At 67.4% G+C, this 113,890-nt stretch carries 103 protein-coding genes, 2 pseudogenes and 1 other annotated feature (2 of these 106 cut by a window edge); of the genes and pseudogenes, 61 read left to right on the top strand and 44 right to left on the bottom strand.

All coding sequences use genetic code 11. The features are described 5' to 3' along the window. The 17 genes and pseudogenes from BVIR_RS09090 to BVIR_RS17415 all read left to right on the top strand — a co-directional run. Nucleotides 1-7,839, top strand: the 3' portion of a protein-coding gene (locus BVIR_RS09090; protein ID WP_082416888.1) for a filamentous haemagglutinin family protein. The gene continues 6,072 nt to the left of window position 1, outside the view; only the last 7,839 of its 13,911 coding nucleotides appear in the window; its start codon lies beyond the left edge, outside the window; its stop codon occupies nt 7,837-7,839. 389 nt (nt 7,840-8,228) lie between these two features. Next, nucleotides 8,229-8,891 (top strand): STN domain-containing protein, encoded by a 663-nt coding sequence (locus BVIR_RS09085; RefSeq protein ID WP_145912011.1) that lies wholly within the window; start codon nt 8,229-8,231, stop codon nt 8,889-8,891. Between the two features lie 101 nt (nt 8,892-8,992). Continuing rightward, a complete protein-coding gene (locus BVIR_RS09080; protein WP_169788594.1) occupies nt 8,993-9,601 on the top strand; it encodes an energy transducer TonB family protein in 609 nt (202 codons plus the stop codon). Nucleotides 9,602-9,723: 122 nt separating this feature from the next. Next, nucleotides 9,724-10,287, top strand: coding sequence for an RNA polymerase sigma factor (locus BVIR_RS16380; protein WP_082416884.1), 564 nt, complete (start codon nt 9,724-9,726; stop codon nt 10,285-10,287). A 50-nt stretch (nt 10,288-10,337) separates the two neighbouring features. Further along, nucleotides 10,338-11,312 carry a FecR family protein gene (locus BVIR_RS09070; protein WP_060832998.1) on the top strand — a complete coding sequence of 325 codons (975 nt, stop codon included), beginning with the start codon at nt 10,338-10,340 and terminating at the stop codon, nt 11,310-11,312. A gap of 721 nt (nt 11,313-12,033) precedes the next feature. Further along, nucleotides 12,034-13,677 carry a ShlB/FhaC/HecB family hemolysin secretion/activation protein gene (locus tag BVIR_RS09065; RefSeq protein WP_082416883.1) on the top strand — a complete coding sequence of 548 codons (1,644 nt, stop codon included), beginning with the start codon at nt 12,034-12,036 and terminating at the stop codon, nt 13,675-13,677. Between the two features lie 13 nt (nt 13,678-13,690). Continuing rightward, a complete protein-coding gene (locus BVIR_RS09060; RefSeq protein WP_055037382.1) occupies nt 13,691-15,739 on the top strand; it encodes a DUF2341 domain-containing protein in 2,049 nt (682 codons plus the stop codon). A 3-nt stretch (nt 15,740-15,742) separates the two neighbouring features. After that, nucleotides 15,743-16,147 carry an ExbD/TolR family protein gene (locus BVIR_RS09055; RefSeq protein ID WP_055037381.1) on the top strand — a complete coding sequence of 135 codons (405 nt, stop codon included), beginning with the start codon at nt 15,743-15,745 and terminating at the stop codon, nt 16,145-16,147. Next, on the top strand, nt 16,144-16,848 hold the full coding sequence (locus BVIR_RS09050) for a TonB C-terminal domain-containing protein (RefSeq protein ID WP_236823581.1): 705 nt from the start codon (nt 16,144-16,146) through the stop codon (nt 16,846-16,848). Before BVIR_RS09055 ends, BVIR_RS09050 begins: the two co-directional genes overlap by 4 nt. A gap of 101 nt (nt 16,849-16,949) precedes the next feature. Beyond that, nucleotides 16,950-18,743, top strand: coding sequence for a putative porin (locus BVIR_RS09045; protein ID WP_236823580.1), 1,794 nt, complete (start codon nt 16,950-16,952; stop codon nt 18,741-18,743). A gap of 2 nt (nt 18,744-18,745) precedes the next feature. Further along, the gene (locus BVIR_RS09040; protein WP_055037379.1) at nt 18,746-19,336 is read left to right on the top strand and encodes a hypothetical protein; all 591 of its coding nucleotides are present in this window, start codon (nt 18,746-18,748) and stop codon (nt 19,334-19,336) included. Beyond that, on the top strand, nt 19,333-20,325 hold the full coding sequence (locus BVIR_RS09035) for a peptidylprolyl isomerase (RefSeq protein ID WP_145912012.1): 993 nt from the start codon (nt 19,333-19,335) through the stop codon (nt 20,323-20,325). The genes BVIR_RS09040 and BVIR_RS09035 overlap by 4 nt, the downstream gene beginning before the upstream one ends. 30 nt (nt 20,326-20,355) lie before the next feature. Beyond that, nucleotides 20,356-20,862, top strand: coding sequence for a YbjN domain-containing protein (locus BVIR_RS09030; protein ID WP_055037378.1), 507 nt, complete (start codon nt 20,356-20,358; stop codon nt 20,860-20,862). Nucleotides 20,863-20,899: 37 nt separating this feature from the next. Beyond that, nucleotides 20,900-21,388 carry a hypothetical protein gene (locus BVIR_RS09025; RefSeq protein WP_055037377.1) on the top strand — a complete coding sequence of 163 codons (489 nt, stop codon included), beginning with the start codon at nt 20,900-20,902 and terminating at the stop codon, nt 21,386-21,388. 4 nt (nt 21,389-21,392) lie between these two features. Further along, nucleotides 21,393-21,761 carry a hypothetical protein gene (locus BVIR_RS17200; RefSeq protein WP_236823579.1) on the top strand — a complete coding sequence of 123 codons (369 nt, stop codon included), beginning with the start codon at nt 21,393-21,395 and terminating at the stop codon, nt 21,759-21,761. 157 nt (nt 21,762-21,918) lie between these two features. After that, nucleotides 21,919-23,150, top strand: a protein-coding gene (locus tag BVIR_RS09010; protein WP_145911955.1) for an IS3 family transposase whose coding sequence is annotated in 2 segments (ribosomal slippage) — nt 21,919-22,210 and nt 22,210-23,150 — 1,233 coding nt in all. Because the reading frame shifts where the segments join, the coding sequence is not laid out codon by codon here. Next, nucleotides 22,203-22,319 (top strand) — a sequence feature (AL1L pseudoknot). (Overlaps the previous gene by 117 nt.) A 27-nt stretch (nt 23,151-23,177) precedes the next feature. Next, nucleotides 23,178-23,372, top strand: a pseudogene (locus BVIR_RS17415) (IS256 family transposase); the annotation flags it as partial. On the opposite strand, the gene BVIR_RS09005 reads toward BVIR_RS17415, so the two are convergent. The 9 genes and pseudogenes from BVIR_RS09005 to BVIR_RS17325 form a co-directional block, all read right to left on the bottom strand. Beyond that, nucleotides 23,305-24,489 (bottom strand): ISAs1 family transposase, encoded by a 1,185-nt coding sequence (locus tag BVIR_RS09005; RefSeq protein ID WP_055036564.1) that lies wholly within the window; start codon nt 24,487-24,489, stop codon nt 23,305-23,307. The pseudogene BVIR_RS17415 and the gene BVIR_RS09005 overlap by 68 nt on opposite strands. A gap of 341 nt (nt 24,490-24,830) precedes the next feature. Further along, complete coding sequence (locus tag BVIR_RS17120; RefSeq protein ID WP_055037376.1) at nt 24,831-26,114, bottom strand: TIGR02679 family protein; 1,284 nt, start codon at nt 26,112-26,114, stop codon at nt 24,831-24,833. Continuing rightward, nucleotides 26,111-30,289, bottom strand: a complete 4,179-nt coding sequence (locus BVIR_RS17115) for a TIGR02680 family protein (RefSeq protein ID WP_055037375.1) — start codon at nt 30,287-30,289, stop codon at nt 26,111-26,113. Before BVIR_RS17115 ends, BVIR_RS17120 begins: the two co-directional genes overlap by 4 nt. Beyond that, nucleotides 30,286-31,593: a TIGR02678 family protein gene (locus tag BVIR_RS08990; RefSeq protein ID WP_055037374.1), complete on the bottom strand. Its 1,308-nt coding sequence runs from the start codon at nt 31,591-31,593 to the stop codon at nt 30,286-30,288. The genes BVIR_RS17115 and BVIR_RS08990 overlap by 4 nt, the downstream gene beginning before the upstream one ends. Then, a complete protein-coding gene (locus tag BVIR_RS08985) occupies nt 31,577-33,112 on the bottom strand; it encodes a TIGR02677 family protein (protein ID WP_055037373.1) in 1,536 nt (511 codons plus the stop codon). Before BVIR_RS08985 ends, BVIR_RS08990 begins: the two co-directional genes overlap by 17 nt. A gap of 483 nt (nt 33,113-33,595) precedes the next feature. Continuing rightward, nucleotides 33,596-34,666, bottom strand: a complete 1,071-nt coding sequence (gene arsB, locus BVIR_RS08980) for an ACR3 family arsenite efflux transporter (protein ID WP_055037372.1) — start codon at nt 34,664-34,666, stop codon at nt 33,596-33,598. Nucleotides 34,667-34,677: 11 nt separating this feature from the next. After that, the gene (gene arsC / locus BVIR_RS08975) at nt 34,678-35,103 is read right to left on the bottom strand and encodes an arsenate reductase (glutaredoxin) (RefSeq protein WP_055037371.1); all 426 of its coding nucleotides are present in this window, start codon (nt 35,101-35,103) and stop codon (nt 34,678-34,680) included. Further along, a complete protein-coding gene (locus BVIR_RS17195; RefSeq protein ID WP_055038789.1) occupies nt 35,103-35,630 on the bottom strand; it encodes an arsenate reductase ArsC in 528 nt (175 codons plus the stop codon). Before BVIR_RS17195 ends, arsC begins: the two co-directional genes overlap by 1 nt. 183 nt (nt 35,631-35,813) lie before the next feature. Further along, nucleotides 35,814-35,990 (bottom strand): annotated as a pseudogene (locus BVIR_RS17325) (winged helix-turn-helix domain-containing protein); the annotation flags it as partial. Nucleotides 35,991-36,208: 218 nt separating this feature from the next. Here BVIR_RS17325 and BVIR_RS08965 point away from each other — a divergent pair. From BVIR_RS08965 to BVIR_RS08955, 3 genes are read left to right on the top strand one after another with little or no spacing between them, the layout of a single operon-like run. Beyond that, on the top strand, nt 36,209-36,505 hold the full coding sequence (locus BVIR_RS08965) for a metalloregulator ArsR/SmtB family transcription factor (protein WP_055037370.1): 297 nt from the start codon (nt 36,209-36,211) through the stop codon (nt 36,503-36,505). Continuing rightward, on the top strand, nt 36,502-37,587 hold the full coding sequence (locus BVIR_RS08960) for a permease (protein WP_082416880.1): 1,086 nt from the start codon (nt 36,502-36,504) through the stop codon (nt 37,585-37,587). Before BVIR_RS08965 ends, BVIR_RS08960 begins: the two co-directional genes overlap by 4 nt. Nucleotides 37,588-37,601: 14 nt before the next feature. Further along, complete coding sequence (locus tag BVIR_RS08955) at nt 37,602-37,835, top strand: thioredoxin family protein (protein ID WP_055037369.1); 234 nt, start codon at nt 37,602-37,604, stop codon at nt 37,833-37,835. A 34-nt stretch (nt 37,836-37,869) separates the two neighbouring features. Here the strand turns inward: BVIR_RS08955 and BVIR_RS08950 are convergent, their stop codons facing one another. Next, nucleotides 37,870-38,397, bottom strand: a complete 528-nt coding sequence (locus tag BVIR_RS08950) for a MerR family transcriptional regulator (protein ID WP_082416878.1) — start codon at nt 38,395-38,397, stop codon at nt 37,870-37,872. A gap of 74 nt (nt 38,398-38,471) precedes the next feature. Here BVIR_RS08950 and BVIR_RS08945 point away from each other — a divergent pair, with 74 nt between their 5' ends. Next, nucleotides 38,472-39,239: a cation efflux transmembrane domain-containing protein gene (locus tag BVIR_RS08945; protein WP_055038787.1), complete on the top strand. Its 768-nt coding sequence runs from the start codon at nt 38,472-38,474 to the stop codon at nt 39,237-39,239. Between the two features lie 59 nt (nt 39,240-39,298). On the opposite strand, the gene BVIR_RS08940 is transcribed toward BVIR_RS08945, so the two are convergent. The 11 genes from BVIR_RS08940 to BVIR_RS08895 form a co-directional block, all read right to left on the bottom strand. After that, nucleotides 39,299-39,958, bottom strand: coding sequence for a protein-S-isoprenylcysteine O-methyltransferase (locus tag BVIR_RS08940; RefSeq protein ID WP_055037368.1), 660 nt, complete (start codon nt 39,956-39,958; stop codon nt 39,299-39,301). Between the two features lie 12 nt (nt 39,959-39,970). Next, nucleotides 39,971-40,663: a TonB family protein gene (locus BVIR_RS08935; RefSeq protein ID WP_055037367.1), complete on the bottom strand. Its 693-nt coding sequence runs from the start codon at nt 40,661-40,663 to the stop codon at nt 39,971-39,973. Nucleotides 40,664-40,673: 10 nt separating this feature from the next. Next, entirely contained in the window at nt 40,674-41,171 is a 498-nt protein-coding gene (locus BVIR_RS08930) for an ExbD/TolR family protein (protein WP_055037366.1), read from the bottom strand. Further along, nucleotides 41,168-41,806, bottom strand: coding sequence for a MotA/TolQ/ExbB proton channel family protein (locus BVIR_RS08925; RefSeq protein ID WP_055037365.1), 639 nt, complete (start codon nt 41,804-41,806; stop codon nt 41,168-41,170). The genes BVIR_RS08930 and BVIR_RS08925 overlap by 4 nt, the downstream gene beginning before the upstream one ends. Before the next feature lie 27 nt (nt 41,807-41,833). After that, nucleotides 41,834-44,032: a TonB-dependent receptor gene (locus tag BVIR_RS08920; protein ID WP_055037364.1), complete on the bottom strand. Its 2,199-nt coding sequence runs from the start codon at nt 44,030-44,032 to the stop codon at nt 41,834-41,836. Nucleotides 44,033-44,043: 11 nt separating this feature from the next. Then, nucleotides 44,044-45,315, bottom strand: a complete 1,272-nt coding sequence (locus BVIR_RS08915; protein ID WP_145912014.1) for an MFS transporter — start codon at nt 45,313-45,315, stop codon at nt 44,044-44,046. After that, the gene (locus BVIR_RS08910; protein ID WP_055037362.1) at nt 45,312-47,042 is read right to left on the bottom strand and encodes an ABC transporter ATP-binding protein; all 1,731 of its coding nucleotides are present in this window, start codon (nt 47,040-47,042) and stop codon (nt 45,312-45,314) included. Before BVIR_RS08910 ends, BVIR_RS08915 begins: the two co-directional genes overlap by 4 nt. A 2-nt stretch (nt 47,043-47,044) precedes the next feature. After that, nucleotides 47,045-48,757, bottom strand: a complete 1,713-nt coding sequence (locus tag BVIR_RS08905; RefSeq protein WP_169788593.1) for an ABC transporter ATP-binding protein — start codon at nt 48,755-48,757, stop codon at nt 47,045-47,047. A gap of 276 nt (nt 48,758-49,033) precedes the next feature. Beyond that, the gene (locus BVIR_RS08900) at nt 49,034-50,038 is read right to left on the bottom strand and encodes a helix-turn-helix transcriptional regulator (protein WP_055037360.1); all 1,005 of its coding nucleotides are present in this window, start codon (nt 50,036-50,038) and stop codon (nt 49,034-49,036) included. A gap of 566 nt (nt 50,039-50,604) precedes the next feature. Continuing rightward, on the bottom strand, nt 50,605-50,847 hold the full coding sequence (locus BVIR_RS16825) for a transcriptional regulator (RefSeq protein WP_145912015.1): 243 nt from the start codon (nt 50,845-50,847) through the stop codon (nt 50,605-50,607). Between the two features lie 117 nt (nt 50,848-50,964). Continuing rightward, the gene (locus BVIR_RS08895; protein ID WP_055037359.1) at nt 50,965-51,174 is read right to left on the bottom strand and encodes a cold-shock protein; all 210 of its coding nucleotides are present in this window, start codon (nt 51,172-51,174) and stop codon (nt 50,965-50,967) included. 580 nt (nt 51,175-51,754) lie between these two features. On the opposite strand from BVIR_RS08895, the gene BVIR_RS08890 reads away from it, so the two are divergent. The 3 genes from BVIR_RS08890 to BVIR_RS08880 all read left to right on the top strand — a co-directional run bounded on the left by BVIR_RS08890 (nt 51,755) and on the right by BVIR_RS08880 (nt 53,583). Then, nucleotides 51,755-52,141 carry a YchJ family protein gene (locus BVIR_RS08890; protein ID WP_055037358.1) on the top strand — a complete coding sequence of 129 codons (387 nt, stop codon included), beginning with the start codon at nt 51,755-51,757 and terminating at the stop codon, nt 52,139-52,141. 114 nt (nt 52,142-52,255) lie between these two features. Further along, on the top strand, nt 52,256-53,107 hold the full coding sequence (locus BVIR_RS08885; protein WP_236823578.1) for a threonine/serine exporter family protein: 852 nt from the start codon (nt 52,256-52,258) through the stop codon (nt 53,105-53,107). Further along, the gene (locus BVIR_RS08880) at nt 53,104-53,583 is read left to right on the top strand and encodes a threonine/serine exporter family protein (RefSeq protein ID WP_055037357.1); all 480 of its coding nucleotides are present in this window, start codon (nt 53,104-53,106) and stop codon (nt 53,581-53,583) included. The genes BVIR_RS08885 and BVIR_RS08880 overlap by 4 nt, the downstream gene beginning before the upstream one ends. A 129-nt stretch (nt 53,584-53,712) precedes the next feature. Here BVIR_RS08880 and BVIR_RS16820 read toward each other — a convergent pair whose 3' ends face one another. Continuing rightward, entirely contained in the window at nt 53,713-53,904 is a 192-nt protein-coding gene (locus BVIR_RS16820; protein ID WP_145912016.1) for a hypothetical protein, read from the bottom strand. On the opposite strand from BVIR_RS16820, the gene BVIR_RS16815 reads away from it, so the two are divergent. From BVIR_RS16815 to BVIR_RS08845, 8 genes are all read left to right on the top strand, one after another. Next, the gene (locus BVIR_RS16815; RefSeq protein WP_145912017.1) at nt 53,903-53,992 is read left to right on the top strand and encodes a potassium-transporting ATPase subunit F; all 90 of its coding nucleotides are present in this window, start codon (nt 53,903-53,905) and stop codon (nt 53,990-53,992) included. The two genes, BVIR_RS16820 and BVIR_RS16815, sit on opposite strands and share 2 nt — an antisense overlap. Nucleotides 53,993-54,000: 8 nt before the next feature. Then, entirely contained in the window at nt 54,001-55,704 is a 1,704-nt protein-coding gene (gene kdpA / locus BVIR_RS08875) for a potassium-transporting ATPase subunit KdpA (protein WP_055037356.1), read from the top strand. An 11-nt stretch (nt 55,705-55,715) separates the two neighbouring features. After that, a complete protein-coding gene (gene kdpB, locus BVIR_RS08870) occupies nt 55,716-57,752 on the top strand; it encodes a potassium-transporting ATPase subunit KdpB (protein ID WP_055037355.1) in 2,037 nt (678 codons plus the stop codon). A gap of 8 nt (nt 57,753-57,760) precedes the next feature. Next, on the top strand, nt 57,761-58,348 hold the full coding sequence (gene kdpC / locus BVIR_RS08865) for a potassium-transporting ATPase subunit KdpC (protein ID WP_055037354.1): 588 nt from the start codon (nt 57,761-57,763) through the stop codon (nt 58,346-58,348). Between the two features lie 5 nt (nt 58,349-58,353). After that, nucleotides 58,354-61,041 (top strand): sensor histidine kinase, encoded by a 2,688-nt coding sequence (locus tag BVIR_RS08860; RefSeq protein ID WP_055037353.1) that lies wholly within the window; start codon nt 58,354-58,356, stop codon nt 61,039-61,041. Continuing rightward, a complete protein-coding gene (locus BVIR_RS08855) occupies nt 61,038-61,730 on the top strand; it encodes a response regulator (RefSeq protein ID WP_055037352.1) in 693 nt (230 codons plus the stop codon). Before BVIR_RS08860 ends, BVIR_RS08855 begins: the two co-directional genes overlap by 4 nt. A 294-nt stretch (nt 61,731-62,024) precedes the next feature. Then, on the top strand, nt 62,025-63,521 hold the full coding sequence (locus BVIR_RS08850) for a helicase HerA domain-containing protein (protein ID WP_055037351.1): 1,497 nt from the start codon (nt 62,025-62,027) through the stop codon (nt 63,519-63,521). Between the two features lie 112 nt (nt 63,522-63,633). Beyond that, on the top strand, nt 63,634-63,996 hold the full coding sequence (locus BVIR_RS08845) for a hypothetical protein (RefSeq protein WP_145912018.1): 363 nt from the start codon (nt 63,634-63,636) through the stop codon (nt 63,994-63,996). Here BVIR_RS08845 and BVIR_RS08840 read toward each other — a convergent pair. Both BVIR_RS08840 and BVIR_RS08835 read right to left on the bottom strand, forming a co-directional pair. Further along, nucleotides 63,966-64,622 (bottom strand): TetR/AcrR family transcriptional regulator, encoded by a 657-nt coding sequence (locus tag BVIR_RS08840; protein ID WP_055037349.1) that lies wholly within the window; start codon nt 64,620-64,622, stop codon nt 63,966-63,968. The genes BVIR_RS08845 and BVIR_RS08840 overlap by 31 nt on opposite strands. 246 nt (nt 64,623-64,868) lie before the next feature. After that, nucleotides 64,869-66,323, bottom strand: coding sequence for an NAD-dependent succinate-semialdehyde dehydrogenase (locus tag BVIR_RS08835; RefSeq protein WP_055037348.1), 1,455 nt, complete (start codon nt 66,321-66,323; stop codon nt 64,869-64,871). A gap of 273 nt (nt 66,324-66,596) precedes the next feature. Here BVIR_RS08835 and BVIR_RS08830 point away from each other — a divergent pair, with 273 nt between their 5' ends. Next, nucleotides 66,597-68,660, top strand: a complete 2,064-nt coding sequence (locus BVIR_RS08830; RefSeq protein ID WP_055038785.1) for a PhoX family protein — start codon at nt 66,597-66,599, stop codon at nt 68,658-68,660. Between the two features lie 336 nt (nt 68,661-68,996). Here BVIR_RS08830 and BVIR_RS08825 read toward each other — a convergent pair whose 3' ends face one another. Next, a complete protein-coding gene (locus tag BVIR_RS08825) occupies nt 68,997-69,299 on the bottom strand; it encodes a rubredoxin (protein ID WP_055037347.1) in 303 nt (100 codons plus the stop codon). A 517-nt stretch (nt 69,300-69,816) separates the two neighbouring features. Here BVIR_RS08825 and BVIR_RS08820 point away from each other — a divergent pair. From BVIR_RS08820 to cysW, 4 genes are all read left to right on the top strand, one after another. Next, complete coding sequence (locus BVIR_RS08820) at nt 69,817-70,659, top strand: MetQ/NlpA family ABC transporter substrate-binding protein (protein ID WP_082416871.1); 843 nt, start codon at nt 69,817-69,819, stop codon at nt 70,657-70,659. A 168-nt stretch (nt 70,660-70,827) separates the two neighbouring features. After that, on the top strand, nt 70,828-71,916 hold the full coding sequence (locus BVIR_RS08815) for a sulfate ABC transporter substrate-binding protein (RefSeq protein ID WP_082417368.1): 1,089 nt from the start codon (nt 70,828-70,830) through the stop codon (nt 71,914-71,916). Next, nucleotides 71,913-72,776, top strand: a complete 864-nt coding sequence (gene cysT / locus BVIR_RS08810) for a sulfate ABC transporter permease subunit CysT (RefSeq protein ID WP_055037346.1) — start codon at nt 71,913-71,915, stop codon at nt 72,774-72,776. The genes BVIR_RS08815 and cysT overlap by 4 nt, the downstream gene beginning before the upstream one ends. Next, complete coding sequence (cysW, locus tag BVIR_RS08805; protein ID WP_055037345.1) at nt 72,769-73,656, top strand: sulfate ABC transporter permease subunit CysW; 888 nt, start codon at nt 72,769-72,771, stop codon at nt 73,654-73,656. The genes cysT and cysW overlap by 8 nt, the downstream gene beginning before the upstream one ends. A gap of 140 nt (nt 73,657-73,796) precedes the next feature. Here the strand turns inward: cysW and BVIR_RS16810 are convergent, their stop codons facing one another. Next, nucleotides 73,797-74,141, bottom strand: coding sequence for a hypothetical protein (locus BVIR_RS16810; protein WP_145912019.1), 345 nt, complete (start codon nt 74,139-74,141; stop codon nt 73,797-73,799). Here BVIR_RS16810 and BVIR_RS08800 point away from each other — a divergent pair. Both BVIR_RS08800 and BVIR_RS08795 read left to right on the top strand, forming a co-directional pair. Further along, nucleotides 74,140-74,346: a hypothetical protein gene (locus BVIR_RS08800; RefSeq protein ID WP_055037344.1), complete on the top strand. Its 207-nt coding sequence runs from the start codon at nt 74,140-74,142 to the stop codon at nt 74,344-74,346. The two genes, BVIR_RS16810 and BVIR_RS08800, sit on opposite strands and share 2 nt — an antisense overlap. 4 nt (nt 74,347-74,350) lie before the next feature. After that, nucleotides 74,351-75,016 carry a helix-turn-helix domain-containing protein gene (locus tag BVIR_RS08795; RefSeq protein WP_082417366.1) on the top strand — a complete coding sequence of 222 codons (666 nt, stop codon included), beginning with the start codon at nt 74,351-74,353 and terminating at the stop codon, nt 75,014-75,016. Nucleotides 75,017-75,040: 24 nt separating this feature from the next. On the opposite strand, the gene BVIR_RS08790 is transcribed toward BVIR_RS08795, so the two are convergent. Next, complete coding sequence (locus tag BVIR_RS08790) at nt 75,041-76,597, bottom strand: cobyric acid synthase (RefSeq protein ID WP_061349904.1); 1,557 nt, start codon at nt 76,595-76,597, stop codon at nt 75,041-75,043. Between the two features lie 268 nt (nt 76,598-76,865). Between BVIR_RS08790 and BVIR_RS08785 the strand changes: the two genes are divergently transcribed. The 3 genes from BVIR_RS08785 to cobJ all read left to right on the top strand — a co-directional run bounded on the left by BVIR_RS08785 (nt 76,866) and on the right by cobJ (nt 79,078). After that, the gene (locus BVIR_RS08785; protein WP_055037343.1) at nt 76,866-77,495 is read left to right on the top strand and encodes a precorrin-8X methylmutase; all 630 of its coding nucleotides are present in this window, start codon (nt 76,866-76,868) and stop codon (nt 77,493-77,495) included. Nucleotides 77,496-77,597: 102 nt separating this feature from the next. Continuing rightward, nucleotides 77,598-78,323: a precorrin-2 C(20)-methyltransferase gene (locus tag BVIR_RS08780; protein ID WP_055037342.1), complete on the top strand. Its 726-nt coding sequence runs from the start codon at nt 77,598-77,600 to the stop codon at nt 78,321-78,323. After that, nucleotides 78,320-79,078, top strand: coding sequence for a precorrin-3B C(17)-methyltransferase (gene cobJ / locus BVIR_RS08775; protein ID WP_055037341.1), 759 nt, complete (start codon nt 78,320-78,322; stop codon nt 79,076-79,078). Before BVIR_RS08780 ends, cobJ begins: the two co-directional genes overlap by 4 nt. Nucleotides 79,079-79,090: 12 nt before the next feature. Here the strand turns inward: cobJ and BVIR_RS08770 are convergent, their stop codons facing one another. Continuing rightward, a complete protein-coding gene (locus BVIR_RS08770; RefSeq protein WP_055038780.1) occupies nt 79,091-79,855 on the bottom strand; it encodes a cobalt-precorrin-6A reductase in 765 nt (254 codons plus the stop codon). Between BVIR_RS08770 and BVIR_RS08765 the strand changes: the two genes are divergently transcribed. After that, entirely contained in the window at nt 79,854-81,077 is a 1,224-nt protein-coding gene (locus BVIR_RS08765; RefSeq protein ID WP_055037340.1) for a bifunctional cobalt-precorrin-7 (C(5))-methyltransferase/cobalt-precorrin-6B (C(15))-methyltransferase, read from the top strand. The genes BVIR_RS08770 and BVIR_RS08765 overlap by 2 nt on opposite strands. Nucleotides 81,078-81,231: 154 nt before the next feature. Here the strand turns inward: BVIR_RS08765 and trhA are convergent, their stop codons facing one another. The 3 genes from trhA to BVIR_RS08750 all read right to left on the bottom strand — a co-directional run bounded on the left by trhA (nt 81,232) and on the right by BVIR_RS08750 (nt 83,877). Beyond that, complete coding sequence (gene trhA / locus BVIR_RS08760) at nt 81,232-81,879, bottom strand: PAQR family membrane homeostasis protein TrhA (RefSeq protein ID WP_055037339.1); 648 nt, start codon at nt 81,877-81,879, stop codon at nt 81,232-81,234. A 330-nt stretch (nt 81,880-82,209) separates the two neighbouring features. Beyond that, complete coding sequence (hspQ, locus tag BVIR_RS08755) at nt 82,210-82,539, bottom strand: heat shock protein HspQ (RefSeq protein ID WP_055037338.1); 330 nt, start codon at nt 82,537-82,539, stop codon at nt 82,210-82,212. Nucleotides 82,540-82,833: 294 nt separating this feature from the next. Further along, nucleotides 82,834-83,877: an HpcH/HpaI aldolase/citrate lyase family protein gene (locus BVIR_RS08750; RefSeq protein ID WP_055037337.1), complete on the bottom strand. Its 1,044-nt coding sequence runs from the start codon at nt 83,875-83,877 to the stop codon at nt 82,834-82,836. A gap of 150 nt (nt 83,878-84,027) precedes the next feature. Between BVIR_RS08750 and BVIR_RS08745 the strand changes: the two genes are divergently transcribed. Further along, nucleotides 84,028-85,143 carry a CaiB/BaiF CoA transferase family protein gene (locus tag BVIR_RS08745; RefSeq protein WP_055037336.1) on the top strand — a complete coding sequence of 372 codons (1,116 nt, stop codon included), beginning with the start codon at nt 84,028-84,030 and terminating at the stop codon, nt 85,141-85,143. A gap of 58 nt (nt 85,144-85,201) precedes the next feature. Here BVIR_RS08745 and BVIR_RS08740 read toward each other — a convergent pair whose 3' ends face one another. Then, nucleotides 85,202-86,419: a UbiH/UbiF family hydroxylase gene (locus BVIR_RS08740; RefSeq protein ID WP_055037335.1), complete on the bottom strand. Its 1,218-nt coding sequence runs from the start codon at nt 86,417-86,419 to the stop codon at nt 85,202-85,204. Nucleotides 86,420-86,686: 267 nt separating this feature from the next. Between BVIR_RS08740 and BVIR_RS08735 the strand changes: the two genes are divergently transcribed. Genes BVIR_RS08735 through BVIR_RS08715 form a run of 5 tightly spaced genes read left to right on the top strand, consistent with a single transcriptional unit; the run spans nt 86,687 to nt 90,829 of the window. Continuing rightward, nucleotides 86,687-87,637, top strand: coding sequence for a DUF2182 domain-containing protein (locus tag BVIR_RS08735; protein ID WP_055037334.1), 951 nt, complete (start codon nt 86,687-86,689; stop codon nt 87,635-87,637). A 10-nt stretch (nt 87,638-87,647) separates the two neighbouring features. Further along, complete coding sequence (locus BVIR_RS08730) at nt 87,648-88,298, top strand: DUF1326 domain-containing protein (RefSeq protein ID WP_055037333.1); 651 nt, start codon at nt 87,648-87,650, stop codon at nt 88,296-88,298. Next, a complete protein-coding gene (locus BVIR_RS08725; protein WP_055037332.1) occupies nt 88,295-89,050 on the top strand; it encodes a CDP-alcohol phosphatidyltransferase family protein in 756 nt (251 codons plus the stop codon). Before BVIR_RS08730 ends, BVIR_RS08725 begins: the two co-directional genes overlap by 4 nt. Before the next feature lie 6 nt (nt 89,051-89,056). After that, on the top strand, nt 89,057-89,818 hold the full coding sequence (locus BVIR_RS08720) for a TerC family protein (RefSeq protein ID WP_055037331.1): 762 nt from the start codon (nt 89,057-89,059) through the stop codon (nt 89,816-89,818). A 33-nt stretch (nt 89,819-89,851) separates the two neighbouring features. Further along, entirely contained in the window at nt 89,852-90,829 is a 978-nt protein-coding gene (locus BVIR_RS08715) for a quinone oxidoreductase family protein (RefSeq protein WP_055037330.1), read from the top strand. A 165-nt stretch (nt 90,830-90,994) separates the two neighbouring features. On the opposite strand, the gene rimO is transcribed toward BVIR_RS08715, so the two are convergent. Next, nucleotides 90,995-92,332, bottom strand: a complete 1,338-nt coding sequence (rimO, locus tag BVIR_RS08710; protein WP_055038779.1) for a 30S ribosomal protein S12 methylthiotransferase RimO — start codon at nt 92,330-92,332, stop codon at nt 90,995-90,997. A 300-nt stretch (nt 92,333-92,632) separates the two neighbouring features. Between rimO and BVIR_RS08705 the strand changes: the two genes are divergently transcribed. Genes BVIR_RS08705 through BVIR_RS08695 form a run of 3 tightly spaced genes read left to right on the top strand, consistent with a single transcriptional unit; the run spans nt 92,633 to nt 95,341 of the window. After that, nucleotides 92,633-92,887: a FeoA family protein gene (locus BVIR_RS08705; protein ID WP_055037329.1), complete on the top strand. Its 255-nt coding sequence runs from the start codon at nt 92,633-92,635 to the stop codon at nt 92,885-92,887. Between the two features lie 8 nt (nt 92,888-92,895). Next, nucleotides 92,896-94,761 carry a ferrous iron transporter B gene (feoB, locus tag BVIR_RS08700; RefSeq protein ID WP_055037328.1) on the top strand — a complete coding sequence of 622 codons (1,866 nt, stop codon included), beginning with the start codon at nt 92,896-92,898 and terminating at the stop codon, nt 94,759-94,761. A 25-nt stretch (nt 94,762-94,786) separates the two neighbouring features. Continuing rightward, nucleotides 94,787-95,341, top strand: coding sequence for a flavin reductase family protein (locus tag BVIR_RS08695; RefSeq protein WP_055037327.1), 555 nt, complete (start codon nt 94,787-94,789; stop codon nt 95,339-95,341). A 243-nt stretch (nt 95,342-95,584) separates the two neighbouring features. On the opposite strand, the gene BVIR_RS08690 is transcribed toward BVIR_RS08695, so the two are convergent. The 6 genes from BVIR_RS08690 to BVIR_RS16790 form a co-directional block, all read right to left on the bottom strand. Continuing rightward, nucleotides 95,585-96,160: a hypothetical protein gene (locus tag BVIR_RS08690; protein ID WP_145912020.1), complete on the bottom strand. Its 576-nt coding sequence runs from the start codon at nt 96,158-96,160 to the stop codon at nt 95,585-95,587. Between the two features lie 317 nt (nt 96,161-96,477). Next, nucleotides 96,478-96,711, bottom strand: a complete 234-nt coding sequence (locus tag BVIR_RS16805) for a hypothetical protein (protein WP_145912021.1) — start codon at nt 96,709-96,711, stop codon at nt 96,478-96,480. Continuing rightward, nucleotides 96,708-97,025, bottom strand: coding sequence for a hypothetical protein (locus BVIR_RS08685; RefSeq protein ID WP_055038778.1), 318 nt, complete (start codon nt 97,023-97,025; stop codon nt 96,708-96,710). Before BVIR_RS08685 ends, BVIR_RS16805 begins: the two co-directional genes overlap by 4 nt. Before the next feature lie 577 nt (nt 97,026-97,602). After that, nucleotides 97,603-97,776: a hypothetical protein gene (locus BVIR_RS16800; RefSeq protein WP_156331033.1), complete on the bottom strand. Its 174-nt coding sequence runs from the start codon at nt 97,774-97,776 to the stop codon at nt 97,603-97,605. Between the two features lie 883 nt (nt 97,777-98,659). Beyond that, the gene (locus BVIR_RS16795) at nt 98,660-98,833 is read right to left on the bottom strand and encodes a hypothetical protein (protein ID WP_156331032.1); all 174 of its coding nucleotides are present in this window, start codon (nt 98,831-98,833) and stop codon (nt 98,660-98,662) included. A 986-nt stretch (nt 98,834-99,819) separates the two neighbouring features. Next, nucleotides 99,820-99,993, bottom strand: a complete 174-nt coding sequence (locus BVIR_RS16790) for a hypothetical protein (protein WP_156331031.1) — start codon at nt 99,991-99,993, stop codon at nt 99,820-99,822. A gap of 289 nt (nt 99,994-100,282) precedes the next feature. Between BVIR_RS16790 and BVIR_RS08680 the strand changes: the two genes are divergently transcribed. The 4 genes from BVIR_RS08680 to BVIR_RS08665 all read left to right on the top strand — a co-directional run bounded on the left by BVIR_RS08680 (nt 100,283) and on the right by BVIR_RS08665 (nt 103,893). Beyond that, complete coding sequence (locus BVIR_RS08680; protein ID WP_055037325.1) at nt 100,283-100,612, top strand: PepSY domain-containing protein; 330 nt, start codon at nt 100,283-100,285, stop codon at nt 100,610-100,612. Further along, on the top strand, nt 100,612-101,307 hold the full coding sequence (locus BVIR_RS08675) for a response regulator transcription factor (protein WP_055037324.1): 696 nt from the start codon (nt 100,612-100,614) through the stop codon (nt 101,305-101,307). The genes BVIR_RS08680 and BVIR_RS08675 overlap by 1 nt, the downstream gene beginning before the upstream one ends. Further along, a complete protein-coding gene (locus BVIR_RS08670) occupies nt 101,304-102,674 on the top strand; it encodes a sensor histidine kinase (RefSeq protein ID WP_055037323.1) in 1,371 nt (456 codons plus the stop codon). Before BVIR_RS08675 ends, BVIR_RS08670 begins: the two co-directional genes overlap by 4 nt. A 463-nt stretch (nt 102,675-103,137) precedes the next feature. Further along, complete coding sequence (locus BVIR_RS08665; protein ID WP_055037322.1) at nt 103,138-103,893, top strand: class I SAM-dependent methyltransferase; 756 nt, start codon at nt 103,138-103,140, stop codon at nt 103,891-103,893. 186 nt (nt 103,894-104,079) lie between these two features. Here the strand turns inward: BVIR_RS08665 and BVIR_RS08660 are convergent, their stop codons facing one another. The 3 genes from BVIR_RS08660 to folE form a co-directional block, all read right to left on the bottom strand. Beyond that, nucleotides 104,080-105,120 (bottom strand): patatin-like phospholipase family protein, encoded by a 1,041-nt coding sequence (locus BVIR_RS08660; RefSeq protein ID WP_236823577.1) that lies wholly within the window; start codon nt 105,118-105,120, stop codon nt 104,080-104,082. A gap of 82 nt (nt 105,121-105,202) precedes the next feature. Then, nucleotides 105,203-105,667 carry a phosphoribosyl-AMP cyclohydrolase gene (gene hisI, locus BVIR_RS08655; protein WP_055037321.1) on the bottom strand — a complete coding sequence of 155 codons (465 nt, stop codon included), beginning with the start codon at nt 105,665-105,667 and terminating at the stop codon, nt 105,203-105,205. A gap of 142 nt (nt 105,668-105,809) precedes the next feature. After that, nucleotides 105,810-106,445 carry a GTP cyclohydrolase I FolE gene (gene folE, locus BVIR_RS08650; protein ID WP_055037320.1) on the bottom strand — a complete coding sequence of 212 codons (636 nt, stop codon included), beginning with the start codon at nt 106,443-106,445 and terminating at the stop codon, nt 105,810-105,812. Between the two features lie 233 nt (nt 106,446-106,678). Between folE and BVIR_RS08645 the strand changes: the two genes are divergently transcribed. From BVIR_RS08645 to thrS, 3 genes are all read left to right on the top strand, one after another. Beyond that, entirely contained in the window at nt 106,679-107,137 is a 459-nt protein-coding gene (locus BVIR_RS08645; RefSeq protein WP_055037319.1) for an iron-sulfur cluster assembly scaffold protein, read from the top strand. Beyond that, nucleotides 107,134-107,520 carry a membrane protein insertion efficiency factor YidD gene (gene yidD, locus BVIR_RS08640; RefSeq protein WP_417852029.1) on the top strand — a complete coding sequence of 129 codons (387 nt, stop codon included), beginning with the start codon at nt 107,134-107,136 and terminating at the stop codon, nt 107,518-107,520. Before BVIR_RS08645 ends, yidD begins: the two co-directional genes overlap by 4 nt. Before the next feature lie 442 nt (nt 107,521-107,962). Beyond that, entirely contained in the window at nt 107,963-109,933 is a 1,971-nt protein-coding gene (gene thrS / locus BVIR_RS08635) for a threonine--tRNA ligase (protein WP_055037318.1), read from the top strand. A gap of 54 nt (nt 109,934-109,987) precedes the next feature. Here thrS and BVIR_RS08630 read toward each other — a convergent pair whose 3' ends face one another. Beyond that, complete coding sequence (locus tag BVIR_RS08630; protein WP_055037317.1) at nt 109,988-110,881, bottom strand: LysR family transcriptional regulator; 894 nt, start codon at nt 110,879-110,881, stop codon at nt 109,988-109,990. Nucleotides 110,882-111,064: 183 nt separating this feature from the next. Here BVIR_RS08630 and BVIR_RS08625 point away from each other — a divergent pair, with 183 nt between their 5' ends. Together BVIR_RS08625 and BVIR_RS08620 are read left to right on the top strand one after the other, a co-directional pair. Beyond that, a complete protein-coding gene (locus BVIR_RS08625) occupies nt 111,065-111,802 on the top strand; it encodes an SDR family oxidoreductase (protein WP_055037316.1) in 738 nt (245 codons plus the stop codon). Nucleotides 111,803-111,852: 50 nt separating this feature from the next. Next, the gene (locus BVIR_RS08620; RefSeq protein ID WP_055037315.1) at nt 111,853-112,914 is read left to right on the top strand and encodes an NAD(P)-dependent alcohol dehydrogenase; all 1,062 of its coding nucleotides are present in this window, start codon (nt 111,853-111,855) and stop codon (nt 112,912-112,914) included. A 67-nt stretch (nt 112,915-112,981) separates the two neighbouring features. On the opposite strand, the gene BVIR_RS08615 is transcribed toward BVIR_RS08620, so the two are convergent. Next, a protein-coding gene (locus BVIR_RS08615; RefSeq protein ID WP_055037314.1) for a hypothetical protein crosses the window boundary here: on the bottom strand, nt 112,982-113,890 show its 3' portion. The gene runs 102 nt beyond the window's last position; 909 of the gene's 1,011 nt are visible here — the last part of the coding sequence; the start codon falls outside the window, past its right edge — the gene reads right to left on this strand; it ends in the stop codon at nt 112,982-112,984.

Raw genomic sequence — 113,890 nt, 5'->3', positions numbered from 1 at the left:
GCGGCGCCGGAAATGGACACCGTCACATCCACCCTGACGGTGGGCAGCGGCGCCGGCGCCACCACCGTGATCGTCAAAAGCGTTACACCCAAAAACAACGGCAGCGGGCTGGTCACGATCAAGGCCGGCAGCGTGATCCGAACCCAGGGCGAGGTCCACCTCGGCTATGGCCGCAATTACTACTTCGCCTCGTCATCCGACGTCACGCCGGCCAGCATCGCCGCGGCGCTCGGCGGCACGCTCGACAGCACCGGCACCCAGATTACCGGCGCAAGCCTGCTGAAGCTCCAGATCTATCTGGCGAACACCAATGCGCAATGGAATCCGACGCTCGCCCAGCCGAGCCTGTCCACGCTCGGCGCTCTGTTCGCGGCGTCGAACGATTCCAGCCTTGTCCTGCGCGGGCCTGCCGGCGATCGGAGTTCGCCGCTGACGGTCAGCTTCGCGAATCTGGCGAGCACGACCTACAACGGCAAGGCATTGTCCGGGGTAGTGACCGGCACAGTGGCGCTGCCAGCCAGCGATCTCGGCAAGGTCGTGATCGAGGGCGGAGCCAGCATCGACACCGGCACCATGACGGTGCAGGCGACCCAGAAGACCGGCGCCATCATCCTGGCGCCGACCGCGACGTTCCGCGTCAACCAGATGAATCTCGCAGCGCGCAGCATCGGTCTTGAGGCGGTCCCGAGCACGGGCCGTACCGAGAGCCTGCTGCTGGCCACCGCCGGGAGCCAGTTCGCCGCGGTGCAGGGCCTCACGCTTCGCGCCATGACCGACGCCATCACCAGCTATGGCGACGTGGTGTTCGATCCGGGCGCGGCGATGCAGCGCCTGACGCTGGACGCCCGCACCATCGCCGGCACCGGCGGCAATGCGACATTCCGCGTCGGCGGCAGCGTTAGCCTGGTCAACACCGGCTCGGCCAGCTCGGCCGCCGTTTCCGGCGTCGGCGGGACCCTCGATCTGGAGGCGAGCGAGATCGTGCTCGGCGGCGGGAACCAGACCATCGCCGGCTTCGCCAACGTCAAATGGTCCGCCGGCAACCGCGTGGTCGTCGCCGCTCCCGGCACGCTGACGCTCGGTGTCGGCACCGACACGGTCGGGCTCAATGTCACCACGCCGAACATCCTGGTGGCGGGCGCGACCGGAAGCGGCGACAATTTCGTGCTGACCACGCTCGGCAACGCGACGCTGACGCGGCCTGCCGGGGCGGCGGCCGAGCCGCCGGCCACCAGCGAATTCGGCGGCAATTTTACGCTGGCTGCGGCAAGCATCAGCGACAACGCCACCATCCAGGCGCAGGCCGGCACGCTGACGCTGCACGCCACCAGCGGCGACGTCACGCTCGGGGCCAACGCCCGGATCGCCGCCGGCGGCTACAAGGTGTCGATGCTCGACGCCGACATCTTCGTGGCGGGCGGCAAGGTGGTGCTGCAGGCCGATGCCGGCAATGTCAGCGCCAATGCCGGCAGCATCATCGACGTCGCGCAGAGCGAAGCCCAGGGCTATGGCGGCGAGATCGACGTGCTGGCGACCGCGGGCCGTGCGGTGCTGCTGGGCGAGCTGCGCGGGCAGGGCGGTCCGGGTCTCGGCGGTCGCCTCAAGGTCGATGCCAACGCGCTCCAGGTCGATGCCGCTGGCATCGACCCGCAAGGCTTGCTCGATCCGCTCGCCGACCGGCTGCTCACCGGCGGCTTCAGCGGAAGCATCGACATTCGGTCCCGCACCGGCAACCTGACGCTGTCGCAGGGACATACGCTGAAGGCCAACGCGGTGGTGCTGACCGCCGATGGCCTGGTCCCCGACCCGTCGGATTCCACCAAGCAGATTCCCGACACAACCGGCGCCACCGGCAATCTGACCATCGCCGGCACCATCAACGCCGACGGCTATGCCGGCAAAACCGCCGACGGCACCGGCCAGGCGGGCGGACAGGTCGGGCTGTTCGGCGGCAATTCGGTGACCCTGAAGAGCACCGGCCAGATTCTCGCCCGCACCGGTGGCAGCGATGCCGTGCTCGATCCCGGCAGCCATGCGTTGCCGTCGAAGGTGGTCTGGTTCAACAACGGCACCGGCGCCGACACCGTCGCGTTCAGCAGCAGCGGTCGCTACACCTCGGACGGTGGCGCGACCTACCACAGCTTTGCGGCGGGCCAAGCGTTCGCGCTGCCGCCGCACAGCGCGGTGCTGCTCGACCTGCCGGGCAGCGTCACCGTCGCGGGCCATGCGCCGGTGGCGGTCTATCAGGTGGCGCATGACGACGAGCGCGGCGGCGACGTCACCATCGGCACGCGCTGGAGCGCGGTCGGCAATATCGACCTGCAATCCGACCAGGTCGGCAACGACCGTCGTCGATCGCTGATCGACGTTTCGGGCGGCATCAAGGGCGGGCTGCTCGGCGGCACCGTGACCTTGCGCGCGCCGCTCGATGGCCACGACAACGCAAAAATCGCAGCACTCGATGCCAGCATCGCCGGCGCCCGCGCCGTCAACATTCAGGCCTTCGCCAGTTTCAATACCGAAGCCAGCCCGAACAACGTCAACGGCCTCGACGGCAGCAGCCTGAGAGCATCCGACGGCACGCCGGTGAAATGGGACGGCTACATCGACCCGGCGGGCACAGCGTCGCCCACCGGCGGTTCGATCGACTTCGGCACGTGGACCGGATTGACCGGCCAGCAGCTCACACTGACGCCGGGGACCGGCTACACCTCCGTTCCGGTCGTCGTTCTCACGCGCGGCGGCAGCAACATCGGCGTCCCAACTCCGCAGACGGTGAACGGCGTCACCTACTACGACGTCACCGATCCGGTCACCGGCACGACCTTCCGACCGAGCCTGCAGGTCCGTACCATTAGTGTGGGCACCGGCGGCGTCTACGATTCCCGACCGATCGTCCAGATCAGTCAGCCCCAATGGGGGGCCGCCCCGGTGCTGACCGTGAATATGGGCTTCAATGCCCTGACTTTTCCATCGGAAACCGCTCCTGTGGGGACGCGCGTCTATTTGTACAACACCGATCAAAACGGCAACCTCGTCCTGATAGGTTCCTCCAATAGCGGGAATTCATATAATCCTGCTACCCGTTTGTTCACCGTGAACAATATCTCGGTCAATGCAACCTACGCGTCCACCCTCACCAAGTTGCCGGACCAGTTGCGCGTCTGTAGTGGCAATCTCTCAGCGTGCGGGAATGCTTCGAACGGGGTGTACTATTCCACAGGAATTGGCGGCACCCTGAAGGTGACGAGCATCACCGTGGCCGCCAACTACGGCTACACCAGTCTCGCCGATGCGACCCTTGCATTTTCCGGCGGTGGGGCGAACCCGACGCAAGCGACTACTTCCGTGGTTATGGGAGCGGCCCTCAATATCACCGGGGTGACCAAGGGCTATACCGGGACGAACCTGCCGACGGTGGCTCTGAGCGGCGGCGGCGGCAGCAGCGCCTCCGCGTCGTTTGCAGCGGTGACCACGACCACTCTCAACGGGACGTCAAGCCAAGCGACGGACGGGAGCTATCTGTTCGTCCCGACTTTGACATCCTTCATTCCCAGCGCCAGCAGCCGGGTTTTCGGCAGTCAGTATACCGGGGACAACGCCGCAACGCTGACGCTGGTGGCGAACGCGGAGCACCAAAAGTTCTACACCGACGTGCTGGCGAACTTCGTCGAGGGCAAGGGCATCAGCGGCATCGCCGGCTACAAGTTCGACGGCCTGTTTGCCAAGCTCTATGACGTCGGTGATCCGACCACGCTGGTGGGGCGGCTCGGCAGCATCGTGCATGTGCAGCCCGGCATCGATCTCGTCAACAATCCGACGACCCCGGCCGCGACCAATAATTTCGGCAACATCACCGTCGTCAGCAACTGGAACCTGGCGGCGGGAACGGTCGGCAATACCCAGACCGCGACCTATCTGAACAACAGCGGCGCGCCGATCAAAAATCCAACCACCCAGGTGGCGCTCGGCAGCTACTCGTATTTCGATCCGAACGCCAGCTACGTCAATTTCATCTACCGGCTGGCGACACCGTGGGGCGGGTTTGAGCCCGGCGCGCTGACCCTGCGCACCGCCGGCGATATCAACGTCAACGCGTCGATTTCCGATGGCTTCTTCCAGTTCGGCGACTACCTCGACAGCAACTACAACATCGCCGTCCAAGCCAACATCAGCCTGACGACCGCACGCGGCGTCGGTTTCTATGACTATCCCAACGCCGGCCTGGTGCAGGGCAGATATTCCGCCTACCTGAACGATTATCACACGACATTGGCGGCGCCGTATAAAGCTGTGGCCAATGCCGTCAGTCCCGGCAGCGCCGATCTCACCGCAGCGGACCTGTTCCCCAATGCGTTGCGCGTCTGCACCACCGATTGCAGCGCGGCAAACCTCGTGACCATCACCAATCCGGGGTCATGGTCCTACGGCGTCGTCGCCGGCGCAGATGTGTCCAGCGCCAACCCCAATGCCGTGGTGCCGCTGCTGAAAGCGACCAGCGGCAATGTGATCATCGACAAGCATCAGTCCTATGCACAGCCGTTGTTCGGAGACATCAGTATCGGCGGCCAAGCCTACACAGCCAGCGTCAATTTCGACATCCCGACCATGGTGCGGACCGGCACCGGCAACATCGACGTGTTCGCGGCGCGCGACGTGCAGATCAAGGACATCGCCGCGCCCGGCGTGATCTACGCCGCCGGCGTCAACACCGCGCGGCTCAGCCCCGCTTATATCGGCAGCGCCGCTACGCCGACGCTCGCCGATCCCTTGGGCGACGGCTTTCTCGAGCCGCAGGTGCTCGCCTATTCCGGGGTCTCGACGACCAGGTATTACGGTCCGCCGACCGCCGCCGCGTTCCCCTATCAGGGCGGCGATCTCGATATCGAGGCCCAGCAGGACATCATCGGTTACTCAGGCTCGACCGACGGCCGCAGCGTCTATCAATATTTCAAGCCGTGGCTGTTGTCGCAGACCGAGCTGACGCCCGCGGAGGTGGCGGCCGCCGGCACTATCACGACGCGTGGCCAGGGCGCTTTCGCTCCCACCAAGACGCGAATCGCCTCGCAAACCGCGTGGTGGATTCAGTACGGCAGTTTCCAGCAGGGCTTCCTCAGCGCCGGCGGCAACGCCACCGTGATCGCCGGCCGCGACCTCAAGGGCGTCTCGGTGTCGCTGCCGACCACCGGTCGGGTCTCTGGCGGCCTGACCGCCACCAGCACGCCGGTGACCCACATCTACGACAGCGGCAACATGCTGGTCCGCGCCGGGCGCGACATTCTCGGCGGCGCCTTCTACGAAGGCTCAGGCCACGCCAGCATCGTGGCCGGGCGCGCGGTCGGCCAGAACGGCACCATCGTCAGGTCGGGCAGCACGGCGAAGCTCCCCGACCTGCCGCTGCTCGCGGTCGATCTCGGCCGCATCGCCATGCAGGCCGGTTCGGTTTCAATCGCCGGCGTGATCAATCCGGCCGAACTGCACGTCCAGAGTCCCAGCCAGGTCAATCCTAACCTGCACGTGAGTACCACACTTAATTACTATACGTTGTTCATGGACACCTACGGTCCTGACAGCGCGGCCAGCATCACCGCGCTGACCGGAGATCTTCTTATCTCGCCGGCGCCGACGTCCGGGGCGCAGACCTATCCGGCCAGCTTCGAGGCAGTGGCGCTCGCCGGCAATATCGTCACCACCGGAATCGGAGTCGCTTCCAGCAATCGAATGCCCGGCATCGTGCTGAGCGGCTCCGAGCACGGAACCTTCAGCCTGCTCGCCGCGGGAAGCATCGACCTGACCTTCGGCTATCAGAACGGAACCTCCAATAGTTATCGCCCGTTCATCTCCGCAGGCCCGTCGCTGCTCGACAAGGCGTTCGACCCGTTCCGGCCCAATGCCTGGGCGGACACGCATGACGGCGATGCGAGCTACGCTGGCGCCGTCAGTGCTGCGGTGCTCGCGCATCAGGACGACGCCGAGCTCGGCATCGACACCACAGCCAGGATCTATGCCATGACCGGCAGCATCAAGGCCGCCGGAGCCTTCGGATCCTCTGACGGCAAAACGATCTTCCAGCAGAGCAGCGACCTCTATCAGGGCGGCTACACGCGCGTCGAAATCAACCGGCCGGCCAGGATCTATGCCGGCACTGACATCATCGATCTCAACCTGATCGTGCAGAACATCGCCGACGACAGCGTCAGCACCGTGATCGCCGGGCGCGACATTAGCTATACCGGCTGGAACAATGCCGGCGGGCTGCAGATTGCGGGGCCGGGTTTCTTCGTGGTCGAGGCGGGCCGCGATCTTGGCCCGTTCCTGCCAGCGGCGCACGACACCGCGGCGCAAGTCACCCAGCAGCAGGGAATCGTCTCCGTCGCCAACAACAGTACGACGCCGGTCGGCAACATCTACATCAGCTCCACGGTTTACGGCAGAATAGTCGGGTCGATCGGCCTGTACGATCCGGTGCTGCAAGGCGGCTACTCCTCCACCAAGCCGGCCACCATGCGCAATCCGCTGCTGTCCAGGACCGGCGCCGAGCTGCTGATCATGTTCGGTGTCGCGCCGCCGCTGCCGGCCGGCAGCACGGTTGCTCGCGGGCCCGAATCCCAGATCGACTACCAGGCGGTGATCAACACCTATATCAATCCGGCGCAGGCCAGCCTCGTCGAGCACAATTATCTCGGCGAGCTCAAGATCTTCCTGGCGCGCATCGGCCGCCCGGCGGCAAGCGACGGCGCGGCGTGGGACGCTTTCAACGCGCTCCCGCTCGAACTGCGGCACGTGTTCGTGGATCAGGTGTTCTTCGCCGAGCTGAAGGCGGTCGGACTCGCCATCGAGGGGGGCGTGACGGATTATCAGCGCGGCTACCGGATGGTGAACACGATGTTCCCCGCGGAGCTGGGCTACACCCAGAATGCGTTGGGCGGCGGCAGCAACGGCGCCAACGCGCTGAAGCATTGGGGCGATCTGGAGATGTTCCACGGCACCATCCAGACCCAGCTCGGCGGCGACATCTCGATCTTCGGCCCGAGCGGCAGCATGCGGGTCGGCCAGCTCGCGTCCGAGACCAATCCGAAGCTGAAGCTGCGCGATATCGGCATCCTCAGCCTCGGCGTCGGCGCCATCAATACCTTCACCGACCAGGACGTGCTGGTGAATTCCAGCCGCGTTCTCACCACCCAGGGCGGCGATGTTCTGATGTGGAGCTCCAACGGCGATCTCGACGCCGGCCGCGGCTCCAAGACGACGCTGTCGTTCCCGCCGCTGCAGGCGATCTACGACCCCGATGACTATCAATCGGTCGACCTCGGCGGCTACGTCAGCGGCGCCGGCATCGGCGTGCTGAAGACCTCCAAGGTCGCGCGCAAATCCAAAATCTTTCTGCTGGCGCCGCGCGGCACCATCGATGCCGGCACCGCCGGAATCCGGGTCTCCGGTAACGCCGTGGTTGCCGCCGTCACGCTGCTCAACGCCAGCAATATCGAGGTCGGCGGCAAAGCGACCGGCCTGCCCACCATCCAGGGCCCCAGTGTCAGCGGCCTCGCCGCGGCGATTTCGACGCCCCCACCGCCGCAGCCGGTGGCCACGGCGATCAACCCTGCCTCCGACCGGTCCTCGATCATTATCGTCGAGATCTTGGGATATGGCGGCAGCGATGGTTCTCCAAATTCCGATCGCCCGACGGACGAACAGCGGCGCCGAACCGACGACGGCCGGCAGGGCAGCAATCAACAGCAAGACCCACGGAGCCGCTATCAAGTCATTGGTGTCGGCGAACTCACCGACGCGGAGGCCAGGCAACTGACCGAAATGAGGCGACAGGCGGTCGGGCGATAGGCCTGCACTGGATTGTGCCGGGTGCGAACGGCCGCATCGCCGCTTCTGGTTGATGGTGGACCTGCCGACGTCGCAGCGTCGATGCCGCGTTCAGGCGACGTCCGGATCGATCACCAGCGTCCACCCCTCGACCTTACGCGTCTGACGACGACGGGGCGGCGTGGGGGCCTGTTTTATGACGCTACGACGACACGGCCACACTCATCCGCCGAATTGCTGAGCGATGCGGCCACCTATTGCCCGGCCCAATGCCGGATTCCATAATCGACGCGAAATACTGCGGCAGCGACCACGATCACCCCGGCGGCTGCCGCATTCGAACGCGGCCCGATCGATTGGGCACGAGGCATCGAATACCTATGCGACCCGCACGATGGAGTCTTCGCGGCGTGGCGCCTGCTTTGGCGGGATGTCTGCTGGCAGGCGCCGCCAGCGCGGCCGGTTCCTCCGATCGCATCGAGTTCGATATCGCCGAGCAGCCGCTGTCGTCGGCGCTTGAGACGTTCAGCCGGATCAGCCGCGTCCAGGTGCTCTATGAAAGCGACCTGGCCTTCGGCTTGCGCTCGCGCGGCGCGAGTGGACGTTTCACCCCCGAGGCGGCGCTGGAAATGCTGATCTCCGGCACCGACCTGCGCATCCGTTTCACGCGCGACGATGCCGTCGTTCTCATGCGGCCGTCTGCCGGCACCTTGCTTGAGCCGCCGCTCGCGCCGCTTGGAGGGGCTGCTGATCTCGTCCTGAAGCCGCTGCGTGTCGAAGCCGACGAAGGTGATGACGAGCGGTTCCGGACGTATGCCGGCCTCCTGCGGGCCGACATCGAGAAGGCGCTGAAGCAGGACACCAGGACGAAAGGCGGCCGCTACAGCGCCGGGTTGAAGCTCTGGGTCGACCAGCACCGCGCGGTGCGGCGGACAGAGCTGGTGCGGTCCAGCGGCGATCGCGAGCGGGACGCCACGATCTTTCGTATCCTGCAGGGGCTGGTGGTGAGCGAAGCGCCGCCACCGCGCATGCCGAACCCGATCCACGTGGCGATCACGGTGCGGACGCTATGATTGGGGCAAGACCTGCGACGGTGGCGAACCGGCAGGGACCGGCCGCACCGTGGCATCCGCCGGACGGCTCGCGTGTCCTCCTGGTCGGGGGCGGCCTCTCGGTGCTCGCGCTCGCGGCACTCATCGTCTTCGTCGGGTGGCTCGCACGCGCCGGCGGCCCGGCGTCTCAGCTCGGAGAGGGCAGGGTTGTTCAGGTGTCGATCGTGCCGGCCGAAGGAATCGTCCAGCATCAGGCTGAGGCCGCCGCGCACCAGGCAGCAGCCATTCCGGCCGAACCGGAACGCGAACCGGCGCTGCAAATCGACCGCGCGCGCGACGACAGCACCAAGGAGCCCGAGCCACCCAGCAGCCGACCTCCCGGTGCGCGCGGAAGTGTATCCACGACCCAGGTCCATGCGGCGAACTCCGCGAGCCTCTCGGCAGCGTTCCAGCAGGATATCTATGATCATGTCGCGCGGTATCGCCGCTATCCCGCCGCCGCGCGCGCCGAGCGCCTGAGCGGGATCGTCCAGCTCTATTTCGAGGTGGATCGACAGGGAGCGGTGAGCAACATCCGCGTTGCGTCGAGTTCCGGCCACCTCATTCTTGACAGCGAGGCCGTTGATACGATCCGCCGCGCAGCCCCGCTGCCGCCTGTTCCTCTCGGGCTGGCGGGGCGCCAGCGCGTTCTTCTGCCCATCGATTTCAGCCTGAAGCGGTCTACGTCGTGACCTGGAGAGGAACCGTCCGACCCGTCGATCTGGACTGACATCCAGGTGTCATCAATTCGTAGTGGTCTAGCCTTAGGTCAAGGAGCGTTGGGGGGCAAGCCGGCAGCCGGCTTGATGGGCGCATGTCGACGGTCGCAAGCGAGTCCGGCAGTGCCGTTCTGCGAGACCTATTTCTCGCCGATTACAAGGAACTCGGACGGCAACTCACCTGCCGGCTCGGGTCCATGGATCTGGCTGGCGACGTTTTGCACGAGACGTTTCTTCGCCTGGAGAAGCTGGGCGAAATCGGGCCGATGCACAATCCAAAAGCCTATCTGCTCCGGATCGCCCTGAATATTGCATCGGACAGGCGGCGAGCCGAGCGCCGTCGCTTGACGGACGCCGAGGTCGACACTTTACTCGACATTGCTGATGAGTCGCCGGATCCTTGTCGGAGTGTCGAGGCAAAATCGGATCTGGAAGCTCTGGAGCGCGCGATTTTGGAGCTTCCGCCGCGCCGGCGTGACATTTTCGTTGCAGCTCGGCTCGGTGATGTATCCCATCGCGATCTCGCCGTCCGGTTCGGAGTAACCGTTCGAACCATTGAGATCGAGTTGAAATCCGCGGTCGAGCACTGCGCGGCCCGGCTCGGGCGGGAGTGGAAACCGAGATTCGGTCCACGCCCTCGAGAATCGTCTTCAGAATAGAGCTGGTGCCGACACCGAACACGGTGCGCCCGGCACGGAAGTGACGGGCCGTGGCCGACATCGAGAATTCCATAGCTGGCCTCGATCCACTTAAGCGCGAGGCGTTCATGTGGATCCTACGGCTCAAGTCAGGGGATGCCACCCTGACCGACGCCGAGGCATTCTCGCGCTGGCGCGCGGGCCATCCCGATCACGACGCGGCCTTCCGTGAAGCGGTCCGCACCTGGAGACTGCTGGGCCCCGCAGCGCAGGTCGTGTCGGCTCGCGCCGGATCGACACCCAACAGGCGGGCGTCGCGAACGCTGTCCAGGCGCACGATGCTCATCGGCTCGCTCGCCGCCTCAGTGGCGGCGGTCGGCATTTTGTCGGCGCGTCCGCCGCTTGGCATCTGGCCCTCGATCGGGGAACTCGCCGCGGACTTCCGAACGTCAAAAGGCGAGCGGCGCCGGATCACGCTGTCCAGCGACGTTGTGCTCGACCTCAACACCCAGACCAGCCTGTCTCGTGGCACGTCAACGCGCCATTTCGATTTGGTGGCGGGCGAGGCGATCGTGACGTGTCGCCGCTCGGGCACGGGGCCGGTCGAAGTGGCGGCGGGGGACGGCCGCATTCTCGCCGATGAGGCAGGCTTCGCCGTCCGGCGGGATGGCCGATTTGTCACGGTGACCTGTCTGTCCGGCGACATCGACCTTCACCATCACGCCGAGCGCCTGCAACTCGGGCCAGGCCAGCAGGCGGGCTACTCGTCGGATCGGCTGGGTCCGGTGACGATTGTCGATCCAGATGCCACGACATCCTGGATTTCCGGTCTTCTGGTCTTCAAAAATCAGACGCTCGGGCAGGTGATCGACGAGGTCAACCGCTATCGGCCGGGACGTATCGTCGTGATCAACTCAGACGTCGCCCGACGGTTGGTCAACGCGACGTTCCATCTCGATCGCCTCGACGATGTCACGGCGCAGATCCGGGACGCCTTCGGCGTGACAATCACCACATTTCCCGGCGGCCTGGTTCTGCTCGGCTGACATCAATGGCGGCGACAGTCGACCATTGGTTCCGATCGCGGATTTTTGTGAAATCATTGATTGTCCCCTGTGGGACCCAAACCCTCGCCTTCAGGCGAAGGAAAAGCCCGACGAAATCGCGCGTCAGCGCGATGATGTTCTGCGGGCAGGACGCCAGAGAAGAGGCCGACAGAGGGCCGAATTTCGGGTGCAACAGTCACCGACGGGCGCTCCGACGGTCTTGAGAGTGGTTGCGGGAGCGCTGCACCGGGGCCGTTTGCATTCTAGAAGTCGACCTTGGTCGACTTCCTCCGAACCCCTCGCCCTCCAGGCGAGGGTCGTTCAGTTCCGAAACGAAAATCCGCGAGTGTCAACGGCCCCAGGCGCCAGCATCCGGGACTCTTGGCATGACACGAAGTTTCGCGGCTGGTCGTTTTCTGGCGGAAGCGATCGTCCCGATCCGCCGTCACATCCCAGCATTCGAGCAGGACATTCCGCCGCGGCCATTGGCGTGCCTGCGACGCCAAACAGTGATTTACGATTTCGCAACTCCCCATCTCCCGCCGTCTAGGAATCGGAAGGTTCGAACCGAACGCAGCTTCAGGCGCGTTGGGGCGGGAGGTGTTCTTTGTCGTTCGTGTCCGGAACCGGCTGTCGTCGATCGTATCGACCGGCGGCACTCACGATTGATACGGCTGCAGGGGCGGCCGTGCGAAAATCGGGGTTTGGCGCTCGAGTGACAATGGTCGTCACACTCGCAGCGTGTTCACTTTGGGCAACCCCGACCCTCGCACAGCCGGCTGGCGAGCTAGAGGCTTCTCCAGCTGCGGCCGCAACACCGCCGAAGCCGCGCCCGTCGCGGTTCGACATTGACGAGTTCGAAATCCAGGGCGCTGACAAACTCAAGCAGATCGACGTCGAGGAGGCGGTGTATCCGTTCCTGGGTCCGAACAGGAGTGCAGCCGACGTCGAGAAGGCGCGGGCCGCGCTTGAGAAAGCCTATCATGACCGAGGGTTTCAGACTGTTGGCGTCGCGGTTCCGGACCAGGATCCCGAACGCCGCGTCATCGTGCTCAAGGTGACAGAGCAGAGGATCGGGCAGGTGCGGGTCAACGGCTCGCGCTATTTCGATCTGAACCACATCAGGGACAACGCGCCGGCGGTCGCCGAAGGCAAGCTGCCGAACTTCAACGAGATCAGCAAGGACATCGTCCGCCTCAATCAATTGCCGGATCGCCGGGTGACGCCGGCGCTTCGCGCGGGCGCGACGCCGGGAACCGTCGATATCGACCTCAATGTCGAGGACAAGTTCCCGCTGCATGCCAGTGTCGAGCTGAACAATCGGAACAGCCCGAACACCAAGGATCTGCGACTGGTTTCGACGATCCATTACGATAACCTGTGGCAGCTCGGCCATTCACTCAATGTCAGTTACCAGATGGCGCCGCAGGCGCGCGATCAGGTCGAGGTGTGGTCCGGCTCCTATCTGTGGCGCCCTTACGACGAAGACCGGGTCAACATTCTCGTCTATGGCGTCGACTCCAAGAGCAGCGTCGCGACAGTCGGCGGCATCAACGTGGTTGGTCCGGGCCAGATCATCGGCACCCGGGCCATCGCGACGCTGCCGGGGCTCGACGGATTTTTTCACACCGTTTCGGCGGGCGTTGACTATAAGCACTTCGATCAATCGGTGGAGCTTGATGCCGCAAGTTCCTCGACGCCCGTGACCTATTATCCGCTGTCGATCAATTACAATGCGACGTGGCAGGGTGAAGGTTCACTCACGCAGTTCGGCGCCGGCCTGATCCATGGCGTGCGAGGCCTCGGCAGCGATCCGCTCGATTTTGACAACAAGCGCTACAAGGCGACCGGGAATTTCTCGGTGCTCAAGGCTGACCTGTCACAGACCGTGGAATTGCCGCACGGCTTCCAACTTTTCGGAAAGGCTCAGGGACAGGCCAGCGACCAGCCGCTGGTCTCCAGCGAGCAGTTCAGCGTTGGTGGGCTCGACACCGTACGGGGCTATCTCGAATCCGAGACCGTCGGAGATTATGGCGCCGCCGGCACGATCGAGCTGCGCAGTCCGGATCTGGTGGCGCTGTTCCGCGACACGTTCAAGCCGGAGACGCCAGCAGACGGGCCGCAAATCCAGCTCTTCAATGAGATGCGGCTGTTCGCGTTCGGCGACCGCGGCGTCACCGCCATCTACGAGCCGTTGCCTGAGCAGGACGACAAGTTCGATCTCGCCAGCTACGGCTTCGGTACCCGCTTTCGCGCGCTCGACTATTTCAACGGCCAGGTCGCCTACGCGATTCCGTTGATCGAACAGGCCTCCACCAAAGCGAACCACGCCCGCGTGCTGTTCCGCTTCTGGGGCGAATTCTAAAGGAACCGCACGCATGAAACTCGGTATCTCGGCGCATCTCGCGCGCTTCGCCCGGACGGCCGCTCGATGGGCTGCCTCGCGCGCCGTGATCGCGGTGGTGGTTGGCGCGGCAGCCGGCGCAGTGCTGGCGCCCGATACGGCGCGAGCATGGTGGAACGACGACTGGTCGATGCGCAAGAAGATCACGCTCGACACCAGTTCGACCGGCGCCACCATCAATGACCCGATCGGCACGGTGCCGGTGCTGGTTCGGCTTCACGTCGGCAATTTCCGCTTCGCTTCGGCCAAGGATGACGGCGCCGATCTGCGCTTCGTCGCGGGCGATGACAAGACGCCGCTCAAGCATCATGTTGAGAAGTTCGACTCGCTGCTCGGCGAGGCCTTGGTGTGGGTGCAGGTGCCCAATGTTGCCGCCGGCGCCAAAACCGAGATCTGGCTCTACTACGGCAACAAGAAGGCCGTGACCGCTTCGGACGCCAAGGGCACGTACGATCCCGATGCCCTGCTGGTCTATCATTTGGCCGAGCGCGGCACGCCCGCACAGGATTCCTCGCCCTGGGCGAACCATGCCCAAAGTGCCGGACAGCCCGCTGACGGTGCGATGATCGGCACTGGCCTGCGCCTGGATGGACGCACGCCTCTGACCATTCCTGGCACGCCGTCGCTGGCGTTCGCGGCCGGTGCGCCGTTCACGTGGTCGGCCTGGATCAAGATGGCCGCGACCCAGCCAAACGCGGTGCTTTACAGCCGCCGCGATGGTCGCAACGGCTTGGTGGTCGGGCTCGACAATGGCGCTGCTTTCGTCGAAGTCACTCGCGAGGGTGGCTCCGAGCGCAGCGTGGCGGGTGTACCGGTCCCGGCCAACACTTGGCATCACCTCGCGGTGGTCTCGACCGGATCCCAGATCGGGATCTTCGTTGATGGCCAGTCCTATGGCGGGCTTGCCGCGACGACTCCGGCGCTGGCCTCGATCGCGCTGCTGGGCGGCGATACGGCGCGGCCCGCTCCTGCCGCGGCGGTGCCCGTGTCCGCCCCCGCAGAGGCAGCACCCGACGGTGCCGCTGCTCCGGCCGCATCCGCCGACGCGGCAAACGTGGCAGCAGCTCCGGCCGCGGTCACCGCCGCGCCCGCTCCCATCGCCGCGCCTGTTGCGATGGTTGGCTTTGCCGGCGAGGTCGACGAGCTGCAGATTTCGAAAATTGCCCGGTCGGCCGGTTACGTCCGGGTACAGGCGGTCGGGCAGGGCGCCGAGGTCGGCAAGCTCCTCGCATTCAGCATCGACGAGGAGACCGCGAGCTGGCTCAGCGGCTACTTCGCGATCATCCTGAAGTCGGTGACATTCGATGGCTGGGTCATCATCGGCATCCTGATGGTGATGGCGGTCATCAGTTGGGTGGTGATGATCGACAAGACCTTCTACCTCAGCCGTCAGGCCAAAGCCAATGCGCGCTTCATGGAACGTTTCCGCGAGATGTCGGCGGATCTGACGGCGCTCGATGCGGGCGATGCTGACGAGGAGGCGGCACCCCTCGGCGATCGCATCCCGGAGCGCGACGCCGGGATGATGCGCCACGCCTCGCTCTATCGCCTCTACCATGTCGGCGCCGCCGAGCTGAAGCACCGTTTCAGGGGTGAGGAGAAGCGCCGCCTTAAAGGCGCGGCGATCGCCTCGATCCGTGCGGCGCTCGATGGCAGCTTGGTGCGGGAAACACAGCGCCTCAACCACCTCATGGTGTTGCTGACCATCGCCATTTCGGGCGGGCCGTTTCTTGGCCTGCTTGGCACCGTGGTCGGCGTTATGATCACGTTTGCGGCGATCGCCGCCTCCGGCGACGTCAACGTCAATGCCATCGCGCCGGGCATTGCCGCCGCTCTTGTGGCGACCGTCGCGGGTCTTGCCGTCGCGATCCCCGCGCTGTTTGGCTACAATTATCTCACCGTCAAGATCCGCAACCTCACCGCCGATATGCAGGTTTTCGTCGACGAGTTCGTCACGAAAACGGCTGAGGTCTATCGCGTCGACGGCTCGGATCACGCCTCTAAGCAGATCGCTGCGGAGTGAGTGATGAAGCTCCAGGATGAAGCTAAACCCTACGACGAGATCAACATCACGCCGATGTTGGACCTCGCCTACGTGCTGCTCGTGATCTTTATCATCATGACGACCGCGACCGTGCAGGGCATGAAGGTCAACCTGCCCAAAGCCTCCGCCGCGCCGAGCCTGGCGCAGCAGACCACCAAGGCGATCACGGTCACCAATGAGGGGCGGATCTTCCTCGACACTATCCCGGTGACGCTTGCCGAGCTCGAACAGCGGCTGAACCAGCAAAAGGCGTTGACCCCGGAGTTTCCGGTGGTGCTGCGCGGCGACAGCCAGACCCAATACCAGAACGTGATCGACGTTCTGGATCTGCTCGGCCGGATCGGCATCACCCAGGTCGGGATGGCCACCAAGCCCCTCGTGATGTGATCGAAGCCATGGTCAACAAACGTGACTCACGGGATTCGAGACGACGCTCCGTCGTCTTCGGCGCGGGTGCGGTGGTCGTGCTCGGCCTGATCGGCGGCAGCGTGCTGCTGCTGACCGGTGGTGAACAGGAGCCGCCGCGGCGTGTCCAGGAGTTCATGGTCGTCACCATTCCGCCACCGCCACCTCCGCCGGAAGTTCAGCCTCCGCCTGAAGCACAGATGGTGGAGCAGCCCAAGGTCACGGAGCAGGAGTTCAAGGAAGACAAGGTCGTCGAGCAGCCAAAGGACGAGGTGCCAAACGACGATACCAAGGCCGACGAGCCGCCGGGTCCGCCGGCGCTCGATGCTGACGCCAAGGGGCCGGGCGACATGGCGGCCAAAGTCGGCGGTCGTCCGATGACCGGCGGCGGTGGCGGCGGCAGCCGCTGGGGGCGATACGCCAGCATGGTGCAAGGCCAGCTTGAAGCTGCGCTGCGCTCAAATCCGAAAACCCGCAACGCGGTGATGCAGGTCCAGGTGCGGGTGTGGGCCGACAGCTCGGGGCGTATCAGCCGCATCGTGCTGGCGTCGTCGAGCGGCAACCCCGAGATCGACAACGCGATCCGCAACGAGGTGCTGGCCGGCATCGTGCTGCGCGAGCCGCCGCCGCCAGACATGCCGATGCCGATGGTCACGCGTATCACCGCACGCCGGCCGGCCTAACTGACGAATTCAAAGTCACCAACCGACGAGCACGTCAAGACACGCATTTTGTGAAGGGCTGGAGAGCGATGTTCCGGATTACACGAAACGAAGGGCGGCAGATGTCTGTGCTCGCGGTCGCCATCGGCGCCTTGGTCGCAGCAGCCCCCGCCGTTGCCCAGGACGGAAGCGCCGCTCCGAAGCGCCCCGAGGTGTCGAACGCGAGGCCGACGAGCCCGAGCGTGACCGTCAATCTGGTGAATGCGCTGGTCAAACAGGGCGTGCTGACCGAGGAGCAGGCCCAGGCGCTGATCAAGCAGGCCGAGGACGAGGCCTATGTCGCGCGCCAAGCCGCGAAAGACGCCAACACCAAGGCCGACGAGGCGGCGAAGACCGCGACCGCAGCCGCCGCGGCGGCCTCGCCCCCGGGCACCAAGCGCGTCACCTATGTTCCCGAAGTGGTGAAGAAACAGCTCCGTGAGGATCTGCGGCGCGAGGTGATGCAGCAGGCCAGGGCGGAGGGTTGGGCCTCGCCTGGCAAATATCCCGAATGGGCCTCGCGCATTCGGTTCTATGGCGATTTGCGCACGCGCTACGAGGGGCAGTTTTTTCCCGACGGCGGTTACAATGGCTACGACTTCAACGCGGTCAACATCGGCAGCGCCTATGACATCTTCAGCGTCGGAAATCCTTGGATTTCGACCTACAACGGGACAGAGGACCGCGAGCGGTTCCGGCTTAGGGCCCGGCTGGGTCTCGATGCTGATCTGAACGAGGATTTCTCCGCCGGAATGCGGATTGCGACCGGAGACAGCAACTCGCCGGTCTCCACCAATCAGACGCTTGGCGGCTCAGGCGGCAACTTCAGCAAGTATTCACTCTGGCTCGATCGTGCGTATTTGCGCTACCAGCCGGTTCAGGAGATCGCCGTTAGCGCGGGACGGTTTGACAATCCGTTCTGGACCGCAGGCGACATGGTCTGGAACAAAGATCTCGGCTTTGACGGTGCGGCGCTCAAGGCAAAGGGTGAAATCGCGCCCGGCCTGGCCGCGTTCCTCAGCGCCGGCGTGTTCCCGATCTTCAACACCTCGCTCAATGCCGGCCTCGATTATGAGTCGAACGCGACCGGCACGGACAGCGTCAAGGTCAAGAGCAACGACAAATGGCTTCAGGGTGGGCAGATCGGTCTGTCGACCATACTGGCCGATCACTGGTCCTTCACACTCGCGGGCGCGTTCTACAATTTCAGCGGCGTGCAGGGAAAGCTGTCGAGCCCGTGCGACACCTCGAACGCCAAGATGACCTGCGACACCGACCTTTACCGACCGTCCTTCGCGCAAAAGGGCAACACCTACATGGCTCTGCGCGATCCGGATCCGTCGCTGATCTCGCCGGCGAGCCAGTATCAGTATTTCGGACTCGCCAGCGAGTTCCGCCCGGTGGTGGTGTCGGCGCGGCTCGACCTGTCGCACTTCGATCCCGTTCACGTCCTATTCGACGGCGAATTCGTCAAGAACACTGCCTTCGACAGGGCGGCGGTGGCAGGCGTCGCGGTCAACAACTTTGGCCCGGACGTATACAACTCGTCGGGAACGAAGATCGCCGATGGCGGATATGAGGGCGGCGATACCGGCTGGTTCGGGCGTGTCACCGTCGGCCATCCCGAGATCAAGCAGTTGTGGGACTGGAGCGTCCATGCCGGCTACAAGTACGTCGAATCCGACGCGACCGTCGACGCCTTCACCGACTCGGACTTCGGTCTCGGCGGCACCAACCTCAAAGGCTATTTCATCGGCGCCAGTCTTGGGCTTGCGGACAACATTTCCGCTTCGATGCGGTGGCTGAGCGCAAATTCGATTGCCGATTATCCCTACGCCGTCGACGTTCTCCAGATCGATCTCAACGCGAAGTTTTGATCATGCGCCGATTGATCATGCTCCCGTTCGTCGTCCTGCTGGCATTCGCCAGCCCGGCGCACGCACAATCTGAAACCGATCGTCTGCGGGAGGCGCTTCGCAGCGCGACCGCGCAAACGCGTTCGCTGGAGGATCAGCGCACCCAATTGCAGGCCAAGGTCGCCGAAGCTGACCGCCTGCGCCAATCGATGCAGCAGCAGATCGACGCGCTGCGCACACAGCTCAAGGACGTCGAGACTGCGCATCGCACCGCGGTCGAAACTTTCAACCAACGCCTGGAAGAGCGCAACGAGACACTGGAGCGCTGGAAGGCGGCGTATGCGGAAGCTGCCGACGTCGCCCGCAGCAAGGATGGCGAGCGCGCCAAATTCGAAAGTGAATCAAAGGCGTTCAGAGCCAGCACCAAAGCCTGCGAGGCCAGGAATGAAGCGCTGGCCAAGCTCGGTCGGGAACTGCTCCAGGCCTACGACGATGTCCATTTTGGCGATGTGATTGCTGCACGCGAGCCGGTACTCGGACTCCGTCGCGTGGATGTCCAAAACATGTTGCAGGATTACAGGTCCAAGATCCGTGAACAGAAGATCAAACCATGATGTCCATGTTTCAGTGTATTTTTCTACCCAGCGCGGCGCTGCTGGTGATGGCCGGCCCTGCACTTGCTCAGACCACACCGAAACCGGCACCAGTGCCGAAACCGCTGTCGGGTCAAGCCGCCGCAGCGCCGACGCCGCTCGCACCTGCGGGCGACGTGGTCGCCCGCATCGGCGGCATCGACGTCAAGGCGAGCGAAATCCGGGCGCTGTTTACTGGCCTCGGTCCACGCGAGCAAGCCGCACTGGCGAGCGATCCGACCCTTGCCAGCCAGACCGTGCGCCTGATGCTGGCGAACCAACTCGCCCTGAAGGAAGCGCTTGCGAAGAAATGGGACCAGAAGCCGGAGGTCGTGGACCAGCTCCGACAGGTTCGTGAGGCGGCGATCGTCGAGACTTATCTGGCCTCGGTGGCGAAAGTGCCAGCCGAGTTTCCGAGTGAGCCGGACATCCGCTCGGTCTACGAGGCCAACAAGACGGCGCTGGTGGTACCGCGCGCCTTCGAGGTCTCGCAGATCTTCGTCGCCGCGGCCCGCGACAGCGACAAGGCGGTGCTGGAAACCGCCCGCAAGAAGGTGACAGAAATCCAGGCCAAGTTGAAACAGCCCGGCACTGATTTCGCCGCTGTGGCGGAGAGCGACAGCGACGTGAGGACCGCCGAGGGCGGCGGGGCGCTAGGCTGGATCACCGAGACTCAAGTCCGGCCAGAACTGCGCACCATTCTGCTCGGCTTGTCGAAAGGCGTCGTCGCCGATCCGGTGCAGCTCGACGATGGCTGGCATATCCTCAAGCTGACCGACACACGACCGGCGGCACCGGTGCCGTTCGAGGACGTTCGCGATCAGCTCGAAAAGCGAATGCGCGATGAACGCTCTGTGCAGTTGCGGCGAGCGTACTTGGGCGAGCTGCTCAAGAAGTCGCCGCCAGCGATCAATGAACTGGAACTCAACAAGGTTCTTGGTGAAGTCCTGCCAAAACCCGCCAAGCCCTGAGCCGGCACCTTACAGGAAAGTGATCCGACCATGAACGCCATATCGAACGACGGCGAAGTGATCCGTTCGGTCACGCTGTCTAGCTTGACCGAATTGCTGCAGAGCCGCGGCTATCGCGTCGAACGTGCGACCGACGCCGCTGGTGTTGAGCTGCTGCGTTCGGCAACTGGCGGTCTGGCGTTCGAGATTCGAGTGGGCTCGCTGGCGCTGGCTCCGAGCGATGCGGTGCTCGATTTCAGTTGTCACGCGGCACTGAAGGTGGAAGGCACGCTCGATGCGGCCGTGCCGAACGCCTGGAACAACAGCCGCCGCTACGCCCGGCTTCACCTGCACGGCGGTTTTCTCGTCCTGACCCAGGACGTTTCGGTCGCGGGCGGTGTCCTGCCGGGCTACGTCCTCACGCAAATGGAGATCTGGGAGCGGCTGCTGCAGGATCTGCCGGGCTTCCTGCGGACCGAAATCGCCCAGGTGAACGCCGCAGGTCCGTCAGCGATGATCGCCTCATCCACGCGAGAAGACGACGTCGCCGCGGCGTGACCATGTCCAGTGCGAGCTGGCAGGCGAGGGGCAGACCATGGTGGTCCACAAGAGCTTGAGCTGGCTGGCAAGTGCCATCGCGCGCGCGCGGATGGTGCTCGCGGGCATCTGTAGCGCCGCCGTTGCGGGCAGTTCGGCGGCGGCCGCGGCGCCCCTGCCTCAGACCCCGCCGCCGCCCGCTGGGCAATCGCGCGCGGCGCAGCCTGTGCCGCAGGCTTGGCGCATCTTCGCCGAACGGGTGCAGTCGACGTTCCAGATCGCGCTGGCCGGCGAGGGGAGCATCCAGCAGCGTATCCATGCGGTGTTCGACGATGCAGAACACAAGCCGCCGGAGGTGATCGCACGGGTGTGGATCACGCCGATCGGCACCGTGGAGCGTCTGGATCTCGAAGGTGTCGAGGGCGAATTGGCGGTCGACATCCGCTCGGTTTTGATGACGAGCGACTTCGCCGGCGGTCCGCCGCTCGACATGCCCCAGCCGCTGCGGCTTCGTCTGGCGGCAGGGCGGCAGCCGCCGAGCAGGTGAGGTCATGCGCTGTCCGATCAGGGGCCGTCAGCTTGGCGTCGTCGCGGTTGCGACGCTTTTCGTGGTGGCGGGCGCACAAGCCCAATCTCCAGCCAATGAGGAATTCACGCCGTCCGGCCACAAAACCACGCAGCGCTGCATCGAAGTTCAGATCGGCAGCGAGAAGACGCTCGACTGCTTCAACCAATTGCTCAAAGAGCAGGTCGACCGCGTCAACCCTGTCCTCAACAAGCCACCGATCGAGGCCGGCTCCCAGGATATCCGTACGGGTGTTGCGAACATTCCCGCGGTACGTCAGCAATACGGTCCCAATTTCGGGCGGTCTTTGGTGCCATATCGACCGACCAACACCTATGCATCGCCGCTTCGTTGAGGTTATGCTCGCCGAACCCCGCTCATCGATCTCTCCGCGCAGCCGCGACACTTGGCTTTTGGCGATGCCGCTCAGAGCCTGACTCAAAAGCCTGCTTGCGGGCGAGGTGAACCGCCCCGGGTTTGCCGGAGGCTCCAACTCCTGAGAAGGTGGAGCCATGAGCAAGCAGACGAGCAGCAAGTTTTCTCCTGAGGTTCGATCGCGGGCGGTGCGGATGGTGCTGGATCACGAGCGTGAGCACCCCTCGCGCTGGGCGGCGGTGGTGTCGGTCGCCACCAAGATCGGCTGCACGCCGCAGACCCTGAACGAGTGGATCCGGAAGACCGAGGTCGACGCCGGAAAGCGGGTGGGCGTGCCCAGCGACGTCGCCGAGAAGCTCAAGGCCCTGGAGCGGGAGAACCGGGAGCTGCGGCAGGCCAACGAGATCCTGCGCAAGGCGTCGGCGTATTTTGCGATGGCGGAGCTCGACCGCCGGTCCAAGACATGATCGCGTTCATCGACGATCACCGCGAGGTCCACGGGGTCGAGCCGATCTGCAAGGTGCTGCCGATCGCCCCCTCGACCTACCATGACCATGTCGCCAAGCGGGCCGATCCGGCGAAGCTCTCGGCGCGGGCAAAGCGCGACCAGGCCTTGCGTCCTGAGATTGCCCGCGTCTTCGCCGAGAACTTCGAGGTCTATGGCGCGCGCAAGGTCTGGCGGCAGATGGTGCGCGAGGGCTTCGACGTCGCGCGCTGCACCGTCGAGCGCCTGATGCAGGACATGGGATTGCGCGGCGTCATTCGCGGCAAGCCGGTGCGGACGACGGTGCCAGACAAGGCGGCGCCGTGCCCGCTCGACCACGTCAACCGGGTGTTCCATGCTCCGGCGCCAAACATGCTCTGGCTCTCCGACTTCACTTACGTCAGCACGTGGTCGGGCTTCGTCTACGTCGCCTTCGTGATCGACGCCTACGCCCGCCGCATCGTCGGCTGGCGCGTCTGCCGCACGGCGCACGCCAGCTTCGTGCTGGATGCGCTGGAGCAGGCGCTTCATGACCGGCGGCCCGCCCGCAAGGCCGGCCTGGTGCACCATTCGGATCGCGGATCGCAATACGTCAGCATCCGCTACACCGAGCGCCTGGCCGAGGCGGGCATCGAGCCCTCGGTCGGCAGCGTCGGCGACTCCTATGACAACGCGCTCGCCGAGACCATCAATGGCCTCTACAAGGCCGAGGTCATCCATCGAAAGGGCCCGTGGCGGTCGTTCGAGGCCGTCGAGTTCGCCACGCTGGAATGGGTCGACTGGTTCAACAACCGCCGCCTGCTGGCGCCGATCGGCAATATCCCGCCGGCCGAAGCCGAGGCGCGCTACTATGCCATGCTGGAAGAGACAGCGATGGCCGCGTAACTCAAGCCAAAACGCCTCCGGCAAACCCGGGGCGGTTCAGTGCGCACCAAGGGCGCGCTGTCGCCGACGACGGCGAAGACGATGGTGTTCAAGCTGGTGCAGGCGGCCTCGAAAACCTGGCGCCGCCTGAAAGGCCCAGGGCACCGAATCCGGGTTAACGCGTCCTGTGTCCGAGGACTTGAGCACAGTATTCGGGGTCCCAACCGGCGCGCTTTCGCCTGAGCCTGAGGCTTTTCTTGTCGGTGACGGCGCGTAGGAGATTGAAGGCGAAGTGGCGGACGACAGCCATGTTCCTGGCGCCGTGTCCCTTGCGCAGGCGGGACTGGTCGTCGCCGAAGGTGACGTCGAGGACCCAGTGCAGGCTGTTCTCGATCGCCCAGTGGCTTCGCACGGCCTCGGCGGCAGCGGTTGCCGAGAGCGCGGCCGAGGAGACGTAGTATCGGGTCTCGAAACGGCAGCGGTCGGCGAGCTCGGCGCGCGATGCGACGCGCACGATGGTGGCGACGTCGGGCAGCCGCAATTCGCCGGGAAAACGCCGGTCCCCCTTCAGCCAATCGACCTCGCGGGCAACCGTGACGGTGCGGCTCTCGATGCGGCCATGGCCCTTGTCGAGGTCGGTGACGCTCTCGGTCTCGGCCGCGGGCGTCTCGGCGAAGAAGCTCTCGATCTCGGCCCGCAGGGTCGGCTGGTTGGCCTTCACGGCGAGCAGATAGTCGGCCTTGGCGCCTCGGATGGCGGTGGCGATGGTCGGATTGGTGGCGATGGCGTCGATCGAGATCAGGGTGCCGTCGAGGCCGCCGGCGGCGGCGAGCCGCTCGATCAGGAGGGGGATCGCCGTGGTCTCGCTGCTCTTGTCGGCGACCGCCTCCTGGCCGAGCACCAGGCGGCGGGTGGTGGCGAACGCCGAGACGAGATGGAGCGGCGCCTTGCCGGCCCCGCGGTCGTGGCTGCGCCGCGAGGTCTTGCCGTCGATCGCCACCAGGTCCGGGCGATCCGGCCAGCTCTCCCGAACCCACGCCGTGAACGCTGCCGCGAACAGGTCCGGGTCGATGCGGTTCATCAGCAGGGTCAGCCAACGCGCCCCCGGAACCCCGTGGTGGTAGGGCAGGAAGCGGCGCAGAAACGACAGATGCGTCTCGCCCCACTCGGCGATTCCCTCGTAGTCGTCGCAGTCCGCCAAGGTGCCGCACACCACCAGTAGCAGCACCTCCGGCAGCGGGTGAGCCACCCGCCACGCCTCGCGTGGGTCCTCGATCACCGACAGGTGGTCGAGCAGCACCTTCAGGCGCGACTTCTCAGGGACAAGCAGGGCATCAAGGCTCAGGCCATCAAGGCTCATGGCGGGGCTCCGAATCGAGGCCCCTCATCGAATCAGACCTTCCGCAACCCCGAAACCGCCGTTAACCCGAGTTCGGCGCCCTGCTGAAAGGCCAGAATCAGTTGCCCAAGCTGGTCGAGGGTGTCAGATTCGCCGACGGGTACGAGGTCACCGACACGTCGTCCACAAACGCCGCCTGATCGCCCGTCACCCAGTTTCCAGCAGAGCTCCTTGTCGATCGTGCAGGATTTCCATCACTATGCCGTGCCGCATGGTGCTCGAAAGTTAGTGATGTTCAACGTTCGCTCGCAGACCAGCTTTGGTCGATCCTTTGGTTGAACTGTCGTTGACAATAGGCGGCGCTAGGATTTGCAGATCAGATCTTGCAACAGCGAGTCTGCCAAGAATTCCTCGGGGATTGCGACCCGATATTGTTGCATGGCCGTCGTCAATGCTCCATCCCAATGTGCTGTGACCGGCTTACCCTGCAGCGGCTGTCCAAAGCGTGAGATCTTTGCGGCCGCGGCGGCGTAGTCAGCGGCGCTGAAGCGCCACGGTTCGGCCCTGTGCTCACGCATGAGTTGGTTGCCGATGTGCAATCCGGGCCAATCGAAATCGCCATGATAGCGAAGTCGCGCGCCCGCTTCGCTCAGCTGGAGCAACAGGCATCGCTGCGCGGCCGCGGGCATGCCCTCGGTACAGACCAGCGGCGCGCAGTCGGAACCCCAATGATCCGCGGCGATCGCAACCAGATTGGGATTTTCGCAGACATAGACGGTGCGGTTGGCCACGTCCCAGGCGGGCCGCGCGCGCAGCAGCGATCGCAATGATGCGTAGCTCGGCTCGCCCGTTGGCCGGTGATCGTTCTGCGGGCCGCGGGTCGGCAGGTTCAGGAACAGCACCGGCCGCGCCAACTCATTGACCAGGATGCCGGCTCTAGCCCAGATCTCGCGGGCGCGCTCCACGCTGGCGTTGCGTTCGAAACTGCCATTTGCCGCGGCGTCAATTTGCGCGTCGTCATCGCCGTCGCGGGATTGCGGCGCAAGCCGACGCAAAACCGCGAGCACCAGCGCCGCGGTGGCTTGGCCGCTGTCGAGCGCATGGGCATCGCCGAGCACGTCGGCGGCCAATTGCGAACGGGTGAGGCCCTGCGCAGGCAGCCGTTGCAACACCGCCTCGGCGCGGCGACACAGTTCGACAGCCGTCGCAGCATTCTGTCTTGCAAGACGCTTGATCAGTCCGATGCCGGCCGGTGTCTGGAGCAGTTCAACGAGGCCGGGGTGATCGCAGCCAGCGACCACATCCGACCACAGCGTTTGTCGCGCGAGGCGTGCGTTGGCGAGGTGGGTGATCGGGCCGTCGAGCTGTTCCAGCGCATCGCGCAGCGAAGCGGCGATTCCGGCGTTTTGGAACGCGGCATCGAGCACGCGAAGGTCGATCTGCAACGAGCCGGAGTAGCGCTGCGGGCGGCCGAGCAATGCTGCGAGCGCGGCGTGCTCCTGCGCGGTCAGCCTGTCGACGCGGAAGCTTTCGACGGCGGCGTCGAACGCGTGGCGTTCGAAGCGCCGGCGCAACCGCTTGCGTAGCGCGGCGAGATGCTCGCCGCCGAGCAGGCGCTGGAGCCGCGCATCGGCCGCGGATCTCATGTCGGCGCGAACCTGCGGTCGGGATCGTCGTCGCGGAGCTTGGCGCGGCCGTCCCAGTTCCAGCGCGAGACGAACACCGCCTCGATGCCTTCGCGGCGCTGCAACTGGCAGATCGCGACGCCGGGCAGTTCGGCGTAGCAGCCCCATTCGCGTTCGCTTGTGATGACGAAGTCGAGGTCGAATTCCCGGATCAGCCCCATGCAATGCGCGCGGGCGGAATCGTCGATCCCGGCGAAGGCTTCGTCGAGCAGCATCAGCCGCGGCGCCAGCGCCGAGCTGCCCTGGCCGTAGAAGCTGGCGACCGCGGCGAACAGCGGCACGGTAAGGCCGAGCGCGCGTTCGCCGCTGGAGGCCGGGCCGGAGAGCTTGCGCCAATGCCCGTCCTGCCAGCGCTCGACGCGGAAACGGTGCCAGCGCCGATAATCCAGCGCGCGGGCGAGTTGCTCGATCAGGCTGCCGCTGCCGTCCCTGCCGAAGCCCAGATCGGTGCGCTCGCGCTCGGCAGCGATGCGTTGCTGCAACATCGCGCCGACGACGCGGCGATCTTCCGCCGACCAGAGATCCGCGCTGGTGTTCAGCAGCCGCTTGCGCGCGGCGTCGAGCCCGACCGGGGCGCCTTCTTCTTCCGGCAGCGGCTGCCACAGCAGCCGATAGCGCACGCCGGTGGAGGTCGGGCGGCTGTGTAGTTCCTTGTTGATGGCGTCGCGCTGGGCTTCGGCGGCCTGCAGCAGGCGCTGCACCTCGGAGGCGATCTCGGCCTGCAAATGGTTTTCCAGCACGGCGCGTTCGTTGGCGGTGAGCAGTTCGCTGCGTTGCGCGATTTCCTCGGCGAGCCGCACCGCCAGCCGAGCCGGCGGTTCGGGTCGGTTCTGGTAGACGATGTGGACGGTCAGTCCCCAGTCGGTGGTTTCGGCCTGGGCCTGGTGGCCGAGCGCGCTGAGCGCGCGCTGCAATTCGGTGAGGTCGGTGGCCATCTCCCGCTGCACCCGCGCCCAGCTTTCCTCGTCGTCCTTGCGTTCGGACAGCGCCTGTTCGGCCCGGCGCGCCAGCGTCAGCGCGGGATCGATCGTCCATGCGCTGGCCATATCGGGTAGTTCTGCTTGCGGTAGCGCCGCTGACAGCAGCCCGGTGGCGGCAAAATGCTGGAACCTGGCGATCGCTTCGGCGCGCGCGTCGCTGCGTTCGGCGAAAGCCGTCTCCGCAGTCGCGGATTTTTCGCCAGCGACCGCGCTGGCCTTGCCGCAGTTGATCAGGGCTTCGCGCGCCAATTTCAATGCGTCATCGCCCGCTTCGACGGCGGCGACGGCCTCGGCCAATTGGCGTTGCAACTCCTCGACCATCGCGCCGACGGTGTCGCGCAACACGTCGAGCCGGGTCGCGGCCTCTTCCGCCTCGATGCGGGCCGTCGCCAGTTGCTCTTGCTTGGTCGCGAGGTCTTTGCGCGCCTCGTTTTCGCGGTCGCGTTGCCGCTGCAGGTCGGGCAGCGCCAGGCGCAATTCGTGAGCGGCTTGCCCGAGGCGGAGCTGGGCGTCGTGATAATGGTTCAGCGCCGCCTCGATCGCCGGCAAGTCGGCGGGCAACACCGGCAGTCGCAGGTCGGCGGCATCCGCGGCAAGCCGCTGCCTCACCGTCTGCAACGCCTGCTCGGCCTCGCGGCACCGCGCATTGGCCTCGCCCAGTCGTCGCAGGGCGTCTTGCGCCTCGCGCGCGCAGGCTGCGGCGGCGAGATGGGCATGGCGCAACGCCTCGTCGGTGGGCGCCAGGCGCCATTCCTCGGCGGCCCGATCCTGGTCGCGCGTGAGCTGCGCGGCCATCGCCTGCAAGGCCGCGAGTTCTTCGGCGATCAGTGTCAGGCGCTCGGCAATCTTGGTCAGCCGCCGGATGCGGGCTGCGGCGCGGGCGGCATAGCCGATATAGACCGCCGCCGGCTTGTCCCAGGCGCCGGCCAGCGCGCCGAGGCGAAAGCGGCCGTCGGGGGCGATCCAGGCTTCGCTGTCGATCGGATCGGTGTCCGCGCAGGCGATGCCAGACAGAATGCCATCGACGATGGCGGCCGGCACCGTGCCATCCGCCGGCACATCGGCCTGCAGCCAATCGCCGAGCGATTGCGAATACGGCGAACGCGGCAAGATTTGCGTGTCGTGCAACGGCATGCCGCCGTCGCCGGTCTGCAGCTCGCCGTCGGGCGAAATCCACGCGTCGAGCAGGCCGGCGGCTTCGAGCGCGGCTTCGAGGCCGGCGCACTGCGGCGCGGTGACGGTGTCGCGGAAATCCACCAAGTGCCAAAGCGGCGCGCCCGCGCGCGCAATCCGGGTATTGGCATCGCGTGTCGCTGGCTGCTGCGGCGCCGTATCGATGCCGGCTTGCAGCCGGCGATGTTCGTCATCGAGGGTGCTGCGCTCGGTTTCCAAGCTGTCGCGCTGGGCGTCGAGCGTGACGCGGCGCTGCGCAAAATTCACGCTGGCCTGCTGTTGCGCGGCCTGCAATTCTTGCCGCGCCGGATTGTCGCCCTGCAGGGCGACCACCCAGTCGGCGAGCGCCGTCAGCGCCGCGAGGCCGTCGTCGGGGTCGATGCGCAATTGCGTCAGGCCGGCGAAGTGGCGCTCCCAATCCTGGACGAGGTTTTGGCCCTGCCGCTCCACGGCGGCATCGGCCTGCTCGCGTCGGTTCGCCGCGGCTTCGGCGGCGTCCTGTCGCTCGTCGCGTGCCGCTTGTTGTTGCGTATATAGAGTTTCGGCCGCGGCGACCTCCGCCTGGCGCTGCCGCAACACGGCGATCTGGTCGCGTCGTTCGGCGACCAAAGCGCCAAGCTCGGAGCGCGCGGCCTCGAAGGCGTACGGCGTCAACTCGGCGAGTGCCGCGGCCTCGCAGCTTGCCAGCGGATTGCCGCCATGGGCCGCGGCAATGCCCGCGGTTGCGGCATGAGCGGCGCCGTCCCGGCGCAGTTCGGCGACCTGACGTTCGGCCCGCGTCATGCGTTGCGCCGCCTGTTCGGTTTCGCCGACACTACGCGTCAGCCGGCGCGTCGCCTCGTCGGCCGCCGTGGCGCCGGCCTGCGCTGCGCGCTGCCGCGCCGCGGCGTCGCGCGCCGCGGTTTCGAGCCGGTTGGCGTCCTCCATCCCCGGGCCGCTGCGCAGGGTTTCCAGCCGCGCCTGGTCGCGCTTGAGCGCAAGGTCCGCCTCGTCGTGCGCGTTCTGCGCGAGCGCTTCGGTGGCCAGCGCTTGCGCCAGCCGCTCCTGCGCCTCGCCGCGCGCCCGGCTGGCATTGTCGAATTCGGTTTGCGCTTGGCGCAGCGCCCGAGCCTGGCGCCGGGTCTGGGTGCCGGCATAGATCCGGTAGCGCTGCTCGAAACGGTCGATGGCTTTCGCCAGCGTCTGGTATTCCTCGAGTTGGCGGCGATCCTCCTCTAACTGGCCGAGTGCCTCGGCGACATCGCCGAGCAGTTCGGTCGGCAGTGGCGGCAACGCTTCGGTCAGCGCATTCGACAGCGCGGTCTCGTCCGGTTTCTTCGACAATTGCGGCTGGCGCAACTGGATCAGCGTATCCATCAAGGCGTCGTAGCGCCGGACGCCGAGCCGAAACAGCCGCTCGTCGACGGCGCGCCGATAGCTCGAGGCGGTGTCGAACAGCTGGCCGCGGCCCTGCAGCGCGTCGCGCAGCCGCTCCTTGGTCAGCACGTTGCGCTGCTCGCTGATCAGCCAAAGATCCTGGTTGAGCCGCGGCGCGCCGTCGCTATCGTCGAGCACGAAATACCAGCTGTCGACCTGCGGGCGGGCCGCGACCGCGGAAAGCCCGGCGCCGAGCGTGAGATAATGCGGCGTGCCGTCGTCGGCGAGCCGACCGAACTCGATCCAGGCATAGCCGGTGCGCCGGTCGTAGCTGCTCATCAGCAGGTTCCAGGCCATCTTCTTGCTGCTGTCGCCGTCCGGCTCGACCCGCGACGATTTGAGCTGCGCGTCGAGCAGGAAGGGCAGGGTCAGCGACAGCACCTTGGATTTGCCGGTGCCGTTGTTGCCGCGCAGCAGCAGGTGGCCGTCGCGAAACCAGAACTCCTCGCTGTCGTAATGGAATAGCTCCACCAGGCCGAGCCGCAGCGGCTGCCAGCGCGGCCGCGTCGGGATCGGCAGCGCGGGTCTTGCGGTCTCAGCAAGAAACGAAGTCGGGCGGTCGTTCATGGCGATCCGAACCGATGCTTGGCGGCGACGGCTCCGTCGCGCGGTTCACGGGCGTCGCGGATTTCGGCGTCGCCGAGCGCGAAGCGCGCCAGCGCCGGCAGCGGCTGTACCGTGTCGGCATCTCGGACGATGAGGTGGAGTTTTTCCAGCCGTTCGATCGCGATCGCGGCGAGTTCGCGTTCGGCGCCGGGCTCGCGCGCCGATTTGCGCCAGTAGCGGCCGAACTTGGTCTTGGCGTCGCGCAGGAAGGCGATGATGTCGTGCGCCGGGGTGAATGCCGCCGCTGCCGGCGCCGCAGTGGTGGCGTCGGCCAGGCGCGATCTGTAACTGCGGGCCAAATATTCCGCGACCAGCAGCGTGGCGTGGGCGTCGGTGCCTTCGGCGGGCATCGCCACGTCGGTCAGCACGCCGGTTTCGTCGACCAGCGCCAGCCCTTCGGCGCGTTGTTCGGCCACCAGGCCCGCGGCGTCGCACAAGCGCGCTGCCATGGTGCCGCGCTGATTGACGAAATAGCCGCGGGCGTCGGGGTCCAGCGTGTCGAGATAGACCACGGGATCGTCGAGCAGCCGGCGGGCGAGGTGGTGGCGCAGCGCGGTGCGCCGGCCCTCGTCGCTGTCCGCCACGTGCTCGTCGACCAGCGCATGCAGCCGCTGGTCGAGCGTGACCGGCGCGTCTTCCGGTCGAAAGGTCGACGGCCCGCGCACCGCCGCCAGCATGCCGGCGAGCGCGCGGCGCTGCACGTCGTAAAGTGCGTCGGCCTGATCGCCGCCGGCCTGCACGAAGGCCTCTTCGTCGCCGGCGACGCGCGCCAGCACCCCCAGTTCCAGCAGCGTGCGGCAGACCGCCACCAGTTCGCGCCGCTCATGCGGGGCGCCGAGCGTGAAGCGGAAGTCCGACGCCGCCAGCGCCGGGTCGGCGGCCAATTGCAGCAGCCGCTCGCCCAGCAGCCGCAGCGTGATCTGCGGGTCGGCGCGTTCCAGCACCGCGCAGGCGAGACACAGCAGCACATAGCGGCGGCGATCGTAGCCGGGCAGGCCGCGCATCGTGCTGCCGAGGTCGGCCGGCCGCTTGGAAAGGCGGGCGCCCTCATGTTCGATCTGCAGCGGCCAGCCGGTTTCGCGCGCGAACCAGTCGCGTAGCGCGTCGGCCTGGCGGCGGATGGCGGGAAAATCCTCGTGCTCCGGACTCATCAGCGGTGTCATCAGCAACGCGCGCACCGCGCTGCGAAACTCCTCGCGCTGGAAACGCTGCTGTTGTTGACCGATGCTGCGACTGTCCCTGGACCTTTCAGAGCTGGGCTTCATCGGCGTCTCGTGTCGGCGTGATGGTGATCAGATGGTCGCGCCCGGAAAACACGCCGAGCGGCGTGTCGATGCGGGCGCGACTGTCCGGCGCCAGCGGCGTCAGGCTGATATGCAACAGCCCGTCGCCGGTCTGCCGCTCCGCGGTGGCGTCCGGTCCGGCCTGTTCGGTCAACGCTTCGCCGAGCAGTCCGAGGAAAAGCCCGAAGGCGTGACGGTCGAGTTCGCCGAGGTCGGACAGCCGGGTGGGATGGCCGGTGGCAAGGCGCCGGCGCGCCGCCTCGACCTGCTGCGATTCCTCGGCGAGTTCGCGCGCCAGCTGGGCGCGCGCGTCGGCGCGGTCGCGCACCCGGGCCAACGGGCCGCGCGGCGCCGCTTCGCCATATTCGCGCAGCCGCGGGTGAATCCGCAAAGCCGGCGCGTCGGCCCAGCGCGTGCTGGCCGGCAGCTCAGCGTCGGCGTCGGGATTGAGTGAAAAATGCCGCGCCGGATTGAGCGCGAAGGCGGCGCGCGCCAGCCGATGCGTCTCGCCATCGTCGGCGCAGCCGGCGAACCACAGCGAGAGCATGCGAAAATCCGCGGAGCGATCGCTGCGGCCGCTGCGGCGCTCGTTCAGCGCGGCGATCGCGCCGAGCAATTGCGGGATCGCCGACCTGGCGCGCGCCCGCAACAATTCGGCCTGCGACGGCTCATGGCCGGTGCGAAAGAACCAGCCGCGCAGGCCTTTCCAACGTTCGCGCCAGGCATTCCAGGATCGGGTTTGCGAATCGATCCGCTCCTGGGCATCGCCCGGCGCGGCATCGCGGGCCTCGCGCGCGGCCACCTGCTGCAACATCGCGTCGATGCTCGGCTCCAATGCGAGAATGAGCCCGGCGATCATGTCGGAGCGGCGCACCAGATCGCCGATGAAGCGCTCCAGATAGTCGATCAGCCGTCGCTTGTAGTTCGCCACCGCATTTTCTTCGGCCTGCTGCAGTTCGATGCTGCGCGCCACCCCGGCCATGAACGCTTGCGCGTTGTCGGCAAGGCTCTCGAAAACCCGCACCAGATCCCGCAGTGTCGCGTGGATTTTTGCGGCGTCCGGTTCGGTCTCGTCGGCCAGCGCCTTCATCGCCTGCAATCGGCTGGCGATGTCTTCGAGCGCCACGGTTTGCAGCTCGGCGCGGCGTTGCAGGGTTTGCACGAACAGCGCCAGCGCCGATTCCACGGCTTCGCCGCCCTGCGACAGCCGGTAGAGCAGGCGCGCCCGGTAGAAATCGTTCAGGCTGGAAACCCGCGCCGTATCATGATGCGATTCCAGATTACCCCAGGCCGAAAGCTGGCTCAGCGCGGCGTTGACGTCCTCGATGCGCGGCGTTTGTCCGTCCGGCCATCGGGCTTCGGCCAAGACTTCGTCGGGCCGCAGTTGCAGGCGATATTGTCGTTTGGCCGCAGCGAACACGTCCATGATGCAGCGATAGAACGCCGACTTTTCGGCGCTCACATGCCTGAACAGCTCGGCTGAATCGCTGACGGCTGGCATCGGATGTTTCCAGATGGCCCTGGACTGCAGATATCGATCGGCGCGACAGGTTAGCGCATTTGCGCCTTTGTTCCAGCCCTATCGGATTCCGCCGATGGTGTCAGGAATTGCGCAGGGCCGGTCTACCGTCCGCGTGGCTGCGCTCGGTGCGGCCGCGCACGGCCGCGAACAAATCCGACAGCGACAAAAACCGCGTGTCCGCCGGCTGGGAATGCCATCTTGAGGCCTATCGGCCATTCCGCTCGCCGCGGGTCACGGCCACCCGATAGCCGTTCCGTCTCTCACGCGCGGCATCCGTCACCTCCACCTGGGCCATGGCTCGTCTCGATGACGGGCGCCGGAAGCGTTTCTCCCGACCTCAGCACGTCACGGAAAACGGGTCGAACTCTGACTCAAATATTGTGGAGGGCGGCGCCCCGCTCAGGAGGATGCAATTTGCCGGTGGCGTTCGACCTCGCGCACGATTGCCGACCGGATCATGAGTCAATGGCCGGCCGGTGTCGAAGCGGCCGAGCGCCTTCGCGCCTTCGCGCTGCCTGCCTCGTACCAATCCTTCGAGCGGTTGACGATCCACACCACCGACAGCATCACCGGCACCTCGATGAGGACGCCGACCACGGTGGCGAGTGCGGCGCCCGACTGGAACCCGAACAGCGAGATCGCGGCCGCCACCGCCAGTTCGAAGAAGTTGGAAGCGCCGATCAGCGCCGAGGGGCCGGCGACGCAGTGCTGCTCGCCGGCGAGTCGGTTGAGCAGATAGGCAAGGCCGGAGTTGAAGTAGACCTGGATCAGGATCGGCACTGCGAGCAGCGCGATGATCAGCGGCTGGGCGAGAATCTGCTCGCCCTGGAAGCCGAACAGCAGCACCAGCGTGGCCAGCAAGGCGACCAGCGACAGCGGCTGCAGGCGGCCGAGCATGCGCTGCTGCGCCGGCTCGCCACCCTGCGCCAGAAGCCGCCGGCGCAGCACTTGCGCGGCGATCACCGGCACCACGATGTAGAGCACCACCGACAGCACCAGCGTGTCCCACGGCACGGTGATGGCGGAGAGCCCGAGCAGCAGGCCGACGATCGGCGCAAACGCGAACACCATGATGGTGTCGTTGAGCGCGACCTGGCTCAGCGTGAAGTGCGGCTCGCCGCGGGTGAGGTTCGACCACACGAACACCATGGCGGTGCAGGGTGCTGCCGCGAGGATGATCAGGCCGGCGATGTAGCTGTCGATCTGCTCGGCCGGCAGATAGGGGCGGAACAGATAGCCGATGAACAGCCAGCCGAGCGCGGCCATCGAGAACGGCTTGACCGCCCAGTTGATGAACAGCGTGACGCTGATGCCGCGCCAGTGCTCCTTCACCCGGCCGAGTGCGGCGAAGTCGATCTTGATCAGCATCGGGATGATCATCAGCCAGATCAGCGCCGCCACCGGCAGATTGACCTTGGCGATCTCGGCTGTGCCGATCGCCTGGAACACGCCCGGCATCACGTGGCCGAGGGCGATGCCCACGACGATGCACAGGCCGACCCAGACGGTGAGATAGCGTTCGAACGTGGACATCGCAAAATCCTTCAAGCTGTCGCGACGCGGCGCCCCGCGGCGTCGACCACCAGTTCGCCGTCCTCCTTGCGGAACGCGCCGCGCTGCGGCGGCAGCAGGTCGAGCACCGCTTCCGACGGGCGGCACAGGCGCACCCCCTTCGGGGTCACCACCAGCGGCCGGTTGATCAGGATCGGATGCGCCATCATGGCGTCGAGAAGCTGGTCGTCCGTCAAAGCGGGATCGCCGAGGCCGAGTTCGCGATACGGCGTACCCTTCTCGCGCAGCAGGTCACGCACCGAGAGCCCCGCCCGGGCGATCATCTGCACCAGCAGCGCGCGCGTTGGCGGGCACGTCAGGTACTCGATCACGTGCGGCTCGACACCGGCATTGCGGATCAGCCCGAGCACGTTGCGTGAGGTGCCGCAGGCGGGATTGTGGTAGATGATCACGTCCATCAGGCGAGCTCCGCCTTGCGGCCCGTCGCCCCTTCGAGGCGGCCGATCTCGCGCAGCCTCGATCCGAGCGCCAGCCGGTCGAGGCTGGCGAACGGCAGGGCGGTGAACACCGAGATGCGGTTCTTGAGGTAGCGCAGCGCGGTGACGAACGCGCGCTCGACCATGACATCATTGCCGCTCGCCGCCGCCGGATCCTCGATGCCCCAATGCGCGGTCATCGGCTGGCCCGGCCACACCGGGCAGGCCTCGCCGGCGGCGTTGTCGCAGACGGTGAATACGAAATCCATCACCGGTGCGTCGGCGGCGGCGAACTCAGCCCAGCTTTTCGAGTGCAGACCCTCGGTCGGATAGCCCTCCGCCGCCAGCACCTTGAGCGCGAACGGGTTGACGGTGCCCTTGGGCTGGCTGCCGGCGGAGAAGGCGCGGAAGCGGCCGCCGCCGTCCTTCGTCAGGATGCTCTCGGCCAGGATCGACCGGGCGGTGTTGCCGGTGCAGAGGAACAGCACGTTGAAGATGCGATCGGGCATGGGCTTTCCTTCGCGGAGTGGACCAGCGGCAGGTCGGCGGAGCGGCGGAGCGGACGTCGGCGTGCAGAGCTCGGCGTGGCCGCCGCAGCAATCCTCGACCAGGAAGCCGACAAGCGCATGAATGCTGTCGGGCCGGGCGCGATAGACGATCGAGCGGCTGCGGCGCGAGGCCGTCACCAGTCCGGCGCGGGCGAGGATGGCAAGGTGGGCCGACAGGGTGTTGGCCGGCACGGCAAGACAGCGCGACACCTCGCCGGCCGCCAGCCCGTTCGGCTCATGCGCCATCAGCAGGCGGAACACCTCGAGCCGCGTGGCCTGGGCAAGCGCCGACAACGCGAGCAGGGCATCGTCTGATTCCATATTTCGACGATACACGAAATATGGAAACATTGGCAAGCCGGATGTGCCGGCCCTCCCAGCGACACCCAACTCGATGACAAGTGCTCATTTCGAGAGCCCCAACTCTGGCGCCCAAATCTCTCGTCCGAGCCTCATGGGCATGGCGCTGCTGTTTCCGCTTGACCGGACTGCGGCTTGGGCACAGATATATGCGCAATGCCGCATAACCGGAATAGCAAATGATTACGCCGGTCGAGCTGATGTCCGCCCTTGCCGATGCCACCCGGCTTGCTGCCCTGCGCATGGTGTGGGACGGGCAGGAGCATTGCGTCTGCGAACTGATGAAGGCGCTCGGCGCCACCCAGTCGCGCATGTCGCGCCACATGGCGGTGCTGAAGGTCGCCGGCCTCGTCGTCGACCGGCGCGACGCCCAGTGGGTGCGCTATCGCCGCAATCCGCGCCTCGATTCCCGCGTCGTTGCGGTGATCGAGGCCGTGCTGGCGCTTCCAGCCAACCAGCGGAGGGATGCGGCATGACCGAGTGCTGCTCGAAGACCGCCGTCGACTCCATCCCTGCCGAACCCAATCCCACCGCATCGCCGAGCACCTTCGCATGGCTGGCCGGCACGCTGGCCGCGCTCACCGCCTGGGGTCTCGCCTACGCCTTTCTGCAGCCGGCGGCGGACTGGGCCACCGCCCTCCTGCCGCTGGAGCCAGGCAGCCACCTCGCCGAGGCGGTGGCGTTCTTTCTCTACGACACGCCCAAGGTGCTGATGCTGCTGGTGCTGGTGGTGTTCGCGATGGGCGTGGTGCGCAGCTTCTTCTCGGCCGAGCGCACCCGCGCGCTGCTCGCGGGCCGGCACGAGGGGCGTGGCAACGTCGCGGCGGCCTGTCTCGGCATCGTCACCCCGTTCTGCTCGTGCTCGGCGGTGCCGCTGTTCATCGGCTTCGTCTCGGCCGGGGTGCCGCTCGGCGTCACCTTCTCGTTCCTGATCGCCGCGCCGATGGTCAATGAGATCGCGCTCGGCCTGCTGTGGGCGCTGCTCGGCTGGCAGGTGGCGCTGGCCTATCTCGGCTTCGGCCTCCTCATCGCCATCGTCGCCGGCTGGGTGATCGGCCGGCTGCATCTGGAGGGCTGGCTGCAGGACTGGGTGCGCAATGTGCGGGCCGGCGCGGTCGAGCTTCCCGGCCAGCGCCTCACCATCGTCGACCGCCTCAAAGCCGGGCTCGACGCGGTGGCCGACATCGTTGGCAAGGTGTGGACGTGGGTGATCGCCGGCATCGCCGCCGGCGCGCTGATCCACGGCTACGTGCCGGCCGAGCTGCTCGCCGCGATCATGGGCCGCGAGGCGTGGTGGTCGGTGCCGGCCGCGGTGGTGGTGGGCATTCCCATGTATTCCAACGCCGCCGGCATCATTCCGGTGGTCGAGGCGCTGCTCGGCAAGGGCGCCGCGCTCGGCACCGTGCTGGCCTTCATGATGAGCGTGATCGCACTCTCGGCGCCCGAGCTGATCATCCTGCACAAGGTGCTGAAAGGCCGGCTCATCGCGGTGTTCGTCGCCGTGGTCGGGCTCGGCATCCTGGCGGTCGGCTTCCTGTTCAACGCGCTGTTTGCCTGACAAAGGAGAAAACCATGAAGGACATCAAGGTGCTCGGCCCCGGCTGCAAGCGCTGCCAGACCACCGCCGAGATGGTGCAGACCGAGGCCGACCGGCTCGGCGTGGCGGTCGCGATCGAGAAGGTCACCGATTACGCCGCCATTGCCTCCTTTGGCATCGCCTCGACGCCCGGCATCGTCATCGACGGCAAGGTGGTCCATGCCGGCGGCCTGCCCAAGGCCGAGGACATCGCGCAGTGGCTGGCGTGATGCGATTTTCCGGCCTGATCGCGTAGACCTTGCATCAGTCATCGCCGGCTGCGGCCGTTCCGTGCCGCCCGCCGCGCCGGGGCCGATCCGGTCGGGCAGGCGAGGGCGGCGACGCCGGTCTCGGCCGCCGCGCCGGGCTGTCGTGCTCGTGGTGCCGGCACAGCCGGTGGTCGGCGATCACCTCGATCACCCGGCAGTCGCAAACGTGGCCATGGCCGCAGTCCTCCACCATGCGCTGGAGTTCGGCGCGCAACGCGGTGAGGCGGACGATGCGCTCCTCGACCTCGGCGAGATGGTGGCGGGCGATGCGGTCGGCCTCGGCGCACGAGGCTTGTGGCGCGTCGCTGAGGCGCAGCAAGGCGCGGATCGCGTCGACCTCGAAGCCCAGTTCGCGGGCGTGGCGGATGAAGCGTAGCCGCCGCACGGCGTCGACGTCGAAGACGCGCCGGTTGCTCGCAGTGCGCAACGGCGACGGCAGAAGCCCGATTTCCTCATAGAACCGAATGGTCGGCACTTTCACGCCAGCCTGGCGGGACAGTTCGCCGATCGACAGCGATGTCATGGACAAGGCCCTTGATCCTCCAGCGACTGGAGAATGTAGCGTCACCTGACGACATGCGAAAGGAACGCTCAACGATGTGTGATGCTTGCCAAGACACCCGCGCCCCGGCCGAGCAGGCCGAAGTGGCGGCGAAGGGCGCGACCGCGGCCTGCGGCTGCCACGGCAACCCGGTGTTCGACGGGGTGGACCCGCGCTACAAGCGCGCGTTGTGGACGGTGATCGCGATCAACGGCGTCATGTTCGTCGTTGAGATGGCGGCGGGTCAGGCCGCCGGCTCCCAGGCGCTGCAGGCCGACGCGCTGGACTTTCTGGGTGACACCCTGACCTACGGCATGAGCCTCGCCGTAATCGGCATGTCGCTGAAGGTCCGGGCGACGGCGGCGCTCGTCAAGGGTGCCAGCCTGTCGCTGATGGGGCTGTGGGTGCTGGGCTCGACCGCCTATCAGCTTGTCGTGCTGGGGGTGCCGCGGGCGGAGGTGATGGGGGTGGTCGGCCTCATGGCGCTGATCGCCAATCTCGCCAGCGTGCTGCTCTTGATGCGCTACAAGGACGGCGACGCCAACGTGCGTTCGGTGTGGCTGTGCTCGCGCAACGACGCCATCGGCAATGTCGCGGTAATGGTGGCGGCGGCGAGCGTGTGGGGCACCACCACGGCGTGGCCGGACCTGGTGGTCGCGGCGGCGATGGCCGGCCTGTTCCTCAGTTCCTCGCTACAGATCCTGCGCCAGGCGTGGCGGGAATACCGCACCGGACAGGACCTCGGCGCGCTTTCCAGCCACGGCCATGTGCATGACGATGGGCATGGACATCGGCACGGGCACAACCACGCGCACCTCCACTGACTGCGGCCGGCGCCGGGGCGATCGATCGTCCCCGGCGCTGGCGTGCCTTTTCCCGCCCGTCACATCGAGCCGCGCCAGCGCGGCAGGAGCCGACCGGTGCGGCGGGCGTAGTCGTCCCAGGCCGGGCCGAACAGATCGCGCATCATCGCCTCTTCGCGGTTGATGCGCGTGACATAGACCGCGCCGAAGCCGACGAGGCCGGACAGCGCGCCGGCCCAGTGCGGCAGCAGCAGCGCCTGCGCGATCGCCATCAGCCACATCGCGGCGTACATCGGGTGGCGGATCCAGCGATAGACGCCGCGCGTGATCAGCGCGTGGTCCTGCTTGATTTCGAGGGTCGGCGACCATTGCCGGCCGAGATCGGCGTGCGAGCGCCAGAACAGGAGATCGGCGATCAGGTAAATGATGGCGCCGGCGATGATCGCGGCAGGGCTGGCGGGCACCACCCATTCGGCCGGCCACGGCCAGAAGATCGTCGCGAACGGCAGCACCATGACGCCGAGGGCGGCGGCAACGAGCACGAGCCTTTCGGTGACGTCCATGCGGGTCTCGACGAGCGGGCCGTTGCGGGTGTGGACGTAGAGATTGCGCAAGACCCACATCGTCAGGCTGCCGGCGACGAACGCCCGCGTGCCCCAGTCGCCGCTATCGGCGAACAGAACATAGGAGGTGAGCAGGGCGAGGGGAACGACGATGCCGATGAGGGTGCGTGGCTGCATGGACAGAGGCTCCTAACGTATGCGGATGGAGACGTTGCCGGCGAAGCTTCCGCCGGGCGGCGGGGGAAACGAGATGCTGGCGAGCACGGCGCGAATGGCGCGGTCGATGGCGAAGTTGCCGGACGCGCGCACCAGCCGGTGCGAGACGAGTTTTCCGCCCGGCCCGACGGTGAACGCCACAGCGACGACGCCGGACACCTCCAGGCCGAGGCTGTCGACTCGCGCCTGGAGAATGGCCCGCACCCGCGTGGCGTAGCCGGGGTCGCGGCCGGGCCGCGCGGTGGGGGAGGGTTCGCCCGGCTGCGCAACCGGCCGCGCGCTGGGGCGCTTGGGCTCAGTGCGGCGCGGCACCGGTTCGGCCTCCGGTTTCGGGTGCGAGGGAGCCGGGCGCGGCTCGGGGGCGATGGTCGGCTCCGGCTCGGGCGTGACGATCTGGTCCGGCGGTGGCTCGGGGATGGGCTCCGGCTCGGGTTCCGGTTGGGGCTCCGGCGGCAGCGGATCGGGGACGGCATCGGCGGGCTCGGTGGCGGGCGATTCGACGACGAACGTGATCTCGACTTCCCCGGGCGGGGCCTGCGCGGGCTCAGGACTGGGCAGGACGATCAAGGCCGATGCGTGCACAGCCGTGACCAGGGCGATGAGGCCCGCCCGCCGTCCGCGGCTCAGCGGGGGATAGGCTGCGGCAGCGCTGGCGGCGACGCTCATGATGCGGCGATCACGGCGCGGCGGCGCTCGCCGCCGGGGCGGGCGCCTCGACCACGCCGCCGCTCCGCGCGTCCTGGCCGGGGCGTTGTGCGGCCTTCGGGTCGGTGACCAGCGCGATACGGCGGATGCCGGCAGCCACCAGAACATCGACGATGCCGACGACCTCGCCATAGGCGAGTTCGCGGTCGCCGCGCACCCGCACGGTGCGCTCGCCGTCGGCAATTTTCGCCAGCACCGCTGCCGCCAGTTCCTCGCGCGCGACCGCGCCCTGGTCGACGGCGATGCGGCCGTCGCGATCGACCGACACCACCACCGGATCCTTCGGATCAAGCGGCTTTGCCGTGGAGGCGCGCGGCAGATCGAGCTTCAGGCCCGCCGCCAGCAGCGGCGCGGTGATCATGAACACCACCAGCAGCACCAGCATGACGTCGACCAGCGGCGTCACGTTGATCTCGGCCGACGGCCGGTGCCCGCCGGGCCGCGACCCTCCGAATCCACCGAGGCTCATCGCGTCTCTCCGTCAATGGGAGGAACGGCATTGATGCCGAACTGCACGGCGCGGTGTTCGACGTGATGGCGGAGCCGCTGCCCGGCGTGGCCGAGCACGGCGGCGAGGCGGTTGTAGCCGAGCGAGGCGGGGATGGCCGCGGCGAGACCAATGGCGGTCGCCGCCAACGCCTCGGCAATGCCCGGCGCCACCACGGCGAGGCTGGTGTCCTGCGCCGCGGCGATGCCCATGAAGCTCGACATGATGCCCCACACCGTGCCGAACAGGCCGATGAACGGCGCGGCGGAGGCGATCATCGCCAGAGCGGGCAGGCCGCGTTCGAGCCGCATCATCACGATGTCCGCCTCGCGCCCCATCGCCTCGCCGATGCGGGTGCGCCGCTCGGCGACGCTCTCGGCGGCGATGTGAAGGCGCGCGGCCTCGACGCCGGCACGCTCGACGCCGGTGAGGAGCGCGGGCACCTCGCCGCGCGCGGCCGCTTTGAGCGCGCTCTTGAGGCTGCGATGGCCGAGCCAGACCTCGACCATCGCCACCCAGCACCAGATCGAGGCTGCGGTCAGCGCCAGGATCACGCTGCGGCCGACCCAGCCGGCCGACAGGAACAGCCCCAGCGGCGTCATGTCCACCGTGTGCATGTCACGCCCTCGCAACCATGGACGCGGTCACAGCCGCACCTTGGCGCCGAGCCCGAAGGTGCGGCCGCGGACGTAGCTCACGCCGGAAATCTGCTCGCCGGTGGCGGCGGACAGGCCGTAGGCCTGACCGAATGAGATCGTCTCGTCGTTCAGCAGATTGCTGCCGAACAGATAGAATTCCCGCTTCTCCCACTCCAGGCCGGCCCGCGCCGCCAATAGGTGGGAGGCTTCGAGCAGAAACAGATTGCCGGCCTCCGCGAAGCGCTCGCCGATGAAGCTGTAATCCAGCCGCCAGTAGGCCTGGGCGTCGCCGAGCTGGGCGTCGAGCCCGAGCTTCTCGACGTGGGTGCGGTGGGCGAGCGAGGCCTTGAAGGTCCACTCCGGCACGCCGGGGATCTTGTTGCCGTCCACAAGTCCAGGCACGAGAGCGGCGAGGACCGACGTCACGTTGAGCAGTTCACCCTGGGTGTAGGCGGCGCCGAAGCCGACGTCCCAGCCCTCGGCGAGGCGATAGCTGCCCTCAAGCTCGCCGCCCCAGTTCTGGACGTCGACATTGAGCGCCATCGATTCAAGCGTCAGGGTGTTGAAGGCGGTGATCTGCTCCTGCGAGACGTCGTTGTAGAACAGGGCGCCTGACAGGTTCAGGCGATTGTCCAGGAACGAGCCGCGGCTGCCGATCTCGTAGGCGATCATCGAGGTCGGATCGTACGGGTCGCGGGCGACGCCGAATGGTGCGGCTCGGTTAAAGACGCCGTAGCCGCCGCCCTTGTAGCCGCGCGCCACGCTGGCCCAGCTCGACAGGTTCGGCGACCACTCATAGGCGAGCGAGGTGCGACCGGTCCAGAAGCCGTAGGACATCGTGCCTTGTTCGGCGAATGACGGGATCGCCATCGTGGTGCCGTCGGAGGTGTAGAGGTTGTCGAAGTCCTTGCTTTCGTGGGTCAGGCGACCGCCCACCGTCCATTTCAGCTTGTCCCACACCGGGAGCGTAACCTCGCCGAACACCGCAGCGCCGGTGGTGGTCTGGTTGTAGTCGTCGGTGCCGGCCATGAGCGGGCCGTAGAGCCACAAGCTGACGCTTTGGATCAGGTTCGCGGTGTCCTGGTAGCCGACCGCGCCGGCGATCCAGGAGAGGCTGGAGCCGGGATTGGAGGTGAGGCGGAACTCCTGGGTGGCGCGGCTCTCGTGCCGGGTCCAGTAGATGTGATTGGTGTCCGGATCGGCGAACATCGAGGTCGGCAGGCCCGACATCGCGCTGGCGAGATAGGTGTCGAGCGCGTTGTAGCGCGAGACGGTATCGGCCTTGTGGTAGGAGGTCTGGGCGGTGAAGGTGAAGGCGTCGAAGGCGTATTCGAACTTTGAGTTCAGATTGACGAATTCGAGGGTCTCATCGGCCACCGAATAGCCGGCGAGTTTCTCCATGCCATCGCCCTGCAGCGTGTAGTAGATCGGCGAGAGGTCCGTCTTCTCGCCGCTGGCGCTGATCAGCCAGCGGGTGCGCTCGTTGGGGGTGAACAGCAGCGAGCCGCGCCCGACATAGGAGGTTTCGTCGCCCAGTTCGGGGCCTTCGGTGTTGGAGAGGAAGCCGTCGATACCGCGGGCGCGGAAGGCGACGCGGCCGGCCACCTTTTCCGGCACGATGGCGCCGGCCAACGCGCCCTCGATGAGGCGGTGATTGTCGGTGCCGTACTCGACCCCGACATAGCCTTCGGGCGTCTCGCTCGGCAGGATCGGAATCAGATTGATGGCGCCGCCCGAGGTGTTGCGGCCGAACAGCGTCGATTGCGGTCCTTTCAGCACCTCGACCCGCTGCAGGTCGAAATAGGCTGAGTTCGAGGCGGCGATCGAGGTCGGCGCGCCATCAATGAAGGTCAGCACCGAACTGTCGTCGGGGCTCAAGGGAAACAGCACGGCGCCGACGCCGCGCATGATGATGAAGTCGTTCGAGCGGTCGCCGAAGGAGGGCTTCACCGCGCCGGCGATGTCGCGCAGCGCCGTGGTGCCGTCGACGATCCGCTTCTCTTCAAGCTCGGTGCGGCTGATGGTTTCGACCGAGAACGGAATGTCACGCAGCTTCTCGGTCCGCTTGCGGGCAGTGACGGTGATCTCCTCGATCGTCTCGGTCTCGATGCCGTTCTCGCTCTGGGTCTCCGGCTCGGCATAGGCCGGCGTCAGTGCAGTTGAGCAGAGCAGAGACGATGCCAGCAGTATCGTGGATCGGCGCAAAGGGATCCCCATCATTGCGGTTGTTCCAGGGAAGGGTGGCGAAGGAGGGCGCGGACCTCGGGTCCGGCCGAGATGACCACGGCGATCACCGTGCCGATCGAGACGAGGGCGGCGACGACAGCGAACAACCCGTTGAGGCCGAGCGCGGCGATCGCCGCGCCCGACGCAGTGGCCGCCACGATCGAGATCAGCGAGTCGGCGCAGGCGAGGGCGGCCGCCTGGGTGGCGGCGCGCTCGCCTTGGCACACGATGAGGGTGAGGGCGCGATAGACGACGAAGAAGGCGTAGGACGTGCCCATCACCAGGAAGGTGAGGGCGATGACGGCGCTCCAATCGAAGATCGCCGAGCCCGCTACGGCTGCGGTCCCGAAGCCGACGAGGGAGGCGACGCAGAGCGCGGCGAGTGCTCGCCAGGCTCCGAAGCGGACCATGCCGGCGCCGACCAGCAGCGACGCCGCAAGGCCGACGATATTGGCGCCGACCGCCGATAGAAGGCCGATCTCGCCAACGCTGAGGCCGGCATCGACCTGCAGGATCGGCAGTGCGCCGGAGGCGAGACCGAAGGCGCCGTGCACGAACACCGAGATCGCCAGCCGCCGCCGCACCACCGGGCTATTGAAGAACGTCCACAGGCCCGCCCGCTGTGGCCCTGCCGTCGCCGTGAGCCTCTCCCCCAGCCGGTCCGGCAGCATCAGGGCGGGGAGCGCGACCACGAAGGATAGTGTCGCCACGGCGACGACGATCCCGCGCCAGCCGTGATCGCCGAGCACGAGCATGGCGACACCGAGAGCGGTGCCGCCGGCCGCCGCGGCGATGCCCTGCTGGACCGCCGAACGCTGCCGGTCGGCGGCGCCCACCATGGCGACCAGATAGGCGTCGCTCGCCGTCATGGCGGTGACGAGCAGCGTCACCACCAGCGTGCTGAGGCCGAGCAGCGGCCACACCGAGGTGGCCGGATCCACCGCCAGCAGCGCCAGCATCGCCAGAACAGCGGCGATGAGGAACAGCCGCAGCGCCGCGCGGTGGCGCGAGGCTTGCCCGGCCGCCCAGCGCTCGACCAGCGGCGCCCATGCCACCCGCAGCGCGTAGGGCAGATAGGCAAGGAAGACCATGCCGACCACCTCGGGCGGGTGGCCGGCTTGGCGCAGCGTCGCCGGCAGGATGGTGTAGATGAAGAACATCGCGACCATCGCGGCGGCGTAGGTCGAGGCGGCGACCGCTTGAACGGTGGCCCGGCCGGCGGAGCGGGGCTCCGCGGTTGCGGCGAGAGGCGGGCTGCTCATCGCAGCCTCCAGCCGCTGGCGCGCTGCTGCGCTGCCCACAGCCCGGCATAGACGCCGCCCTGGGCCGCAAGGCCGTCGTGGTGGCCGCGCTCAATGATGCGGCCGCGGTCCATCACCAGAATCTGGTCGGCTTTCGCGATGGTGTGGAGCCGATGCGCCACCACGATCACCGTGCGGCCGCTCTCGAGCGCGGCGACGGCGTCCTGGATCGCCTTTTCGGACAATGGGTCCATCGCCGAGGTCGCCTCGTCGAGCACGACGATCGGGGCGTTCTTCAGCAAGGCGCGGGCGACGGCGACACGCTGGCGCTCGCCACCCGACAGGGTGCGGCCGCCATCGCCGAGGCGGGTGTTAAGACCGTGCGGCAGCGCCGCCACCAGCTCGTCGAGGCGGGCCGCGGACACCACGGCTTTGAGGCGGGCCGCATTGGCGCTGGGGTCGCCGAGCAAGATGTTGGCGCGCAGCGTGTCGCGGAACAAATGGACGTTCTGGTCCACCACCGAGATCAGCGCCTGCAGCCGGGCCGGGTCGGCTTCGGCGATGTCGACGCCGCCGATGCGGATGGTGCCGCTGGCCGAATCGTAGAACCGCGCCAACAGCGCGAGCACCGTCGACTTGCCGGCGCCGCTCGGCCCGACGATCGCGGTGATGGTGCCGCGCTCGGCGGTGAAGCTGACGTCCTCGACCGCGGCCCGGCCGTCCTTGCCGTAGGCGAACGAGACCTTGTCGGCGGCGACGTCGAGGGCGGCGTTGAAGTCGCTCCGGCTGCCAGTCAGCACCGGCTCGGCGAAGAACGCGACCATGCCGCAGCGGGCCTGCTCGCCGAGGCGGTAGATCAGGGATTGCTTGATCACCGCGCTGGTCCAGGCGGTCTGGGCGGCGATGGCGAGGAACAGCGCCACCATGGTTTCGGGGGCCGAGGCCATGGCGCCGCTCGCCGCGGCCGCGACCAAGGCGAGCGGGACGCCGAGCGACAACAAGAGGCTGTTGGCTTCCTGCATTGCGACGAGGCGCGGCGTGTTGCGCCGCATAAGCTGAAAGGCGCCTTCGACGACCTCCTGGAATTGCGCCAGCGCCTCGCCCTTGCGCAGGAACATGCGGAACACCGCGATGCCCTCGCCATATTCGCCGATGCGGTGGTTGAGATCGGCGATGAAGCGCGAGCGCGTCGCCAGCACCCGAGCGAGGATGCGGGCGATCGGCTGATGTACCGCGAGCGCTGCAAGGAGGGTGCCGATCACCACCGCGGCCACCAGCGGCGAGAACAGCGCCGCCAGGGCGAACAACACGAGCCCGGTGGCCGATCCGGCGATGATGCGGTGCAGCGTGAAGGTCGAGCACTCGTTGATCCAGCGGCCGTCCTCGCCGACCAGGGTGGCAAGGCGGGCCGGCGTCCAGCGCGTCAGCGCGCCCAGCGGGATCGCGCGCATGTGCTGAACCAGCCGTCGGCGCACGGTCTCGGTGGCAGTATTGCCGGCCCGGAAGCCGGCACCCCACGCCACCCGCAGCGCCAGTACCCGCACCCCGAAGGCGGCGACCACCGCGGCGGCGTAGGGCGCCAGGTCGAGCGGGGTGGCGTTGCCTTGGGCGAGGCGGACCAAGCCGAGCCCGACAGCTGCCGCCGGCACCGCGGCCGCAACGCCTTCCAGCAGCGTGGCGAACAGGCTGAAGACGAACTGGCCGCGCGCTGCGCCAAGGTGCGCCCAGATGAACAGAAACAGCTTCATGATCAGGCCCCCCGGCTGACGTGGCGATAGCTGCGCACCGCCTGCTGGGCCGCCCACATGCGGGCGTAGAGCCCGCCGGCGGCGACGAGGTCGTCGTGGCGGCCGCGCTCGGCAACCCGCCCCTGGTCGAGCACCAGGATCTCGTCGACGTGGGTGATGGTGTGCAGGCGGTGGGCGATGACGATCATGGTGCGCTCGCGGGCGAGCTCCGCGATCGCGGTCTGGATCTCCGCCTCGTTCTCGGGGTCGGCGAAGGCGGTGGCCTCGTCCAGGATCAGGACCGGCGCGTTCTTGAGGACGGCACGGGCGATCGAGATGCGCTGGCGCTCGCCGCCGGACAGGCCGTGGCCGCGCTCCCCGACCAGCGTGTCGTAGCCGTTCGGCAAAGCGCAGATGAAGTCGTGGGCGCGGGCGGCCTTGGCGGCGGCGGCGATGTCGGCATCGCTGGCGTCGGCGCGGCCGAGTCGGATGTTGTCGGCGATGGTGCCGGCGAACAGGAACACGTCCTGGAACACCACGGCGAGGCGGGCGTGAAGGTCCTCCGCGCTCATGTCGCGGACGTCGACACCGCCGATGCGCACCGCGCCGCTGCGCACGTCGAGGAAGCGGGCGACCAGCCGCACCAGCGTCGACTTGCCCGACCCGCTCGGGCCGACCAGTGCCAGGCTGCGGCCGGGCTCGACCCGGACCGAGATGCCGTCGATGACCGCGCGCGCGCCATAGGCGAAGCCGACCTGATCGAGATCGATCGCCGCCGGGCCGATGGTGCCCTTGGTCTCGGCCTCCGGCATTTCGGGCAAGGCGAAAATCGTCTCGATATTGTCGAGATGCTGGAACTGCCGCATCACCCGGTGGCTGATGCCCTGGATGGCGCCGAAAATGTCGCCGAGGCCGAGCGCGAGCGCGAGGAACACCGCCAGCGTCGTGACGCTGATCTGGCCGGCCGCCGCCATCAGCAGCCCCGCCGGCGCCACCACCAGCAGATGGCTCGACAGCAGGATCTGCGCGAGGCCGCCGGGCACCACGGCGCCGCGCATCCAATCGTTGGAGAACCGCGTCATCAGCGCGAACATGCCAAAGGCGCGCTGCGTCGCTTGCTCGGCCTGATCGAACATGCGCACCGTCGGCAGGCCGTCGGCGATCTCGGCGGTGGTCTCGGCGAGCTTGGCCTGGATTTCGATATAGTCGCGGGTCGGCCCTTCGCCCGATTTCAACAGGCGGCCGAGCAGCCACATGCCGACCACCATCGGCACCAGCGTCAGCACCGTCAGCCGCCAGTCGACCACGACGAGGGCGACCAGCACCAGCGCCGGCGCGAGCAGCGCGGCGCTGGTCTCGGGGATGAGGTGGGCGATGCCGTCCTCGGTGGCCTCGACGTCGTCGAGCAGGATCGAGCGGACGCGGCCCTTCGCAGTGTCGTCGAACCAGCCGAGCGGCACCCACGACAGCTTGGCCGCGAGGCGCAGTCGCAGCTCCTTCTGCACCCGGAAGGCGATGAGATGGGACAGCGCGGTCGACAGGCCGAAGAACGCATGACGCGCGGCAACGCCGGCGACGGCGGCAAGGCCGATCAGCAGCAGGCGGTCGCTGTCCGGGTTCGGCGCCGTCAGCTCGGCGAAGGCCAGCGCGGCGGCGAGGTAGGGCGACAGCGCGAGCAGCGCCGCCAGGGTTCCCGCCAGGGCCGATCCAGCGAGGAGACCGCGACCGCTCGTCATCAGGGCCAGAATCTTGCCGGCAACCATTTGAATCGAAATCGGCGAACGCGACCCGACGCTCGTTTCAAACCCGGCCGGAGATTTAGTATTGCTTTCGTCTAGATCGTTCGTTTTATCGACGATACATGTTTCTTTATTTATTCCAATGTAGCTCGACACGGCTTGCACTCTCAATGTGAGCGAAGCCGCGATATAATACTATGTGTGATGTGAGAAAATCGTCACCATCTTTGCGTGCCGCAATAAAATCTTTGCGTAAACGCCACATGGCGAGCCTCACACCCGCCGCAACTCCGCACGCGGCGGATGGCCGAACCGGCGGCGGTAGGCGGTGGCGAAGTTGGCGGGGCTGGCGAAGCCGACGCGATAGGCGATCTGCGCCACAGACAGGCGGTCCTCGCGCAGTAGCACGCGCGCGACGTCCAGGCGGCGGTCACGCAGATAGTCGATAATGGTGACGCCGAACACCTGCTTGAAGCTGCGGCGCAGCGTGGTCTCGTTGACGCCGATGTCACGGGCGATCTGGCCGACCGTCGGCGGGTTGGCGAGCGCGGCCTCCAGCATCGCCTGGGCCCGTTCGGCCTGCTCGCGACGGAGCGCGGACAGGATCGGACAATCGGCCGCGGTCGCGCCTTCGAGATGAAGTGCAATTTCGAACAGGGCGGCGAGGATGCGCGCTTCGGCGTAGAGGCGGGCCAGCCGCCCGGTGTAGGGATTGGCGGCAAGATCGAGCAGGGTGGCGCGCAAGCGTTCGGCGCGCTCGAACTGCCGGAATTGGAGGCCGCATCGGCAGCCAGGGAACGCCGTGACCTGCAGGTCGTCGAGCAGCGGCTCAAGGCCCGCCGCCTCGACGAAAAATCCGCTCATGTCGCAGGTCATGCCGGCGCGATAATGGGTGGTGAAGCGCATCGGCTCGCCGAGCGCAACCAGGGTCGGAACGCCGATGCGATCGGTGGCGATCGAGCGGCCCTCGACATCGGCGGCGTGGCTCCCCGCCGTCAGAATGCCGACGAACATGCTGGCGTTGTAGACGCCAGAGACCGGGATGTCGTTGAGGTAGCGAAACCGGCACCCGCTGGCGAAGACGGACGGGCGAATGGCGTTGAACCAGAACTGGCCGTAGGCGAAGGCGGTGGTCTCGTCGACGGTGATGTCGTCGGTGCCATACAGAATTCTTTCGATGTTCGGGCAGGTGCCGACCATGTCGGCCACCGACAGCGTCCGGTCGGTGTCGGGCGGCGGAACCGCTTGGCCCCTTGCGACATTATTCCTATTGCTCATCGGCGGCTACCCAGCGCGCGGGACGACGGAATGCACAGGGTATGCAAATGAAATTCATTTGCATACCCGTCGCAACGTTATCCGGCCTGTGCGCGATGCGGTTATGGTTCGGCTGCGGCTACTGCGGACAAGGTCTTTTCCGCCGACCTCGATTGGACATCCGGGAGATCGCGTTGCGATCCCGAACGCCGCCGCTCCGAAAAAATACGTGTTCAGAACCGGGATAATCGGCGAGCGTCATACGTCTCAACGGCGTGAGTGGCCGGAAACCGTATGGATTGTCGCATCTTGTCTCCGCAACCCGGGTTCCGCCGCTGCGGAGCATGCTCCGGGATCCAGCCTCGCTAAAGCCGGCTGCGGGCGGCGTGGAGCGCGTCCGTTAACGCAAAAGCGCGCGGCCCGCCGGTCTAACACCAGTTGCGGTACCGACGTCGTCGAACCTGAACGGATGGCAGTATAACCGTTTCAGGCGCGCGTGGCTGGTGTTCCAGGTGGCGTGGGGTCGGCAGGGCAAAGGCAGAGCCGGCGCGGTTCCGCGGTCAAGGCGTGCCCTGCGCCCGACACATCTATTTCGACGATGCTCGGGTAACGGTTTTCTTTTTGGGCTTGGCAACTTTCGGCGTCGCCTTCGGCAAAGTCGCTTCCTTTGCCAAACGCAACTCTTTCAAGCGCGCGGTCTTCTCAAGGATGGCAGTCTGGCCGGCTTGGTACTCGGCCCATGCCGCCGCTCCAGCTTTCTCGTGCATTTCCTTGCGAAAATGCCGATCGGCCTTTTGGGCTGCAGCAGTTTGAGGCTGGTTGTCATTCATTTGCGGGGTCCGCGTGGCATTTGCATGAAAAAGCCCCGCAGTCCGGCGAACCGGACGCGAGGCTTAACCTGGGGCTTTGCCAGTACATCCGTGGTCAAAGCGCCTATCGCGCTATGCTCAAGCGGCCTTCAGGTTGTCAGCCGAAGACTTTCCAGTCCGACGGTCTGCGACCACGTCGAAAGACACGCGCTGTCCTTCGTTGAGGCTGTACATCCCCGCGCGCTCAACGGCGCTGATGTGAACGAACACATCGCGGCTCCCGTCATCCGGCTGGATGAAACCGAAGCCCTTTTGGCCGTTGAACCACTTCACGGTTCCCTGCGTCATGTATCGTATCCCAAGATAATAAGCTCAGCAGCGCGTCGGCGCAGCCGTTCAGAGGTCGAGATTTTGGAAGAAACCCGTTAGTCAAGCACGCTTTTCGCGGCGAGGCCAAGTCGTTCGGCCGAAACTCGATGCTTCTTCATAAACGAGCAAGTGCGGTCAGGCAAGGAAAATTTGCGGGGTCACCAAAATTTTCACACTACCGCGGGCGCCCGACTCGCGGAAAAACCGTGTGACGAACACGGGTCGGGAGCGGCCGGCAGGCGCTCCAGCATCGCGGTGTGGGGAAGGCACTCGCGCGCCATCCGCCGCCTTCCCGCGCGTTCAATGCGCTGCGCTGAGCGGCCGTGCTCATCGACATGAGGCGCCGGGCTGGACTGGCGCTTCGGCCACGGTGCAGCATTGCGCGACGCGCGGCGCGGGAAAATCCGCCGATCCGAGAGATCGATCGCATGCCCGGATCGGGCTGTGCCTGCGTTTCCAAACCGTCCTTGAGGACTTCGGCGAACGGATGCATTGAGGGTTTGAAGTATCTTCGCAAATCCGGATTGCGCGATTTCAAATGCGCTTAAGGAGCCTCGCCATGGAGTGCCCGTGCTGTTCCGGCCGGCCGTTTGATCAGTGTTGCGGGCCGGTGCTGGAAGGAACGGATCAAGCCCGCTCCCCCGAGGCACTGATGCGCTCGCGCTATACTGCGTACGCCCGGAAGGCGTTCGATTACATCCTTGCCACCACCGACCCGCAGCGCCGCTACGATTTCGATCACGATGCCGCGAAGGAGTGGATGCGCACCAGCACGTTCACCGGGTTGCAGGTGTTGGCGAGTTCGGAAGACGGCAACAAGGGTGTCGTCGAGTTCATCGCCTGCTTCCGCCGCAATGGCGGTCGCGAAGAAAAGCACCGCGAACTGTCGCAGTTTCGCAAGCAGGCGGGGCGGTGGTATTTCCGGCCGGAGCGCGGGCGCGCGTGATCGGGCTCCCGCCGGACCGTGATCCGGAGCACGGTTGCGCGTCGCTGGCACGCCGTGTCCACAGGGTGGCTTGCCGCCCTCGATGCAGGTGCGTACCCTCGCCGGCCGTTCGGATTGCTGCGAGCGCGGCGGAAGGACATTAGCACTGGCATGCGACACGACGGTTCGACGCCGCGAAGCGAGACCGATCCGGTCAAGATTCGCCACCGCGAGCTTGAGCGCATCGCCCACGCGGCGCTGCAGGTCGGCAGCGTTCTGACCCAGAGCGGAGCTCCAGTGCGTGTTGCGCACGAGGGTGCGCGGCTGATCGCGGTTGGCTTGGGCGCTGGCGTGCTGGGAATGCGGTCGGGATATGCGTCGTTCGAAATCACCGTCGGCACGGGCACCAACACCATCACGCGGATGATGCAGGTCGGCCCGCATGGCGTGAATCATCGGTTCGATTTCGCCGTCCGTGACTTGGCTGTCCGCGCCTCGAAAGGCGGCATGACGCCGGACCAGATCGAGGCGGAAGTCGACCGTTTGCGGGCCGAGACGCCGCGCCATCGGCCATGGGTGGTTGCTATCGCAACCGGGGCGGCGTGCGCGGCGTTCGGCCGGTTGCTGGGTGCCGATTGGGCCGCGTTCCTTCCCGTGCTCGCTGCGGGCAGCATCGGGCAGGCGATCCGGCACCTGCTGCTCGCCCGCCGCATCAACGTGTTCGTCATCACCACGATCGTCGGGTTCGTCGCGGCGACGCTGGGTGGTCTCGGCGCGCGGTTTGCGGGCTCGGGCGCCGTTGAGCTCGCGATGATGGCCTCGATCCTGCTCTTGGTGCCTGGCGTTCCCTCGACCAACGCCCAGACCGACATCATGGACGGCTATCCGACCATGGGCAGTGCGCGGGCGGTGTGGGTGGTGATGATCATGGTGTTCGCGGTGACGGGCGTGTGGCTTGCGGAAATCGCGCTGGGGCTGCACCGATGACCGGCGAGATTTCGGCAGCGCTGCTGCATCTCGGCCATCAGGCCTTGTTCGGCGCGGTTGCGGCGGCGGGGTTCGGGGTGTTGTTCAATTTCGGCGGGCGCGCACTGCTGTGGTGCGCCGCGGCCGGAGCCCTGGCGCTTGGCGTGCGAACCCTCGGCCAGGAGAGCGGCAACAGTCTGGAGGCCGCGACGTTCACCGCCGCCGCCGTCACCTCCTGCGTCGCGATCCTGGTGAAGCGCTGGCTCGGCGTTGCCTGTCACGCCGTCGCGCTTGCGGGGTGTATTCCGATGGTGCCGGGCGCATTTCTCGCCCAGGCGCTGCTCGGCTTTTTCGCGGTGGCCGCCGCCGCGCCCGGCCAGCCCGATGCCACGGTTGTGGTGGCGCTGCAGGCGTTCATTCGCGTCGTCACGACGCTCGGCGCAATCGGCGCGGGGCTGGCGATTCCGGCCTATCTGTTGCGCAGCCGCGAGTTTTGAGCGCTGCGCTCCCTCGCCGTCGTCATGACACGGTGTCCGGTTGATCGTTTGAACCCGGAAACCCTCTCGCCGGACAATCGCTGATCGCGGGCGCGAGCTGGCGCATCGGCCGGCGGCGCACGGCATTCTTTACGCAGACTTTATGGTGACGCCGCGGAATCGATATCGCGGCTTTACGCCGGATTTGGCGAGGATCTCAGCGTCCCCCAATTCCGGAGGTTTGTCGTGCCGCCCGATCTTCTGTTTCTCGCTCTGGGTCTTGCCATGTTCGGCCTCGCCGCGTTCGCGGTGGCGGCGGCAGAGCATCTGTGAGGCCGCCATGTCGCTCGACCTCATTCTCGGTCTCGCCACGGCGAGTGTGATTTTCGTCTTCCTCCTGGCGGCGTTGCTGCGTCCTGAGCGGTTTTGAGACACGCCATGGTCAATGATCTTCTGCAATTCTCGTTGTTTCTCGCGATCCTGACGGCGCTCGCCGTTCCGCTCGGCCTCTATCTGGCGCGAGTGTTCCGCGGCCAATGGACGCCGCTGACGCCGGTGCTGGCACCGGTCGAACGCGGGCTCTATGCCATGGCGGGCGTTCGTCCCGACCAGGGCCAGCATTGGTCGCGCTATGCGCTATCGCTGATCGCGTTCAACGCCGCGGGCTTCCTGCTGCTCTACGCCATCTTGCGGCTGCAGCACCTGTTGCCGCTCAACCCGATGGAGTTCGGCGCGATGGCGCCGGATCTGGCGTTCAACACCGCGGTGTCGTTCGTCACCAACACCAACTGGCAGGCCTATGGCGGCGAGACCACGCTGTCGCCGTTGTCGCAGATGCTGGGCCTGACGACGCAGAACTTCGTGTCGGCCGCAACCGGCATGGCGGTGGCGGTGGCGGTGACGCGCGCGGTGGCGACGCGCTCAGGCCGGACCATCGGCAATTTCTGGGTCGATCTGGTCCGCGCCAATCTTTACGTCCTGCTGCCGATCTGCCTGGTCTCGGCCGTGTTCCTGGTCAACCAGGGCATGCCGCAGACGCTCGATGCGTCGGTTGCGGTGACGACGCTGGACGGCAACGACCAGACCATCGCGCTTGGGCCGGTGGCCTCGCAGGTCGCGATCAAGATGCTCGGCACCAATGGTGGCGGCTTCTTCAACGTCAATGCATCGCATCCGTTCGAGAACCCGACCGCGCTGTCCAACTTCGTGCAGATTCTGTTGATCCTCGCCATTCCCGCGGCCTTTCCGTTCTTCTTCGGCCGCATGGTGGGCGACATGCGCCAGGGCGTCGCGATCTGGGCGGCGATGACCGTGCTGTTCGTCATCGTGTTGCTGGCGGCGTGGGGAGCCGAGCGGTTCGGCAATCCGCTGCTGGCCGATCTCGTCGAGCCCGCCGCGCTCAGCATGGAGGGCAAGGAGGTACGCTTCGGCCTTGCCCAATCGGTGCTGTTCGCGGTGGCCACCACGGTTGCCTCGTGCGGGGCGGTCAACACCATGCACGATTCGCTGACGCCGCTGGGCGGCCTGGTGCCGCTGTTCAACATGCTGGTCGGCGAGGTGATCTATGGCGGCGTCGGCGCTGGCTTCTACGGCGCGGTGCTGATGGTGGTGCTCACGGTGTTCCTCGCCGGGCTGATGGTCGGCCGCACGCCCGAATGGCTCGGCAAAAAGGTGGAGGCCCGCGAGGTCAAGCTCGCGGCGTTGACGTTGTTGGTGATGCCGATCGGCGTGCTGGCGCTGGTGGCGCTCGCGATCGTCACCGGCAATGCCCAGACCTCGGCGCAGGACGCCGGGCCGCACGGACTCAGCGAGGTGATCTACGCCTACACCTCCGGCACCGCCAACAACGGCTCGGCGTTCGCCGGCTTCTCGGCCAACACCGTGTGGCACAACACCATGATTGGCCTTGCCATGCTGATCGGCCGGTTCGGCTACATCGTGCCGGTGCTGGCCATCGCCGGGTTGCTGGCGGCCAAGAAGACCACGCCGGCGTCCGCCGGCACCTTCCCGACCCATGGGCCGGTGTTCGTCGTGCTGCTGATCTCGGTCATCGTCGTGGTCGGCGCGCTCACCTTTTTGCCAGCGCTGGCGCTGGGTCCGATCGCCGAGCACGTCTCGATGATCGCCGGCATCACGTTCTGAAGGCTGCCACCATGTCCAAGCATCCTCCCAAGGAAATCGCCCTGTTTGCGCCGGCGGTGGTCGGGCCCGCGCTCGGCCAATCGTTTGCGAAGCTGAACCCGCTGCGGCTGGCCCGCAATCCGGTGATCTTCGTCACCGCGCTGGTGGCGGTGCTCACCACTGTGCTGGCGATCCGCGACGGTGTCATCGCCGCGCCGAACTTTGTGGTTGGCGCCCAGGTGGCGGCGTGGCTGTGGGCCACCGTGCTGTTCGCCAATTTTGCCGAAGCGGTGGCGGAGGGCCGCGGCAAGGCCCGCGCCGACGCCTTCCGCGCCACCCGCGCCGCGGCGAAAGCCAAGGTGCTGCTCGGCGTCGGCGAACTATTCGAGTTCAAGGACGCCGAGTTGCTGGAGCCCGGCGACGTCATCATCGTCGAGTCCGGCGAGACCATCCCGACCGACGGCGAGGTGATCGAGGGCATCGCGTCGGTCGACGAAAGCGCGATCACCGGCGAGTCGGCGCCGGTCATCCGCGAGTCGGGCGGCGACCGCTCGGCGGTCACCGGCGGCACCCGCGTGGTGTCGGACTGGATCAAGGTGAAGGTCACATCCAGGCCTGGCGAAACCTTCCTCGACCGTATGATCGCGCTGGTGGAAGGCGCCAAGCGCCAGAAGACGCCGAACGAGATCGCGCTCGACATCCTGCTCGCCGGGCTCACCTTGGTGTTCCTGTTCGTGGTGGTCACGCTGCCGGCGTTCGCCTCGTGGTCGGGCACCGAGGTGCCGGTGGTTTATCTCGCCGCGCTGTTCGTGACGCTGATCCCCACCACCATCGGCGGGCTGTTGTCCGCCATCGGCATCGCGGGCATGGACCGGCTGGTGAAGGCCAACGTCATCGCCAAATCGGGCCGCGCGGTCGAGGCGGCCGGCGACGTCGACTCGCTGCTGATCGACAAGACCGGCACCATCACCTTCGGCAACCGCATGGCGGACGCCTTCGAGCCGCTGCCCGGCGTCGCCGAGCGCGAGTTGGCGGAGGCGGCCTTTCTCGCCTCGCTGGCCGACGATACCCCGGAGGGCAAGTCGATCGTCGAGCTGGCGCAGAAGCGGTTCGGCTTCAGCCCGGACAGCACCGAGGCGGTGACCTTCATCCCGTTTTCCGCCCACACCCGAATGTCGGGCGTCGATCTGGCCGGCGGCGGCGTGGTGCGCAAGGGTGCCTCCGACGCCATGCTGCGCCTTGCCGGCGGCGTGGCGCCGGTTGAGCTCGACGCCATCATCCGCCGTATCGCCGCGACCGGTGGCACGCCACTGGTGGTGGTGCGCGACCGGACGTTGCTCGGCGTCGTCCACTTGAAGGACATCGTCAAGCCCGGCATCCGCGAGCGCTTCGCCGAGCTGCGCCGCATGGGCATCCGTACCATCATGATCACCGGCGACAACCCGCTCACCGCCGCGGCCATTGCCGCGGAGGCCGGCGTCGACGACTTCCTGGCCGAGGCGACGCCAGAGAAGAAGCTCGAGCTGATCCGGCGCGAGCAGGCCGAGGGCAAGCTGGTGGCAATGTGCGGCGACGGCTCCAACGATGCGCCGGCGCTGGCGCAGGCCGACATCGGCGTCGCCATGAACTCCGGCACGCCGGCTGCCAAGGAGGCCGGCAATCTGATCGACCTCGATTCCGATCCGACCAAGCTGATCGAGGTGGTGCTGGTCGGCAAGCAGCTGCTGATCTCGCGCGGCGCGCTCACCACCTTCTCGGTCGCCAACGACGTCGCCAAATACTTCGCGATCCTGCCGGCGCTGTTCGTCACCGCCTATCCGGGGCTTGGCGTGCTCGACGTGATGGACCTCGGCACGCCGCAGTCGGCCATCTTGTCGGCGATCATCTTCAACGCGCTGATCATCGTTCTGCTGATCCCGCTGGCGCTGAAGGGGGTGCGCTACGCCCCGGCCTCGGCCTCTCAGCTGCTCAAGCGCAATCTGCTGATCTATGGCTTGGGTGGCCTGATCGTCCCCTTCGTTGGCATCAAGGCGGTCGACATCGTCGTCGACCTGCTGCACCTCGCGTGAGGAACGTCATGTTCGCTATTCTCCGTCCTGCTGTTGTGCTGACCGTGCTGCTCAGCGCGTTGCTCGGCTTGTTGTATCCACTGACCGTCACCGGTCTTGCGCAGGCGCTGTTTCCGGCGGCGGCCAATGGCTCGCTGGTGCTGCGGGATGACCAGGTGGTGGGGTCGAGCCTGATCGGCCAGGCCTTCGCGGCGGACCGCTACTTCCATTCGCGGCCGTCGGCGACCTCCGGCGCCGATCCGGCCGACCCGGCCAAGACGGTGGAGGCGCCGTACAATGCGGCGAACTCGTCGGGCTCCAATCTCGGCCCGACCTCGTCCAGCCTGATCGAGGCAATCAAGGCGCGCGCCGCGGCGTTCGAGGATGGCCGGGCTCCGGCCGATCTCGTCACCGCCTCGGCCAGTGGGCTCGACCCGCACATCTCGCCGGCCGCGGCATGGGTCCAGGTGCCCCGCGTCGCCTCCGCCCGCGGCATTCCGGAACAGGAGATTGCGGCGGTGGTGAGCCGCTCGATCGAGGGCAGGACTTTGGGTATCATCGGCGAGCCGCGCGTCAACGTCCTGAAGCTCAACCTCGCGCTTGACGGGCAATACTGAGAACGATGGCATCACACGACACCCGCCCGGAGCCGGAAGCCCTGTTGGCGGAAGCCAACAAGGGCCACCGGGGTGAACTGAAGATCTACCTCGGCGCGGCGCCGGGCGTCGGCAAGACCTACGCCATGCTGGAGGAGGCGAAGAGCCGCCAGCGCGACGGCGTCGATGTCGTCGTCGCCATCGTCGAAACCCACGGCCGGGTGGAGACGGCGGCGCTGCTCGCCACCCTCGAGCAGCTGCCGCGCAAGGTGATGAGCTATCGCGGCCGCGACCTCGCCGAGATGGATATCGACGCGGTGCTGGAACGCCGGCCGCAGCTCGCGATCGTCGACGAGCTTGCCCACACCAACGTGCCCGGCAGCCGCCACCCCAAGCGCTGGCAGGATGTCGAGGAGGTACTGAATGCCGGTATCGACGTTATCACCACCCTCAACATCCAGCACATCGAGAGCTTGAACGATGTCGTCGCCCGCATCACCGGCGTGCGGGTGCAGGAGACGGTACCCGACGAGATCCTCAAGACCGCGGACGAGATCGAGCTGATCGATTTGCCGCCGGAGGAGCTGATCGAGCGGCTGCGCCAGGGCAAGGTCTACGTGCCCCAGCAGATCACGCGGGCGCTGAGCCACTTCTTTTCCAAGGGCAATCTCACGGCGCTGCGCGAGCTGGCGATGCGCACCGCGGCCCAGCGCGTCGATGCCGAGATGGTCGCCTACATGCGCGCCCACGCCGTGGTCGGCCCATGGCCGACCCAGGAGCGCCTGCTGGTCTGCATCAACGAATCGGAGGTCGCCAAGGAACTGGTGCGCTCGGGCAAGCGCAAGGCTGACCGCATCAAGATTCCATGGATTGTCGCCACCGTGCTCACCCCCTCGCACGAGGCGATGGGCGTCGGCGCGCGCGCCGCCATCGCCGAAGCGTTGCGGCTCGCCGAGAGCCTTGGCGCCGAGATCGCCACCTTGCGCACCGACCGCGATGTCGCAGGCGAAATCCTGCGCTTTGCGCGGTCGCGCAACGCCTCGCGCATCCTGATCGGGCGGGCGCGCCGCCGCTGGCCCTACGGCATGTTCCGCGAGCCGGTCGCCGAACGCCTGATCAAGCTTGGCACCGATTTCGAGGTCACGGTGGTGCCGAGCGGCCGGCCGCTCGGGCGCCTTGCGCTGGCGCCGCTGTGGAATGCGGTGCCGAACGTCACGGGATTTCTCGAGGCGCTGCTCGGTGTCGCGGTCGCTTCGCTGGTGGCCTGGCCGCTGTGGTCCTACCTTCCGGTCGCCTCGCTGTCGGTGATCTATCTTGTCGCGGTGCTGGGCGCCGGCGTGCGCCACGGCCTGTGGGTGGCGCTGTTTGCCAGCGTCAGCGGCTTTCTGGCCTACAATTTCCTGTTCACCGAGCCCTATTACTCGTTCGAGGTGGCGCAGCACGAGTCGATCGTCGCGCTTCTGGTGTTCCTGATCAGCGCGCTGTTCACCGGCACGCTGGCGAGCCGGCTGCGCATGCAGGTCGAGAACATGCGCGCCACCCAACGGCGCACCGAAACGCTGTACGAGTTCTCGCGCAAGATCGCCCAGGTCTCCAAGCTCGACGACGTGCTGTGGGCGGCGGTTCACCACTTGGCGGCGACGCTGGAGGTGCAGTCGCTGGTGCTGATGCCGGGGGAGGGGGGCGAGCTGGAGATGGTGCAGGGCTATCCCACCATCGACGATCTCGACCCCAAGGATTGGGGCGCGGCGCAATGGGCGTGGGAGAAGGCCGAGTTGGCCGGGCGCGACACCGCGACGCTGCCGACCGCGGACTGGCTGTTCCTGCCGATGGCGACCGCGAGCGCGGTGCTCGGCGTCATCGGCGTTCGCTTCAAGGACCCCGCGCGCGCCGGCGATCCCGAGACCAGGCGGCTTCTCCTCGCCGTTGAGGATCAGATCGCGGTGGCGATCGAGCGCACGCGCCTTGCTGCGGACCTGGAGGATTCGCGGGTGACGGCGGAGAGCGAGAAGCTGCGGGCGGCGCTGCTCAACTCGGTGTCGCACGATCTCAGGACGCCGCTGGTGTCGATCATCGGCGCCGCCACCGAGCTGGCGTCGGCGCGCGCGCTGTCGCCGGCCGACCGCGACGCGCTCACCTCGACCGTGCTGGAGGAGGCGCAGCGGCTCGACCGCTATGTTCAGAACCTGCTGGACATGACGCGCCTCGGCTATGGCGCGCTCAACCTGCGTCGCGGCGCGGTCGATCTGCGCGAGATCGTCGGGCGTGTGCGCAGCGATCTGGCCCGCGTGCTCGGCACCCGTGAGGTGGTGGTCGACATGCCGCGCGACCTGCCGCCGGTCGATGTCGATCCGGTGCTGATCGGCCAGGTTTTCGTCAATGTGCTGGAGAATGCGGCCAAGCACGCGCCCGGGCGCACGGCGATCGCGATCCGCGCCCGCCCGGAGGCGTCCTCGATCCGCGTCAGCGTCATCGACGAGGGACCCGGCATCCCACCGGCGGATCGCGACAAGGTGTTCGACCTGTTCTATCGTGTCCGCGCCGGCGACGGCCAGTCCACCGGTACCGGGCTCGGGCTCGCCATCGCCCGCGGCCTGGTGGTGGCCCACGGCGGCAACATCCGCGCCGACGCCGGGCCGAACGGCAACGGCACCTCGATCGACATCACCCTGCCGGTTGCCAAGGTGCCCGATGCCGCGGAGGACACGGTGTGATCCGCATCCTGCTGATCGAGGACGAGGCGCCGATCCGTCGCTTTCTGCGCATCGCCCTGCAGAACGAGGGCTACGAGGTCATCGAGGCCCAGCGGGGCCGGGGCGGCATCGAGGCGGCGGTGGCCGGCGCGCCGGCGTTGGTGATCCTCGATCTCGGCCTGCCGGACATGGACGGCAAGGACGTCATCGCCAGCCTGCGCGAATGGTCCAGCGTGCCGATCCTGGTGCTGACGGTTCGCGATGCAGAGACCGAGAAGATCCGCGCGCTCGATCTGGGGGCGGACGACTACGTCACCAAGCCGTTCGCCACGGGAGAGCTGCTGGCGCGCCTGCGCGTGCTGCTGCGCGGGCGCGAGGAGCGCGAGCCGGTGGCGGTCGACGTCGGGCCGTTGCGCGTCGATTTCGCCCGAAGGTGCGTCACCGTCGACGGCTCCGAGGCCAAGCTCACCCGCAAGGAGTTCGACGTGCTGGCGCTGCTCGTCCGCCAGGCCGGCCGGCTGGTGACACACCGCCAGATCCTGAGCACGGTGTGGGGGCCGGCGCACCAGAGCGATACCCACTATCTGCGCATCGTCATCGGCCATTTACGCGACAAGCTCGGCGACGACGCCGCCAGCCCGCGCTTCATCCTCACCGACCCCGGCGTCGGCTATCGCCTCGCCGAGCCCGCCGGTGGCGAGGACCGCTGACAGGCCGCCTTCGGCCAGGCGCTTCTTTTCCCGCGGGGGAGGGCGTCCGAGCGGATGCTCTGTCGGGTGGGGGCATTCGACCTGTGCAACCCCCGTCAAATTCCTTGCGATGCGCGGCGATCACCCGAAATTCGTATGATTCGGCGTCGTCAAGCCCGATTTCGTGCGATCGGGCGGGCCGTGCCGGCTCACAGGTGGGGATGAACCGGCCGGACGCCTTGCCGATGGCGAGCGGTCGGAGGCAAATTCCCGGCCTCCGCGGATGACGGGTCCGCGGACGATGGGAGTGGGTCGTTGGAAATTGTCCTGGGGACGACGACGGGAGGCGCGGCGGCAACGATCAACCTGGAGGAGTTGTTGGCCACCCGCCTTCTTGTGCAAGGCAATTCCGGGTCCGGCAAATCTCATCTGCTGCGGCGAATCCTGGAGCAGAGCGCGCCGCACGTCCAGCAGATCGTGATCGATCCCGAGGGCGATTTCGTCTCCCTTGCCGACGCTTTTCAGCACGTCGTGGTCGACGCCAATCGCAGCGAGGCGGACCTCGATTGCATCGCCTCGCGCGTTCGCGAGCGCCGGGTGTCGGTCGTGCTCAACCTGGAGCATCTGGAGCAGAGCCTGCAGCTCCGGGCGGCGGCGATCTTTCTCGACGGGCTGTTCGAGGCGCCGCGCGCCCACTGGTACCCCGCTTTGGTCGTCGTCGACGAGGCCCAGCTGTTCGCGCCGATGGCGGCCGGCGACGTGTCGGACGAGGCGCGGCGCGTCTCCCTGACGGCAATGGTTAATCTGATGTGCCGCGGGCGCAAGCGCGGCCTGGCCGGGATCATCGCCACCCAGCGGCTGGCAAAGCTGGCGAAGAACGTCGCCGCCGAGGCGTCGAACTTTCTGATGGGGCGCACCATGCTCGACATCGACATGGCGCGCGCGGCCGACCTGCTCGGCATGGAGCGGCGCCAGGCCGAGATGTTTCGCGATCTGACGCGAGGCTGCTTCGTCGGGCTCGGCCCCGCCATCGCCCGCCGCGCGGTGCAGATCAAGGTGGGCAGCGTCGAGACCGCCTCGCGCGGCGTGACGCCGGGGTTGCTGCCACCGCCCGACATGTCCGAGGCGGACAGCGAGGCGATCTTGGCACCGGCGCCGGTTTCGGCGCCCAGAACCATCGAACGCAGGCCGCTGCCGCCGGCACCCTCCACCACCGACATCTTCGCCGAAATCGCGCGGCTTGAGGAGGCCGCGGTCGACGAGCCCGAGGCGCCGACCATGACGGCACAGGAACGTGACCGGCACTGCCGGCAAATCGTCCACGACATGGTTGCGGAGGAGAGCGGCGCCCGCCCCGAAGCCGCGCTCTTTCAGGATTTTCAGATCCGCTGGCGCATCCAGCGCCTGCCGGGGCCGCTGCCGGCGCTGGCCGAGTTCCGGTGCTGGCTCGAGGATGCCTGGGCCGGGGTGACGCCGGAGGAGGCCGCCACCGAGGCGTGGCGGCGCGTCACCGAAGTGGCCGGCTCGGTGCCCTCGGATCTGCGCGGGCTGTTCGTGCTGTTTGCCTTCGCCGCGATGCGCAACCAGCCGTGCCCGTCCGATCTGGAGGTGGCGCGCATGTGTGGAACCCAGTCGGTCGGGCGGGCCCGCAACCGCGTCCAGCAGCTCGACCGCAACGGCGCCATCGTGCTGCGGAAAACCATGAAGGGCGGCCGGATCGCCGTTCTTCCCGATCTCGGCTGGGAAACCGAGGTCGGCGATCCGATGGCGCCCGCCCGCGAGGGGCTGCAGCACCGTCTCGCCGCTGAGTGACAGCCCAAGGCCGTTGAGGTCCGACGTGCGTGCGGCCGTTGCCGCCTACCGCCGCCGGCCAGGCGTCGCGCTATTCCGAATGGCGACCGCTGCCAACTGAACCTTTACTGCAGTGACCGCGACCATGCCGAGTGCTCAAGGTCGCATGTTTATCGCGTTTCCAGCAAAGCCGGTGCCTGCCGACCTGAGGCGCCGGGCGAAAGAGGTCTTCGTGATGTTGCAAGTTGCTGCGCCGGTTTCCGCCAGCCCGTCGAGCCCGCGCCTTTCAGCGATCGCCCGGCGCCGGCGCGAGCGGGAAGCCGCCAAGGCGGCGATGGTCGTCACCCTGGGCGCGGTCACCGTCACCGGCTTGATGCTGCTTGGCCACCATCGCAGCCACAAATCGGCGATCAAGTCGGCCCACATCGTGACCGGGGCGGCGGTGCTCGGCGCGTCGTGGTGGCATTATTCGCTGTACGGCCGCCGCGCGCGGTGATCGGCGCGCGCCGGCGCCGCTGCCGTGCCGTAGGCGGCGAGGAAGGTGTCGACCGCCCGCTCGACCACCTGGCGGATCTGCTCGGCGGTGATGCTGGTGTCGAAACCGAGGTGCAGCCGCCAGCGCACCTCGGCATCGAACAGGCTGCGAAGCTGAAACGCTGCGACAACGGGATCGGGCACGTTGAGACGGCCGGCCTTCGTCGCGGCGCCGAGGTATTCGGCGCAGGCGTCGATGCCCTTTCGTGGTCCGAGGTCGAAAAACGTCCGGCCCAGATTGCTGACGCCGCCTTGCGCGAAGGCGAAGCGAAGCGTGGCCAACGCCTCCGGACGCGTTGTCGCCGCCATCAACCGGTTGCCAAGCTCGAGAAGGACGTCGCGCGGGTCGTTGCCGGCGCGCTCGCGCAGGCCGGCCAGTACCGGGGAGACCTGCTTGCTCACCAGGCGAAAACCGACCTGGACGAACAGTTCGTCCTTGGAGGGAAAATAGCCGTACAGCGTCGCCTTCGAGCCGCCGAGCCGCTTGGCGATCTCCGCCATGGACGCGCCGTCGAGGCCGCGCTCCTGGACCACCGCGGTCGCGACCTCCAGGATTTCCTCCCGCTTGGCCTCAGTTCGCACCCTCACACGACGTCTCCACTCCAGCGACGGTCGGCCGCCGGACGAGGCCGAGCCGTCCGGCCGGGACCGATGGCGGCGGCGACCCGGCGCCTAAGCGCTCGGCGTCGTCACCCGATCGAATCCTGCCTTCTAGCATAGGCGACGGGGATCGGCCCGATTCCGTATCACCGGATGGCGGGCTTTGGTTCCGGCAGGAAGAATCCGTGCTGCGTCTCGCGGCGCCGTCTTGCTGCCGGCGTTGCGGACAAGGCGCTAGGCGATGCCGCCGAAGCACATGCTCTTGATTTCGAGATAGTCGTCGCAGCCGTATTTCGAACCTTCCCGGCCGAGGCCGGACTGCTTGACGCCGCCAAACGGCGCGACCTCGGTCGAGATCAGGCCGGTGTTGATGCCGACCATGCCGGTTTCCATCCGCTCGGCCACCCGCCAGACCCGCGCGACGTCGCGCGAATAGAGGTAGCCGGCGAGGCCGAATTCGCTGGCGTTGCACATCGCCACCGCTTCGTCCTCGGTTTCGAACCGCACCAGCGGCGCCAGCGGGCCGAAGGTCTCCTCGCGCGCCACCAGCATGTCCTGCGTCACCTCGGTGAGCAGGGTCGGCTCGAAATAGCTGCGGCCGAGACTGGACCGGCGGCCGCCGGTCAGGATCTCGGCGCCCTTTTCCACCGCCTCGCGCAGGTGGCGCTCGACCTTGGCCACCGCCGCCTCGTTGATCAACGGTCCGGTGGTGACGCCGGGTTCGAAGCCGTTGCCGAGCCGGAGCGTGGCCACCTTCGCGCGCAGCTTTTCGGCGAAGGCATGGTAGATGCCGGCCTGCACGTAGATGCGGTTGGCGCAGATGCAGGTCTGGCCGGCGTTGCGGAACTTGGCGATCAGCGCGCCGTCCGCCGCCGCGTCGAGGTCGGCGTCGTCGAACACCACGAACGGCGCGTTGCCACCGAGTTCGAGCGACACCTTCTTCACGGTGTCGGCGCACTGGCGCATCAATATCTTGCCGACGCGGGTCGAGCCGGTGAAGGTGATTTTCGCCACCTTGGGATTGGCGCACAATTCCGCGCCGACTCCGGCGGCATCCAGGCTCGGCACCACGTTGAACACGCCGGCCGGCACCCCGGCGCGCTCGGCCAGCACCGCCAGCGCCAGCGCCGACAGCGGCGTCAGCTCCGAGGGCCGCGCCACGAACGTGCAGCCCACCGCCAGCGCCGGCGCCAGCTTGCGCGCGATCATGGCATTGGGAAAGTTCCACGGCGTGATCGAGCCGACCACGCCGACCGGCTGCTTGATCACGACGATGCGCTTGTCGCGCTGGTGGCCGGGTATGACGTCGCCATAGACGCGCTTGGCTTCCTCGCCGAACCACTCGATGAAGGCGGCGCCGTAGAGGATCTCGCCCTTGGCCTCGGGCAGCGGCTTGCCCATCTCGGCGGTAAGGATGGCGGCGAGGTCGTCGGCATTGGCGACCATCAGGTCGTGGAGACGCCGCAGCACCGCGGCGCGCTCCTTGCCGCTCCGGGCGCTCCAGCCCGGCTTGGCGGCATGGGCGGCGTCGATCGCCGCCCGCGTGCCATCGATGCCGGCGTCGACCACGGTGGCGATCACCTCGCCGGTCGCCGGGTTGTTGACAGGGAATGCTTGCCCGGTCTCGATCCAGCTTCCGTTGACGTGAGCCTGCGTGCGCAGCAGCGACGGATCTTTCAGTATCAGCATGTTCGCGACCTCCGTGCAGCGTTCACCGCGTCCTCGACGATGTCCATGGCCCCGCCGGGCGAAGGACCGCGGCGAATGTGCCCGGCTGCCCGGCTGGCGGCAAGCGAGCACGCGTCCTCTTGAGCGTTGCGGTTTTGCGTTGCGGTTTTCGTGGCGCCGCAGCGACCGGCTGGAGCCCCAAACGCCGGCTCGACCGCGGCCGCTGTCATCAGCCCTTCACGCAAAATCACGAGGTTGCGCTACCTCCAGCATAGCTTGCCGAAGAGCCCGATCATGACGAAGCCAGAGAGCCTGTCCGTCCGAGCCGTCGACGCGCGCGAGAGCATCGGCGTCAACCCGGCCCGGTGTGAGACCTTCGAAACGCTGATGGCCTCGCGCAGCGCGGTCGAGAGCGACGCCTGCGAGAATCGCGGCGTCAATCCGTCGCGCGCGCCGTCGATCGCCGAGCTGGTGACCGCCCGGCTGTGCCGCCGCGACGCGCTCAAGGGCCTGTCGGCCGCGACTCTGGCTGTCATCGCCGCGCCCGCGGGCTCGGTGCTGCGGCCGGAGCCGGTCCACGCCGCCGCGCCGGCCGCGGCCGCGCATGCGGGCTCGTCGCTGACCTTCCCCGAATTGGCGCATGGCTACGACGAGGACCACCATGTCGCCGACGGCTACGACGCTCAGGTGCTGATCCGCTGGGGCGACAAGGTCTTGGCCGACGCGCCGGCGTTCGACCCGGCCAATCTCACAGCCGCGGCGCAGTCGGCGCAGTTCGGCTACAACAATGACTTCGTCGGCTATTTTCCGCTGCCGCGCGGTTCGAAGAATTCCGATCACGGCCTCCTGACGGTGAACCACGAATACACCGACCGCCAGTTGATGTTTCCCGGCATCGGCCCGGAGGACTTCGACAAAGAGACCCCGGAGATGCTGAACGTCGAACTCGCCGCCCACGGCCACAGCGTGGTCGAGATCAAGCGCGAGGACGGCCGTTGGCGGGTGGTCGAGGACAGCCCGTACAATCGCCGTCTCACGGCGCTTTCGAGCGAATTCGTCGTCACCGGCCCGGCCGCCGGCCACGACCGGCTGAAGACCGCGGCCGACCCCGCCGGCACCAAGGTGATTGGCACGCTCAACAACTGTGCCGGCGGCGAGACGCCGTGGGGCACGGTGCTGGTCGCCGAGGAGAACGTCCACCAGTATTTCCGCGGCGCCACCGGCGACCACCCCGAAGCGGCCAACTACAAGCGCATGGGCATCACCCCGCGGCCGGCCTATGACTGGGCGCGCATTCACGACCGCTTCGATGTCGCCAAGGAGCCGAACGAGCCCAACCGCTTCGGCTGGATGGTGGAGTTCGACCCCTACGATCCGAACTCGGTGCCGAAGAAGCGCACCGCGCTCGGCCGCTTCAAGCACGAGGCCGCAACCACCATCCTCAATGGCGACGGCCGGCTGGTGATCTATTCCGGCGACGACGAGGCGTTCGAGTACGTCTACAAGTTCGTCACCAAGGACAAGGTCGACCTCGCCAACCCGGCGGCCAATGCCGACCTGCTCGACGAGGGCACGCTTTATGTCGGCAAGTTCGACGCCGAGGGCGGCCTGACTTGGCTGCCGCTGGTGTTCGGGCAACAGCCGCTGACCGCCGCCAACGGCTTCAACAGCCAGGCCGACGTGCTGATCGAGGTGCGCCGCGCCGCCGACATGGTCGGTGCCACGCCGATGGACCGGCCGGAGGACGTCGAGCCCAACCCGGTGACCGGCACCGTGTTCATGAACCTCACCAACAACACCAAGCGCAAGGACGGCCGGCTCGACCCCGCCAATCCGCGCGCCGGCAACGCCCACGGCCATATCATCGAAATGATCCCGCCCGGCGAGCGCGGCAAACGCGACCATGCCGCCACCGCCTACAGCTGGAGCATCTTCCTGCTCGCCGGCAACCCGGCCAACCCCAAGGACGGCGCCCGCTACGGCGGCGAGGTCGGCGCCAATGGCTGGCTGTCGTGCCCGGACAACATGACGTTCGACCGCGAGGGCCGGATCTGGATCTCGACCGACGGTGCGCCGAAGTTCGGCATCGCCGACGGCATCTGGGCGGCAGACACCGAGGGGCCGGGGCGGGCGGTGACCCGCCATTTCTACCGCACCCCGCGCGGGGCGGAGATGTGTGGCCCGTGCCTCACGCCGGACAACACCACCCTGTTCGTGGCGGTGCAGCACCCCGGCGACGAGGCCAAGGCCACCTTTGAGGCTCCCGCCACGCGCTGGCCCGACTTCAAGGACAATCTGCCGCCGCGCCCGGCGGTGGTCGCCATCACCAAGAAGGGCGGCGGGCCGATCGGCGGCTAACCAAGCGACGGCCGCTCGCAAGGCGTACCGCGGTGCGGTGGCTACCGCGCTACGCGCGCCGAACGCCCTTCATTCGGTTTCCGGACGATCACGCCGCGATCCCGGAAACCACCTCACAAGAGTCCCTGATCGGACGGGATGTTTCGGCGACCGCGATGCGAAACGCCGGCCTGATCGGCCGGATTTCGTTTCGATGGCCATCGCAAACCCGACCCGCCGCAATGAAAGCGCTACGCCACCGCGAACTGGTGGGGTGGTTGCGAAAACACGTGCTGCTCCGGCAGGGTTTTCGGCGCAATCGTCTCCGCCGCGCGCCGCGGTCGCAGGGCGGCCGGCTCACAGCCGGGTGGGGCGGAAGAAGCTCTTGGGCGAGCCGCAATCGGGGCAGCGCCAGTCGTCCGGCAGGTCGTCGAAGGCGATCCCGGGCGGCAGCGGGTGATCCGGGTCGGCCAGATTGACCCCGTCGCCCACCGCCGGGTCATAGATGTAGGGATGGCAGTCGGGGTTGGTGCACACCCAGCGCTGCGTCGCCGCACTGGCGCCGCCCAACCCCAGCCAGCCGGCCAACGCCGCGGCGCCGAGCGCGACCGCCCGGCTCAGCAGGTCGCGGCGGCATGGCGTCGGCGGCGGGCGGATCATCGGGGCAAGACGGTTGGGTTGGTGACGGCAGCCGATCCTAGCAGGGGCCTCGTGACAGCACGGTGTCACCGGCCCCACCGCCGCGGCCGGCTGAACCGGGTGCGGGCGAAAGCCATGCCTGCACCGGAAGGCGACGTTGTTCTCCCAAGGCGCGACGGCGGACCAAATCCGTTCTGCCGCGGGCGCTGAATTTGAAAATCGCTTTCGTTGACGCCGCGCGGCGGGCACGGGATCATGCCTCATCGGCCCTGTGCCGGTCGCGGGATTTGACGGAGCAGCTTGCGCCGCGACACCAAACGCTAAAGCGCCACGATGGATTTCGTGGGTCTCCGCAGACGAACAGGAGAAGCCACATGCGCTCGCCTTCCATCACCTGTCGACGCTGAACCGCCGGCGCCTCTGGCGTTGTGCCGCCGACAGACCGGACGCCGCGCGTCCGAGCATCGCGGTCACCCCCTTTTTCGGCATCGTCTTTTCCCGCCGTGGCCGCGCGCCCGGCGCATCGGAGCCCATTGTCATGGTCGGACCCATTACCCGCCGCCTCGTCCTCGCGGCTGCCGTCGTCGGACTGGCACCCGTCGCCGCCTTGGCGGAGAGCGCAAACATTAAGGCCGCCTCGGCTCCGCCGGCGGCGGCCGAGGCGGCAAAGCCGCTCAAGGTCGGCGTGTCGGCCGGCCCCTACGGCGACATCCTGCGCGAGGCGGCGCGCCTTGCCGAAAAGGAGGGCCTCAAGGTCGAGGTCATCGAATTCACCGATTGGACCCAGCCCAACGCCGCGCTCAATGCCGGCGACATCGACCTCAACAACTTCCAGCATCGGCCCTACCTCTCCAATCAGGTCAAGGCGCGCGGCTTCCGCATCATTCCGCTCGAGACCTCGATCGTGGTGCCGGCCGGCATCTATTCGTCGAAATTCGCCAAGGCGGCCGACATTCCCACCGGCGCCAGGGTGGCGATCCCGAACGATCCCTCGAATTCGGCGCGGTCGCTGTACCTGTTCCAGCAGGCCGGCCTCATCAAGCTGCGCGAGGGCGCCGGCGTCACCGCCACGGTCGCCGACATCGTCGACAACCCCAAGAACCTGAGCTTCATCGAGCTCGACGCGGCGCAGTTGCCGCGCTCGCTCGACGACGTCGCGGCGGCGTTCGTCTCCAACAACTACGCCCACCTTGCCGGGCTCGACCGCAACAAGGCGCTGGCGTTGGAGGGCATCGATTCGCAGTGGACGCTGGTGTTCGCCGCCCGCGACGACCGCAAGGACGACCCCCGCATCCGCCGCTACATCGACCTCTACCGCTCGGCGGACGTGAAGGCCTTTGTTGACAAGACCTTCGGCGGCTCCATCCTTGCCACCTGGTGAGATCGACGGCGGCCGGGGTCACCTCCGGCCGCCCCCAACGCGGGAGAGAAGGCGCCGCCTCAACCGTTTCGAGCCCTTCGAGCCGTGTGGCAAACCACCGGCACCTTTCGAGCCCGCCACAGCGCCCTCCGGTGCATCCGTCCGCAACACCGAGCCGTGGAGACCGTCATGATCGATCTTGTCCATTCCATCCGCTGGCGCCCGGTCGCCGCCACCGCCGCCGCGTTCGGCTTCGTGCTCGCCACGACCGTGTTCGGCCACGCCCAGGGCACGGGCCCGAGCCACAACACCGCCGCCGCGCCGTCCGACGTCACGCTCACCAACGTGTCGTACGACCCGACCCGCGAGCTCTACAAGGCGATCAACGAGGCGTTCGCCAAGGAGTGGCTGGCGAAAACCGGCCAGAAGGTGACGGTCCGCGCCTCGCACGGCGGCTCGGGCCGGCAGGCGCGCACCGTGATCGACGGCCTGGAGGCCGACGTGGTGACGCTGGCGCTGGCCGGCGACATCGACGCCATCGCCCGCGAGGGCAAGCTGCTGCCGCCTGACTGGCAGAAGCGCCTCGCCAACAATTCCTCGCCCTACACCTCGACCATCGTGTTCCTGGTCCGCAAGGACAATCCGAAGGCCATCAAGGACTGGGACGATCTCGCCAAGCCCGGCACCCAGGTCATCACCCCCAACCCCAAGACCTCGGGCGGGGCGCGCTGGAACTACCTCGCGGCCTGGGCCTATGAACTCGACCGCTCCAACGATCCGGCCAAGGCCAAGGCGTTGGTCGAGGCGATCTACCGCAACGTCCCGGTGCTCGACACCGGCGCCCGCGGCTCGACCACCACCTTCGTCCAGCGCGGGCTGGGCGATGTGTTCATCTCCTGGGAGAACGAGGCCCATCTGGCAATCGCCGAGTTCGGCGCCGACAAGTTCGACATCGTCTACCCCTCGCTCTCGATCCTCGCCGAGCCTCCGGTGGCGCTGGTCGACAAGGTGGTCGACAAGCGCGGCACGCGCGAGGTTGCCCAGGCCTATCTCGATTATCTCTACACCCCCGCCGCACAGCGCATCATCGCCGCCAATTACTACCGGCCGTCGAAGCCGGAGGCGGCCGACGCCGAGGACCTCAAGCGGTTCCCGAACATCAAGCTGGTGTCGATCGACCAGGTGTTCGGCGGCTGGAGCAAGGCTCAGGTCGAGCATTTCGCCGACGGCGGTGTGTTCGACCAGATCTACAAGCCGGGCGGGTCGGCGGCGCGATGAGTATCGCCACCTTGCTGCGATCGCCGCCGCTCCGGTTCCGGCAGCCCAGTGCGCTGCCGGGATTCGGACTCACCTTCGGTTTTTCTGTCACGTATCTTTCGCTGATCGTGCTGATCCCGCTCACCGTGCTGGTGGTGCGGGCTTCCGGCCTCGGACTTGACGGCTTGTGGCAGACGGCGACGTCGCCGCGGGTCGCCGCCGCGCTCAAGCTCTCGTTCGGCGTCTCGTTTGCGGCGGCAGCGCTCAACGCCGTGTTCGGCCTGCTGGTCGCCTGGGTGCTGACGCGCTATGCCTTTCCCGGCCGGCGGCTGCTCGATGCCATCGTCGATCTGCCGTTTGCGTTGCCAACCGCGGTGGCGGGCATCGCGCTGACCGCGATCTATGCCCCGAACGGCTGGATCGGCGCGCTGCTGGTGCCGTTCGGCATCAGCGTTGCCTATACGCCGCTCGGCATCTTCGTCGCGCTGGTGTTCATCGGCTTGCCGTTCGCGGTGCGGACGGTGCAGCCGGTTCTGGCTGACCTCGACCGCGAGATCGAGGAGGCGTCCGCCACGCTCGGCGCCTCGCGTGCCCAGACCGTGGTGCGGGTGATCCTGCCGAGCCTGTTGCCGGCCGTGCTCACCGGATTTGCGCTCGCATTCGGGCGCGCGGTCGGCGAATACGGCTCGGTGATCTTCATCGCCGGCAACATGCCGTTCGTATCGGAGATCGCGCCGCTGCTGATCGTGATCCAGCTTGAGGAATTCAACTACACCGGTGCGACCGCGATCGCGACCATCATGCTGGCAATCTCGTTTGCCTCGTTGCTCGCGATCAATCTGATCCAGGCCTGGAGCCGGCGGAGGTTCGGTCATGTCTGACAGCGCGATGTTCGGACCCGTGCCGTCGCGGTCGCAGATCGCGCCGGTGACCGGCGAGAGGCCGCTGACGCGCTGGCTGCTGATCGCCGCCGCGGTCGGCTTCCTGGCGTTGTTCCTGGTGCTGCCGTTGGTGGCGGTGTTCGCCGAGGCGCTGCGCCGCGGCGCTGCCGCCTATTTCGCCTCGTTTGCCGATCCCGACACCCAGGCTGCGATCCGGCTGACGCTGTTGGTGGCGGTGATCGCGGTGCCGATGAACGTGGTGTTCGGCATCGCCGCGGCGTGGGCGATCGCCAAGTTCGAGTTCGTCGGCAAGAGCATCCTCGTCACCTTCATCGACCTGCCGTTTTCGGTGTCGCCGGTGGTGTCGGGCCTGGTGTTCGTGCTGCTGTTCGGCGCCCACGGCGTGTTCGGCGCCTTCCTCCAGACCCACGACATCAAGATCATCTTCGCCGTGCCCGGCTTGGTGCTGGCGACGATCTTCGTCACCTTCCCATTCGTCGCCCGTGAGCTGATCCCGCTGATGCAGGAGCAGGGGACCGCCGAGGAGGAAGCGGCACTGACGCTCGGCGCCTCCGGCTTTCGCATGTTTCTCACCGTCACGCTGCCCAACGTGAAGTGGGCGCTGCTCTACGGCGTGCTGCTCGCCAATGCCCGCGCGATGGGCGAGTTCGGCGCGGTGTCGGTGGTGTCGGGCCATATCCGCGGCCTCACCAACACCATGCCGCTGCAGGTGGAGATTCTCTACAACGAGTACGCCTTCGTCGGCGCCTTCGCGGTCGCATCGCTGTTGGCCGGGCTCGCGCTCGTCACCCTCGTCGTCAAGTCGCTGCTGGAATGGCGATTCAGCGACGCCCTTGCGCGGACCCACCGCCACGGCTGATCAAGCCTCTGATATGGCTTCCGGCTGATCAGGCCGGAGAACCGTATTCCGTTCGCCGGAAAACCCCTTCTTTGTGAAGGGGTTTTCGGCGAACTTGTTTCCGGGACCCCGAAGGGATCTCCCGGAAACGGAATGACGGATCACGTCCTCGCCGTATGACGCTCGCCGGAATTCCGTGCTCGCACGCGGCGTTTCGGCGAGCGCGCTTCCGGGCATGACGTGATCAACCGGAAGCCAAGCGGCCTGATTGACCCGGCCGCATCGGCATCCGCACGCCATCGCAGTTTGGCGCCGATTCCGGTTGCGGTCGTCCGCTCGCGCACGGTCGCAGGCGCCGGCGCGGTGCTGCGCTGTTCCATCCTGGAACGAAGGAATGAACCGTTTTCGGTGCGACGGCGGTCGAGAATGAAACGCTGCAAGATAGCTCTAGATTGAATTTCGCTTCTCTTGCGGGTGGGTCCGATTTCCTGGAAAAATTCCGTCATGTTGACACCGACCGAAACCACCGCATTGACCGCCGCCGTGATCGACCTCGCGGCCTACCGCGCCCAGCGCCAGACCAAGCGCGATGATAGCGCCGTGACCGCGGCGCCGGCGCCGACCAACGTGATGTGGGTGCCGATGATGATGATGGTGCTGATGCCGGTTTCGGTTCCGGTCGCAGGGTCGGACCGCGTCCATGCGGGATGAGTTCATGTCATCGGATGCGGAAGCGGCGCCGCCGCCGACGGCTTCCGCGAGCCTGGCCGCCAACGGCCATAGACCGGTGCACACCCCGTCGGAGGACGAGTTCGACGGTCTTGCGGTGATCGTCGGCGCCAACCTGCGCCGCATCCGCACCCGCCGCGGCCTGTCGCTTGAACGGCTCGCGCATCTGTCCGGCGTCAGCCGCGCGATGCTGGGTCAGATCGAGACCGGCAAGAGCGTGCCGACCATCAAGATCCTGTGGAAGGTCGCCAACGCGCTGGCGATGCCGTTCGCGGCGCTGACGGCGGCGCAGGGTCCGGCCCCGGTGGTGGTGATGCGCCGGGACGACTCCAAGATCCTGTCTTCGAGTGAGGGCCGCTTCACCTCGCGCGCGCTGTTTCCGTTCGACGCCGAGCGGCGGTTCGAGTTCTACGAGCTGCGGCTGGCGCCGCGCCACGTCGAGCACGCCGAGGCGCACGTTGCCGGCACGCGGGAGAACCTGGTGGTGTTGCAGGGCACGGTCGAGATCGTGTCCGGCCGCGAGCCGCCGGTGGTGCTGAGCGAGGGCGACGCCGTGCTGTTCGAGGCCGACGTGCCGCACCGCTACAAGAACCTCGCCTCGGCCGAGGCGGTGCTCTACCTCGTCATGACCTATGTCGAGGATTTCCGGTAGCGCGGCCTGTCCGGGCGCTTTTTATCAGTGCGCCAGGTGCAGCAGCATGTCGATGTCGAGATGGGCGGCGAGGTGGTCGGCCAACGCATCGAGCGTGGCATCGACGGTGGCGTCGTAGTCCAGTCCGCTCGGCGGGGCGTCGAGCCGGGCGAGCCAGGCGGCACGCTGGCGATTGTCGGCGAACAGGCCGTGGACGTAGCAGCCGGCGATGCGGCCGTCCGGGGAGGTGGCGCCGTCGACGCGGCCGTCCTTCAGCCGCACCATCGGTCGCGTCGTTGCCGGGCCGGCCGAGCGGCCCATGTGCATCTCGTAGCCGGCGAACGGCACGCCGTCGGCGATCGTTTCGCCCGCCGCCGCCGCCAGCGTCTTGTCGGAGGTCAGCACGGTGTCGATGTCGAGCAGGCCGAGCCCCGGCACGTTGGCGCGCACGCCCTCGACGCCATCGGGGTCGGATACGGTGTGGCCCAGCATCTGGTAGCCGCCGCACAGGCCGAGGATGCGCCCGCCGCGGCGGGCGTAGGCGATGAGGTCGGCGTCCCAGCCGGCTGCCCGCAGGACGGCGAGGTCGGCGATGGTCGCCTTCGAGCCGGGCAACACCACGAAATCGGCGTCGACCGGTAGCGGCGCACCGTCGTGCAGCAGGATCAACTCGACCGCCGGTTCGAGCTTCAGCGGGTCGAGGTCGTCGAAGTTGGCGATGTTCGGCAGCACCGGCGCCACCACCCGCAGTCGCCGGCCCAGGGCGGCCGCCGCGCCGGCCAGGCCGGCGGACGGGTCGGCGGAAAGGCCCGCCGGTGTCAGCGGCCCAGCGGTGACCCAGGCGGCACGGGTGCGGCCGGGCTCGGCCGAGCCGAGCAGGCTCATGGCGTCCTCGGCCGGCAGCTTGTGGGCGGCATCGAAGAACGGCACCAGCCCGACCGGCGCCCAGCCGGTATGGGCGGCGACAAACGCCATGCCGTCGGCGAACAAGCCGGGGTCGCCGCGCATCTTGTTGACGATGAAACCGGCGATGAGGCGGGCGTCGTCCCGCGTCAGCACGGCGCGGGTGCCGACCAGGCTGGCGATGACGCCGCCGCGGTCGATGTCGCCCACCAGCACCACCGGGACTTGGGCCGCCTGGGCGAACCCCATATTGGCGATGTCGTTGGCGCGCAGGTTGATTTCGCCGGCGGCGCCGGCGCCCTCGACCAGCACGAGGTCGGCTTCCGCCTTCAACCTGTCGAAGCTGTCCAGCACGTAGGGCATCAGCGTCTTCTTGGCCGCCTGATAGTCGCGGGGCGAGGCTTCGCCCCACACCTTGCCCTGCACCACGATCTGCGCGCCGTTCCCGCCCTGCGGCTTGAGCAGCACCGGGTTCATGTGCACCGAGGTCAGCGCCAACGCCGCCCGTGCCTGCAGCGCCTGCGAGCGGCCGATCTCGCCGCCGTCAGCGGTCACCGCGGCGTTGTTGGACATGTTCTGCGGCTTGAACGGCCGGACCGTGACGCCGCGGCGGGCGAACAGGCGGGCGAGCCCAGCCACTAGCAGCGATTTGCCGACGTCGGAGCCAGTGCCCTGGAACATGAGAACCCGCGCAGCCATCGACCTCGCTCCCCCAACCATCGCCTTGCCGCCGGCCGACCCGCTGTCGGCCGTGGCGGCTTCTTATACGCGGAGCTTAACTGTGCAGCGACCGGACACCATGCGGAATTCGAATTGGCACAATTCGAATTGGCGCGATTGGCCTGACGCGAATTGTCGCTGCGGCGATTCCGGCGCCGAATTCGGTCATTCAAATTCCGTGGGTCAAGCGCCGCGGGCGCCTCGATCGCGGTTGACGCCGGCGTGGCGGTCCTATCGAAGTGCCCCGATGACATACGCCTATGAGAAAGACGGCGCGGCGATCTATGCGAGGTCGTTCGCCATCATCCGCGCCGAAGCGCGGCTCGACCGTTTCGATGCCGGCGAGGAGAAGGTGGCGGTGCGGGTCATCCATGCCTGCGGCATGGTGGAGGTTGCCGACGACATCGTGTTCGTCCGGGGTTTTGCGGCCGCGGCCGCGGCGGCGTTGAAGGCCGGCGCGCCGATCCTCTGCGACGCCCGCATGGTGGCCGACGGCGTCACCCGCGCCCGGTTGCCGGCGGCGAACGAGGTGATTTGCACGCTCGGCGATGCTCGGGTGGCCCGGCTTGCCGAGGACCTCCGCACCACCCGCAGTGCCGCCGCGCTGGAGTTGTGGCGTCCGCATCTCGCCGGTGCGGTGGTGGCGATCGGCAACGCGCCGACCGCGCTGTTCCGCCTACTGGAGATGCTGGCACAGCCGGGAATCGTGCCGCCGGCGGCGGTGATCGGCATGCCGGTCGGCTTCGTCGGCGCCGCCGAATCGAAGGAAGCGCTGCTGGCCGACGGCCGGGTGCCGGCGGCGGTGGTGCGCGGGCGACGCGGCGGCAGCGCCATGACCGCGGCCGCGGTCAACGCCCTGGCCAGCGAGCGGGAATAGCCGGGGCGTCTGTTCGCAGAACGCCGTCGAACATCGCGGGCGGGCCGCGCACTGCCCGCAACCGGCCGGCGCGTTCGGCGCCACAGCAAGGGGGCAGGGCCTATGAGCGGAACCATCTACGGCGTCGGGCTTGGCCCCGGCGATCCCGATCTGATCAGCCTCAAGGCGGCGCGGCTGGTCACGCAGGCCGACGTGGTCGCCTTCTTCCGCAAGCCGGATCGGCCGGGCCACGCCCGCACCATCGTCGAGGGCATGCTCAAGCCGGGCGCCACCGAGATGGCGCTTGAATACCCTGTTACCACCGAGATTGCGGCGGACGACCCGGCCTATGGCGAGGCGCTGCGGCCGTTCTACCAGGCCAGCGCCGACCGGCTGGCGGCACTGGCGGCCGAGGGCCGCGACGTCGTGGTGCTGTGCGAGGGCGATCCGTTCCTCTACGGCTCGTTCATGCATCTGCACAGCCGGCTCAAGGACCGCGCCAAGGTCGAGGTGGTGCCCGGCATTTCCGGCATGGCCGGCTGCTGGACCGCGGCCGACCAGCCGATGACCTATGGCGACGACGTGCTGGTGGTGGTGCCGGCGACGCTGGACGAGGGCAGCATGATCGCCCAGATCGAGACCGCCGACGCGCTGGTGGTGATGAAGATCGGCCGCAACCTTGCCAAGGTGCGCCGGGCGCTGTCGATCGCCGGCTTCCTCGACCGCGCGATCTATGTTGAGCGCGGCACCATGGCGGACCAGGTGGTGATGCCGCTGACCGACAAGGACGACGACGAGGCGCCCTATTTCGCCATGGTGCTGGTGCCGGGCGAGGGGCGGCGGCCGTGACCGGCCGTATCGTCGTGGTCGGGCTCGGCCCCGGCGCGGCGCGGCTGGTGACGCCGGAGGCGACGGCCGTGCTCGCCGACGCCACCGACCTCGTCGGCTACGGCCCCTATCTTGCGCGGGTGTCGGGACGGCCCGGGCAGGTGTGCCACGGCTCCGACAATCGCGAGGAGCTCGACCGCGCCCGCCACGCCCTGGCGCTGGCGGCGGCCGGCCGGCGCGTTGCGGTGGTGTCGTCGGGCGACCCCGGCGTGTTCGCCATGGCGGCGGCGCTGTTCGAGGCGATCGAGGGCGGCGAGCCGGCCTGGCGCGAGATCGACGTCGAGGTGGTGCCCGGCATCACCGCCATGCTGGCGGCGGCAGCGCGGGTCGGCGCTCCGCTCGGTCACGATTTCTGCGCCATCAACCTGTCCGACAACCTCAAGCCGTGGGAACTGGTGACCCGACGCCTGCTGCTGGCGGCGGAGGCCGATTTCGCCATCGCGCTCTACAACCCGCTGTCGCGGGCACGGCCCTGGCAGCTCCATCAGGCGTTCGAGCTGCTGCGCGGCGTTCGCCCGGCCGCGACGCCGGTGGTGTTCGCCCACGCGGTGAGCGAGCCGGACGAGCGCATCGACATTGTGCCACTCAGCGATGCCGAGGCCGAGCGCGCCGACATGCGCACGGTGGTGCTGGTCGGCTCGTCCCAGACCCGGCTGGTGGCAAGGCCGGGCGGGCGGCCGTTCGTCTACACCCCGCGCCGCGTAGGGGGACGATAGGGTTCCGACAGGTTATGCAGGAGTCTCGGAAGCCAGGCGCGAAAGCCAGCCCAAAGCGTCGGCGACCGTCGCCACCACCTGCCGTTCCGGCACCGCCGGGCGGCGCACCATGACCACCGGCAGCCCGAGCGCACGGGCGGCGACCAGCTTGGCGTCGGCAGCCGTGCCACCGGAGTTCTTTGTCACCACCATCTCGGCGCCAAACCGCTCCAGCATGGCGCGGTCGGCGGCGTCGTGGAACGGGCCGCGCGCCACCACCACCTCGACGTCGGGCAGCGGCAACGCCTCGCGCGGCGGGTCGACCAGCCGCACCAGATAGGCGTGCTGCGGCGCCCGCGCGAACAGATGGAGGTTCAGCCGGCCGATGCCGAGAAAGACCCGCCGCCGCTTGTCGCCGAGGGCATCGACCGCGGCGTCCATGCGATCGACCTCGGTCCAGCGGTCGCCGGGTCCGGCGGTCCAGGCCGGCCGCTCGAGCCCGAGCAGCGGCACGCCGGCCAGCTTGGCGGCGGTGACGGCGTGGGCCTTCATCTGCGCGGCGAACGGGTGGGTGGCGTCGATCAGGCCGTCGATGCGCTCGGACATGAGATATTGCACGAGGCCGTCGATTCCGCCGAAGCCGCCGACGCGATATGGCACTGGCGGCGGCACGATGGCCTCGGTGCGACCGGCGAACGACACGGTGGCGGCATAGGCGGCATCCTGGGCGAGCGCGGCGGCGAGCCGGGTCGCCTCGGTCGAGCCGCCGAGGATGAGAAGGCGTAGAGGTTGGGTCATGAGCGCGAGCGATGGCACGCCGGGACCGTGGTTGTCCATCATCGGCGTCAATGAGGATGGTTTGGACGGGCTGACGCCGGCGGCGCGCGCGCTGCTCGACGCGGCCGAGCTGGTGGCCGGCGGCCGCCGTCACCTCGACCTCGTCAAGTCGCTCGGCAAGCCGGAGCTCGAGTGGGAGGTACCGTTCGCGGCCTCGATCCCCAAGCTGGTCGCCCGCCGCGGCGAGCGGGTGGCGGTGCTGGCCTCGGGCGATCCGTTCTGGTTTGGCGCCGGCGCGGCGCTGGCCCGCGCGGTGGCGGCGGAGGAAATGGTGGTGGTGCCGGCGCCCTCGACCTTTGCCCTCGCGGCGGCACGGCTGCGCTGGCGGCTAGAGGAAACCGCGACACTCGGCCTCCACGCCCGGCCGATGGAGACGCTCAGGCCGCACCTTGCGCCGGGCGCTCGGCTGATCGTGCTGTTGCGGGACGGTGCGGCCCCGGCGCTGCTTGCGGCCTACCTCGCCGACCTCGGCTTTGGCCCCTCGCGGCTCACCGTGCTGGAGGCGGTCGGCGGCCCACGCGAGCGGACCCGGACGACGACGGCGTCAGGCTTCGATGTAACCGAAATTAACGCTCCGGTAGCGGTAGCAATCGAGGCGGAGGCCGCGGCGGGCGCCACCATCATGCCGGCGGTTGCCGGCCTGCCGGACGAGTTGTTCGAGAGCGATGGTCAGCTCACCAAGCGGGAGGTGCGGGCATTGACGCTGTCCAGCCTCGCCCCGCGCCCCGGCGAGTTGCTGTGGGATGTCGGCGCTGGCGCCGGCTCGATCGGCATCGAGTGGCTGCTGGCCCACCCGGCAACCCACGCCATCGGCATCGAGGCCAGCGCCGGCCGTCTGGCCCGCGCCCAGCGCAACGCGCTGGCGCTGGGGGTGCCGCGGTTCGACCTCAAGCTCGGCACGGCGCCGGCGGCACTGGCCGGGCTGCCGGCGCCCGACGCGGTGTTCATCGGCGGCGGCGCCGGGGAGGCGGGGGTGATCGAGGCGGCGTGGGCAGCGCTCAAGCCTGGCGGCCGGCTGGTGGTCAATGCCGTGACGCTGGAAACCGAGGCCATAGTGTTGGCTTGGCAGGGAAAAGTCGGTGGCAGCCTGATCCGGATCGCCATCGAGCGCGCTGGCCCGGTCGGCGGCCTCACCGCCTGGCGCCCGGCGCTGCCGGTGGTGCAGTGGATCGCGCGGAAGTGAGGCGCGAACCAACCTGGCGCGCGTGCCGCCACGCCCAGATTGCCGGCCGATCACGTCGTGACATCCGAAACGATCGCGCCGAAAAACCCGTGATCTGGAAGTCTGTTTCGGCCATTCGAAAACAACACTGAGTCCACAGCAGCGCGGATTCGTGTCAGGTCGCCCGGACGGTGCGGATGACCGCAATATAGTGGATCACCGCAGCGCCAAGCACAAAGGTGTGCCAGATCGCGTTGTTGAACGGGATCTTTTCCACGACGTGGAAAATGACGCCGACCGAATAGATCACCCCGCCCACCGCGAGCAGGGTCAATGTCGTCTGGCCCAGCGTCTCCGTCAGCGGCCAGAACGCGATGATGCCCATCCAGCCCAGCGCCAGATAGAACGAGATCGAGACCGCCTCGTTGACATTGGGCAGCGCCATCTTGAGCAGGATGCCGATGCCGGCCAGCACCCACATCGAGCCGGTCAGCCCCACCACCCATGCGTCCTTGAGGGTGGTGAGAAATGGGGTGTAGCTGCCGGCGATCATCACATAGATGGCGGAATGGTCGAGCCCGCGCAGGATGCCGCGTCGCGGGTGGTCGCGCAGCAGGTTATAGGCGGCGGAGCACGACAGCATCGCCAGGAGCCCGAACGCATAGACCGCGGCAGCGATGACATGCCGTGCCTCGCCGTACGCCGTCGCGACGATCAACAACACCAGGGTGCCGACCATGCCCGCCGTGAGGCCCACCCCATGCACCACGCCGTCCGCGATCAGTTCGGCCTTGGTTGGCGGCTTTCGGTTGGGAACCCTCATGGCGCCTCTCCAAAGGTTGAGTCGATCATCGAGCGTCGATCACCGTCACGGCGGGAAAGTACAGGCCGCGCTTGCGTTCGGCGCTGCAAGCCTAGTCCGGCGGCTGTGTCGTAAATGAGACAGCGCCTAGCGGGTTCCCGGTGGTGTTCGCCGTTATGCCAGCGGGAAACAGCGATGCAACACGGCGCGCTGTCGGGATTCTTCGCGTGGGCCGCAACATTGTCTTCGAAGGCCGACGAGGCCAACGCGATCATGGCTTCTGGCAAATAGGCGCGGCAGTGCCGGAAACGGCAGTCGTCGCACGACCGGGCTCGCGCAGCGGCGCGGGGGTCAGTGCAGTACGACGGACCGGGTGCGGTAGCCGCCGTCGTCGTCGGTCTCGAAGATCTCGGCAACCTGCGGGTGGCGGATCGGCTCGCCCGAGGTATCAGCCTCCAGATTCTGTTCGGAGACGTAGGCGATGTACTCGGTCTCGGCGTTTTCCGCGAACAGGTGGTAGAATGGCTGGTTCTTGTCCGGCCGGGACTCTTCGGGAATGGCGAGCCACCAGTCTTCAGTGTTGCTGAAGGTCGGGTCGACGTCGAACACCACCCCGCGGAAGGGGTAGAGGCGGTGGCGAACCACTTCGCCGATGCGAAACTTGGCGACCCTCGGTTTCATGGCAGAGCAGTCCCCGGACGGGGGTGACCTATGTGACCGCCTCCAGGGTGTCAAGGCACCGTAATATAGCCCAGCCCGCAGCCGCGGATGCGTGGCCGGGGGCAGGCCCCAGCGGATCAAGTTTTTTCCACTTGAAAACAAACATTTAACGCCGATTGCGGACTCAAGATATGACCTGCCGCCGTGTCGAAATGCGCCCGCCGCAAGCGGCAGAAGATCTCGACCGGGATCGAGACCTTCGTTGTTTCGCAACGGCTTAAAACGAGACGCGGATTCGCGTTCGCAGCGGTGCCGTCAAAGCCCGTATTCGGCCGCGAGCGCTGGATCCTTGGCGGCGACGATGCGGGCGAGGTCGACGATCACCTTGGCCTGCTTCCAGGTGGCGTCATCCTGCATCTTGCCATCGATCATCACCGCGCCGGAGCCGTCCGGCATGGCGTCGAGGATTTTCTTGGCGAACCGCACCTCGTCGGGGTCGGGCGAGAACACCGTCTTGGCGATATCGATCTGGCTGGGGTGCAGCGACCACGCCCCGGCGCAGCCCATCAGGAAGGCGTTGCGGAACTGCGCCTCGCAGGCTCCCGCGTCGGAGAAATCGCCGAACGGGCCATAGAACGGCTTGATGCCGTTCGCCGCACAGGCGTCGACCATCTTGGCGACGGTATAATGCCACAAGTCCTGTTGGGCGCTGGCACGCGATGCGCCGGCCTCGGCGACATCGGCCAGCACGCGATAGTCGGGGTGGCCGCCGCCGACCCGCGTCGTCTTCATTGCCCGCGAGGCGGCAAGGTCCGCCGGGCCGAGGCTCATGCCGTGCATGCGCGGCGAGGCGCTGGCGATGGCCTCGACGTTTTTCACGCCCTCGGCGGTCTCCAAAATGGCGTGGATCAGGATCGGCTTTTGCACATGGTGACGGGCTTCGAGCTGGGCGAGCAGTTGGTCGAGGTAATGGATGTCCCACGGCCCCTCGACCTTGGGCAGCATGACGACGTCGAGCTTGCCGCCAACCTCGCGCACGATCTCGACGAGGTCGTCGAGCACCCACGGCGAGTTGAGCGCGTTGATGCGCGTCCACAGCCCGGTCGAGCCGAAGTCGCTCGCCTTCGCCATTTCGATGAAGCCGCGCCGCGCCGCCTCCTTGGCCTCGATCGGGATGGCATCCTCCAGGTTGCCGAGCACGACGTCGACTTTGGCGATCAGCTCCGGCACCTTGGCCCGAACCTTCTCCATGTGCGGCGGCACGAAATGGATCATACGTTCCAGGCGCACCGGCAGCTCACGCAGCGGGGCAGGGGCGCCGATGGCGAGCGGCTTGTAAAAATTGCGCGGTAGTTTCATTGGCATGGTCCTCCCGGACAAATCGCTAGCGGATCGCGAAAAGCGGCGGAAGTCCTGCTTTGGTCGCGCCGGTGCGGCTTGACCATGCGGTATCCAGTGTAAAACCATCTGCAACCAATTTCGAGTCCAGTGTCCAAGTGAGGCCCGCTGATGTCGTTTTCGCTGCCACTGTCGGGCCTCGTCGTGCTCGATTTCACCACCCTGTTGCCCGGCCCGCTGGCCAGCCTGATGCTGGCGGAGGCGGGGGCCGAGGTCATCAAGATCGAACGCCCGGAGGGGGAGTCGATGCGGGGCTTCTCGCCCCGGATCGAAGGCGCCTCGCTGCCGTTCGCATTGCTCAATCGCGGCAAGCGCGGCGTCACGGTCGATTTCAAGGACCCCGCCCAGCTCGCGGGGCTGCGGCCGCTGATCGAACGCGCTGACATCCTGATCGAGCAGTTTCGGCCGGGGGTGATGGCCCGCAACGGCCTCGGCTACGACGCCGTCAAGGCGATCAACCCGCGGCTGATCTATTGCTCGATCTCAGGCTACGGCCAGGAGGGACCACGCGCCCAGCACGCCGGCCACGATCTCAACTTTGTCGCCGCCACTGGTCTGCTTGCCGGCGCCCCGGTCGAGAACCCGACGCTGCCGCCGGTTCATGCTGCCGACATCGGTGGCGGCACCATGCCGGCGCTGATCAACATCCTGCTGGCGTTGCTGCAACGTGACAAGACCGGCGTCGGCAGCCGCATCGACATCGGCATGACCGACGCCATGTTCACCTTCGGCTGGCTCAACCTCGCGCACCACTGGGGCAAGGGCGCCAACGCCGCCGCATCCCATGCCGAGCCGACCGCGGACTCGCCGCGCTACCGGCTCTATCCAACCGCCGACGGTCGGCTGGTGGCGTGCGCTGCGTTGGAGCAGAAGTTCTGGGAGGGGTTTTGCGACGCGCTCGACCTCGATGCCGCGCTGCGCGATGACTCCAACGACCCGGCGGCAACCGCGGCCCATGTTGCAGACATTGTGGGCGGCAGGCCCGCCGCACACTGGCGGCCGATCCTGGAAGCCGCCGATTGCTGCGCCACGGTGGCGGCAACGCTGGAGGAGGCGTTGGCCGACCCCCATTTCGTCGGCCGCGGCCTGTTCACCCGCCGTGTTGCACTGGCCGAGGGCGTCGAAATCCCGGCACTGCCACTACCGATCGCGGAGGGCTTCCGCCGGCCCGACACCGTGCTGCCGGCGCCTCGGTTGGAGGCAAAATCAGACGCGACCTTGTCCTGATGAGCGGCATTCAGGCCGCGTCGTGATGGATGATGCCGTGAGCGCGCAAGAGAAGCCCTCACAGCATCTCGCCGCGCATCAGCCTGGGTTCGCCGAGGCGGGGCCCAAGGCCCTCGCGCATCACCAGCCTGCGCAGGAACGGCAGGCGGTCGACCAGCCACAGTGCCGCGCTCCGTGCGGCGTGGAGGGGCAGGAAGGGCGACATCAGCGAGCGGTTGAGGGTGTCGATGGCGAAGGTGCGGCTCATGATGTCGATTCGGCGCGCATCGCCGTAGCGGCGGAGCAGCGCGTCGCTGCCGACGTCGTCGCCCTCCCGCCGAGCCTCGGCCACCAACTCGGCCAGCATGGCGCCGTCGCGCAGGCCAAGGTTCAGGCCCTGTGCCCCGATCGGCGGCACCACGTGCGCCGCCTCGCCGACCAAAGCGACGCGGCGGGCGCCGAGCCGGCTCGGTGTTTCCGCCGCCAGCGGCCACGCCGCCCGGCCGCCGTCGATCTTGAACCGGCCGAGCACGAAATGAGCGCGCCGCTCCAGTTCGCGGGCCAGCGCGGTGTCGTCCTGCGCCATCAGCACGTCCGCGTCCTCCGGCGAGGTGACGCAGACCAGGCTGGAGCGATCGCCCGGCAACGGCACCAGTGTGAACGGACCGCGGCGCGTGTGGAACTCGGTCGAGACATCGTGGTGGTGGGCGCTGTGCAGCAGATTGAGCGTCACCGCCGTTTGCGGGTATCGGTGGTGCGTCACCGTGATGCCGGCGGCGGTGCGGGCGAGCGAATTCCGGCCGTCGGCGGCGACCACCAGCCTGGCGCGGATGGTGTCCCCGGCAGCCGGACGGAGAAAGACGTGGCTATCGGTGATTTCGACCGCCTCGACCTTCGCCTCGCGCACCGTCAATCGGGGATGGGCGGCGAGCCGTGCCCGCTGCGCCGCCACCAGGTCGCGGTTGGCCACGTTCCAACCGAATGCATCGAGCCCGAGTTCGGTGGCGCGGAATTCCAACTGCGGTGCGCGGATCAGCCCGCCGGTGTCGTCGATCAACCGCATGCCGCGAAGTGGCGCGGCGCGGCCGGCGAGGGCGGCCCAAACGCCGAGTGTTTCCAGTGCGGTGACCGAGCCGCCGAGCAGTGCGGTGGTGCGGTTGTCCTCGGCGGGCGGCGGCAGCCCGACCAGCGCCACCTCCGCGCCGGTCAGGGCCAATGCGAGCGCCGCGGCGAGCCCGGCCGGGCCGGCACCCACCACGGCGATTTCGACATCTTCAACCGCTTCGCTGTCTGTCATCTCGGCTCCCGGCAACCACATAGATCGTGTTGCGCTACTATGCGCCAGCGAACCAGACTAGGCCATGCGGCCTTGCAGGTGTGAAGCGTTTGCAGAATGTTGGTGAAATCATGTGCGGTGGAAGCCAGTGTCACAGAGGGGTGTGCGAACACCGGTGGCGGAAAAGCGGTCTGTGATAGGTGAATTTGAGACGGGCTGGGTCCGGGTTCGCGGTAGTACCTTTCGGAACCTGGAGTGCGGCGAGGTTTTGTCTGTGAGGCAGACGCTTTGACCGAGAGTATTCGTCGTGATCGGTTCGATGCGCTGCCGCCCGCCGCGGCTCGGCTCGGCCGGGTGTTCGCCCGTCCGCGCAGGCTGGCGGTTGCGGCCATCGTTGTCCTGGCCGTGCTCGGCTGGGCCTATATGCTGATCATGGTTGCCGGGATGGCGGAGAGCGGTGAGGCGACGACGCTCGGTCCCGGCATGGCGCTGTTCGACCGCCTGCTCAACCCGGCAACGCGTGACGAACTCGGCCGGGCGCTGCTGGCGTCGCTGTGTCAGCCCGGCATGTCGCACTTTGGCATGCCCGGTGCGGCGGTATGGGGGCTCGGCGATTTCGCATTGGTGGTGCTGATGTGGGGCGCCATGGTATTTGCGATGATGCTGCCGACCGCGGCGCCGATGATCCTCACTTATGCCGAGATCGCGGATACCGCCGCAGCAAAAGGGCAGCCGGTGGTATCGCCCCTGGTCATCGCCGCCGGCTATCTTGCCGTCTGGATGCTCGCGGCGCTGACGCTCGGTCTCGCACAGTGGGGGCTCACCGCGGCCGCGCTGCTCGATCCGGCGATGGCGTCGGTGTCCGGCCTGTTCTCCGGCGCGGTGTTCCTCCTTGCCGGCGCCTACCAGTTCACCAGCCTGAAATACGCTTGCGTCACTGCCTGCCAACGGCCGTTCCCGTTCTTCCTCGCCCGCTGGACCACCACGCGCGGCGGCGTCTTTCGTCTTGGCGTCCGCCAGGGCCTGTTATGCCTTGGCTGCTGCTGGGCGCTGATGGCGGTGATGTTTGCGGTGGGCGTGATGAATCTGGTCTGGATGGCCGGGCTCGGCGTGGTCATGCTGATTGAGAAGGTTGTCGAGACGACTCGGTTCAGCCGGGCAATCGGCGCGGTGTTGATCGCGGCCGGCGTGGCGATCGTCGGCACCGAAGTGTGGAGCCATTGGCCGCGGGCGGCCTGAGGGGGTAGGCGTGTCCAAGAGCGTAAACAAGAGCTTAGCCAAGAGCGCGAAAGCGGAATCCTGGAAGCTGACTGGAGAACTGACGTTATCTTGCAACTGCACGGTATTCTGCCCGTGCGTGCTGTCGCTCGGCCAGCACCCGCCGACCGAGGGCTATTGCATGACCTGGGCCGGCGTCCGCATCGACCGGGGCTATTTCGACGACGTCGACCTGTCGGGGATCAATGCGGGTCTGATGCTCGAAATTCCCGGTCTGATGTCGCGCGGCAACTGGACCGCCGCGGCCTTCATCGACGAGCGGGCGTCGCCGCCGGCGGTCGAGGCGCTGACCCGGATCTTCACCGGCCAGGCCGGCGGAACCACGGCGCTGCTGTCGATCTTGGTCGGTCGCTTCCTCGGGGTGCAGCAGGTGCCGATCCGTTACGAGGTGAAGGACGATGTCCGCCACTTCGAGATCCCCAAGCTGATCGAAGGAGTGGTGTCGCCGATCCCCGGCAACAAGGCCGGCGAGCACACCACCATCGAGAACTCGCAATACTGGATCTCGTCGAAGGTGATGGTTTGCAAGGCTGAGCGCAGCAAGCTCAGGGTGTTCGGCCGCAACTGGAACTTCGCCGGGCGCTCGGCCGAAGTCTGCCCGCTCGACTGGGGCAACGGATGATGGCGGCCGGCGGCGCGGAGGGGGGCTGGAGCGGGGATGACGAGCCGCCTTCGGCGCGCCGACGTAGCCGCCGGGCCGCGGCGTTCCTGGTCCATATATTCACCGCCTCGGGCGCGGTTCTCGGTGTCCTGGCGTTGCAGGCGGCGGTGGCCGGCGATTACGCCGCCATGTTCGCCTGGCTGGCAGCGGCGCTGGCGGTCGACGGCATCGACGGTACCATCGCCCGCCGCTTGCAGGTCGCCGACGTTCTGCCGCGTTGGTCGGGCGACGCGCTCGACCTTGTGGTCGACTTTCTCACCTATGTGGTGGTCCCGGCCTACGCTATCGTCGCCGCCGGGCTGGTACCGAAGGCGGCCGAACTGCCGTGTCTCGCCGCCATTTTGGTGTCCTCGGCGCTCTACTTCGCCGACCGTCGAATGAAGACTGCCGACAATTACTTCCGCGGCTTTCCCGCGGTTTGGAATGCGGTGGCATTCTACCTGTTTTTGCTGCGACCGGAGCCCTGGGTGGCGGTCGTTGCCGTGGCGGCGTTCGCCGCCTTCACCTTCGTGCCGGTGGTGTTCGTCCACCCACTCCGGGTCCGGCGGCTGCGTCGCACCAATATCGGGCTGCTTTCGGCGTGGGGTGTGCTTGCGATCCTGGCACTCGCCACCGATATGCGGCCGGGGCCGGCCGTGACGGCGGGCCTGAGCGCGCTTGCGCTCTATTTTCTGTTTGCGGGGCTATTTCGCCCGCGCGTTGTGGAGCGTTAAGTCCCGATGTTCGAATGGATTGCCGATCCTGCCGCCTGGGCTGCCCTGATCACGCTGACCGCGATGGAAATCGTGCTTGGCATCGACAATGTCGTGTTCATCGCTGTGCTGGTGTCGCGGCTGCCGGCCGCCCAGCGCGAGCGCGCCCGCAGGATCGGCCTGTCGCTGGCGCTGATTTTCCGCATCGCGCTTTTGACGATCCTGGCCTGGCTGATCGGCCTGACCGAGCCGGTCATCACCATCCTTGGCAAGGCCTTGTCGTGGCGGGACATCATCCTGGCCGCCGGCGGTTTGTTCTTGATCTATAAGGCCGTCCACGAGATCCATGACGAGATCGAGCAGAACGGCACCTCGGGCGGCTCCGAGGGGCTGGTTGGAGCGTCGTTTTCGTTCATTATTTTCCAGATCATTATCATCGATCTGGTGTTTTCGATCGACTCGATCGTCACCGCCATCGGTATGGCCGAGGACATCGAGATCATGGTGCTGGCGGTGATCATCGCGGTTGCCATCATGTATGCCGCCTCCGGACCGGTGTCCCGCTTCATCGCCGACCACCCCACCACCAAGATGCTGGCGCTGGCGTTCCTGCTGCTGATCGGCGTGGCGCTGGTGGCGGACGGAGCCGGCTTCCACATTCCGCGCGGCTACATCTACTTCGCCATGGCGTTCGCCGCCGGCGTCGAGATGATCAACGTGGTGGTGCACAACAAGCGTCGTCGCCGGGCGGCATTGCAGGAGAACGGCTTGCCGGATCGCCCGGCGTGATTACGCTTATCGACGCGATCGGGAGGCTATGAAATGACCAGGGTGGTACGCGTCCACCGGTTCGGCGGACCGGAGGTGCTGACAATCGAGGGGGTCGAGGTTGGCGATCCGGGTGCCGGCGAGGCGCGCGTCCGCCACACCGCCATCGGCCTCAACTTCGTCGACACCTATTACCGCTCTGGCCTTTACCAGCCCGCCGGCGGCCTGCCGTTTGTGGTTGGCGGCGAGGGTGCCGGTGTGGTCGAGGCGGTCGGACCCGGAGTGACCGAGGTCAAACCGGGCGACCGCGTCGGCTATGTCGTCAATTCCGGCGCCTATTCGGAGGCGCGGCTGGTGCCGGCTGAGCGGCTGATCAAGCTGCCGGACGACATCGACGACCGCACCGCTGCCGCCGCCCTCTTGAAGGGCATGACTGCGGCGTTCCTGCTCAAGCGCACCTTCAAGGTCGGACCGGGCCACACCATCCTGTTCCACGCTGCCGCCGGCGGCGTCGGCCTGATCGCCTGCAACTGGGCAGCTCATCTTGGCGCCACCGTGATCGGCACGGTGGGCTCCAGGGACAAGGCCGAGCTGGCCAAGGCCCATGGCTGCCATCACGTCATCCTCTACCGCGAGGAGGATTTCGTGGCGCGCGTTGCCGAGATCACCTCGGGCGCCAATTGTGACGTGGTCTATGACAGCGTCGGCAAGGCGACCTTCCCCGGCTCGCTGGACTGCATCAAGCCGTTCGGCCTGTTCGTGTCGTTCGGTAATGCCTCCGGACCGGTCGATGCGTTCAATCTGGTGATGCTGTCGCAACGCGGCTCGCTCTATGCGACGCGGCCATCGCTGTTCGCCCACATCGCCAAGCGGGCGGACCTGGAGGCCGTCTCGGCCGATTTGTTCGACGCCATCCGAACCGGCGTGGTGACCATCGAGGTCAATCAGACCTTCCCTCTGGCCGAAGCCCGCCGCGCCCACGAGGCGCTGGAAGGCCGCGAGACCACCGGCGCCACGCTGCTGATTCCGTAATATTCTGCGACGCCAATGAAATCCCCTTCGCCAACGGAGGTCGGCGCAGGCGCAGGACGAATTTCGTCAAAGACGCGGTATGCCGCCCGTCCCGGCGGTACCTCGCCGCTCGGTGTAAGGTCCGCCTTCAGGTGCCTCGGCGGGACAAACTCGCGAAGGCGTCCCTCAATACCCCGCCACCGTGCCGTGGAGATCGTAGGCGTCCGCCCGGTCGATCCGGGCGGTGACGATCTCGCCGACCTTGAGCGGACGGCGCGAGGAAATGTGGACAGTGCCGTCGATCTCCGGCGCGTCGGCGCTTGAGCGCCCGACCGCTCCGGTCGCGGTGAGGGCGTCGACGATTACCTTCTGCCGGCTGCCGACCTTGCGCTTGAGCAGCTTGGCGGAGATCGCCTGCTGGGTTTCCATCAGTCGCTTGTAGCGCTGCGCCTTGACCTCGTCGGGCACGGCGCCGGGCAGGGCATTGGCGGGCGCCCCGGAAACCGGCTCGAACTTGAAGCAGCCGACGCGGTCGAGTTCGGCCGCCTTCAGCCAGTCGAGCAAAAAAGCGAAATCGTCTTCGGTCTCGCCGGGGAAGCCGACGATGAAGCTGGAGCGGATGGCAAGGCTCGGGCAGGTTTCGCGCCAGCGCTTGACCCGCTCCAGCGTCTTCTCCTGCGCCGCCGGGCGCTTCATTGCCGTCAGCACCGACGGCGCGGCGTGCTGCAGCGGGATGTCGAGGTAGGGCAGCAGCCCGCCCGCCGCCATCAGCTCGATTACCTCGTCGACGTGGGGGTAGGGGTAGACGTAGTGCATCCGCACCCACACTCCGAGCGAACTCAGCTCGCGGGCGAGGTCGAGGAAGCGCGCCCGCACCTCGCGGTCCTGAAAGGTCGAGGGGGCATATTTGAGGTCGAGGCCATAGGCCGAGGTGTCCTGGCTGATCACCAGCAGTTCCTTGACCCCGGCCTTCACCAGTGTCTCTGCCTCGCGCAGCACCTCGGCGGCGGGGCGCGAGACGAGGTCGCCGCGCAGCTGCGGAATGATGCAGAAGCTGCAACGGTTACTGCAACCCTCTGAAATCTTGAGGTAGGCGTAGTGGCGCGGCGTCAGCCGGATGCCCTGTGGCGGCACCAGGTCGAGGAAGGGGTCGTGGGCCGGCGCCACCGCCCGATGCACCGCCGCCACCACCTGCTCGTACTGCTGCGGGCCGGTGACCGCGAGCACGTTGGGGAACCTGGCGAGGATGGCGCCCGGCTCAGCCCCCATGCAGCCGGTGACGATCACCTTGCCGTTTGCGGCCATCGCCTCACCGATGGCGGCAAGCGACTCCGCCTTGGCGGAATCGAGAAAGCCGCAGGTGTTGACGATGACGACGTTGGCGCCCTGGTAGGCCCGCGAAAACTCGTAACCTTCCGCCCGAAGCCGCGACAGAATGCGTTCTGAATCGACCAGCGCCTTCGGGCAGCCGAGGGAGACGAGCCCGACACGCGGCGCGGGGTGGCTGGCGGTATCATTCTGCATCGAGGGCTCCCGGTGGATGACGGCTATCCGCGGCACGTCGCAGCGCCGGAGGAATTCCATCCACAGCATCAAAGGCTTGCGGCCAAGCTCCACCTTGCGTCGGCGGGTGCGGACGTCCGGCTTGGGCCGTATCCTGGGCTAGCTAGCCGAGAACGCCGCGCTCGCCAAGCTCGCCGCTGCCGCACCCGGCCGGTGGCGGCGCCGTTCGTGGTGGCAACGCTGGCGTTTCGTGGCTTGACAGTAACCGCGAAACGGCGGGATGGGTCTTTGCGAAATTCTCGCGACACCCTCGGAGACGATATGCCGGAGCCGGCCCTTACGCTCGCCGATCTGCCAAAAGGGCGGACGGCGTTGATCCGCGGGATCTCCCCCTGCGTCCAGGATTGCGACTGCGAGCGGCGGCTGCTCGAAATCGGCTTCGAGGAAGGCAAGACCGTGACAGTGCTGCACCGCGGCCTGCTGGGCGATCCGCTTGGCGTGCGGGTCGACCGCCAGATGATCGCCATTCGCCGCCGCGAGGCCGGGCTCGTCGTCGTTCAGCCGCTCGAAGCCTGACCCTTCGCATGCCCCACCTTCCGCGTATCGCGCTCGCCGGCGTCCCCAATTGCGGCAAGAGCGCCCTGTTCAACGGCCTCACCGGCAGTCGCCAAAAGGTCGCGAACTATGCCGGTGCGACCGTCGAGCGGCGCTGGGGCCGGGTGGTGCTGGAGGACGGCACCCGCTTTCATATTGTCGATCTGCCGGGCACCTACAGCCTGGACGCCGCCAGCCGCGACCAGGAGATCACCCGCGAGGTGCTGCTCGGCCGGCGCGCCGACGAGGCCCCGCCCAACGCGCTGATCTGCGTGATGGACGCCACCAATCTGCGGCTCCACCTGAGATTGGTGCTGGACGTCAAGCGTCTCGGCATCCCGTTCGTCGTTGCCCTCAACATGGTTGACCTGGCCGAGCGCAACGGCACCCGTATCGACGTGGCGCGGCTGTCGCAGGAGCTCGGCGCGCCGGTGATCCCGACCGTGGCGGTGCGACGCGCCGGCCTCGAGGAGCTGCGCCGACGCCTGCCGGAGCTTTTGGCCGGCATGGCGCCGCGCGCTGCGGCGGCCGACGACTACACGCCGCTCGACACCGCCGGGCTGCGTGCGCTGCAAAAGCGCGCCCGCGAAATTGCCGCTGCGGTGATGATCGCCGAGGGCGCGGCCAGCCGCATCAGTCGCTCGCTTGACGCCGTGCTGCTCCACCGCGTGCTGGGGCCGCTCGCACTGCTGGCGCTGGTGTTCGTGGTGTTCCAGGCGGTGTTCGCCTGGGCAGAGACGCCGATGGGCTGGATCGATTCCGGCGTGTCGTGGCTCGCCGTCTGGGTGAAGGGGCTGCTGCCAGAGGGTTGGCTGACCAGCCTGCTCGCCGACGGCGTCATCGCCGGTGTCGGCAGCGTCATCGTGTTCCTGCCGCAGATCCTGATTCTGTTCTTCTTCATCCTGTTGATGGAGCAGTCGGGCTACATGGCGCGCGCGGCCTTCATTATGGACCGGCTGATGCGCTCGGTCGGTCTCAACGGCCGCGCTTTCCTGCCGCTCCTGTCCAGCGTCGCCTGTGCCATTCCCGGCATCATGGCAACGCGGGTGATCGACGATCCGCGCGACCGCCTCACCACCATCCTGGTGGCGCCCTTGATGACATGCTCGGCGCGGCTGCCGATTTACACCTTGATCATCGCCGCGGTGATCCCCAACGACGACATCGGCGCGGGCCTCGGTCTGCAGGGGCTGGTGCTGTTCGGGCTCTATGTCGCCGGCATCGTCAACGCGCTGGTGATTGCCGCCATCCTGCGGCTGACGGTGACGCGGGGTGGGGCGCAGTCGTTCCTGATGGAGCTGCCGAAATACCAGTTGCCGGCATTGCGCGACCTCGCGCTCGGTCTGTTGTCGCGGGCCAAATCGTTCCTGACGCGCGCCGGCACCACCATCCTATTGGCGTCCGTGGCGCTGTGGCTGCTGGCGAGCTTTCCAGAGCCGCCGGACGGCGCCACCGAGCCGGCGATTTACTACAGTTTCGCCGCCATGATCGGCCGGGCGCTGTCTTATGTGTTTGCACCGGTCGGCTTCACCTGGGAGATGTGTATCGCCTTGGTTCCCGGCATGGCGGCACGCGAGGTGGCGGTCGGGGCGCTCGGCACCGTTTATGCGTTGGCGGGGACCGGAGAGTCGCTGACCGCCAGCCTGGTCGAGACGTTGCGCAATGCGTGGTCGCTGCCGACCGCGCTGGCGTTCCTGGCTTGGTATGTCTACGCGCCGATGTGCTTTTCGACCCTGGCGGTGTCGCGGCGCGAAACCAATTCGCGCGGCTGGACGGTGTTTCAGTTCGGGTATTTGATGGTGCTGGCCTATGTCGCCGCTGGCGCGACCTACTGGATCGCCCGCGCCTTGGCATAGGCGACTACACCGCTGGGCGTCCGTCATGACATACCGCAAGGTCGATCTGCCGGTGCATGAGATCCGGCGCTTTCTCGAGCCTGGCCCCATCGTGCTGGTGTCCTCCGCCTCTCGCGGCGAGACCAACATCATGACCATGGGCTGGCAAACGGTGATGGAGTTCACGCCATCGCTGGTCGGCTGCATCATCGCCGGCAGCAACCACAGTTTCCAGTTGGTCCGGCGCAGCAAGGAGTGTGTCATCAACCTGCCGACCGCCGACATGGTCGACACCGTCGTCGGCATCGGCAACACCTCCGGCCGCGACGTCGACAAGTTCCGGCACTTCGGCTTGACCGCGGAGATGGCTGACCAGGTCAAGGCACCCCTGATTCGCGAGTGCTACGCCAATTTCGAGTGCAAGCTCGCTGATGCCTGCCTGATCGACAAGTACAATTTCTTCATTTGGGAGGTGGTGAAGGCACACGTTGCCGCAGCGCCCAAGCATCCCGAGACGCTGCATTATCTCGGCCACGGCGAATTCATGGTATCTGGCAAGACCATAAGCCGACGCTCGCTGTTCCGGCCGGATATGCTGTAATTTCTCTATTCCGCCTGATGCCAGATCTGCTTGCTTGGCAACCGGCAGCTATCATGCGCAAGGGCGGGCGGCCGCGAGTTCGATCATCCCTGCGAGGCCGGCGAGGTGGACAATTCGTCCGTGGCGTTTGGTTCCGTCAGATTGGCGGATGCTCGATCCGCTCCGTCCGTCCGGATTCAGTTTGTACGAACCCAGGCGCAGTGCATTGACCCAAATGAGTTTTTGAGGGTGGACGGCGGAGGGTCAGCGTAGGGCGGCGCGCTGCTTTCCCAGTGTGACCGGGTGGTCGATCCCACAGCGGAACCCAGGTACCAGCTGCACTGCAAGACGCTGCGCCTCGGCGTTGAGGTCGCGGTCCTTTTCCTCCGCGATGACGGCGGCGATGCAGGACGTGCTGTCTGCTGCGAGCTTGTAAACCGCCACAGCCTGGGCGGTGCCGAGGTGGCCCTCGAAGCTGTAGAACAGCGAGACGGCTACCGGTTGCCCATTACGCAAGTGCCAATGGATGGTCTGGCCCGGCTCGATTGTGCGGGTTGGAATCAACTGCTCGACCGGCGTCGCGCCGTGGGCCGGCGTGCCCAGCAGAACGTTGGTCACCCCGCCGGTCGACACCATCTCCACCCGCCAACTGTTGAGACCAGGGCAGCGGTATCGCTTGGCGTCGGTGTCGACCGCAGGCACCAGGCTCCAGCACACCTCGTTCTTGGCGTTGGTAACGTCGTCGAGCCGGGTGATGACCTGGGTGTCGTCGGCCGTGGCCGGGAGCGACGCGATGACCAAAACGGAAATGATCGAAAAGAGCTGAGCTGACCGGGGCATGGAAATCCTCCGGCTTGCTGTTACCCTGACGGAATTAACGTCGTCTCCGGCAAATCGCTAAAATTGCATAGAATGCATAGGCTTGAGCGCGCGCCGGTAACGGCGCGCGCAACGGCCAAAGGCCCAGGACCCAACGGCGGCTGCGGCCGGCGCGATTGGGTGACAGCTAACCGCCGCCGGCACGGCGGGCATTCGTTTCGGCGCATCGCGTTGGTTCCTGGGCAAACAGCCTCGCTGCGGAACCGCGTTTGAGGGCGGGGGCTTTCGGCACCCGGCCGAGGCAACGCTGGCCCGGCGCTCGAGTTCGCGTCAACCGTTCACTGTGGGCCGGGTGGATCGATTTCGGGCGCCGGCAACGGTGGCGGCAGCTCGGGCTCGCCGATGCCGGGCGAAATCGGCTCGTCTATTCTCGGCGCCTCCGGATCGGTTGGCGGCGGAATATCAGGGCCATGTCCGGGCAGCGGACCCGGATCGCGGTACGGCGGCGGTACTCCCGGTGGTACCTTGGGATGGTCCGGCTCGAACGGCGGCACCGGTTCGGTCGGCGTCATGACGTTCCTCTTGCCTGCTTGGCTTTGCGGGTGGTGGCGGCCTTTTTGGCTGCGGCGGACCGGGCGCTGTCCGGACGGGTTGCGGCGGCGCGGCCGCCAAGCTCCGCACCACGGCGGGCCGCCGGGTGGTCGGTGCGCCGGCCGCGACCGGATCCACCGGGGTGTTTGCCACCGCCATCGTCCTTGTTCACGGTGGCCCAGGCCCGCCGCTCGGCTTCGTCCTCCGGCACGCCGCGGCTTTGATAGCCTTCGGCGATATGGTCGGCCTTGCGGTGCTGCTTATCGGTATATTTCGACTTGTCGCCGCGGGGCATCGGTGCCTCCATCCGCCCGTTGTCTCAGGCTAACGGTGACGGCTGCAGCGGGTTCCTCCGCGCGGACGAAGGCGACCCGCGCGGGCTGTGTTGAGGGTATCGCCGGCGATCGCATCGCCGAGCGCGCGCGAGATCATCGTCTCTGGTCTGGGACTCGGCTGCATTTCGGGGCGATATAACGCAGCGCCTGCACATCAGCTCGCCGCCGTAATCGAAGGCGTTCGGGCGTTCGCGGTACAGGCGGCGTGTAACCGCTATGCTGACAATATAACTGGCACAACGCTGAGAGCAGTCGAACTCCGGTACGCCGATACTGTGCCGCTTCCGAACGAAACGACCCGCTCTGGCTTACGGTTGCTGGCTGTCAGCTCGCCAAATTAACCCGTCGCGACCGCATGAGGGTCAAGCGACAGCAATCTCAAACGATAGCAGGATTTCCGCTCCCGCCAAACGCCGGCAGATTTCGGAAATCCTGCAGTCATCGTGGTTCGGCAAATCCATCACATCGAGCGCAAGGCCCGATCCGCAAGAAGTGCCGCGGCCCCTATCGGACGATAGGGGCCGGACCCGACAATTCTCAACGATAGACCAGCGCGATCCAGATCGTCGGGATGCCGAGGATGCCGAGCGGAACCCACAGGTTCCAATCGGAGATGCTCGGAACGACCGAGCCGTCAGCGGCGAAGTAGGCGGAAGCGAGCGTCGAAGACAGGACGACCGAGAGCGCCCCAAGAACAGCCGAAAGTTTCATCTTTGGTCCTCCAAAAGAGCCCAGGATTGCGCGCATCGTTTCCCCGAAACCCGCGTGTGGGGTTTCGTCATCCGCGTGGCGCCGATCGGGGCAGCGGCGTCATTACGAATGCAGCGGAAAAGTCAGTGCATGTCCGAGCGGGGGCGACAGTAGCGTTTCTGGCCGTGAATGCAATGGCTCGATCACGTCTTCGTGTTACGAGGAAATGCCAACTTGCGGAGCCCAACAACGGCGCTGGCGGGGAGTCGGCCAAGGCCCGTCTGGCGGCGGGCGCCGCCGGCGTGGGCTGGCGCCGAGGCGGCTGCCAAGATCGGCGGCCCTCCGGTCGTTCCGTTCCGGTCCCGCGATCGGCGCGGGGGCGGTGCGTGGCTGGCGGTCTGGCCAGCGGGTGCAGCCGACTGCGAATAAGGTAAACCGGATACGAACGCATTCGGCAATCTGATTGCACCGGCGGTCGCTATAAGTCATTGATTTATAAAAACTTTACGAAGACGACCTTCGCTTTTGCCGAGAGCGTGCGAATCGCAAACCCAGCCGATCAGGACCTCGAATGCGAAGCGTACCGGCTCGCCGCGATCGGCGGTAACTGCAACGGGACATTGGATGGAGGCGCGACTCGCTGCCCCTCGCCGCCGGCAAGGCACGCTCGAAACGACGTGATGTGCCGCGGAAACCCTGCACCACGCCGCACGCCCACGGAGTCCGAGTCGCGACAAACCTGCCGCCAAAACGAAACAGGATTTCCGAACGTCGCGTGAGCGGGTCCGGAAATCCTGCGTTCGCCTCAGGCTTGGCGTCCTTACGTCGAGCCGCACTGCGGCGACCTCGACTCAAGGTTCGCTCAGGCCCCGTTTAAGTAAAACGGGGCCGATCTGTCACGCGCTCAACGGTAGGTCAGCGCGATCCAGATGGTCGGGATGCCGAGGATGCCGAGCGGAACCCACAGGTTCCAATCGGAGATGCTCGGAACGACCGAGCCATCGGCGGCGAAATAAGCAGAAGCGAGCGTCGACGACAGGACGACAGTAAGCGCCCCAATAACAGCTGACAGTTTCATCGTTGGTCCTCTCATGAAGGGGCCCAGAATGAAGACTTCGAATTTCCGCCCCACCTGCCGGCCGTGGTTACCCCTGGCCGTTGGCTCGTCCGCATGGCAGCGATCGGGGCAGCGCTGTCATCGCCGACGATGTTGGAAAAGGATGCCTCACCTCCGAGCCAGGCAAGAGTAACGAGTCCGGCCGCGAATGCAACGGTATGGTTCGATGTCGCAAAGCATGACACGGCAAGTCGGACGCGGCGGTAAGCACGGGCGGAGGAAGCCGCGGCCGATTGCGGTGCAACTGCTGCGGACGTTTAAGCAACCGCGCCGGCGTGACCACGCCGCTACGTACCAGCAACTAAGTACTTGCACGGCAGGCGGTGCACGCAGGAATAGGCGCGGGGCGAACTATTGTCGAAGCAGGCAAGGCCGCGGCGCGATCCTGGGCGGAATCGCCGAAAAGACTCGATCGAGATAGCGGCTCGCCGGTACATGCGCGGGTAGCGGCGTAACCCCAACGGTAACGCCATCGGCCGCACCGTTGCCGCTGGCCGACCCGCGGTTGATGTCACCGCGCGTACGCTCCGTCGACGCTGTCGGCGAGGGGACCCACGTCTGCTGCTGATTTGGGAGAAACCTGGGCGACTCTGGCGCTGGATCCGGATGGCCTGGACCCGCTTTGGCGCCGACATGTCGCGATCCGACCCCACCGCGTTCGCGCGGCGTCCGAATTCTGAGCTGTTGCGATTTGGCAGGTCGTTGTGCGATGTCGCGGTGCAACCGGCGGCGATCAGCTTTTGCCAGCTTACGTACCGGCATCCGATCTCGGGTTACGCTCCGGCATCTGGTCGATGGCGGTGCTGCCGTCCCAGCCGATCACGCAGCATGTTGCGGCTCAACGCCGGCTCCGGCTCACCGCTGTTCCCCGTTTGCCGCGGGCGCGACAGTATGATCGGGAGCGTGGCTAGGCCCCGGCCAGCCGACCGGGGCCTAGCCTGCTGCTATCAACGATAGGTCAGCGCAATCCAGATGGTCGGGATGCCGAGGATGCCGAGCGGAACCCACAGGTTCCAATCGGAGATGCTCGGAACGACCGAGCCATCAGCGGCGAAGTAAGCCGAAGCGATGGTCGAGGTGAGGACGACAGAAAGCGCCCCAAGAATAGCTGAAAGTTTCATCGTTGGTCCTCTCATGACGGGTCTCGAAATGCACACAACTTTCCAGACACCAAAGGCAATTCTTGCGAATTGCTTGCTGTCTATTCTGGCGCCACCGGTAGGGGCTGCGGTGACGTCGAATCTCGCTGGAAAATGGCGTCACATCTCCGAGCCGCTTCAGATTACCGGTTCTGTCCGGGAATGCAATGGCTCGTTCACGGATCCGTGAGCAGCCATGCAGGATCGCCAAGGCATGGTGGCCGGCCGGCGCGTCAGGGCGTCGTCAGGCGAATGGGTATCAACTGCGGCCATGGTACGTTTTGACAGACGCTCCGTTGTCCTGGCTGGGCTGGCCGGCCTCGTCGGCGTTGCCGGCGCCACCGCCGACGAACCCCGCCGCCATGGCCATCGCCGTGGCGACCACGACTGCGCCCGCCGCGCGCTGGCCGAGGGCCGGGCGCGGCCGCTGACCGAGATCCTGCCGATGGTCGAATCGGAGCTGGGCGGCCAGGCCATCGAAATCGAGTTGGAACACTGCTCCGGCCGGATTCAGTACGAGGTCAAGCTGCTGCGGCCGGACGGCCAGCTGGTCGAGGCCAAGGTCGACGCCCTGACCGGCAAGATCGTCGAGGGCGACTGATGCGGGTGCTGGTGGTCGAGGACGAGCCGCGCATCGCGCAGGACATCGCCGCGGCGCTGGCGGCGGCCGGCGCGGTGGTCGATATCGTTGGCGACGGCGAGGAGGCCTGGTTCAAGGGCGACACCGAGGATTACGCCCTGGTGGTGCTCGACCTCGGCCTGCCGCATCTCGACGGGCTGGCGGTGCTGAAGCGTTGGCGCCGCAACGGCCGTCACATGCCGGTGCTGGTGCTGACCGCGCGCGGCACCTGGGCGGAACGGGTCGAGGGCATCGATGCCGGCGCCGACGATTATTTGCCCAAGCCGTTCCAGATGGAGGAGCTGGTCGCGCGCTTCCGCGCCTTGATTCGCCGCTCCGCCGGCATCGGCGCGGCGGTGATCGAGGCCGGCCCGCTCACCGTCGACCCGCGCGAGATGCGCGTCAGCGTCGGCGGCGTGCCGGTGGCGCTGTCGCCGCTGGAATACCGGCTGGTGGCCTATCTGGCGCTGCAGAAGGGCCGGGTGGTGCCGGCCCACGAGCTGATCGGCCAGCTCTATGGCGACGACGACGCCCGCGAGGCCAACGCGCTTGAGGCGCTGGTGATGCGGCTGCGCCGCAAGCTCGGCGCCGACATCATCGAGACCCGCCGCGGCTTCGGCTATCTGGTGGCGGACCCCAAGCCGCCGGACACCAGCCTGCCGGAGGCGGGGTCGTGATCGCCGGGTCGCTGCGGCTGCGGCTGTTCGCGGCCGGGGCGGTGTCGATTCTGCTGGCGCTGGGCTTGGCCGCGCTCGGGCTGTCGGCGCTGTTCGAGCGCCACGTCGAGCGGCGGATGGCGGACGACCTGACCACCCTGGTCGACCGGGTGGTGGCGGAACTCGACCGCGGCGACGATGGCCGGCTGCAGGTGATCGATCCGCCCGACGACCCCCGGTTCGATAAGCCGCTGAGCGGCCTCTACTGGCAGGTTTCCGGCGAACCGGCCGGCGTGATCGACCGCTCGCGCTCGCTGTGGGACGCCGAGCTGGCGCTGCCGGCGGACGAGCTGTCCGAAAGTGTGCGGCACAACCATCGCATCCGCGGGCCGGGCGGGGCCGAGCTGCTGGCGGTGGAACGGCGGGTGATGCTGTCGCAACGGCTCGGCGGCGGCGCGGTGCGGGCGGTGGTGGCGCAGGATGTCAGCGCCCTTGCCGCCGCCACCGCGGCCTTCACCGGCGACCTATTGCCGTTCTTGGGCGTGATCGCGCTGGTGCTGGTGGCAGCCTCGGCGGCGCAGGTCGCGGTCGGGCTGGCGCCGCTCAAGGCGGTGCGGACCCGGCTCGCCGCTATTCGCACCGGCGCCGCCGAGCGGCTCGGCACTGCGTTTCCCGATGAGGTTCGCCCGCTTGCGGCCGAGGTCGACGCGCTGCTCGATCAGCGCGCGCAGCAGATCGAGGCGGCGCGGACGCGCGCCGGCGATCTCGCCCACGGCTTCAAGACGCCGCTGCAGGTGCTGGCCGGCGGTGTCAACCGGCTGCGCGCCAAGGGCGAAACCGCCATCGCCGCCGACCTTGCCGCCATCGGCGAGACCATGCGCCGGCACGTCGAGCGCGAGCTGGCGCGGTCGCGCCAGACCACCAGCACCAACACCGCGCGCGCCAAGTTGGCGGCGGTGGCCGACCAGGTGATCGGGGTGGTGCGCCGCACCCCCCGCGGCAGCCGGCTGGGCTGGTCGAACGACGTGCCGGCCGAGCTGGCCGCCCGCATCCTGCCCGAGGACCTTGCCGAGATCCTCGGCAATCTGGTCGAGAACGCTGCCCGCCACGCCGAGGATGAGGTCTGCGTGCGCGGCGCGGCCGAGGGCGACACAGTGGTGCTGCAGGTGGTCGACGACGGCCCCGGCATCCCCGCAGAGCGGGTGGCCGAGGCGCTGAAGCGCGGCGGCCGGCTCGACCTGACCGGCTCGGGCACCGGGCTCGGCCTCGCCATCGCCGCCGATCTCGCCGAGGCCTGGGGCGGCGCGGTGACGCTTGGGCCGACCGCGCCGGGGGCGATGACGGCGGTGGTGCGGCTGCCGCGCGCGGCTGATCCGGCTTCAGGCTGATCACGTCGGGATGCAACCAGACGACTCGCCGAAAATCGTTGATCGAACAGGGATTTCGGCGACAGGACGTCGAGGCCCCGGCGGGAGCAGCCGCCGTTCGTGTCAGCTGGGCGCCGGAAATCCGACCCGCCGAAATGAAACCATATCATCCGTCGCGCGGCTTCGCCGCTTGGCCGGGACGAGGGCGATTCGCCGTTTGCGAACTCGCATCGGTAACGTGGCAACGTCATCGCCGTGACCGGGACAGCGGCACCGCGCCGCGCTGCGTGGCCTCTTCGGCCTCGGGGCGGGGAAAAGCCACGACGTTTTTTGCGGCTCGACAACCCTGAGCCGGCTTTCAGTGCGGTGCTAGCGGCCTGCGCGCAAAACCAGCGCGCTCGGCATGGCTCGTGATGTGAACCTTCGCTCGAAACGCTTCCGCGCGTCCGACTCCAGCGTTAGAACAAGGCGAGGGGAAAACGGCATGACCATCGAAGACGCCTTCATGCGGGTTTTTGGCGATCTGATCCGCCAGGGGCCGGGCACGACCGCGTCGAGCCTGCGTGCGCTCGAGATCGTTCGTCCGCTGCTGCCGGCGAACGGCGAGGTGCTCGACGTCGGTTGCGGCACCGGCGCCTCGACCCGCGTGCTGGCCCGCCATCTCGACCGGCCGATCCGGGCGTCCGACGTGTTTCAGGCTTCGATCGACATCGCGCGCCGCCGCGCCGATCTGGTCGGGCTCGGCGACCGCGTCACCTTCGACGTCGCCTCGCTGGACGAACCCGGCGTCGCGCCGTTGTCCGCCGCGCTGATCTGGTGCGAGGCGGCGGCCTATTCGGTCGGGGTCGGCCGGGCGCTGGAGGCGTGGCGCGGCCTGCTGGTGCCCGGCGGCATCGCGGTATTCAGCGAACTGGTGTGGCTCGGCGGCGACCGCCCGGCCGAGGCTGAGGCGTTCTGGGCGCGCGAATACCCCGGCATGACCGACTGGGCGACGCTGCGGACGATGGTCATCGACAAGGACTTCGAGCTGATCGCCGATTTCGTGCTGCCGGTCGACGACTGGTGGGAGAGCTATTACCTGCCGCTGGCCGCCCGGATCGAGGCGCTGGGGCCGGTCATTGCCGACCCGGCGCTAGCCGAGGTGGCGGCGCTGACGAGGCGCGAGATCGCGGTGTTTCGCGCCTACGGTAACAGTTACGGTTACATCACAATGGCGCTGCGCAAGCCGGTCGCCGGCTGAGCCGAACCGTCGCAGGTTCGCTTCGCCGCCACCAAAGGGCGCGCGGGCGGCGCACCGACCGCCGGGCGATACCATCAAGGGCGACAGGACCCCCTCGGCCTCCCTCGCTTCGCCGCCGCACCGAAACCGCGGTTCGAAACGGCATTGTCGTCGGCGTGGCGGCGCGCATCCCGCTCCGGGCGCCGGTTACACCAGCGCCTCCAGCGCCGCCTTGATTTCCGGCAGGGCGCGCTCGGTGGCCTCGCGGCCGGCGTCGATGGCCTCGGCGGCGCGGTGGAAGTCGAACATGCCGACCCGCGAGACCTTGGGGCCGATCAGCACGTCGGGCGGATCGCCCGCCATGCGCGAGCGGGCGATGCGGTCCTGCATGACGTTGTAGGCCTCGATCATCACCGTGGGCAGGCCCGGCACCTCGGTCTGGGATTCCAGCAGGCGGCGGCGGGTGAGGTGGTCCTGGCCGAACATGCGGGCGCGGCGGCGCGACGACGACCGCACGATGACCTCGACGCCGCCGGTGCCGTCGTCGCCGAAGCCGGGAATGGTGGCGCCGCGACCGCCGAGATGCTCGGTGTTGAGATTGACGGCGATCACCAGCCGCGCACCCAGTGCGCGGGCGGCGGACACCGGCACTGGATTGACCAGGGCGCCGTCGACCAGCCATCGCCCGCCGACCCGCACCGGCGGGAACACGCCGGGCAGCGCGTAGGAGGCGCGCATCGCCGACAGCAGCCGGCCGCGCGTCAGCCACATCTCATGGCCGGTGCCGAGCTCGGTGGCGATGGCGGCGAAGGCACAGGGCAGCGACTCCATGACGGTGTCGCCGATCTCGTGGTCGAGCAGGCGGGCGATGCGCTCGCCGCTGACCAGGCCGCCGGTGAACGACAGGTCGAGCAGGCCGAAGATGCGGCGGCGGCTGAGCATTCGCGCCCAGCCGTCCAGCGCGGCGAGCTTGCCGCAGGCGTGGCAGCCGCCGACCACCGCGCCGATCGAGGTGCCGGCGATGACGTCGGCCTGGATGCCGGCGGCGCTCAGCACCTCAATCACGCCGATGTGCGCCCAGCCGCGCGCGGCGCCGCCGCCGAGCGCAAGGCCGACGGTCGGCCGCGTGCTCTCGGGCTCGTGGTCGATGTCCTCGGGGTCGGCGGCGCGGCTCTGGCCGCGGCGGATCAAGTCCAGGATCGGCCGTCGCTTGGCCTGCGGTCGTTCGGCGTCCAGCTTCGCGTCCATTTCAGCCTCGGCGGTAAAGCAGCTGGCCGGATCACGACCAGACCTCGCAACAACCAGAGCTAGGACATATGCGCGATAAGGGTCACTTGTTCCGGTAGACCGTGGCCGGATCGAACGTCAGCCCGGCCTCGGTCAGGGTCATTTCCAGCGCGGGCGAGGGGGCGGCGCCGAGCGGGACGCGGCGGTAGAAGCAGCTCCGGCGCCCGGTGTGGCAGGCGGCGCCGCCGATCTGCTCGACGGCGATCCACACCGCGTCCTGGTCGCAGTCGATCCGCAACTCGCTGACGCGCTGCAGGAAGCCGGAGGTCTCGCCCTTCTTCCACAGCGCCTTGCGCGAGCGCGACCAATAGTGCGCGACGCCGGTCTCGATCGTCAGCGCCAGCGCCTCGGCATTCATGTGCGCCACCATCAGCACGGCGCCGTCCTTGACGTCGGTGACGACGGCGGTGACCAGGCCGTCGGCGTCGAACCGGGGGGCGAGGCCAAGGCCTTCCTCGATCTCGACCTCGGTGCCGCGCGGCGAAAAACGTTGGATCGCAGTGGACATCAGTCGCCTCCGGCGCGCGCAATCGTACGGGTTCGTGTGAACAGGTCGGTGGTCGCTCGGCCACCCCTTGGCCAGTCGGCCGCCCGGCGCCTCTTCCGCAACGGCAGCGGGCAGGGCGCGCCGGCGGCCGAGGACCGGACGATCAGCCGCGCCCCTGCCGCAGCAGGGTCATGAACCGGGCCTGCTCGGCGGGATCGTCGCGGAACACCCCGGTGAACTGGGTGGTCATGGTCGAGGCGCCGGCCTTCTGCACGCCGCGCATGGTCATGCACATGTGCTCGGCCTCGATCAGCACCGCGACGCCGCGCGGCTTCAGCACCTCGTCGAGAGTCGAGACGATCTGCGCGGTGAGGTGTTCCTGGGTCTGCAGCCGGCGGGCGAAGGCGTCGACGATGCGGGCGATCTTCGACAGGCCGACCACCCGGTCGATCGGAACGTAGGCGACGTGGGCGCGGCCGAAGAACGGCACCATGTGGTGCTCGCAGTGCGAGTGGAACGAGATGTCGCGCACCAGCACCATGTCGTCATAGCCGCCGGTCTCGGAGAAGGTGCGCTCCAGGAACGCGGCGGCGTCCTCGCGGTAGCCGCCGAACAGCTCCTCATAGGCCCTCACCACCCGCTTGGGGGTGTCGATCAGGCCCTCGCGGCCGGGGTCGTCGCCGGCCCAGGCGATCAGCGTCCGCACCGCGGCTTCGGCGTCCTCGCGGCTGGGCCGCGCCACCGCAGCGGCGGTGGGTTCCTCGACATGGCGGAACAACGGGGCAACGCTGGCATCCATCAAGGGCTCTCCGTTCGACGGCGCGGGAAGGGGGCGCCGGGGTGTCACCGGGGTCGGCTCGTAATTATACGAGGGCGAGCTGAGGCTGGACCACTGACAGAGCGCCGCACCGGATGGAAACGCACGTGGCCCTCGCTTCGTTCGCACGCCGTCTTATATGGTATGCTGACTCTGTCCATACGACGGCGCTTTGCGCATGACAGGCCCTTTGACGCCGGGATCACGATGTTGCGATGCTGAACGAAGTCTATAACCGGCGCATCCTCGAACTCGCCGGGTCGATCCCGCGCATCGGCCGGCTGCCGGATGCGCATGCCAGCGTCACCGCCCACTCGAAACTCTGCGGCTCGACCGTGACGGTCGATCTCAAGATGGCGGGCGGCGTCGTCACCGATTTCGCCCACGAGGTGAAGGCGTGCGCGCTGGGCCAGGCGTCGTCCGCGATCATGGCGCACCATGTGATCGGCTCCAACGCCGAGGAGCTGCGCGCGTTGCGCGACACAGTACGGCGTATGCTGAAGGAGCAAGGCGCCCCTCCGGGCGGCAAGTGGGCCGACATCGCGGTGCTTGAGCCGGTGCGCGACTACAAGGCCCGCCACGCCTCGACGCTTCTGACCTTCGATGCCGTGGTCGATGCCATCGCCCAGATCGAGGCGCGGCAGGCCGCGATCGACCACCAGGACGTGATGTGACGGCGCCCGCCGCCCGCGCCGTGCTCGCCGGGGTCCTCCGCCTGCCGGCAGCTTTGGCGCGCGGCCTCATCCGGTTCTATCAGCTCACCTTTTCGGCGCTGGTCGGCCGCGGCTGCCGCCATCTGCCGACCTGCTCGGCCTATATGGACGAGGCGATCGCCCGTCATGGGCTGTGGGCCGGCGGCTGGGTCGGCCTTGCCCGGCTGTGCCGCTGCCATCCGCTCGGCACCTCGGGGCTCGACTTCGTCTGCGAGCGGGTGCCGGCCAAGGCGCGCTGGTACCTGCCATGGCGCTATGGCCGCTGGCGCGACACCGACCCCGGCCCGGAGCCGCAGGGCTCGTTGTTGGTGGGGATCGACCTCGACCGCCCCGTAGAGCGGTGATTTGTGGCGGTGCTTTGGTAGGGCGCAATAGCGCAGCGTACTGCGTGGGTGGTTTCGCTGGCTATCGTCCCGGGCAAGCGGCAGCGCCGCGCGACCCGGGACCGTTCGCCGGAAAAGGGCTCGTCCTGGGCGCGATCCCGGCTCTCGCTCCGCTCGGCCGGGATGACGAAGGCCCGTAGGGCGCAATAGCGAAGCGTAGTCGCCGCCGCGTCATCTCGGCAACGCCTTGCCGACTCGGATGGTGCCGGCGGCAGGGCTCGCTGCTGGAGGGATCGGCCGGCGTGATTGAACACCCGCCCACGCTGTATTAATCGAAGGTGGGCAGCTTCGCCCTCGCCGACGCCCCAGGAAGTCGGCATGCCGCCGCATCCGGACCCGGCGCCATCCCCTTTGGTCCGATTGGCTTACCTGCGTCGTACGCAGGAGTGAGCAGGAGACACCGATGGTCACCCTGACATTTCCCGATGGCAATCAGCGCGCGTTCGAGCCCGGCGTCACCGGCTTCGACGTCGCATCCGGCATCTCGAAGTCGCTTGCCAAGAAGGCGGTGGCGGTGAAGCTCGACGGCGAACTGATCGACCTCGCCGACCCGATCGAGCGCGACAGCCGGATCGAGATCGTCACCCGCGACACCCCCGACGCCTTGACGCTGATCCGCCACGACGCCGCGCACGTGATGGCGGAAGCGGTGCAGACGCTGTGGCCGGGAACCCAGGTCACCATCGGCCCGGTGATCGAGAACGGCTTCTATTACGATTTCTACCGCACCGAGCCGTTCACGCTCGACGATCTGCCGAAGATCGAAGCCAAGATGCGCGAGATCATCGCCCGCGATACCCCGTTCACCAAGGAGTTCTGGAGCCGCGACGACGCCAAGCAGGTGTTCCGCGATAAGGGCGAATACTTCAAGGTCGAGCTGGTCGACGCCATTCCCGAGGGACAGGACCTCAAGATCTACAAGCAGGGCGAGTGGTTCGACCTCTGCCGCGGCCCGCATCTGCGCTCGACCGGCCAGGTCGGCACTGCCTTCAAGCTGATGAAGGTGGCCGGCGCCTATTGGCGCGGCGATTCCACCAAGCCGATGCTGACCCGCATCTACGGCACCGCCTGGCAGACCCAGGAGCAACTCGACGCCTACGTGCACCAGCTGGAGGAGGCCGAGAAGCGCGACCACCGCCGGCTCGGCCGCGAGATGGACCTGTTCCATTTCCAGGAGGAGGGGCCTGGCGTGGTGTTCTGGCATCCCAAGGGCTGGACGCTGTTCCAGGGCATCACCTCCTACATGCGCCGGCGCCTTAGCGCCGACTACCAGGAGGTCAACGCCCCGCAGGTGCTCGACAAGGAGCTGTGGGAGATCTCCGGCCACTGGGGCTGGTACAAGGAGAACATGTTCAAGGTGCAGTCCGCCGGCGAGGCCACCGGCGACGAGCGGGTGTTCGCGCTGAAGCCGATGAACTGCCCCGGCCACGTCCAGATCTTCAAGCACGGCCTGAAAAGCTACCGCGACCTGCCGATGCGGCTTGCCGAATTCGGCCTGGTGCACCGCTATGAGCCGTCCGGCGCGCTGCATGGCCTGATGCGGGTGCGCGGCTTCACCCAGGACGATGCCCACGTGTTCTGCACCGAGGACCAGCTCGCCGCGGAGTGCCTGAAAATCAACGACTTGATCCTCACCACCTATGCCGACTTCGGCTTTGAGGCGGATCTGGTGGTCAAGCTGTCGACCAGGCCGGACAAGCGCGTCGGCTCGGATGCGTTGTGGGACCACGCCGAGGAGGTGATGACCAAAGTGCTCGATCAGATCGCCGCCCAGTCCGGCGGCAAGATCAAGACCATGGTCAATCCGGGCGAGGGCGCGTTCTACGGGCCGAAGTTCGAGTACGTGCTGCGCGATGCCATCGGCCGCGACTGGCAGTGCGGCACCACCCAGGTCGACTTCAATCTGCCGGAGCGGTTCGGCGCGTTCTACATCGACGCCGACGGCCAGAAGAAGGCGCCGGTGATGGTGCATCGCGCCATCTGCGGCTCGATGGAGCGCTTCACCGGCATCCTGATCGAGAACTTCGCCGGCCACTTCCCGCTGTGGATCGCGCCGCTGCAGATCGTGGTCGCCACCATCACTTCGGACGCCGACGCCTATGCCCAGGAGATCCTGGGCAAGCTGCGCCGGGCGGGCCTCAGGGCCGAGATCGATCTTCGCAACGAGAAGATCAACTACAAAGTCCGCGAGCACTCGCTGGCCAAGGTGCCGGTGCTGATGGTGGTCGGCAAGAAGGAGGCCGAGACCGGCTCGGTGTCGATCCGCCGCCTCGGCAGCCAGCAGCAGACCTCGACCTCGTTCGCCGACGCCCTGGCGGTGCTGGTGGAGGAGGCGACGGCGCCGGACGTCAAGCGGGAGCGGGCGGCGGGGTGATCTGAGCGGTTCCTGACCTCAAGGGGCCGGCGTTCTGATCGACGCCGGCCCTTTTCATCGGCGCCAGCGCAGCGCCTCGACCAGCACCGCGAAGGCCGGAGTCGGCTGGCGCCGGCTCGGATAATAGAGGTGATAGCCGGGAAAGGGCGGGCACCAGTTCTCCAGCGCCCGCACCAGCCGACCGTCCGCGAGTGGCGCGGCCACTATCTGCTCGGGCAGGAAGGCGATGCCGAACCCGGCCACGGCCGCGCCGACGATCATGTGCGTGGTGTTGAACGCTAGCTGTCCCTCGACGCGCACGCGCAGCTCGCGCCCGTCTTTCTCGAACTCCCAGGCATAGAGCCCGCCTGAGGTCGGCAGACGGAGATTGATGCAGGCGTGGAGGGTGAGGTCCTGCGGCGTCAGCGGCGGTGGCCGCGTCGCGAAATAGGCCGGCGCCGCCACCGCGGCCATCCGCAGCTCGGGCCCGATCGGCACCGCGATCATGTCTTTCGCGACCTGCTCGCCGAGCCGCACCCCGGCATCGAAGCGCTCGGCAACGATGTCGGTCAGGCCGGCGTCGACGACGATCTCGACCCGGATGTCGGGATAATGCGGCAGCAGCGCCGCCAGCGCCGGCCACAGGATGGCGTCGGCGGCGTGCTCGCCGGCGGTGATGCGGATATTGCCCGCCGGCTTTTCGCGCAGCGCGCTGAGCGCGGCCAGCTCGGCGCTGATCTCCTCGAATGCAGGGCCGATGGTGCGCAGCAGGCGTTCACCGGCCTCGGTGGGCATGACCTGCCGGGTGGTGCGCGTCAGCAGGCGCACCCCCAGCCGCTCCTCCAGCCGCCGCACCGTGTAGCTGAGCGCCGACTGCGAGGTGCCGAGCTTGGCGGCGGCGCGGGTAAAGCTCAGCTCCTGCGCAACGGTGAGGAACGCCGTGAGGTCGCCGAGGTTGTCCCGCCGCATGGTTGTGCTCCGGGCATTCATGAAACCAGGATATCAGTCCATTCTCATTCAACCCCCTAATCACTGATTGACGCCAAGTCTATCTTTGCACTGGGCTGGTCACCCCGATCATGGGGGGAACGCGGGCTGGCCATCGGCAGTGGCGATGGGGATCGGACCCAGCCAAACTATGCGGGGACAACCATGACACACGGAATCGAAGGCAAGGTCGTCGTCATTACCGGTGCCTCCAGCGGGCTCGGTGAGGCCGCTGCCCGCCGTCTGACGCGGGAGGGAGCGAAAGTGGTGCTCGGCGCGCGCCGGATCGACCGGCTTGAGACGCTGGCGAAAGAGCTGTCGCTGGGCGAGGGCGCGGTGGTGCGGACCGACGTAACCAAGGCCGACGAGGTCAAGCGCCTGGTCGACCAGGCGGTGGCGCTCCACGGCCGCATCGACGTGATGGTCAACAATGCCGGCCTGATGCCGCTGTCGCCGCTGGAGCGCTGCAAGGTCGCCGATTGGGACCGCATGATCGACGTCAACATCAAGGGCGTGCTCTACGGCATCGCCGCCGCGCTGCCGCATATGAAGGCGCAACAGGGCGGTCATATCATCAACGTGTCCTCGGTCGCCGGCCACAAGGTGCGGCCGGGCGGCGCCGTCTATGCCGCGACCAAGCACGCGGTGCGGGTGATCTCGGAGGGTTTGCGCCAGGAGGTGAAGCCCTACAACATCCGCACCACCATCATCTCGCCGGGCGCGGTCCTCTCCGAACTCCCTGACAGCATCACCGAGCCCGACGTCGCGGAGGCCATCGGCAAGGTCTATGCGAGCGCCATAGCCGCCGACGCCTTCGCCAGCATAGTGGCCTTCGCCATCGGCCAGCCCGACGACGTCGACGTCAACGAGATCCTGTTCCGCCCGACCAAGCAGGAATTCTGACGCGGATTCAGAGCCAGCCTCGCCATTCGTTCACAAAAAAGGAACACCCCATGTTCAGCTGCGTCGGCTTCGCCGCCGAAGATCCCACAAAGCCGCTGCTGCCCTACACGTTCGCACGCCGCGATCCCGGCCCCGACGACGTCGCCATCGAGATCCTCTATTGCGGCGTCTGCCACTCCGACCTCCACACCGCGCGCAGCGAGTGGCCCGGCACGCTCTATCCGTGCGTCCCCGGCCACGAGATCGTCGGCCGGGTATTCGCGGTCGGCAGCGGCGTGACCCGCTTCAAGGTCGGCGACCTCGCCGCAGTGGGGTGCCTGGTCGATTCCTGCCGCAGCTGCCCGAGCTGCCGGCAGGGGCTGGAGCAGTATTGCGAGACCGGGTTCGTCGGTACCTACAACGGCCTGGACAAGGTGCTCGGCGGCCACACCTTCGGCGGCTATTCCAGCCACATCGTGGTGACGGAGACCTTCGTGCTGCGGGTGCCGGACAATCTCGATCCGGCCGCCGCGGCGCCGCTGCTGTGCGCCGGCATCACCACCTATTCGCCGCTCAGGCGGTGGAAGGCGGGGCCGGGCATGAAGGTCGGCGTGGTCGGGCTCGGCGGCCTCGGCCACATGGCGGTGAAGCTGGCCCACGCCATGGGCGCCCACGTCACGCTCATCACCACCTCGCCGTCCAAGATCGCCGACGGTGCGCGCCTCGGCGCCGACCACGGCGTGCTGTCGTCCGACCCGGCGGCGATGAAGGCGCAGGCGTCGAGCTTCGACCTGATCGTCGATACCGTCGCCGCGCCGCACGATATCAACCTCTATCTTGGCCTCCTCAAGCGCGACGCCACGCTGGTGCAGGTCGGCGCCCCGGACAAGCCGCTGCCGGTCAACGTGTTCAGCCTGATCATGAGCCGCCGCAACTTTGCCGGTTCGCTGATCGGCGGCATTGCCGAGACCCAGGAGATGCTCGATTTCTGCGGTGCCCACGGCATCACCGCCGACATCGAGCTGATCGCGATCCAGGATATCGAGCAGGCCTATGCGCGGATGCTGAAATCGGACGTCAAATACCGCTTCGTCATCGACATGGCGTCGCTGACGGCGGCGCGGGCGGCATAAAAATACCAACGGCGGCGACGGCCGGCCGTTGGTTCCGGTCCGCCGCCGCCCAGTCTCTCGCCGCGGCCTATCGCTGGCGCCGGCTCGACACCGGCGTCGGCGCGTTGGGGGCGAGGTCCTTGGTGGTGACCTCGATTTCCTGGTCCTTGCCCGGCTCGATGGTGAAGTCGCGCGAGAACGAGCGGCTGTCGTTGCGGGCGATGGCGATGTAGTCGCCCTCCTGCAGCACCATCGACGGGAAGGCGCCGATCGATTCCTTGATGACGTCGCCGGCGGGCGTCACCACCGACCACGCGGTGTTAGCGATGGCGTTGCCGCCGGGGCCTTCCACCAGCTTCAGGGTGATGGCGGCGGCGCGGTGGCGCAGCATCGCCTCCGAGATCCGCCCGGCCGCCACCTTGACGTCGGCGCGCACCACGGCGTTGGCGTCGCCGTAAGCCGACACCGCCTGATAGGTGCCTTCCGGCAGCAGCACCAGGGCGCCGGGCTCGACCTGGCGCATCAGCGGCCGCTCGGGCCCGCCGCCGACCAGGCTGTTGGCGTAGATGTCGAACGACACCTTGGCGGCGGGCAGCGGCTGATCGCCCAGCACCGCCTGCAGCCGAAGGCCGCCGGCCTGCATGGCGAAGGTCTCGCGCACCGGATCGGCCACCAGCTCGACCGCCTTGGCGAAGCCGGCGAGGCCGTAGCCGGCATGGACGACATAGGTGCCGGGGTCGAGCGCGAAGATCGGCGCGGCGTCGCGCGATTCCGCCACCAGCACCTGGTTGCCGCCGCCGTCCGGGGCGGCCGAGAACACTCGCCAGTGCAGGGCTGCGTTGATCAGCGCCCCTTCGGCGCTGAAGCGGGCGGCCAGCGCCAGCGCCACCTTGCCGCGGGGAATCGCCGGAATCGTCGTGTGCGGGCTTTTCAGCTCGGTCGCGCGCGCCGGCTCGTTGCGGGGCGCCGGCGGCGGGTTGGGCTGGGCCGCCTTGGG

The sequence above is a fragment of the Blastochloris viridis genome, from assembly GCF_001402875.1.
Lineage (GTDB): Bacteria > Pseudomonadota > Alphaproteobacteria > Rhizobiales > Xanthobacteraceae > Blastochloris > Blastochloris viridis.
The sequence above is the reverse complement of the archived record's forward strand: the minus strand, read 5'-3'. Positions and strand labels throughout refer to the sequence as shown.

Coding starts and splice junctions, on each gene's coding strand:
- trhA (WP_055037339.1), bottom strand. CDS start 81,879: ATGAGGGTTCCCAACCGAAAGCCGCCAACCAAGGCCGAACTGATCGCG.
- BVIR_RS08780 (WP_055037342.1), top strand. CDS start 77,598: ATGAGCGGAACCATCTACGGCGTCGGGCTTGGCCCCGGCGATCCCGAT.
- BVIR_RS08835 (WP_055037348.1), bottom strand. CDS start 66,323: ATGCTGATACTGAAAGATCCGTCGCTGCTGCGCACGCAGGCTCACGTC.
- BVIR_RS09025 (WP_055037377.1), top strand. CDS start 20,900: ATGGTGGTCCACAAGAGCTTGAGCTGGCTGGCAAGTGCCATCGCGCGC.
- BVIR_RS08665 (WP_055037322.1), top strand. CDS start 103,138: ATGACCATCGAAGACGCCTTCATGCGGGTTTTTGGCGATCTGATCCGC.
- BVIR_RS08695 (WP_055037327.1), top strand. CDS start 94,787: ATGACATACCGCAAGGTCGATCTGCCGGTGCATGAGATCCGGCGCTTT.
- BVIR_RS16805 (WP_145912021.1), bottom strand. CDS start 96,711: ATGACGCCGACCGAACCGGTGCCGCCGTTCGAGCCGGACCATCCCAAG.
- BVIR_RS08795 (WP_082417366.1), top strand. CDS start 74,351: ATGTCATCGGATGCGGAAGCGGCGCCGCCGCCGACGGCTTCCGCGAGC.
- BVIR_RS08935 (WP_055037367.1), bottom strand. CDS start 40,663: ATGAGCGTCGCCGCCAGCGCTGCCGCAGCCTATCCCCCGCTGAGCCGC.
- BVIR_RS09055 (WP_055037381.1), top strand. CDS start 15,743: ATGAAGCTCCAGGATGAAGCTAAACCCTACGACGAGATCAACATCACG.
- kdpA (WP_055037356.1), top strand. CDS start 54,001: ATGGTCAATGATCTTCTGCAATTCTCGTTGTTTCTCGCGATCCTGACG.
- arsC (WP_055037371.1), bottom strand. CDS start 35,103: ATGGACGTGATCATCTACCACAATCCCGCCTGCGGCACCTCACGCAAC.
- folE (WP_055037320.1), bottom strand. CDS start 106,445: ATGGATGCCAGCGTTGCCCCGTTGTTCCGCCATGTCGAGGAACCCACC.
- rimO (WP_055038779.1), bottom strand. CDS start 92,332: ATGCAGAATGATACCGCCAGCCACCCCGCGCCGCGTGTCGGGCTCGTC.
- BVIR_RS17200 (WP_236823579.1), top strand. CDS start 21,393: ATGCGCTGTCCGATCAGGGGCCGTCAGCTTGGCGTCGTCGCGGTTGCG.
- hisI (WP_055037321.1), bottom strand. CDS start 105,667: ATGTCCACTGCGATCCAACGTTTTTCGCCGCGCGGCACCGAGGTCGAG.
- BVIR_RS08800 (WP_055037344.1), top strand. CDS start 74,140: ATGTTGACACCGACCGAAACCACCGCATTGACCGCCGCCGTGATCGAC.
- BVIR_RS08830 (WP_055038785.1), top strand. CDS start 66,597: ATGACGAAGCCAGAGAGCCTGTCCGTCCGAGCCGTCGACGCGCGCGAG.
- BVIR_RS09035 (WP_145912012.1), top strand. CDS start 19,333: ATGATGTCCATGTTTCAGTGTATTTTTCTACCCAGCGCGGCGCTGCTG.
- BVIR_RS16790 (WP_156331031.1), bottom strand. CDS start 99,993: ATGAAACTTTCAGCTATTCTTGGGGCGCTTTCTGTCGTCCTCACCTCG.
- BVIR_RS08630 (WP_055037317.1), bottom strand. CDS start 110,881: ATGCGGCGGGACAACCTCGGCGACCTCACGGCGTTCCTCACCGTTGCG.
- BVIR_RS08960 (WP_082416880.1), top strand. CDS start 36,502: ATGACCGAGTGCTGCTCGAAGACCGCCGTCGACTCCATCCCTGCCGAA.
- BVIR_RS08715 (WP_055037330.1), top strand. CDS start 89,852: ATGACCAGGGTGGTACGCGTCCACCGGTTCGGCGGACCGGAGGTGCTG.
- BVIR_RS08895 (WP_055037359.1), bottom strand. CDS start 51,174: ATGACGCAGGGAACCGTGAAGTGGTTCAACGGCCAAAAGGGCTTCGGT.
- BVIR_RS09030 (WP_055037378.1), top strand. CDS start 20,356: ATGAACGCCATATCGAACGACGGCGAAGTGATCCGTTCGGTCACGCTG.
- BVIR_RS08770 (WP_055038780.1), bottom strand. CDS start 79,855: ATGACCCAACCTCTACGCCTTCTCATCCTCGGCGGCTCGACCGAGGCG.
- BVIR_RS08660 (WP_236823577.1), bottom strand. CDS start 105,120: ATGGACGCGAAGCTGGACGCCGAACGACCGCAGGCCAAGCGACGGCCG.
- cysW (WP_055037345.1), top strand. CDS start 72,769: ATGTCTGACAGCGCGATGTTCGGACCCGTGCCGTCGCGGTCGCAGATC.
- BVIR_RS08625 (WP_055037316.1), top strand. CDS start 111,065: ATGACACACGGAATCGAAGGCAAGGTCGTCGTCATTACCGGTGCCTCC.
- BVIR_RS08750 (WP_055037337.1), bottom strand. CDS start 83,877: ATGAAACTACCGCGCAATTTTTACAAGCCGCTCGCCATCGGCGCCCCT.
- BVIR_RS17195 (WP_055038789.1), bottom strand. CDS start 35,630: ATGCCCGATCGCATCTTCAACGTGCTGTTCCTCTGCACCGGCAACACC.
- BVIR_RS08690 (WP_145912020.1), bottom strand. CDS start 96,160: ATGCCCCGGTCAGCTCAGCTCTTTTCGATCATTTCCGTTTTGGTCATC.
- BVIR_RS08820 (WP_082416871.1), top strand. CDS start 69,817: ATGGTCGGACCCATTACCCGCCGCCTCGTCCTCGCGGCTGCCGTCGTC.
- BVIR_RS08900 (WP_055037360.1), bottom strand. CDS start 50,038: ATGAGCAATAGGAATAATGTCGCAAGGGGCCAAGCGGTTCCGCCGCCC.
- kdpB (WP_055037355.1), top strand. CDS start 55,716: ATGTCCAAGCATCCTCCCAAGGAAATCGCCCTGTTTGCGCCGGCGGTG.
- hspQ (WP_055037338.1), bottom strand. CDS start 82,539: ATGAAACCGAGGGTCGCCAAGTTTCGCATCGGCGAAGTGGTTCGCCAC.
- BVIR_RS08720 (WP_055037331.1), top strand. CDS start 89,057: ATGTTCGAATGGATTGCCGATCCTGCCGCCTGGGCTGCCCTGATCACG.
- BVIR_RS08785 (WP_055037343.1), top strand. CDS start 76,866: ATGACATACGCCTATGAGAAAGACGGCGCGGCGATCTATGCGAGGTCG.
- feoB (WP_055037328.1), top strand. CDS start 92,896: ATGCCCCACCTTCCGCGTATCGCGCTCGCCGGCGTCCCCAATTGCGGC.
- BVIR_RS16800 (WP_156331033.1), bottom strand. CDS start 97,776: ATGAAACTTTCGGCTGTTCTTGGGGCGCTCTCGGTCGTCCTGTCTTCG.
- BVIR_RS08915 (WP_145912014.1), bottom strand. CDS start 45,315: ATGAGCAGCCCGCCTCTCGCCGCAACCGCGGAGCCCCGCTCCGCCGGC.
- BVIR_RS08990 (WP_055037374.1), bottom strand. CDS start 31,593: ATGAAGCCCAGCTCTGAAAGGTCCAGGGACAGTCGCAGCATCGGTCAA.
- BVIR_RS08675 (WP_055037324.1), top strand. CDS start 100,612: ATGCGGGTGCTGGTGGTCGAGGACGAGCCGCGCATCGCGCAGGACATC.
- BVIR_RS16380 (WP_082416884.1), top strand. CDS start 9,724: ATGTCGACGGTCGCAAGCGAGTCCGGCAGTGCCGTTCTGCGAGACCTA.
- BVIR_RS16815 (WP_145912017.1), top strand. CDS start 53,903: ATGTCGCTCGACCTCATTCTCGGTCTCGCCACGGCGAGTGTGATTTTC.
- BVIR_RS08880 (WP_055037357.1), top strand. CDS start 53,104: ATGACCGGCGAGATTTCGGCAGCGCTGCTGCATCTCGGCCATCAGGCC.
- BVIR_RS09060 (WP_055037382.1), top strand. CDS start 13,691: ATGAAACTCGGTATCTCGGCGCATCTCGCGCGCTTCGCCCGGACGGCC.
- BVIR_RS16795 (WP_156331032.1), bottom strand. CDS start 98,833: ATGAAACTGTCAGCTGTTATTGGGGCGCTTACTGTCGTCCTGTCGTCG.
- BVIR_RS08745 (WP_055037336.1), top strand. CDS start 84,028: ATGTCGTTTTCGCTGCCACTGTCGGGCCTCGTCGTGCTCGATTTCACC.
- BVIR_RS08965 (WP_055037370.1), top strand. CDS start 36,209: ATGATTACGCCGGTCGAGCTGATGTCCGCCCTTGCCGATGCCACCCGG.
- BVIR_RS09065 (WP_082416883.1), top strand. CDS start 12,034: ATGGTCGTCACACTCGCAGCGTGTTCACTTTGGGCAACCCCGACCCTC.
- BVIR_RS08685 (WP_055038778.1), bottom strand. CDS start 97,025: ATGCCCCGCGGCGACAAGTCGAAATATACCGATAAGCAGCACCGCAAG.
- BVIR_RS08955 (WP_055037369.1), top strand. CDS start 37,602: ATGAAGGACATCAAGGTGCTCGGCCCCGGCTGCAAGCGCTGCCAGACC.
- BVIR_RS09005 (WP_055036564.1), bottom strand. CDS start 24,489: ATGAGCCTTGATGGCCTGAGCCTTGATGCCCTGCTTGTCCCTGAGAAG.
- BVIR_RS08890 (WP_055037358.1), top strand. CDS start 51,755: ATGGAGTGCCCGTGCTGTTCCGGCCGGCCGTTTGATCAGTGTTGCGGG.
- BVIR_RS16820 (WP_145912016.1), bottom strand. CDS start 53,904: ATGGCGGCCTCACAGATGCTCTGCCGCCGCCACCGCGAACGCGGCGAG.
- BVIR_RS08620 (WP_055037315.1), top strand. CDS start 111,853: ATGTTCAGCTGCGTCGGCTTCGCCGCCGAAGATCCCACAAAGCCGCTG.
- BVIR_RS08945 (WP_055038787.1), top strand. CDS start 38,472: ATGTGTGATGCTTGCCAAGACACCCGCGCCCCGGCCGAGCAGGCCGAA.
- BVIR_RS08925 (WP_055037365.1), bottom strand. CDS start 41,806: ATGCACACGGTGGACATGACGCCGCTGGGGCTGTTCCTGTCGGCCGGC.
- BVIR_RS08910 (WP_055037362.1), bottom strand. CDS start 47,042: ATGAAGCTGTTTCTGTTCATCTGGGCGCACCTTGGCGCAGCGCGCGGC.
- BVIR_RS17120 (WP_055037376.1), bottom strand. CDS start 26,114: ATGAGATCCGCGGCCGATGCGCGGCTCCAGCGCCTGCTCGGCGGCGAG.
- BVIR_RS09045 (WP_236823580.1), top strand. CDS start 16,950: ATGTCTGTGCTCGCGGTCGCCATCGGCGCCTTGGTCGCAGCAGCCCCC.
- BVIR_RS08725 (WP_055037332.1), top strand. CDS start 88,295: ATGATGGCGGCCGGCGGCGCGGAGGGGGGCTGGAGCGGGGATGACGAG.
- BVIR_RS16810 (WP_145912019.1), bottom strand. CDS start 74,141: ATGACGGAATTTTTCCAGGAAATCGGACCCACCCGCAAGAGAAGCGAA.
- BVIR_RS08940 (WP_055037368.1), bottom strand. CDS start 39,958: ATGCAGCCACGCACCCTCATCGGCATCGTCGTTCCCCTCGCCCTGCTC.
- BVIR_RS08825 (WP_055037347.1), bottom strand. CDS start 69,299: ATGATCCGCCCGCCGCCGACGCCATGCCGCCGCGACCTGCTGAGCCGG.
- BVIR_RS08950 (WP_082416878.1), bottom strand. CDS start 38,397: ATGACATCGCTGTCGATCGGCGAACTGTCCCGCCAGGCTGGCGTGAAA.
- BVIR_RS08860 (WP_055037353.1), top strand. CDS start 58,354: ATGGCATCACACGACACCCGCCCGGAGCCGGAAGCCCTGTTGGCGGAA.
- BVIR_RS17115 (WP_055037375.1), bottom strand. CDS start 30,289: ATGAACGACCGCCCGACTTCGTTTCTTGCTGAGACCGCAAGACCCGCG.
- BVIR_RS08815 (WP_082417368.1), top strand. CDS start 70,828: ATGATCGATCTTGTCCATTCCATCCGCTGGCGCCCGGTCGCCGCCACC.
- BVIR_RS08985 (WP_055037373.1), bottom strand. CDS start 33,112: ATGCCAGCCGTCAGCGATTCAGCCGAGCTGTTCAGGCATGTGAGCGCC.
- kdpC (WP_055037354.1), top strand. CDS start 57,761: ATGTTCGCTATTCTCCGTCCTGCTGTTGTGCTGACCGTGCTGCTCAGC.
- BVIR_RS08645 (WP_055037319.1), top strand. CDS start 106,679: ATGCTGAACGAAGTCTATAACCGGCGCATCCTCGAACTCGCCGGGTCG.
- BVIR_RS08740 (WP_055037335.1), bottom strand. CDS start 86,419: ATGACAGACAGCGAAGCGGTTGAAGATGTCGAAATCGCCGTGGTGGGT.
- BVIR_RS08680 (WP_055037325.1), top strand. CDS start 100,283: ATGGTACGTTTTGACAGACGCTCCGTTGTCCTGGCTGGGCTGGCCGGC.
- BVIR_RS08765 (WP_055037340.1), top strand. CDS start 79,854: ATGAGCGCGAGCGATGGCACGCCGGGACCGTGGTTGTCCATCATCGGC.
- BVIR_RS09040 (WP_055037379.1), top strand. CDS start 18,746: ATGCGCCGATTGATCATGCTCCCGTTCGTCGTCCTGCTGGCATTCGCC.
- cysT (WP_055037346.1), top strand. CDS start 71,913: ATGAGTATCGCCACCTTGCTGCGATCGCCGCCGCTCCGGTTCCGGCAG.
- BVIR_RS08705 (WP_055037329.1), top strand. CDS start 92,633: ATGCCGGAGCCGGCCCTTACGCTCGCCGATCTGCCAAAAGGGCGGACG.
- BVIR_RS16825 (WP_145912015.1), bottom strand. CDS start 50,847: ATGAATGACAACCAGCCTCAAACTGCTGCAGCCCAAAAGGCCGATCGG.
- BVIR_RS08790 (WP_061349904.1), bottom strand. CDS start 76,597: ATGGCTGCGCGGGTTCTCATGTTCCAGGGCACTGGCTCCGACGTCGGC.
- BVIR_RS08930 (WP_055037366.1), bottom strand. CDS start 41,171: ATGAGCCTCGGTGGATTCGGAGGGTCGCGGCCCGGCGGGCACCGGCCG.
- arsB (WP_055037372.1), bottom strand. CDS start 34,666: ATGTCCACGTTCGAACGCTATCTCACCGTCTGGGTCGGCCTGTGCATC.
- thrS (WP_055037318.1), top strand. CDS start 107,963: ATGGTCACCCTGACATTTCCCGATGGCAATCAGCGCGCGTTCGAGCCC.
- BVIR_RS08905 (WP_169788593.1), bottom strand. CDS start 48,757: ATGACGAGCGGTCGCGGTCTCCTCGCTGGATCGGCCCTGGCGGGAACC.